110 protein-coding genes, 3 tRNA genes and 2 pseudogenes (1 of these 115 cut by a window edge) are annotated in these 113,225 nt (G+C 70.4%); 51 read left to right on the forward strand and 64 right to left on the reverse strand.

Features of this window, described 5'->3' with window-relative positions:
- The 4 genes from IF17_RS0105690 to IF17_RS0105705 form a co-directional block, all read left to right on the forward strand.
- On the forward strand, window positions 1–1,572 hold the 3' portion of the coding sequence (locus IF17_RS0105690) for an MFS transporter (protein WP_483316154.1). Its footprint begins 891 nt before the window's first position; only the last 1,572 of its 2,463 coding nucleotides appear in the window; its start codon lies off the left edge, out of view; the stop codon is at window positions 1,570–1,572.
- A 255-nt stretch (window positions 1,573–1,827) separates the two neighbouring features.
- Window positions 1,828–2,643, forward strand: coding sequence for a YceI family protein (locus IF17_RS0105695; protein WP_030562796.1), 816 nt, complete (start codon window positions 1,828–1,830; stop codon window positions 2,641–2,643).
- Between the two features lie 98 nt (window positions 2,644–2,741).
- The gene (locus IF17_RS0105700; protein ID WP_030562798.1) at window positions 2,742–3,212 is read left to right on the forward strand and encodes a PPOX class F420-dependent oxidoreductase; all 471 of its coding nucleotides are present in this window, start codon (window positions 2,742–2,744) and stop codon (window positions 3,210–3,212) included.
- A gap of 5 nt (window positions 3,213–3,217) precedes the next feature.
- Window positions 3,218–4,180: an NAD(P)-dependent oxidoreductase gene (locus IF17_RS0105705; RefSeq protein ID WP_030562800.1), complete on the forward strand. Its 963-nt coding sequence runs from the start codon at window positions 3,218–3,220 to the stop codon at window positions 4,178–4,180.
- Here the strand turns inward: IF17_RS0105705 and IF17_RS0105710 are convergent.
- Window positions 4,174–5,097, reverse strand: a complete 924-nt coding sequence (locus IF17_RS0105710; protein WP_244890424.1) for a TetR/AcrR family transcriptional regulator — start codon at window positions 5,095–5,097, stop codon at window positions 4,174–4,176. The two genes, IF17_RS0105705 and IF17_RS0105710, sit on opposite strands and share 7 nt — an antisense overlap.
- Before the next feature lie 89 nt (window positions 5,098–5,186).
- Window positions 5,187–6,716: an MFS transporter gene (locus IF17_RS0105715; RefSeq protein WP_030562804.1), complete on the reverse strand. Its 1,530-nt coding sequence runs from the start codon at window positions 6,714–6,716 to the stop codon at window positions 5,187–5,189.
- A gap of 160 nt (window positions 6,717–6,876) precedes the next feature.
- Between IF17_RS0105715 and IF17_RS0105720 the strand changes: the two genes are divergently transcribed.
- Together IF17_RS0105720 and IF17_RS0105725 are read left to right on the forward strand one after the other, a co-directional pair.
- Complete coding sequence (locus IF17_RS0105720) at window positions 6,877–7,731, forward strand: endonuclease/exonuclease/phosphatase family protein (protein WP_030562806.1); 855 nt, start codon at window positions 6,877–6,879, stop codon at window positions 7,729–7,731.
- Between the two features lie 189 nt (window positions 7,732–7,920).
- Entirely contained in the window at window positions 7,921–9,225 is a 1,305-nt protein-coding gene (locus tag IF17_RS0105725; protein ID WP_051883895.1) for a serine hydrolase domain-containing protein, read from the forward strand.
- Window positions 9,226–9,262: 37 nt separating this feature from the next.
- Here IF17_RS0105725 and IF17_RS0105730 read toward each other — a convergent pair whose 3' ends face one another.
- The 10 genes from IF17_RS0105730 to IF17_RS0105775 all read right to left on the reverse strand — a co-directional run bounded on the left by IF17_RS0105730 (window position 9,263) and on the right by IF17_RS0105775 (window position 19,848).
- Complete coding sequence (locus IF17_RS0105730) at window positions 9,263–11,452, reverse strand: ArnT family glycosyltransferase (RefSeq protein ID WP_030562810.1); 2,190 nt, start codon at window positions 11,450–11,452, stop codon at window positions 9,263–9,265.
- A complete protein-coding gene (locus tag IF17_RS0105735) occupies window positions 11,449–12,789 on the reverse strand; it encodes a bifunctional glycosyltransferase family 2/GtrA family protein (protein ID WP_030562812.1) in 1,341 nt (446 codons plus the stop codon). Before IF17_RS0105735 ends, IF17_RS0105730 begins: the two co-directional genes overlap by 4 nt.
- A gap of 26 nt (window positions 12,790–12,815) precedes the next feature.
- Window positions 12,816–14,447 carry a HAMP domain-containing sensor histidine kinase gene (locus IF17_RS0105740; protein ID WP_209437747.1) on the reverse strand — a complete coding sequence of 544 codons (1,632 nt, stop codon included), beginning with the start codon at window positions 14,445–14,447 and terminating at the stop codon, window positions 12,816–12,818.
- A 58-nt stretch (window positions 14,448–14,505) separates the two neighbouring features.
- Window positions 14,506–15,252, reverse strand: a complete 747-nt coding sequence (locus tag IF17_RS0105745) for a response regulator transcription factor (protein WP_030562816.1) — start codon at window positions 15,250–15,252, stop codon at window positions 14,506–14,508.
- A 76-nt stretch (window positions 15,253–15,328) separates the two neighbouring features.
- The gene (locus tag IF17_RS0105750) at window positions 15,329–16,216 is read right to left on the reverse strand and encodes an amidohydrolase family protein (RefSeq protein WP_032771771.1); all 888 of its coding nucleotides are present in this window, start codon (window positions 16,214–16,216) and stop codon (window positions 15,329–15,331) included.
- 27 nt (window positions 16,217–16,243) lie between these two features.
- On the reverse strand, window positions 16,244–17,146 hold the full coding sequence (locus tag IF17_RS0105755; RefSeq protein WP_030562820.1) for a DUF2797 domain-containing protein: 903 nt from the start codon (window positions 17,144–17,146) through the stop codon (window positions 16,244–16,246).
- A gap of 66 nt (window positions 17,147–17,212) precedes the next feature.
- Window positions 17,213–17,851, reverse strand: a complete 639-nt coding sequence (locus tag IF17_RS0105760) for a hypothetical protein (RefSeq protein WP_030562821.1) — start codon at window positions 17,849–17,851, stop codon at window positions 17,213–17,215.
- 88 nt (window positions 17,852–17,939) lie between these two features.
- Window positions 17,940–18,548, reverse strand: a complete 609-nt coding sequence (locus tag IF17_RS0105765; protein ID WP_032771772.1) for an excalibur calcium-binding domain-containing protein — start codon at window positions 18,546–18,548, stop codon at window positions 17,940–17,942.
- 237 nt (window positions 18,549–18,785) lie between these two features.
- Window positions 18,786–19,154, reverse strand: a complete 369-nt coding sequence (locus IF17_RS0105770) for a hypothetical protein (protein WP_157851125.1) — start codon at window positions 19,152–19,154, stop codon at window positions 18,786–18,788.
- A gap of 10 nt (window positions 19,155–19,164) precedes the next feature.
- Complete coding sequence (locus IF17_RS0105775) at window positions 19,165–19,848, reverse strand: hypothetical protein (protein WP_063830218.1); 684 nt, start codon at window positions 19,846–19,848, stop codon at window positions 19,165–19,167.
- A 172-nt stretch (window positions 19,849–20,020) separates the two neighbouring features.
- Here IF17_RS0105775 and IF17_RS0105780 point away from each other — a divergent pair, with 172 nt between their 5' ends.
- The 4 genes from IF17_RS0105780 to IF17_RS0105800 all read left to right on the forward strand — a co-directional run bounded on the left by IF17_RS0105780 (window position 20,021) and on the right by IF17_RS0105800 (window position 23,873).
- On the forward strand, window positions 20,021–20,965 hold the full coding sequence (locus IF17_RS0105780; protein WP_030562829.1) for an RNA polymerase sigma-70 factor: 945 nt from the start codon (window positions 20,021–20,023) through the stop codon (window positions 20,963–20,965).
- A 93-nt stretch (window positions 20,966–21,058) separates the two neighbouring features.
- Window positions 21,059–22,270 carry an NAD(P)/FAD-dependent oxidoreductase gene (locus IF17_RS0105785; protein ID WP_030562831.1) on the forward strand — a complete coding sequence of 404 codons (1,212 nt, stop codon included), beginning with the start codon at window positions 21,059–21,061 and terminating at the stop codon, window positions 22,268–22,270.
- A gap of 531 nt (window positions 22,271–22,801) precedes the next feature.
- Entirely contained in the window at window positions 22,802–23,056 is a 255-nt protein-coding gene (locus IF17_RS1000000140325; RefSeq protein ID WP_209437746.1) for a hypothetical protein, read from the forward strand.
- A gap of 217 nt (window positions 23,057–23,273) precedes the next feature.
- Window positions 23,274–23,873 carry an AlbA family DNA-binding domain-containing protein gene (locus IF17_RS0105800; RefSeq protein WP_157851126.1) on the forward strand — a complete coding sequence of 200 codons (600 nt, stop codon included), beginning with the start codon at window positions 23,274–23,276 and terminating at the stop codon, window positions 23,871–23,873.
- A gap of 286 nt (window positions 23,874–24,159) precedes the next feature.
- On the opposite strand, the gene IF17_RS1000000138890 is transcribed toward IF17_RS0105800, so the two are convergent.
- The 3 genes from IF17_RS1000000138890 to IF17_RS0105810 form a co-directional block, all read right to left on the reverse strand.
- Window positions 24,160–24,603, reverse strand: coding sequence for a hypothetical protein (locus tag IF17_RS1000000138890; protein WP_157851127.1), 444 nt, complete (start codon window positions 24,601–24,603; stop codon window positions 24,160–24,162).
- Window positions 24,604–25,110: 507 nt separating this feature from the next.
- Window positions 25,111–26,352: a helix-turn-helix domain-containing protein gene (locus IF17_RS1000000137510; protein WP_244890425.1), complete on the reverse strand. Its 1,242-nt coding sequence runs from the start codon at window positions 26,350–26,352 to the stop codon at window positions 25,111–25,113.
- Entirely contained in the window at window positions 26,343–26,660 is a 318-nt protein-coding gene (locus IF17_RS0105810; RefSeq protein ID WP_030562840.1) for a putative quinol monooxygenase, read from the reverse strand. The genes IF17_RS1000000137510 and IF17_RS0105810 overlap by 10 nt, the downstream gene beginning before the upstream one ends.
- A gap of 153 nt (window positions 26,661–26,813) precedes the next feature.
- Between IF17_RS0105810 and IF17_RS0105815 the strand changes: the two genes are divergently transcribed.
- From IF17_RS0105815 to IF17_RS0105870, 12 genes are all read left to right on the forward strand, one after another.
- Complete coding sequence (locus tag IF17_RS0105815; RefSeq protein ID WP_030562842.1) at window positions 26,814–27,143, forward strand: SCO3933 family regulatory protein; 330 nt, start codon at window positions 26,814–26,816, stop codon at window positions 27,141–27,143.
- A gap of 2 nt (window positions 27,144–27,145) precedes the next feature.
- Window positions 27,146–28,498: an FtsK/SpoIIIE domain-containing protein gene (locus IF17_RS0105820; protein ID WP_030562845.1), complete on the forward strand. Its 1,353-nt coding sequence runs from the start codon at window positions 27,146–27,148 to the stop codon at window positions 28,496–28,498.
- Between the two features lie 87 nt (window positions 28,499–28,585).
- The gene (locus IF17_RS0105825; protein WP_030562847.1) at window positions 28,586–28,786 is read left to right on the forward strand and encodes a hypothetical protein; all 201 of its coding nucleotides are present in this window, start codon (window positions 28,586–28,588) and stop codon (window positions 28,784–28,786) included.
- 82 nt (window positions 28,787–28,868) lie between these two features.
- Window positions 28,869–29,555 (forward strand): DUF2637 domain-containing protein, encoded by a 687-nt coding sequence (locus IF17_RS0105830; protein WP_030562849.1) that lies wholly within the window; start codon window positions 28,869–28,871, stop codon window positions 29,553–29,555.
- 20 nt (window positions 29,556–29,575) lie between these two features.
- On the forward strand, window positions 29,576–29,764 hold the full coding sequence (locus IF17_RS0105835) for a mobile element transfer protein (RefSeq protein ID WP_030562851.1): 189 nt from the start codon (window positions 29,576–29,578) through the stop codon (window positions 29,762–29,764).
- Between the two features lie 12 nt (window positions 29,765–29,776).
- Window positions 29,777–30,103, forward strand: a complete 327-nt coding sequence (locus tag IF17_RS0105840) for a hypothetical protein (RefSeq protein WP_030562853.1) — start codon at window positions 29,777–29,779, stop codon at window positions 30,101–30,103.
- Between the two features lies 1 nt (window position 30,104).
- Entirely contained in the window at window positions 30,105–30,341 is a 237-nt protein-coding gene (locus tag IF17_RS0105845; RefSeq protein WP_030562855.1) for a hypothetical protein, read from the forward strand.
- A 92-nt stretch (window positions 30,342–30,433) separates the two neighbouring features.
- Window positions 30,434–30,622, forward strand: a complete 189-nt coding sequence (locus IF17_RS0105850) for a hypothetical protein (RefSeq protein WP_030562858.1) — start codon at window positions 30,434–30,436, stop codon at window positions 30,620–30,622.
- A 5-nt stretch (window positions 30,623–30,627) separates the two neighbouring features.
- The gene (locus IF17_RS0105855; RefSeq protein WP_030562860.1) at window positions 30,628–30,822 is read left to right on the forward strand and encodes a hypothetical protein; all 195 of its coding nucleotides are present in this window, start codon (window positions 30,628–30,630) and stop codon (window positions 30,820–30,822) included.
- Window positions 30,823–30,824: 2 nt separating this feature from the next.
- Entirely contained in the window at window positions 30,825–32,228 is a 1,404-nt protein-coding gene (gene repSA / locus IF17_RS0105860; protein WP_030562862.1) for a replication initiator protein RepSA, read from the forward strand.
- On the forward strand, window positions 32,228–32,434 hold the full coding sequence (locus IF17_RS0105865) for a helix-turn-helix domain-containing protein (protein ID WP_030562864.1): 207 nt from the start codon (window positions 32,228–32,230) through the stop codon (window positions 32,432–32,434). Before repSA (IF17_RS0105860) ends, IF17_RS0105865 begins: the two co-directional genes overlap by 1 nt.
- Complete coding sequence (locus IF17_RS0105870; protein WP_030562866.1) at window positions 32,431–33,657, forward strand: tyrosine-type recombinase/integrase; 1,227 nt, start codon at window positions 32,431–32,433, stop codon at window positions 33,655–33,657. Before IF17_RS0105865 ends, IF17_RS0105870 begins: the two co-directional genes overlap by 4 nt.
- Window positions 33,658–33,735: 78 nt before the next feature.
- Here the strand turns inward: IF17_RS0105870 and IF17_RS0105875 are convergent.
- Both IF17_RS0105875 and IF17_RS0105880 read right to left on the reverse strand, forming a co-directional pair.
- Window positions 33,736–33,808: transfer RNA gene (locus IF17_RS0105875), tRNA-Arg, on the reverse strand.
- A 225-nt stretch (window positions 33,809–34,033) separates the two neighbouring features.
- Window positions 34,034–34,124, reverse strand: a tRNA-Ser gene (locus IF17_RS0105880).
- A 296-nt stretch (window positions 34,125–34,420) separates the two neighbouring features.
- On the opposite strand from IF17_RS0105880, the gene IF17_RS0105885 reads away from it, so the two are divergent.
- Complete coding sequence (locus tag IF17_RS0105885) at window positions 34,421–34,972, forward strand: SSI family serine proteinase inhibitor (RefSeq protein ID WP_018513694.1); 552 nt, start codon at window positions 34,421–34,423, stop codon at window positions 34,970–34,972.
- A 247-nt stretch (window positions 34,973–35,219) separates the two neighbouring features.
- A complete protein-coding gene (locus IF17_RS0105890) occupies window positions 35,220–39,497 on the forward strand; it encodes a PAS domain-containing protein (RefSeq protein ID WP_030562868.1) in 4,278 nt (1,425 codons plus the stop codon).
- Window positions 39,498–39,581: 84 nt separating this feature from the next.
- On the opposite strand, the gene IF17_RS0105895 is transcribed toward IF17_RS0105890, so the two are convergent.
- The 9 genes and pseudogenes from IF17_RS0105895 to IF17_RS0105935 all read right to left on the reverse strand — a co-directional run.
- Window positions 39,582–41,234, reverse strand: coding sequence for a long-chain fatty acid--CoA ligase (locus tag IF17_RS0105895; RefSeq protein WP_030562870.1), 1,653 nt, complete (start codon window positions 41,232–41,234; stop codon window positions 39,582–39,584).
- A 133-nt stretch (window positions 41,235–41,367) separates the two neighbouring features.
- Window positions 41,368–41,934, reverse strand: coding sequence for a SigE family RNA polymerase sigma factor (locus IF17_RS0105900; RefSeq protein WP_030562872.1), 567 nt, complete (start codon window positions 41,932–41,934; stop codon window positions 41,368–41,370).
- A gap of 180 nt (window positions 41,935–42,114) precedes the next feature.
- Window positions 42,115–43,281, reverse strand: a complete 1,167-nt coding sequence (locus IF17_RS0105905) for a lipid-transfer protein (RefSeq protein ID WP_030562874.1) — start codon at window positions 43,279–43,281, stop codon at window positions 42,115–42,117.
- A complete protein-coding gene (locus tag IF17_RS0105910; RefSeq protein ID WP_030562876.1) occupies window positions 43,278–43,694 on the reverse strand; it encodes a MaoC family dehydratase in 417 nt (138 codons plus the stop codon). Before IF17_RS0105910 ends, IF17_RS0105905 begins: the two co-directional genes overlap by 4 nt.
- A complete protein-coding gene (locus IF17_RS0105915) occupies window positions 43,691–44,734 on the reverse strand; it encodes an acyl-CoA dehydrogenase family protein (protein ID WP_030562878.1) in 1,044 nt (347 codons plus the stop codon). The genes IF17_RS0105910 and IF17_RS0105915 overlap by 4 nt, the downstream gene beginning before the upstream one ends.
- A gap of 1 nt (window position 44,735) precedes the next feature.
- Window positions 44,736–45,698 carry a bifunctional MaoC family dehydratase N-terminal/OB-fold nucleic acid binding domain-containing protein gene (locus tag IF17_RS0105920; protein ID WP_051883904.1) on the reverse strand — a complete coding sequence of 321 codons (963 nt, stop codon included), beginning with the start codon at window positions 45,696–45,698 and terminating at the stop codon, window positions 44,736–44,738.
- Window positions 45,699–45,796: 98 nt separating this feature from the next.
- Window positions 45,797–46,975, reverse strand: coding sequence for an acyl-CoA dehydrogenase family protein (locus IF17_RS0105925; protein ID WP_030562882.1), 1,179 nt, complete (start codon window positions 46,973–46,975; stop codon window positions 45,797–45,799).
- Between the two features lie 219 nt (window positions 46,976–47,194).
- Entirely contained in the window at window positions 47,195–47,509 is a 315-nt protein-coding gene (locus tag IF17_RS0105930; RefSeq protein ID WP_030562884.1) for a hypothetical protein, read from the reverse strand.
- A gap of 258 nt (window positions 47,510–47,767) precedes the next feature.
- Window positions 47,768–48,163: pseudogene (locus tag IF17_RS0105935) on the reverse strand (pyridoxamine 5'-phosphate oxidase family protein); the annotation flags it as partial.
- 112 nt (window positions 48,164–48,275) lie between these two features.
- Between IF17_RS0105935 and IF17_RS0105940 the strand changes: the two are divergent.
- Entirely contained in the window at window positions 48,276–49,163 is an 888-nt protein-coding gene (locus IF17_RS0105940) for a bifunctional DNA primase/polymerase (RefSeq protein WP_030562889.1), read from the forward strand.
- A gap of 67 nt (window positions 49,164–49,230) precedes the next feature.
- Here IF17_RS0105940 and IF17_RS0105945 read toward each other — a convergent pair whose 3' ends face one another.
- Window positions 49,231–49,626: a hypothetical protein gene (locus IF17_RS0105945; protein WP_030562891.1), complete on the reverse strand. Its 396-nt coding sequence runs from the start codon at window positions 49,624–49,626 to the stop codon at window positions 49,231–49,233.
- 110 nt (window positions 49,627–49,736) lie between these two features.
- On the opposite strand from IF17_RS0105945, the gene IF17_RS0105950 reads away from it, so the two are divergent.
- Both IF17_RS0105950 and IF17_RS0105955 read left to right on the forward strand, forming a co-directional pair.
- Window positions 49,737–49,937: a hypothetical protein gene (locus tag IF17_RS0105950; RefSeq protein ID WP_030562893.1), complete on the forward strand. Its 201-nt coding sequence runs from the start codon at window positions 49,737–49,739 to the stop codon at window positions 49,935–49,937.
- A gap of 470 nt (window positions 49,938–50,407) precedes the next feature.
- Window positions 50,408–50,887, forward strand: a complete 480-nt coding sequence (locus IF17_RS0105955; RefSeq protein ID WP_030562895.1) for a hypothetical protein — start codon at window positions 50,408–50,410, stop codon at window positions 50,885–50,887.
- 84 nt (window positions 50,888–50,971) lie between these two features.
- Here the strand turns inward: IF17_RS0105955 and IF17_RS0105960 are convergent, their stop codons facing one another.
- The 12 genes from IF17_RS0105960 to IF17_RS0106015 form a co-directional block, all read right to left on the reverse strand.
- Window positions 50,972–52,117, reverse strand: a complete 1,146-nt coding sequence (locus IF17_RS0105960) for a tyrosine-type recombinase/integrase (protein ID WP_030562897.1) — start codon at window positions 52,115–52,117, stop codon at window positions 50,972–50,974.
- Window positions 52,117–52,344: a helix-turn-helix domain-containing protein gene (locus IF17_RS0105965; protein WP_030562899.1), complete on the reverse strand. Its 228-nt coding sequence runs from the start codon at window positions 52,342–52,344 to the stop codon at window positions 52,117–52,119. Before IF17_RS0105965 ends, IF17_RS0105960 begins: the two co-directional genes overlap by 1 nt.
- Entirely contained in the window at window positions 52,341–53,756 is a 1,416-nt protein-coding gene (repSA, locus tag IF17_RS0105970) for a replication initiator protein RepSA (protein ID WP_030562901.1), read from the reverse strand. The genes IF17_RS0105965 and repSA (IF17_RS0105970) overlap by 4 nt, the downstream gene beginning before the upstream one ends.
- Before the next feature lie 91 nt (window positions 53,757–53,847).
- Window positions 53,848–54,159, reverse strand: coding sequence for a hypothetical protein (locus tag IF17_RS0105975; RefSeq protein WP_030562904.1), 312 nt, complete (start codon window positions 54,157–54,159; stop codon window positions 53,848–53,850).
- Between the two features lie 27 nt (window positions 54,160–54,186).
- Entirely contained in the window at window positions 54,187–54,342 is a 156-nt protein-coding gene (locus IF17_RS1000000138425) for a hypothetical protein (protein WP_010060553.1), read from the reverse strand.
- Between the two features lie 12 nt (window positions 54,343–54,354).
- Window positions 54,355–54,546, reverse strand: a complete 192-nt coding sequence (locus IF17_RS0105985; protein ID WP_030562906.1) for a mobile element transfer protein — start codon at window positions 54,544–54,546, stop codon at window positions 54,355–54,357.
- 5 nt (window positions 54,547–54,551) lie between these two features.
- Window positions 54,552–54,737, reverse strand: a complete 186-nt coding sequence (locus IF17_RS0105990) for a hypothetical protein (protein WP_030562908.1) — start codon at window positions 54,735–54,737, stop codon at window positions 54,552–54,554.
- Between the two features lie 18 nt (window positions 54,738–54,755).
- On the reverse strand, window positions 54,756–55,415 hold the full coding sequence (locus IF17_RS0105995) for a DUF2637 domain-containing protein (protein WP_030562910.1): 660 nt from the start codon (window positions 55,413–55,415) through the stop codon (window positions 54,756–54,758).
- Window positions 55,415–55,600, reverse strand: coding sequence for a hypothetical protein (locus IF17_RS0106000; protein ID WP_030123116.1), 186 nt, complete (start codon window positions 55,598–55,600; stop codon window positions 55,415–55,417). The genes IF17_RS0105995 and IF17_RS0106000 overlap by 1 nt, the downstream gene beginning before the upstream one ends.
- Window positions 55,601–55,683: 83 nt before the next feature.
- Window positions 55,684–57,036, reverse strand: coding sequence for an FtsK/SpoIIIE domain-containing protein (locus tag IF17_RS0106005; protein ID WP_030562915.1), 1,353 nt, complete (start codon window positions 57,034–57,036; stop codon window positions 55,684–55,686).
- 2 nt (window positions 57,037–57,038) lie between these two features.
- A complete protein-coding gene (locus tag IF17_RS0106010) occupies window positions 57,039–57,398 on the reverse strand; it encodes an SCO3933 family regulatory protein (protein ID WP_030562916.1) in 360 nt (119 codons plus the stop codon).
- A 139-nt stretch (window positions 57,399–57,537) separates the two neighbouring features.
- Window positions 57,538–58,317: a GntR family transcriptional regulator gene (locus tag IF17_RS0106015; RefSeq protein WP_030562919.1), complete on the reverse strand. Its 780-nt coding sequence runs from the start codon at window positions 58,315–58,317 to the stop codon at window positions 57,538–57,540.
- A gap of 18 nt (window positions 58,318–58,335) precedes the next feature.
- On the opposite strand from IF17_RS0106015, the gene IF17_RS0106020 reads away from it, so the two are divergent.
- From IF17_RS0106020 to IF17_RS1000000138900, 3 genes are all read left to right on the forward strand, one after another.
- Complete coding sequence (locus IF17_RS0106020; protein ID WP_030562921.1) at window positions 58,336–58,800, forward strand: NUDIX hydrolase; 465 nt, start codon at window positions 58,336–58,338, stop codon at window positions 58,798–58,800.
- A gap of 616 nt (window positions 58,801–59,416) precedes the next feature.
- Entirely contained in the window at window positions 59,417–61,798 is a 2,382-nt protein-coding gene (locus tag IF17_RS1000000138895) for a coiled-coil domain-containing protein (protein ID WP_157851128.1), read from the forward strand.
- Window positions 61,799–62,073: 275 nt separating this feature from the next.
- Window positions 62,074–62,814, forward strand: a complete 741-nt coding sequence (locus IF17_RS1000000138900) for a hypothetical protein (protein ID WP_157851129.1) — start codon at window positions 62,074–62,076, stop codon at window positions 62,812–62,814.
- Window positions 62,815–62,872: 58 nt separating this feature from the next.
- Here IF17_RS1000000138900 and IF17_RS1000000137515 read toward each other — a convergent pair whose 3' ends face one another.
- The 8 genes and pseudogenes from IF17_RS1000000137515 to IF17_RS1000000139620 all read right to left on the reverse strand — a co-directional run bounded on the left by IF17_RS1000000137515 (window position 62,873) and on the right by IF17_RS1000000139620 (window position 68,057).
- Window positions 62,873–64,207, reverse strand: a complete 1,335-nt coding sequence (locus IF17_RS1000000137515; RefSeq protein ID WP_078615801.1) for a DNA methyltransferase — start codon at window positions 64,205–64,207, stop codon at window positions 62,873–62,875.
- A 54-nt stretch (window positions 64,208–64,261) separates the two neighbouring features.
- Window positions 64,262–64,852 (reverse strand): hypothetical protein, encoded by a 591-nt coding sequence (locus IF17_RS1000000139615; protein ID WP_244890426.1) that lies wholly within the window; start codon window positions 64,850–64,852, stop codon window positions 64,262–64,264.
- Between the two features lie 105 nt (window positions 64,853–64,957).
- Window positions 64,958–65,590, reverse strand: a pseudogene (locus IF17_RS1000000140330) (serine/threonine-protein kinase); the annotation flags it as partial.
- 392 nt (window positions 65,591–65,982) lie between these two features.
- Window positions 65,983–66,291 (reverse strand): hypothetical protein, encoded by a 309-nt coding sequence (locus IF17_RS0106035; protein ID WP_030562927.1) that lies wholly within the window; start codon window positions 66,289–66,291, stop codon window positions 65,983–65,985.
- Entirely contained in the window at window positions 66,288–67,031 is a 744-nt protein-coding gene (locus IF17_RS0106040; RefSeq protein ID WP_030562929.1) for a GntR family transcriptional regulator, read from the reverse strand. The genes IF17_RS0106035 and IF17_RS0106040 overlap by 4 nt, the downstream gene beginning before the upstream one ends.
- Window positions 67,028–67,252, reverse strand: a complete 225-nt coding sequence (locus IF17_RS1000000138430) for a hypothetical protein (protein ID WP_030562931.1) — start codon at window positions 67,250–67,252, stop codon at window positions 67,028–67,030. The genes IF17_RS0106040 and IF17_RS1000000138430 overlap by 4 nt, the downstream gene beginning before the upstream one ends.
- 199 nt (window positions 67,253–67,451) lie before the next feature.
- Window positions 67,452–67,766, reverse strand: a complete 315-nt coding sequence (locus IF17_RS1000000140335; RefSeq protein ID WP_078615807.1) for a hypothetical protein — start codon at window positions 67,764–67,766, stop codon at window positions 67,452–67,454.
- A gap of 12 nt (window positions 67,767–67,778) precedes the next feature.
- A complete protein-coding gene (locus IF17_RS1000000139620; protein ID WP_030342769.1) occupies window positions 67,779–68,057 on the reverse strand; it encodes a hypothetical protein in 279 nt (92 codons plus the stop codon).
- Between the two features lie 78 nt (window positions 68,058–68,135).
- On the opposite strand from IF17_RS1000000139620, the gene IF17_RS0106055 reads away from it, so the two are divergent.
- On the forward strand, window positions 68,136–68,891 hold the full coding sequence (locus IF17_RS0106055; RefSeq protein ID WP_030562933.1) for a GntR family transcriptional regulator: 756 nt from the start codon (window positions 68,136–68,138) through the stop codon (window positions 68,889–68,891).
- A 162-nt stretch (window positions 68,892–69,053) separates the two neighbouring features.
- On the opposite strand, the gene IF17_RS0106060 is transcribed toward IF17_RS0106055, so the two are convergent.
- Window positions 69,054–69,140, reverse strand: a tRNA-Ser gene (locus IF17_RS0106060).
- An 86-nt stretch (window positions 69,141–69,226) separates the two neighbouring features.
- Entirely contained in the window at window positions 69,227–70,906 is a 1,680-nt protein-coding gene (locus IF17_RS0106065) for a S1C family serine protease (protein WP_030562935.1), read from the reverse strand.
- A 201-nt stretch (window positions 70,907–71,107) separates the two neighbouring features.
- On the opposite strand from IF17_RS0106065, the gene IF17_RS0106070 reads away from it, so the two are divergent.
- The 3 genes from IF17_RS0106070 to IF17_RS0106085 all read left to right on the forward strand — a co-directional run bounded on the left by IF17_RS0106070 (window position 71,108) and on the right by IF17_RS0106085 (window position 73,783).
- Entirely contained in the window at window positions 71,108–71,953 is an 846-nt protein-coding gene (locus tag IF17_RS0106070) for a glycerophosphodiester phosphodiesterase (protein ID WP_192806723.1), read from the forward strand.
- A gap of 95 nt (window positions 71,954–72,048) precedes the next feature.
- Window positions 72,049–72,657, forward strand: a complete 609-nt coding sequence (locus IF17_RS0106075; RefSeq protein ID WP_076967690.1) for an ATP-binding protein — start codon at window positions 72,049–72,051, stop codon at window positions 72,655–72,657.
- A 160-nt stretch (window positions 72,658–72,817) separates the two neighbouring features.
- Entirely contained in the window at window positions 72,818–73,783 is a 966-nt protein-coding gene (locus IF17_RS0106085; RefSeq protein ID WP_030562942.1) for a DUF5926 family protein, read from the forward strand.
- A 266-nt stretch (window positions 73,784–74,049) separates the two neighbouring features.
- On the opposite strand, the gene IF17_RS1000000139625 is transcribed toward IF17_RS0106085, so the two are convergent.
- Both IF17_RS1000000139625 and IF17_RS0106100 read right to left on the reverse strand, forming a co-directional pair.
- Window positions 74,050–74,451: a hypothetical protein gene (locus tag IF17_RS1000000139625; RefSeq protein WP_306173344.1), complete on the reverse strand. Its 402-nt coding sequence runs from the start codon at window positions 74,449–74,451 to the stop codon at window positions 74,050–74,052.
- A gap of 339 nt (window positions 74,452–74,790) precedes the next feature.
- The gene (locus tag IF17_RS0106100; RefSeq protein WP_030562946.1) at window positions 74,791–75,474 is read right to left on the reverse strand and encodes a bifunctional DNA primase/polymerase; all 684 of its coding nucleotides are present in this window, start codon (window positions 75,472–75,474) and stop codon (window positions 74,791–74,793) included.
- Window positions 75,475–76,037: 563 nt separating this feature from the next.
- Between IF17_RS0106100 and IF17_RS0106105 the strand changes: the two genes are divergently transcribed.
- Both IF17_RS0106105 and IF17_RS0106110 read left to right on the forward strand, forming a co-directional pair.
- Window positions 76,038–77,528, forward strand: a complete 1,491-nt coding sequence (locus IF17_RS0106105) for a PP2C family protein-serine/threonine phosphatase (protein ID WP_179115542.1) — start codon at window positions 76,038–76,040, stop codon at window positions 77,526–77,528.
- Between the two features lie 142 nt (window positions 77,529–77,670).
- The gene (locus IF17_RS0106110; protein WP_030562949.1) at window positions 77,671–79,152 is read left to right on the forward strand and encodes an aminopeptidase P family protein; all 1,482 of its coding nucleotides are present in this window, start codon (window positions 77,671–77,673) and stop codon (window positions 79,150–79,152) included.
- A 37-nt stretch (window positions 79,153–79,189) separates the two neighbouring features.
- Here the strand turns inward: IF17_RS0106110 and IF17_RS0106115 are convergent, their stop codons facing one another.
- A complete protein-coding gene (locus tag IF17_RS0106115) occupies window positions 79,190–79,777 on the reverse strand; it encodes an ATP-binding protein (RefSeq protein WP_030562951.1) in 588 nt (195 codons plus the stop codon).
- 302 nt (window positions 79,778–80,079) lie between these two features.
- Between IF17_RS0106115 and IF17_RS0106120 the strand changes: the two genes are divergently transcribed.
- The 9 genes from IF17_RS0106120 (at window position 80,080) to IF17_RS0106160 (ending at window position 90,248) form a co-directional block, all read left to right on the forward strand.
- Complete coding sequence (locus IF17_RS0106120) at window positions 80,080–80,943, forward strand: hypothetical protein (RefSeq protein WP_030562953.1); 864 nt, start codon at window positions 80,080–80,082, stop codon at window positions 80,941–80,943.
- Between the two features lie 199 nt (window positions 80,944–81,142).
- Complete coding sequence (locus tag IF17_RS0106125) at window positions 81,143–81,919, forward strand: YcnI family copper-binding membrane protein (RefSeq protein ID WP_030562955.1); 777 nt, start codon at window positions 81,143–81,145, stop codon at window positions 81,917–81,919.
- 116 nt (window positions 81,920–82,035) lie between these two features.
- Window positions 82,036–82,695: an SCO family protein gene (locus IF17_RS0106130; RefSeq protein ID WP_030562957.1), complete on the forward strand. Its 660-nt coding sequence runs from the start codon at window positions 82,036–82,038 to the stop codon at window positions 82,693–82,695.
- A complete protein-coding gene (locus IF17_RS0106135) occupies window positions 82,692–83,141 on the forward strand; it encodes a copper chaperone PCu(A)C (protein ID WP_030562959.1) in 450 nt (149 codons plus the stop codon). Before IF17_RS0106130 ends, IF17_RS0106135 begins: the two co-directional genes overlap by 4 nt.
- A 13-nt stretch (window positions 83,142–83,154) precedes the next feature.
- Window positions 83,155–85,065 (forward strand): copper resistance CopC/CopD family protein, encoded by a 1,911-nt coding sequence (locus IF17_RS0106140; RefSeq protein WP_030562961.1) that lies wholly within the window; start codon window positions 83,155–83,157, stop codon window positions 85,063–85,065.
- 89 nt (window positions 85,066–85,154) lie between these two features.
- Window positions 85,155–86,441 carry an iron uptake transporter deferrochelatase/peroxidase subunit gene (efeB, locus tag IF17_RS0106145; RefSeq protein WP_030562963.1) on the forward strand — a complete coding sequence of 429 codons (1,287 nt, stop codon included), beginning with the start codon at window positions 85,155–85,157 and terminating at the stop codon, window positions 86,439–86,441.
- A gap of 91 nt (window positions 86,442–86,532) precedes the next feature.
- Window positions 86,533–87,468 (forward strand): prephenate dehydratase, encoded by a 936-nt coding sequence (gene pheA, locus IF17_RS0106150; RefSeq protein ID WP_018513722.1) that lies wholly within the window; start codon window positions 86,533–86,535, stop codon window positions 87,466–87,468.
- Between the two features lie 681 nt (window positions 87,469–88,149).
- Window positions 88,150–89,427 (forward strand): serine--tRNA ligase, encoded by a 1,278-nt coding sequence (gene serS, locus IF17_RS0106155; protein WP_018513723.1) that lies wholly within the window; start codon window positions 88,150–88,152, stop codon window positions 89,425–89,427.
- Window positions 89,424–90,248 (forward strand): HAD family hydrolase, encoded by an 825-nt coding sequence (locus IF17_RS0106160; protein ID WP_030562965.1) that lies wholly within the window; start codon window positions 89,424–89,426, stop codon window positions 90,246–90,248. The genes serS and IF17_RS0106160 overlap by 4 nt, the downstream gene beginning before the upstream one ends.
- A 73-nt stretch (window positions 90,249–90,321) precedes the next feature.
- Here the strand turns inward: IF17_RS0106160 and IF17_RS0106165 are convergent, their stop codons facing one another.
- The 5 genes from IF17_RS0106165 to IF17_RS01000000136175 all read right to left on the reverse strand — a co-directional run bounded on the left by IF17_RS0106165 (window position 90,322) and on the right by IF17_RS01000000136175 (window position 95,011).
- A complete protein-coding gene (locus IF17_RS0106165; RefSeq protein ID WP_030562967.1) occupies window positions 90,322–91,029 on the reverse strand; it encodes a hypothetical protein in 708 nt (235 codons plus the stop codon).
- 312 nt (window positions 91,030–91,341) lie between these two features.
- Complete coding sequence (locus IF17_RS0106170) at window positions 91,342–92,061, reverse strand: ABC transporter permease (protein ID WP_018513726.1); 720 nt, start codon at window positions 92,059–92,061, stop codon at window positions 91,342–91,344.
- Window positions 92,062–92,091: 30 nt separating this feature from the next.
- Window positions 92,092–93,003: an ABC transporter ATP-binding protein gene (locus IF17_RS0106175; protein WP_030562969.1), complete on the reverse strand. Its 912-nt coding sequence runs from the start codon at window positions 93,001–93,003 to the stop codon at window positions 92,092–92,094.
- On the reverse strand, window positions 93,000–93,908 hold the full coding sequence (locus tag IF17_RS0106180; RefSeq protein ID WP_030562971.1) for an ABC transporter permease: 909 nt from the start codon (window positions 93,906–93,908) through the stop codon (window positions 93,000–93,002). Before IF17_RS0106180 ends, IF17_RS0106175 begins: the two co-directional genes overlap by 4 nt.
- The gene (locus IF17_RS01000000136175) at window positions 93,905–95,011 is read right to left on the reverse strand and encodes an ABC transporter ATP-binding protein (RefSeq protein WP_202547837.1); all 1,107 of its coding nucleotides are present in this window, start codon (window positions 95,009–95,011) and stop codon (window positions 93,905–93,907) included. Before IF17_RS01000000136175 ends, IF17_RS0106180 begins: the two co-directional genes overlap by 4 nt.
- 199 nt (window positions 95,012–95,210) lie before the next feature.
- Between IF17_RS01000000136175 and IF17_RS0106190 the strand changes: the two genes are divergently transcribed.
- The 4 genes from IF17_RS0106190 (at window position 95,211) to IF17_RS0106205 (ending at window position 99,517) form a co-directional block, all read left to right on the forward strand.
- Entirely contained in the window at window positions 95,211–96,071 is an 861-nt protein-coding gene (locus tag IF17_RS0106190; protein ID WP_030562973.1) for a M24 family metallopeptidase, read from the forward strand.
- Window positions 96,068–97,840 (forward strand): SDR family oxidoreductase, encoded by a 1,773-nt coding sequence (locus tag IF17_RS0106195; protein ID WP_030562975.1) that lies wholly within the window; start codon window positions 96,068–96,070, stop codon window positions 97,838–97,840. Before IF17_RS0106190 ends, IF17_RS0106195 begins: the two co-directional genes overlap by 4 nt.
- A complete protein-coding gene (locus IF17_RS0106200; protein WP_030562977.1) occupies window positions 97,837–98,826 on the forward strand; it encodes a MerR family transcriptional regulator in 990 nt (329 codons plus the stop codon). The genes IF17_RS0106195 and IF17_RS0106200 overlap by 4 nt, the downstream gene beginning before the upstream one ends.
- A 148-nt stretch (window positions 98,827–98,974) precedes the next feature.
- The gene (locus tag IF17_RS0106205; RefSeq protein ID WP_030562979.1) at window positions 98,975–99,517 is read left to right on the forward strand and encodes an RNA 2'-phosphotransferase; all 543 of its coding nucleotides are present in this window, start codon (window positions 98,975–98,977) and stop codon (window positions 99,515–99,517) included.
- Between the two features lie 13 nt (window positions 99,518–99,530).
- Here IF17_RS0106205 and IF17_RS0106210 read toward each other — a convergent pair whose 3' ends face one another.
- Together IF17_RS0106210 and IF17_RS0106215 are read right to left on the reverse strand one after the other, a co-directional pair.
- Window positions 99,531–100,427 carry an LLM class flavin-dependent oxidoreductase gene (locus IF17_RS0106210; RefSeq protein WP_030562981.1) on the reverse strand — a complete coding sequence of 299 codons (897 nt, stop codon included), beginning with the start codon at window positions 100,425–100,427 and terminating at the stop codon, window positions 99,531–99,533.
- A 10-nt stretch (window positions 100,428–100,437) separates the two neighbouring features.
- Window positions 100,438–101,310: a DUF72 domain-containing protein gene (locus tag IF17_RS0106215; RefSeq protein WP_030562983.1), complete on the reverse strand. Its 873-nt coding sequence runs from the start codon at window positions 101,308–101,310 to the stop codon at window positions 100,438–100,440.
- A gap of 155 nt (window positions 101,311–101,465) precedes the next feature.
- Between IF17_RS0106215 and IF17_RS0106220 the strand changes: the two genes are divergently transcribed.
- Window positions 101,466–102,311, forward strand: a complete 846-nt coding sequence (locus tag IF17_RS0106220) for a Cof-type HAD-IIB family hydrolase (protein WP_030562985.1) — start codon at window positions 101,466–101,468, stop codon at window positions 102,309–102,311.
- Between the two features lie 39 nt (window positions 102,312–102,350).
- On the opposite strand, the gene IF17_RS0106225 is transcribed toward IF17_RS0106220, so the two are convergent.
- The 5 genes from IF17_RS0106225 to hisC form a co-directional block, all read right to left on the reverse strand.
- Window positions 102,351–104,057, reverse strand: coding sequence for a sensor histidine kinase (locus IF17_RS0106225; protein ID WP_030562987.1), 1,707 nt, complete (start codon window positions 104,055–104,057; stop codon window positions 102,351–102,353).
- Window positions 104,058–104,124: 67 nt separating this feature from the next.
- A complete protein-coding gene (gene cydD / locus IF17_RS0106230; protein WP_030562989.1) occupies window positions 104,125–107,694 on the reverse strand; it encodes a thiol reductant ABC exporter subunit CydD in 3,570 nt (1,189 codons plus the stop codon).
- A gap of 102 nt (window positions 107,695–107,796) precedes the next feature.
- Window positions 107,797–108,798: a cytochrome d ubiquinol oxidase subunit II gene (gene cydB / locus IF17_RS0106235; protein WP_030562991.1), complete on the reverse strand. Its 1,002-nt coding sequence runs from the start codon at window positions 108,796–108,798 to the stop codon at window positions 107,797–107,799.
- 18 nt (window positions 108,799–108,816) lie between these two features.
- Complete coding sequence (locus IF17_RS0106240; protein ID WP_030562993.1) at window positions 108,817–110,328, reverse strand: cytochrome ubiquinol oxidase subunit I; 1,512 nt, start codon at window positions 110,326–110,328, stop codon at window positions 108,817–108,819.
- Between the two features lie 276 nt (window positions 110,329–110,604).
- Window positions 110,605–111,684, reverse strand: coding sequence for a histidinol-phosphate transaminase (gene hisC, locus IF17_RS0106245; RefSeq protein WP_030562995.1), 1,080 nt, complete (start codon window positions 111,682–111,684; stop codon window positions 110,605–110,607).
- A gap of 409 nt (window positions 111,685–112,093) precedes the next feature.
- Between hisC and IF17_RS0106250 the strand changes: the two genes are divergently transcribed.
- The gene (locus IF17_RS0106250) at window positions 112,094–113,206 is read left to right on the forward strand and encodes a LacI family DNA-binding transcriptional regulator (RefSeq protein WP_076967683.1); all 1,113 of its coding nucleotides are present in this window, start codon (window positions 112,094–112,096) and stop codon (window positions 113,204–113,206) included.
- The last annotated feature ends 19 nt before the right edge of the window (window positions 113,207–113,225 follow it).

Consider the following 113,225-nt stretch of genomic DNA (forward strand, 5'->3'; position numbering starts at 1 on the left):
TCGCCGACGATGTCCGGCGTCATGACCATCCCGATGATCGCGGGCCTCTTCCTCTCCTCGACCGTCTCCGGTCAGGTCATCACCAAGACCGGGCGCTGGAAGGCCTGGCTGGTCACCGGTGGCTTCCTGGTCACGGCCGGGCTCGGACTGCTCGGCACGATCCGCTACGACACCGAGTACTGGCACGTCGCGGTCTACATGTTCGTCATGGGTCTCGGCATCGGCATGATGATGCAGAACCTGGTTCTCGCGACGCAGAACCAGGTCGCTCCCGAGGACCTCGGTTCCGCGAGCTCCGTCGTCACCTTCTTCCGGTCCCTCGGCGGCGCGATCGGCGTCTCGGCGCTCGGCGCCGTCCTGGGCAACCGCGTCACGCAGTACGTCAAGGAGGGCCTCGCCGACCTCGGCCCCGAGGGCGCCAAGCTCGGCCACGGCGGTACGGGCGGCGGGGGCATCCCCGACCTGGACAAGCTGCCCGAGCCGTTCCGCGTGGTCATGGAGGCCGCGTACGGCCACGGCGTCGGCGACGTCTTCCTCTACGCCGCCCCGTGCGCCCTGGTCGCCTTCATCGTGACCCTCTTCATCAAGGAGGTCGCCCTGAAGACCAGCGCCGCCAACGACGCCCCGGAGACCCCCGCGGTGGAAGCGGACGTTCCGGCTGCCGTCGGCGCCACCGCTCTCGTCTCCGAGGGCGCGGCCGGGGTCACCTCCATCGACACGGCCACGGCCGACGCCGCCACCCCGTACGAGACCGTGCGGGACACCTCGTACGAGAACGTGCAGGACACCTCGTACGAGACCGTCCAGGGCACGCCCGTGCGCGGTGTGGTGCGCGGTGCCGAAGGGGCTCCGGTCGCCCGTGCGGCGCTCACCCTGATCTCGCTGGGCGGCCGTCAGCTGGGGCGTTCCGTCGCCCGGGGCGACGGCGGCTACACCCTGGACGCGCCGGGCTCCGGCAGCTACGTCCTGATCGCCTCCGCCGACGGTTTCCAGCCGCAGGCGTCCACGGTGGTCGTCGGCGAGGAGCCGCTGGCCTTCGACATCCTGCTCTCCGGTACGAGCGGACTGGCCGGAACCGTACGAGCCGCCGAATCCGGTACGCCGGTCGACGGCGCGATGGTCGTCGTCACCGACGTCCGGGGCGATGTCCTGGCCACCGGGACCACCGGCCAGGCCGGGGAGTTCACGTTCGGCGAGCTGGTCCCGGGCTCCGTGACCGTCGCGGTCAACGCGGCCGGGTTCCGCCCGCTGGCGCTGCCCGTGGAGGTCGGCGGCCAGGGCGTCACCCGCGTCGAGGCCGCACTGCGGGCCGGTGCGCTGGTGCGGGGCGTCGTCCGGGCCGGGTCCGCCCGGGGTCCGCTGGCCGACGCCCGGGTCACGCTGATCGACGCGGCGGGCAACGTGGTCGCCACCGCGACGACCGGCGAGGACGGCGCGTACGCCTTCACCGACCTGGACGCGGGCGAGTACTCGGTCATCGCGACCGGCTACCCGCCGGTGGCGGGCGCGCTGACGGTGACCGGTACGGGCGTCGACGGGCACGACATCGAGCTCGCCCACCCGGGTGAGTGACAGCCCGGTGAGTGACAGCCCGCAGCGAGATTGATCCCTCCCTTATGTGCGCGCGTGTGCCTATAGGGATGCGCGTCAACACGTGAAGGGATCGCAAAGACCCCTGGTCGGAGAGCACTTCTTGCGGAGAGGCTGTCGCGGCCGGGTGGAAATGGGCCCCGGAGGTGGGTACGGCAGGCAGGGGACGGCCTGCCGTGGCCGCCCCGGGGCCCGACTCATGTGACCCAGGGTCATGGAGCTAGGAGAGAGATACGGATGGGACTTCGCGCACAGGTACGGACGCGGGACGGCTGGGCGGTCCAGCACGCCGTCGTGACGGTCACCGACATGACCGGCACCCAGGTGCTGCGGGCCGCGGCCGACGAGGACGGGGCCGTCCGCACGGACGGGTCCCTGCCGGCCGGCGCGTACACGGTGATCGTCACGGCGGTCGGGTACGCCCCCGCCGCCTCCACCGCCCTCGTCACGGCGAGCGGGCGGATCGAGGGCGGGCAGATCGTGCTGGCCCGCCAGGGCGGGGTGGAGCTCCCGCCACCGGGCGCCTGGTCGCTGGACCCGGTGCACTCCTCGGTCGGCGCGGTCGCCCAGCACCTGGGGATCTCCAGCGTGCACGGCCGGTTCACCGACTTCGGCGGCCGGATCACGATCGCCGAGGACGTCTCCCGCTCCCGGGTCGACGCGGTGATCACCGCCGCCAGCATCGACACCGGCAACGGCATGCGGGACAAGCACCTGCGCTCGCCCGACTTCCTGGACGTGGACCGCTACCCGGAGATCACCTACCGCTCCACCGGGCTCGCCCCGGCCGGCCCCGACCGCTGGACCGTCCACGGCGAGCTGACCATGCACGGCGTCTCCCGCCCGGTCGACCTGGACCTGACCTACCTCGGCACCGGGCCCGACCCGTGGGGCGGGGTGCGCGCCGCCTTCCACGCCGCGGCCGAGCTGCGCCGCGACGACTTCGCGATGAACTACAACCAGGTCGTCCAGGCGGGCATCTCCGCCATCGGGACCACCTTGCGCGTGGAGCTGGACATCCAGGCGGTGCAGGGCGACGCGCTGCCCGGATAGGGCCTGCGGGGGCGCGCTGCCCAGGTGAGGCAGCCCGGCGGAGCGTGCGTGGTTTCGCTGCCGGGGCGGTGTGCGTGCGCGGTCGTAGGGTGGTGGCCATGGCTCCCAACATCGCGACCAACACTGCCGTGGACCTCGATGAGTTGCTGGCGTTCGTACGGCCCCGGCACCGGGCGATCCTGCTGACCGCCCGGGCCGACGGCCGCCCCCAGGGCTCCCCGCTGACCTGCGGCGTCGACGACGCCGGCCGGATCGTCATGTCGACGTACCCGGAGCGCGCCAAGACCCGCAACGCCAAGCGCGACGAGCGGGTCAGCGTGATCGTCCTCTCGGACGAGTGGGACGGGCCGTGGGTGCAGGTCGACGGCGTGGCGGAGGTGCTCGACGCCCCGGACTCCGTGGAGCCCCTCGTCGAGTACTTCCGGAACATCTCCGGCGAGCACCCGGACTGGGACGAGTACCGGGCCGCCATGGTGAAGCAGGGCAAGTCGATCATCCGGGTCACACCGGAGCGGTGGGGGCCGGTGGCGACCGGCGGTTTCCCGGCTCACCTCGCGCCCGGTAAGTGATAGCCGTGGTGCCCGGCCCGGAGCTCCTCGCGCGGGCCCGGCTGCTCGTCGCGCCCGAGCTGAACGCCTCGCTCGTACGGGAGTTGGAGCGGATCGCCGGGCGCGGCGCGGAGCCGTTGGCGGACGAGGTGCCGGGCGGCGGTCCGCTGCTCTGTGTGGGCGCCGCACTGCCGGGCTCGGTGCGGGCGACCGCGGCCGACCGGCTGGTCTGGTTCCACAGCGTCAACGCCGGTACGGATCCGCTGCTCGCCGCCGGACCGTGGCCGGCCGGGGCTCTGCTGACCCGGACCGTGGGGCGGATGGGCGAGCGGATCGCGCAGTACGTGGTGGGCTGGGTGCTCGCGGAGTGCCAGGCCGTCCCGGAGTACGTCGGTCAGCACGCCCGCGCCGAGTGGCGGCGGCTCCCCACGGAGCTGGTCGCCGGGCAGACCGCGCTCGTCTACGGGACCGGGCGCATCGGCGGGGCCGTGGCGGGGTTGCTGCGGCGGTGTGGGGTGCGGACGGTGGGGGTGGGCCGTACGGCGGGGAGCGGGCCGCCTCCGGTGGGCTTCGACCGGGTGGTCGGGGCCGGGGAGGACGCGGAGGCCGATGAGCTGGCGGGGGCGCGGTGGGTGGTGGCCGCGCTGCCGTCGACCGGGGCCACGGAGGGCTTCTTCGGGGCGCGGCGGTTCGCGGCGGTGCGGGGTGCGACGTTCGTCAATGTGGGGCGGGGCGCGACGGTGGATCTGGCGGCGCTGGAGGGTGCGCTGCGGGACGGTGGAGTGCGGCGCGCGGTGCTGGACGTGCTGGCGGAGGAGCCGGCCGCGCCCGACGACCCGGTCTGGCGGCTGCCCCGTACGGTGATCACCTCGCACTCCGCGGGGATCACCGCCGACGAGGACGTGGCCGTGGACTTCGCCGCCTGCTGGGAGGCGGTGCGGGAGGGCCGGCGCCCCGGGCTGGCGGTGGACGTGGGGCGCGGTTACTGAGGTTGCTGGGGTTGCTGACCTCGGTGAGCGGCGGTCGTCGCGGGGCCCGTACGGTCGCACTTCGCCTCGATGCCCGCGATCAGCAGGTCCAGCGCGAAGACGAAGTCCCGCTCGCGCATCTCCTCCACCGTGTCGCCGCCCCGGGCCGCCATCAGGTCGTCGGAGGACTCGACGATCGCCCGCAGGTGCGGCTGGGCCCGGATCGTGCCCATCGCGTGCCGGTGGTACGCGTCCTGGGTGAGCCCCGTCGCGTCGCACCGCGCCTTGAAGTGGCCCTCGACGGTGCCGAATCCGTACACGAACTGGAAGACCGTCGCGAGCGCGCCCGTCTGCCGTTCCAGGGGCAGGCCGGTGGCCCGGATGACGTCCATGACGGCGGACGAGAACAGGACCGAGTTCGGGCCGATGTTGAGGAAGGTCCCGGCGAGCGGCGAGATCCAGATGTGGCGGACGAGCAGTTCGCGGTAGCTGCGGGCCAGTTCACGCAGCCGGTCCCGCCAGTCGGCGTCCTCGCGCGGCGGTGCGATCTCCGCGTAGACCGAGTCGAGCGCCAGCTCCAGGAGGTCGTCCTTGGTGTCGACGTACCAGTAGAGGGACATCGCCGTGACGTCCAGTTCGGCGGCGAGCCGGCGCATGGAGAACTTGGCGAGACCCTCGGCGTCCAGCAGCCGCACCGACGCCTCGGTGATCCGGTTCCGGTCCAGGCCCGCCGGGGACTCGGTGCGGCGGCCGCGCGAAGGTGTCTGTCCGTCGAGCCACACGCTGGTCCGCGCGGGGGTCGGCCCAGAGCCTTTACCGGTCGGCCCAGAGCCTTTGCCGGTCGGCCCAGAGCCTTTGCCGGTCGGCCCAGAGCCTTTGCCGGCGGCCGCCTCGGGGTCGTTTCCGGAGTTCGTCGCGCGGTCGGACGCGGACACCATGGCGCACTCTCCTCGTCTCGCGGAGGCCGGAGGCCGGCCCGGCCTCCGCCCCGTACTGCCCCGTACTGTCCGTCCTGGCTCCTCCGATGCTATGCCGCCGGTCCCACTGCCTCGGCCCGGCCTTCGGCCGCCTCCGTACGTTCCGCCCGGCGCAGCAGCATCGCCGCGAGCAGGCCGCCCGCCAGCACCGCGACCGCGCCGGCCAGCTGGCTGGTCTCCAGGCCGGAGGCGAACGCGTCCTTGATGGTCGCGCGCTCGCCCGGGCCGTCGGCGGCGGCCAGTGCGGCCGGCAGGGATGCGGCCCCGACGGCGGCCGGTACGAGGGCGGCGAACCGGATGTTCAGGACCGCGCCGAGCACCGCGACGCCGAGCCCGTTGCCGAACTCCGCGAGCGTCCCGTTGACCCCGGCGCCCACCCCGGCCTTCTCCGGCGGGATGGCGCTCATGATGGCGTTGGCCATCGCGGGCATCGCCAGGGAGATCCCCGCGCCCATCACGACCAGGCCGAGCAGCATCCCGGTGTACCCGTCGCGCCCGAGCACCGCGATGGCCGCGAGACCGGCCGCCAGCGCGCTCATCCCCGCCGCGATCGTGGCGGGCGTGCCCGTCCTCCGGACCAGCCGGGCACCCAGCCCCGTCAGGTTGAGGGCCACCACCGTGAGCGCCATCGGCGCCGTACGCAGACCCGCCTCCAGCGGCCCGTATCCGAGAACGAACTGAAGGTGCTGCGTGAGCAGAAAGAGGGAGCCGCCCATGCCGAAGGCAACCAGGACCGCGCCCGCCACCGCACCGATGAACTTCTGGTTCCGGAAGAAGTGCATGTCGAGCATGGGGTGCGGGATGTGCAGCTCCCACCGGACGAACCCGGCGAGCACGGCGACCCCGACGAACGCCATGAGCAGCACCCGGACCGACGTCCAGCCGTGTTCGGGCCCGGAGATGATCGCGAACACGACCGAGGTCATCCCGATCGTGGAGAGCAGCGCGCCGAGCAGGTCGGGCCGCTCCCCGCGCGGGTTCTTGAACTCCGGTACGAGCCGGACGACGGCGACCAGGCCGATCACGGCGACCGGGATGTTGATGAGGAAGATCGCGCCCCACCAGAAGTGGTTCAGCACGACCCCGCCGACCAGCGGCCCCGCCGCGAAGCCGAGGGAGTTGACGGTCGCCCAGAGGCCGATCGCCCTGACCCGCTCGGAGTCGTCGAAGATCTGGACGACGACGGCGAGGGTGGTGGTGATCAGCAGCGCGCCCCCGACCCCCATGCCGGCGCGGGCCGCGATGAGCTGGCCGGAGGACTGGGCGAGGCCGGCGGCCAGCGAACCGATGCCGAACAGGGCGAGGCCCACGACCAGCATCTTCTTGCGCCCGTAGCGGTCGGCGGAGCTGCCCGCGGTGAGCAGCAGACCGGACTGGACGAGCGAGTAGGCGTTGATCATCCACTGCACATCGGCGGTGGAGGCGTCCAGCTCCGTGGTGAGGGAAGGGATGGCGACGTTGAGGACCGTGTTGTCGAGCAGCACGGTGAGCTGGGCGAGGCAGATGACGCCGAGGATCAGCCAGCGCTGCGGGTGCCCCTGGGGGGCGAGGTCGGGTCGCGGTGCGGCGGGCGCCGTCATGCGGGCTCCTGGGTCTCCGGCGCGGCTTGCGGCCTTGACGGATCGATGAGTTCTACGGTGTAGAGGACGTGAGCGTTGTACACCGTAGGACACCTCCTGTACGGCGTACAACTCGATTACGGCTCGTGCGCCGCCGCCATCCCCTGCTGACTGGAGAGCCATGTCACCGCGTCGCCGTAGCCGTCTGCTCCTCACCGCGGCCCTGCTGGGCGCGTTACTCGGAACGCCCCCTGCCGCCGCCGCTGCCGTCTCCCCTGCGGCCTCCCCCGGCGTGCCGCTGCGGGTCGCCACGTACAACATCCATGCCGGTGCGGGCACGGACAACGTGTTCGACCTCGATCGGCAGACGTCCGAACTGCGCTCGCTGCACGCCGATGTGATCGGCCTTCAGGAAGCCGACCGGCACTGGGGGCCCCGCAGCGAGTGGCGCGACCTCGCGGGGGAGCTGGCCGAGCGGCTGGGCATGTACGTGTACTTCGCGCCGATCTACAGTCTGGACCCCGCCGAACCGGGCGGGCCGCGCGCGGAGTTCGGGGTGGCGGTGCTGTCCCGGTACCGGATCGTGAGCGCCGAGAACCACGAGATCACCCGGCTCTCGACCCAGGACCCCGACCCGTCCCCCGCCCCGGCGCCGGGGTTCGGCGAGGCCGTCGTACAGGTGAAGGGGCGGCCCGTGCACGTGTATGTGACCCACCTCGACTACCGCCCGGACCCCGCCGTACGCGTCGCCCAGGTCGCCGACACCCGGCGGATCATGGCCGAGGACCGGGGCCCGAAGATCCTGCTCGGCGACTTCAACGCGGAACCCGGGGCCCCGGAGCTGGCCCCTCTGTGGGAGGAGCTGACGGACGCCGATCCGGGGGCGCCGACCTTCCCGGCGCTGGACCCGGTCAAGCGGATCGACTACGTGGCGGTGTCGAAGGGGGCCGCCCAGGTGCGGCGTGCGTGGGTGCCGGAGAGCGTGGCCTCGGACCACCGGGCAGTCGTGGCGGATCTGGTGCTGCGGGGGCGGTGAGGGGGGCGGCGAGGGGCCGGTGAGGCGGGGGAGGCTCCGGAGTCTCATTTTTTGCCGTCGCGCCGCTTTCTTTCGGCCGCCGCTGACGTCTTACAGTCCGAGCACCGCTCACGGACCGCTGCCCACGGGGGGACGCACCAAGGAGGGCGGACTCATGACCGAGCACGCGGTACCGGAGAAAGGCCGACCATGAGCACCCCGCACGGACTGCAGGAGCCACACGGACTGCAGGAACTACTGGACTCCCACATCGCCCGGGGGTCGGCACCGGGCGCGGTGGCGCTGGTCGCCCGGGGCGATCGGGTGGAGGTGGCGGCGGCCGGCTCGGCCACGCTCGCCGGGACCGGGGCCGGGACCGGGACCGGGACCGAGGGTGGAGGTGAGGGCGAGGGTGAGCGCGGAACCGGAGCCTCCGCCTCGCCCATGCGGCGGGACTCCGTCTTCCGGATCGCCTCGATCACCAAGCCGGTCATCGCCGCGGCCGCCATGACCCTGGTCGAGGACGGCCTGATCGCCCCCGCCGACCCGGTCGCCGCGTGGCTGCCCGAACTGTCCTCGCCGCTGGTCGTCCGGACCCCGCAGAGCCCGGTCGACGACGTGGTGTCGGCGGTCCGCCCGATCACCCTCCTGGACCTGCTGACCTTCCGGGCCGGGTACGGCTTCCCGTCCGACTTCTCGCTCCCGGCCCTCGCCCCGCTGCTCGCCGAGCTGAAACAGGGCCCGCCGCAGCCGCAGGCCGTGCCCGAGCCGGACGCCTGGATGGCCGCGCTCTCCCGGATCCCGCTGCTCCACCAGCCGGGCGAGGGCTGGCTCTACAACACGTGCTCCGACATCCTCGGCGTCCTGATCGCCCGGGTCGCCGACCGCCCGCTGCCCGCGTACCTGGCGGAGCGGATCTTCGAGCCCCTCGGGATGACGGACACCGGATTCGCCGTGGCGCCCGGCGCGCTGGACCGGTTCACCGGCTACTACCGGGCCGGGGCGGGCGGCGGGAGTGGGAGCGGGAGTGGGAGCGGGAGCGGGAGCGGGAGCGGGAGCGGGAGCGGCCTGGAGCTGGTCGACGCCCCGGACGGGCAGTGGAGCAGCCCGCCCGCCTTCCCGTCCGGCGCCGGCGGCCTGGTCTCGACCGTCGACGACTGGTACGCCTTCGGCCGGATGCTGCTCGCCGAAGGCCTGGCGGACGACGGCCGGCGGGTCCTGGCCGGCGAGTCGGTGCGGCAGATGGTCACCGACCAGCTGACCCCGGACCAGCGCGCGGCGAGCGGACTGTTCACGGAGGGCCAGGGCTGGGGGTTCGGCGGCTCGGTGGACGTCGAGATCACGGCCCCCTGGAACGTGCTGGGCCGCTACGGCTGGATCGGCGGCACCGGCACCACCGCCCACGTCATCCCGTCCACGGGGACGGTCGCCGTCCTGCTCACCCAGGTGGAGCTGGCCGGACCGGTCGCGCCCCAGGTGATGCGGGACTTCTGGACGTACGCGGCCGGGTTCTGACCCGGTCCCGGCCGGTCGGCCGCGTACGCCCCCGCCCTCAACCGACCGGCTGCGTCAGGTCGTAGAAGGTGGCGCTGCCGACGGTGACCTCGGTGAAGTTCTCCGTCACCCAGGAGGAGATCTGGGACGAGGTCCCGTTGCCGCCGCCTCCGATGCCTCCGCCGCCCATGCCTCCGCCACCCATGCCGGCGCCGCCCTCCATACCGCCGCCGCCCATACCGCCGCCGCCGATTCCGCCCGACACGAAGTAGTGGATCTTCCCTTCCGCCACGTACTTCTTGAACTGGGCGAGGGTCGGGGACGGGTCGCTGCCGTTGAACCCGCCGATGGCCATCACCGGGTCGCCGGTGGCGAGCTGGTAGCTGGCCGCGTTCTGCGCGCCGACGGCCGCGGCGGTCCAGGTGTAGGCGTCCGCGTCCATCTCCAGGAGCGCCTTCGCCTCGGTGGAGACGGACGCGCCGTTGAGCAGCCCGCCCATACCGCCGCCTCCGCCGCCACCCCTCATACCCTCGCCGAAGCCGGTGCCGGTGCCGGTGCCGGTGCCGGTGCCGGTGGGTGCGGTAGGCATTCCCCCGGGCGCGTTACCCGGCTGACCGCCCTGGGCCTGCCCCTGCCCCTGCCCCGGGAACTGCCCCTGCCCGCCAGGCGGCTGCATCCCCGCCCGCTGCCCGCGCCCGCCATCGCCACCGGGACCGCCCCGGCCACCGCCCCCCGGACCGCCCATACCGCCCCCGCCCGACGGCCCGGCGGTCACGATCGACCCCTGGTGGCCCGAGTTCAGGGTGCTGAGCGTGTACGCCGTCGGGCCCGCCAGCGACGCCGCGCAGCTCAGCCCCACCACCGCGAGGGCCAGCCCCCGCCCGCCGACCCGCCCCACGACCAGCAGTCCGGCCGCCCCCACCAGCCCGCCCACGAGCACCGCCCACCGCAGCCACGGCAGGTACTCCGGGGTCCGGCCGAGCAGCACGAACGCCCAGATCACCGTCGTGACAACAGCCCCCGCGAGCACCCCCCTCGGCCACCAGGCCGCCCGCTCCTCCCAGAGCACCACGGCCCCCATGGCGACCAGCGCGGCCACATACGGGGCGAGGGCCACCGTGTAGTACTGGTGGAAGATCCCCGCCATGAAGCTGAACACCGCAGCCGTCATGACCAGCGCCCCGCCCCACGCCAGGAACGCGGCCCGGGCGGAGTCGGTCCGGCCCGCCTTCCGGGTCAGCCAGAGACCGGCCAGCAACAGGATCAGCGCGGCGGGCAGCAGCCAGGCGATCTGGCCGCCGACCTCGGAGTTGAACATCCGCCCGATCCCGGTCTCACCCCAGCCACCGCCCCCACGGCCGCCACCGCCACCGCCACCACCGACGCTCCCGGTCTCCTCCCCGTTGAGCCGGCCGAGCCCGTTGTAGCCGAAGGTCAGCTCCAGGAACGAGTTGTTCTGCGAGCCGCCGACGTACGGCCGCGACGACGCGGGCATCAGCTCCACGATCGCCACCCACCAGCCCCCGGCGACGGCCATCGTCAGTGCGGAGAGGGCGAGTTGGCCGAGCCGCTTCCGTACGGAAACCGGTGCGCACACCGCGTACAGCACGGCCAGCGGCGGCAGGATCAGGAACGCCTGGAGGGTCTTCGTCAGGAACGCGAACCCGACCGCGACCCCCGCCCACAGCAGCCACGTCGTCCGCCCCTGCTCCAGCGCCCGCAGCACGCACCACACGGTGACGGTCATCAGCAGGGCGAGCAGCGCGTCCGGGTTGTTGAAGCGGAACATCAGCGCGGCGACCGGCGTCAGCGCGAACACGGCGACCGCGATCAGCCCGGCGACCGGCCCGAAGCGACGGCGTACGGCGGTGTTGAGCACGGCCGCCGTGGCCACGCCCATCAGGACCTGCGGGGCCAGGATCGCCCAGGAGTTGAGCCCGAAGAGCCGTACCGACAGGGCCATCGGCCAGAGCGCGGCCGGGGGCTTGTCGACGGTGATGGCGTTGGCGGAGTCCAGCGAGCCGAAGAAGAGCGCCTTCCAGCTCTGGCTGCCCGCCTGGACGGCGGCGGAGTAGAAGGAGTTGGCGTAACCGGAGGCGCTGAGGTTGTAGAGGTACGCGAGCCCGACGGCCAGGAGGAGCCCGTACAGCGCGGGGCGTGCCCAGCGGGGGCCGGGCACCGGGCCGGGCGTCGGGCCGGGCGTCGGGCCGGGCGGGGCCGGCATCGCCGGGGCGAGGGTCGTGGTCATCGGAGGTCCTCGGGTTCGGAGCAGGTGGGGGCGTGGGAATGGGCGTGGGTGCGGGCCGGGAAGACCCAGGCGCGCAGGAGCAGGAAGCGCAGCACGGTGGCGGCGAGGTTGGCGGTGATCAGCACGGCCAACTCGGCACTGTGGGACGGCGATCCGGAGGCCACCCCCAGGGCCGCGAGCGAACCGCTGGTCAGAGCGAGGCCGATCGCGAAGACGACGAGGCCCTGGGCCTGATGGCGTACGGCTCCGCTCCGGCCGCGTACGCCGAAGGTGAGCCTCCGGTTGGCGGCGGTGTTGGCGACGGCGGAGACGAGGAGCGCGCCGCCGTTGGCGAGCTGCGGGCCGACGCCGAGCCGGAAGAGGGAGTAGAGGGCCAGGTAGAAGAGAGTGGAGAGCACGCCCACGACACAGAACCCGACCAACTGCCGGGCCAGTCCGCGCGATACCCCGGTCAGCGCCCGGTCGCGCGGGTCGTCGCCGAAGGGCCGGGCCAGCCGGCCCAGCGGCAGGGCGCCCACGGCGAGCGCACGCCCCACCCGCCACACCCCTTTCAGGTCCTCGGTGGCCGTCCGCACGATGTGGACGGTCGAGTCGGGGTCGTCGATCCAGTCGACGGGCACCTCGTGGATGCGCAGCCCGGCCCGTTCGGCGAGGACCAGCAGCTCGGTGTCGAAGAACCAGCCGCTGTCCTCCACCAGCGGCAGCAGCCGATCGGCCACCTCGCTCCGGATCGCCTTGAACCCGCATTGGGCGTCGCTGAATCCGGCGGCGAGGGAGGAGCGCAGGATGAGGTTGTAGGCGCGCGAGATGAACTCCCGCTTCGGCCCGCGCACCACCCGCGCACTCCGGGCGAGCCGCGAGCCGATGGCCAGGTCGGAGTGGCCGGAGATCAGCGGGGCGACCAGGGGGAGGAGGGCGTTCAGGTCGGTGGAGAGGTCGACGTCCATGTAGGCGAGGACGGGCGCGTCGGAGTCGGTCCAGACCGTACGGAGCGCCCGCCCGCGCCCCTTCTCCTCCAGCCGTACGTACCGCACCCCGCGCAGCTCCGCCGCGAGCCGGGCCGCGACGGCGGGCGTGGCGTCGGTGCTGGCGTTGTCGGCGACGGTGATGCGGAAGGCGTACGGGAAGGTGCGCGAGAGGTGGTCGTGGAGGCGCAGGACGCAGGGCCGGAGGTCCTTCTCCTCGTTGTATACGGGGACGACGACGTCGAGGACGGGGACGGCGGAGGGGGCGGCGGGGAGGTGTTCCCGGACAGGCAGATGGCCTGTGTCCCCTCCTGTCCCGCTTCCGCGGCCGTTGGCGACGGGGCCGCTCCGGAGGCTGTCGGTGGTGGTCATGGCACCGAGATTCGCCAACCGCGCTGTCACACCGGTGTGGTGAGCCTGTCCCTGCCCTGTGAACCCTGGTGTGCGGACGTTTCGGCGGGCAGCTCGACCGCGAACACCGTGCGGCCGGGCGTCGAGTCGACCCGTACGCGGCCGCCGTGCGCGGAGACGACGGCCTGCACGATGGCGAGACCGAGGCCGGTGGAGCCGGTGGCCGTCCTCTCGTCGGCGGCCCCGCGCGAACGGGAGGCGTCACCGCGCGCGAACCGCTCGAAGACGTGCGGCAGCAGCTCGGCGGGGATGCCCGGTCCGTCGTCCCGCACCTCCAGCGTGACCGGCTGATCGGCACGTACGGACGGCTGGACGGACGGCTGGACGGACGGCTGGACGGACGGCCGTACGGAGACCGTCACCGTGGTCCCCGGCGGGGTGTGGGTACGGGCGTTGGCCAGCAGGTTGACGAGCACCTGCTGGAGCCGGGCAGGGTCGGCGCGTACGGTCACGGGTCCGCCGGGCAGCTCCAGCCGCCAGCGGTGGTGAGCGTCCTGGCCCTCCCCGCCCTGGTCGGCGGCCCGGGCATCGCTGACCGCGTCCACGACCAACGGCAGCAGATCGGTGCTCTCGTACGAGAGCGGGCGTCCGGCATCCAGCCGGGCCAGCAGCAGCAGATCCTCCACCAGCCCCGTCATCCGGTCCGCCTCCGACTCGATCCGCCCGAGCGCGTGCCGGATGACGGGGTCGGACCCGGACGCCGACGTATCACGCCCCGTCGCCCGCCGGGTCAGCTCGGCGTAGCCGCGGATCGAGGCCAGCGGGGTGCGCAGCTCATGGCTGGCGTCGGCGACGAACTGCCGCACCCGGGTCTCGCTCTCCTGCCGGACCACCAGCGCGGAACCAACGTGCCCCAGCATCCGGTTGAGCGCCGCACCGACCTGCCCGACCTCGGTACGGGGATCGGCCTCGGCGTCCGGGACGCGTTCGAGGAGCGCCACCTCACCGCTGTGCAGGGGGAGTTCGGCGACCCGGGTGGCGGTGGCGGCGACCCGGCGCAGCGGGCGCAGGGCGACGCCGACGAGGACGGTGCCCGCGAGGGAGGCGGCGATGAGCCCGGCGGCGGTGACGCAGACCTCGACGACGATCAGGGTGGTGAGCGCGCCGCTCACCTCGGCGGTGGGGATCCCGACGAGGACGGTGCGGCCCTCGGTGGTGGTGGCGGCCTCGACGCGGTAGCCGCCGAGGCCGGGCAGCTCGACGCTCCGGGCGTCGGCGCCTACCGCCGGGGCCGCCGCCTCCAGCGCCTGCTGCTGGGCCTCCGTCAACGGCTTCGCGCTCTCCTGGGAGCGCAGCCCGCTGTCCTCGACCACCTTCGACGTGGTGATGTCCCCGCTGTCGTCGACGAGGGCTCCGAACGTGCCGAGCGGCTGCCCGCCCCCGCCGACGAAGCCGAGCGGACCGGCGTCCCGCAGGGCCTCGGGCAGCGGCCCGGGGCCGGGCGGCCGCTCCGCGCGTACGGCGATGGAGCGGAGCTGGTCGTCGAGCTTGCCGTACATGTAGCTGTGGAAGGCGATGGCGGTGACGGAGCCGATGACGGCCGCGACGACGGCGATCAGGGACACGGCGGACACGACGAGCCGGGTCCGCAGGGTCCACGGCCGCCGCAGCCCTTCCACAGCCACGCGCCTACTCACCCGCCTACTCACCGGACTATTCACCGGGCTACTCACACGGCTATTCACCTGGCTTGATCAGATACCCCGCCCCACGCCGGGTGTGGATCATCGGCGTCCGTCCGGCGTCGATCTTCTTGCGGAGGTAGGAGATGTAGAGCTCGACGACGTTGGCCTGGCCGCCGAAGTCGTAGTTCCAGACCCGGTCGAGGATCTGCGCCTTGCTGAGCACCCGGCGCGGGTTGCGCATCAGGAACCGCAGCAGCTCGAACTCCGTGGCGGTCAGGTGGATCGCGTCCCCGCCCCGGCTCACCTCGTGGCTGTCCTCGTCCAGCACCAGGTCCCCGACGGTGAGCGTCGACTGGCTCCGCTCGGCCGCGAGCGCCGTACCGGAGCGGCGGATCAGCCCGCGCAGCCGGGCCACGACCTCCTCCAGGCTGAACGGCTTGGTCACATAGTCGTCGCCACCCGCCGTGAGCCCGGCGATCCGGTCCTCCACGGCGTCCCGGGCGGTGAGGAAGAGGACGGGCACGTCGCAGAGGTCGCGCCGGAGCCGGCCCAGCACGGCGAGCCCGTCCATGTCCGGGAGCATCACATCCAGGACCACCGCGTCCGGGCGGAAGTCCCGGGCCGCACGCACGGCCCCGGCCCCGTCGGCGGCGCTGCGCACCTCCCAGCCCTCGTACCGCAAGGCCATCGAGAGCAGCTCGGCGAGCGGAGCCTCGTCGTCCACGACCAGGACGCGCACGGGCGTACGGTCCGGCCTGAGCAGTTCGGTACGCCCCTGGGGCGCGGTCGTCGTCGTCATGGGCACCAGCCTGTGAGGCGCCCGTGAGAGAAGCCTGACCCGTTTCTGTGAATTGCCTGAGAAAGCGGGCGGCTTCCTATACGGGACTCCCGAACAACGCCTCCGCGTTCCGGTAGCAGACGGCCCGCAGCCACTCCTCCCCGAGCCCCAGCCGCTCCAGGGCCTCCAGCTGGTGGACGTACGGATACGGAATATTGGGGAAGTCCGTCCCGAGCAGGATCCGGTCCCCGAGATCGGCGAGCCGCCCCCTCTGGCCCGCCGGGAACGGGGTGAACCCCTCGCTGAAGTCGGTGAACGCCATCGTCGTATCGAGCCGCACCTCCGGGTACGCGGCCGCCAGCGCCAGGAACTCCGCGTACTCCGGCATCCCCATGTGCGCCACGATCAGCCGCAGCCGGGGATGGCGTGCGAGGAGCCGCCCGATCGGCTCGGGCCCGGTGAACCTCCCCGGCGCCGGCCCGGACCCGCAGTGCATGACCACCGGCACCCCGGCTTCCGCAAGGAGCCCCCAAGCCCCTTCCAGCAACGGGTCGTTGGCGTCATAGTCCCCGACCTGGAGGTGCGACTTGAGGACCCGAGCCCCGTTCTCGACGGCCTCCTTCACGTACAACTCCACGCCCTCCTCCGGGAAGAGGGTCGCGGTGTGCAGGCAGTCGGGCACCCGGTCGGCGAAGCCGACGGCCCAGTCGTTGAGCCAGCGTGCCATGCCGGGCTTGTGCGGGTAGAGCATGGAGGTGAAGCGAAGCACTCCGAACGACCTTATAAGAGCCATCCGTTGCTCCTCCTCGTACCGATAGGTGATCGGCCACTCCAGCCCGGTGAGCGGCCCGGCGGAGTCGAAGTAGGCCCACACCTTGCGCAGGACCTGCTCGGGCATGAAGTGGGTGTGGACATCGATGATCCCGGGCAGCCCGAGCCGCTCCCAGAACCGCACGACGTCAAGGCTGTCGTCTTCCACACCCAACTCCTTACAGGCCCTCGTCGGACAAGGTCAGAACAACCCACCCTGCACGCCGCCGCCCGCGATGTCGATGAGGGGGACACGTACATCGTTCGCCGCGGCCGGGTCAACGGCGGCGAGCTCCCACCCGGTGATGAGCCGCGTGTCCAGCACCACCACGCCACCACGCCCGCCCTCGCCCCCACTCACCGCCAGATGAAGATCAGGCCCGGCGGCAGCCACCAACTCCCCCGCCACCAAGCCCCCTTCGACCAGCTCACGCACCGACCGCGTGGCGCGGGGAGCACGGTCCAGCCCGAAGATCCCGCCGTGATCGACCACGTCGAGAGGAAGCCGCTCCAACGACTCGGGCCACCCGCGCCCCTCCAGCTCCGCGGCCCGCCCGTACAACTCCACCACCTCACCGAACCGCTCCCGCTCACCCGGCAGTCGGCCACGCACGGCCCGCTTGCGGGCGTACGGAATCCGGTCCGGCACCCCGAGGGCGGCCCGCAGCACCTCCTCGGTCCGCCGGGCGGCCATCAGGGGCCCGCGCCCCAGCCAGCTGAAGACCACGGCCCCCTGCTCCCGGAGCCGCGCGGCGCCCCGCTCCTCCCGGGTGATCCCCACCTTGACCAGGCCGGGCCCGAACCAGGCGAGATAGACGCGGTACGTCCGCGGGTCGTCCAGCAACGTATCGGCGGCCACCGAGTGGGCCCGGTCCAGCCGCGCACACTCCGGGCACCGGGCCCCGGTACTGCGCACGGACACCACGGCCCCCAGCGGGCACACGTTCCCCCGGGCCCCCACACAGTGCCGCTCCCCCACCGCGCGGAACCCGAGCCCGACCCCGTACGCAAGGGTGCTCACCCGCCGCTCGGCGCCCTTGCTCCACCCCAGCCGGGGCACATCCCCCGGCCACGCGACCCCGGTACACCGCCACCCGAAGGCCACCCGAACTCCGCTCTCTCCACCACGCCCCGGGCAACCCCGACGACGCCCCTCACGCCTCAGCGAAGGCTAACGGGCCCCGTGAGCGAACCCCTCCGCACCACCGACGGGGCGCCCCCCACCACCCTCGGCACCGACACCCTCGATACGGGCACCCTCAGTACCGACACCCTCCGTGCCGACACCCTCGATCCGCTGCCGCATCGCGGCCATCCGGCGGACGAAGCGCCGGTTGAACCAGACCATCCACCCCAGGAACGCGGCACCGAACGCGAGCCCCCACAGACCGGCCCCCACGTTCCCGGCGGCGAACCAGAACACAGGGATCCCGAAGAAGATCAACGCCAGCAACGGGAAGGCCCACCACCGGTTGCGCCGCAGCTTCTCCTCCCGGCGCCGGATGAGCCGGATCATGGCAGCCTGTTCGGCCGGGTCATCGGGCAGCTCGCCGTTCTTCGCGATACGCCGCTCCAGCTCCGGCACACGCGCGGCATCGGTCCCCACCGCCCGGGCGTCACGGCGTCGGCGCCGCATCACGAACCACGTCATCAACCCGGCGTAGACGAGCCCGCCGACCAGGATGCCGGGCCACCCCGACCACCCGTCGAAGGCCAGCCGGATGCCGACCCACACCACCAGCACCAGCAGCCCCACCACCCACCACCGGTCCTGCCACCGCTGCCCCTGGCCGTGCTCCTGCGACCCCATCGGTAACCTCCGAGCCGGGCGCGCCCATCACGCCCCGTGCCCTTCCGGCTACCCCGGCACCGGACCCTGATGCGGCGGGCGCGGCGGCTCAAGGGATGTACGGCTCGCAGGCGGCCCCGTCACCGTCCCGGTCGAGATGGTCCCCATATGCGGGGTCACCCGTGTACAGGGGCGCGTCCCCGGCCTCCTCCGCCGCATCACAGTTCTCGTACGACGGGGACGGCGAGGCCCCCGGCTCGTCGCTCGGCGTGGTCCCGTCCACCTCCGGCCCCTCGACCTCCCGCACCTCGGCCGACGTGATCACCCCTGAACGAACGGTGTACGTCCCCTCGAAGACCTTCAGGCTGCCGTCGCTCTGGAGCGCCTCCAGCTCCGCCCGGACCGTGTCCCCTGCCACGCCGAGGATCCGGACGGTGTCATGCTCCGTCCCGGCGAGGCCGTCGACGAAGTCCTCGTAGTCGCCGGCGAGGTTCTTACCGCCCAGCTCCCAAGCCGCCCGGTAGTCCCGGGCGTTGATGGCGTCGAAGTAGGCGACCACGGTCGCCTCCGCGCCCAGGGCACTCGACGTGGACGGCGCCGGAGGCGGTGCGCTCCTCTCCGGGGAGGGCGCCCTCTTCTCCGGGGAGGCGGTGACGGTACTGGTCACCGTGGCGGTCACCTCGGCCGGGGCCGAGGAGGTGGAGGAAGGCGCGGCCACGGAGGTCGAGGCGGCCCCTCCGTCGGCCCCACCACCACCGGCACACGCCCCGGCCCCGACGATCCCGACGGCTCCCACGACCACAGCGCATCCCGCGCTCCGCAAACCCGACCGAAGAAGCCCGTTCACGCCCATCACCTCACCGAGGAACCCCGAGAGGAGCCCCGTGAAAAGCCCTGACCCTTCGAGCTTCCTCCCGGCCGGACGCCTCCGCCCCTCGATCTTGGTCGGAGGACCTCACACGCGGCCGGGGGCGCCCCGCCCACCCCGCCGGGCCGCGTAACGCCTGCGCAACTGGACGACGCCCCCCACCGCCATCGAGATCAGCATGAGCACCAGACCGGCGTCACGCGCCGGACCCAGCGGCCAGTCCTCCTCACTCCCGGACAGGGAGTACCCGCCGAGGGACGCGACCGAGCACCCCATCAGCATCCAGCCGACGGACCCGCACCGCACCACCCACAACGGGCCGGCCGACACCGGCGCCGAACTCTTCCTGCGCCACGACTGCCCGCCGACGACGGCGACCAGCAACCCTCCCGTCACAAGAAGCACCCCGTGCACCGCATCCATCACCGGGTTGGTGCCCTCTCCACTCCATTCCACTCCATCCTCGTCAGAACAGCCGGGCCTCGTCCGCGACGGGTGCCGCGTCAGTGATCGGCCTGAGCATCGCCTGCGCAGGGCCGGCCGCCTCTTCCGACGGCTGCCCGGACGGCGCCCCGGACGACTCCTCGATGGTCAGCCGGTATTCCGCGCCGACCGAAAGACCGGTCGACCGACCACTGAACTTCAGGATGTGCTGCCCCGGCCCCGGCGCGGGCAATCGGACCCACAGGCCGCACCCCGTGGTGGTGAAGCGCCCCGCTTCTCCCGTGACCGCATTCCCCTCCAGCCCCTGCAGGGTGATCGACTCGCCTGCGTAGACCTCCGGTTCGACCGGCGTACCGTCCAGGAGCGCGGTGCCCTCCGCATCACGCAGGAAAGCCAGGCAGTCCTGCGCGCTCCCGAACAGGTTCACGAGCGGGAACACGATCGGCCGCCCTTCCGGAACCGTGCACGCGCGCTCGACCTCACCACCGAAGGTACCCGCCAGGAACCAGACGTCCTCCGGCTGATTCCGGTCGCAGACGCTTCCGTCCTCGTCGGCGACGGGGTTGGTCTCCTCCGGCTCGGACGCCGCCCACGTCCACCACTTGCCCTGCAACTCGGCCGAGGCGGAAACCGGTTCCCCCGCCGTCGTCATGGCCGGGCCGCAGCCCGCCGCCGAAACCACCGCCAGGGCGGCAAGCCCGGCCATTGCCCACGTGGATCTCATACGTCCCCCTGACTCAACGCGCGGCTGCCAGAACCCCCCGGCGCAGCGCGACACCACTGGCGCGCACCCTACCGAGAGGGCCGCGGGCCCGACTTCCTCGGCAAGGCCCCGCATGCCCAAGGCTTCGCACACCCGCGAGCGTAGGATCCGGACCATGGCTCTGACGAGGACCCACATGGACCGGTTCGAGGCCTTCATGCCCCGCCTGGAGGCCATCGCCTACCGTCTGCTCGGCTCGGCGAGCGATGCCGAGGACGCCGTGCAGGACACGTTCCTGCGGTGGCAGGCCGCCGACATCGACCGCATCGAGGTCCCCGAGGCCTGGCTGACGAAGGTCCTCACCAACGTCTGCCTCAACCAGCTCACCTCGGCCCGCGCCCGGCGTGAGTCGTACGTCGGCCAGTGGCTGCCCGAGCCGCTGCTCGCCGGGGACCCGATGCTCGGCCCCGCCGAAACCGCCGAGCAGCGCGAGTCGGTCTCGTACGCCGTCCTCACCCTCATGGAGCGCCTGACGCCCAACGAGCGGGTGGTGTACGTGCTGCGGGAGGCGTTCGACTACCCGCACCGGAAGATCGCGGAGATCCTCGACATCACCGAGGCCTCCTGCCAGCAGATCTTCCACCGCGCCAAGAAGCACGTGGCGGAGGGCAGGGCCCGCACCGAGATCGACGAGGCAGCAGCCAGGCGGATCGTCGAGGAGTTCCTCACGGCCGCCACCAGCGGCCGGACCGAGCCGCTCGTCCAGCTCCTCACCGCGGACGTCGTCGCGATCGGCGACGGCGGCGGGAAGGTGCCGGCGCGCACCAAGCCGTTCCAGGGGGCCGTCGCGGTCGCGAAGTTCATGCGGGGCCTGTTCAAGCCCGGCAAGGCCAAGCGCGATCTGGTCGGCGGCTCCCCGGAGGTCCACCTCACGACCGCCAACGGCGCCCCGGCCGTCGTGGTCGTTCTCGACGGCCGGGTCATCGGCGTCCTGTGCGTGGAGATCACGGCGGAGGGCATCGCCGCGTTCCGCAGCCAGGCCAACCCCGACAAGCTCGAACGCGCGACGAGGCAGTGGGCGGCCACGGACCACGGGGAGCCCCTGCTCCACGTCTTCTGACAACCCCGTGACGCAGGTCACACCTCTCACCTGTCAGGAAAGAGCGGGCTGCCCGGTTCAAGGGACGAAACCGCGCGAGACAGGAGTCGGGACATGCAGGTCAGGCAGCTCACGCAGCACCGCATCATCGTCATCGGAGCCGGATACGCCGGAGCGATCGCCGCCGGCCGCCTCGCCAGGCGGCTGCGCCGCGAGGACGTCGCCATCACCCTCGTCAACCCCGAGCCCGACTTCGTGGAGCGGGTCAGGATGCACCAGCTCGCGGTCGGCCAGGAGCTGAGGCCCCGCCCGTTCGCCGAGATGTTCGCGGGTACGGGGGTGCAGCTGAGGCTCGCGAGGGTGACGGCCGTGGACGTGGACCGCAAGACGGTCACGGTCACCGCCACCGACGCCACAGCCGGGGAGGAACTCACCTACGACACCCTCGTGTACGCCCTGGGCAGCGCCTGGAACACCCACGACGTCCCCGGCACCGCCGAACACGCCCACGACATCGCCGGCCGCCCCGGGGCCCTCCGGCTCCGCGAGCGCCTGGCCGGCCTGGCCGCCGGGCAGCCCGTGGTCGTCGTGGGCGGCGGACTCACCGGCCTGGAGGCCGCGACCGAGATCGCCGAGGCCCGCCCGGACCTCGACGTGGCCCTCGCCGCCCGCGGCGGGCTCGGCGACTGGCTCTCCCCCAAGGGCCGCCACCACCTCCGCGAGGTCTGCGACAGGCTCGGCATCACGGTCCACGAACACACGACCGTCACCGCCGTATCAGCGGACCACGTCACCACCACTGCGGGCGACATCCCGGCATCGGTCACGATCTGGACGACCGGCTTCGCGGTCCACCCGATCGCGCAGGCAACCGCGCTGAAGACCGACACCACGGGCCGGATCGAGGTCGACGGCACCATGCGCTCGCTCTCCCACCCGGACGTGTACGCCATCGGCGACGCGGCCCTGGTGATGGGCCCGAACGACAAGCCGCTGCGCATGTCGTGCGCCTCGGGCGTCCCCACCGCCTGGCAGGCCGCAGACTCCATCGCCTCCCGCCTGACCGGCACGAAGCCCACGACCGTCCCGCTGCGCTACTTCAACCAGTGCATCTCGCTGGGCCGCAAGGACGGCCTGATCCAGTACGTCACCGCCGACGACCAGTCCCGCCCGGCCGCCCTCACCGGCAAGACCGCCGCCCTCTACAAGGAACTGGTCTGCAAGGGCGCGGCCTGGGGCGTAGCCAACCCGACCCTGGGGCTGCCGACCCGGCGGCGCGGCGTCATCACACAGAAGCCGGCGGAAGCGGTCGCCCGAGCGGCTTGAGGTTCGGGCGGGCAACGCGAGAGACCCCCGGGATTTCTCCTGGGGGCCTCTCGCCTGATGTGCACTCGGCAGGATTCGAACCTGCAACCTTCTGATCCGTAGCTCTAGCCGGACCGGCGCCGTCGCACCTGTCGGTATACGTCGATGCTCGCGACCAAGAACATGGCCCCGGCGGCAAGCGCCCACACCGCGGAACTTCCCGAGCTGTACAACCGCACTCCCTGAACCAGGAGATAGACCGAGGTGATCAAACCTATGTAAGGCATTGCCTTGTCCAACAGACCGCCGTCCTCCAGCGGATTCTTCATGCTCGCCCCCTCAGAAGACCGGCAATGTACCGCGCGGGTGGTGTTCAGCCTCAGTGCCCCGAGGTCTCGCGCAGCCCCCACCCGTTGACGGCGGCACCCGCATGGTGCCGAGCCATGAGGTCTGGCCTCACCCTTGTCAGGGCGGCCATAGGGAGCTGCGGACGTCGGCCGACCCGCTCCCGGACCCGACTGACCGTCCGGTGAGTTTCGATGCCGACCGCTTGTGGCTGCCCGTGAGCCGGGCCAGCTCACCCGCAATGCTGTGCAGGCCGTCCCGCAGAGGATCCGGACGCTGCTCCTTGAGGAGGTCGACGAGGTAGCGGAGCTGACCGACGACCGCCGGTTGCAAGGTCTCACCGTCGTGCTCGTCGTCGCGGCGCCAGTAGTCCGCGATCGACGAATGCAGCGCGTCCAGCGTCGACGCGTTGAGATCCCGCTCGGCCGCCAGGGCGAGGACGCTGTCGACGTCCGCCCCTGAAACGCAAGAGGCCCCAGATCTCTCCGGGGCCTCTCACCTGATGTGCACTCGGCAGGATTCGAACCTGCAACCTTCTGATCCGTAGCTCTACGTGAAACGGTTGCTGGTGGTCATATCGGCCGCGGTACGGCCGTGCGGAGGCTCGGTTGGGCAGGGCCGGTCGTTGTGGTTGCTGTATTTCGCTGCTGTACGGCAGACCCTTCACTACCCTTCAAGTGTGCCTACAACGTCTGATGATGTGCAGCGACTGCTAGCCGAACCTGAGGGTCAGCATCTGGAGTTCAAGATCGGTAATGCCGAGCCGCGAGTGATCGCTCAGAACATCACTGCCTTCGCCAACTCGGGTGGCGGCACGATCGTCTTCGGTGTCAGGGAGGACAAGCCGGCGCCAGACCGCCTCATGGGCATTGATGAAGCCCGGTTTGCCCACGCGATGCGTCGAGCCATGCAGATGGTTACCCCAGCCCCCAGCGTCACGACCGAGGTCGTCAACGTCGACGGTAAGTCTTTCGGCGTGGTCAAGGTGGAGGCGCTGCCTGGCAGCCTCGTCCAGGCGGCGGGGCAGTCGTTCTTTCGCGAAGGTGAGCGCAACTCGCGAGCTACTACCGAGCGGATCATGCGAAGCCTGCCTGTGCAACCTAAAGACCCCGAGGTGCTGAAGGAGGTGCAAGGGCTAGCAGCGGCGCTTGCATCGCAAACAAGCGTTATCCAGGAACTTCGGGAGGCGCAGAGCTGGAAAGCACAGATCCCGCTGATTATCATTAATGGCGTAATTGGTGCCATTTTGGGCGTTCTTGTGACAATGCTCCTTACCTGACCCGATAAGGCCAGTGACGAGTTGGGCGACTGGCGCGGGGCACCACCCATCATTTGAGGGTGGAGCCCCGCGCGGTACACATTCGAGCCCCATCCTTATCAGGTCGGTTGGGCTTCCGGACGCCCCCCTGATCGGCAGCTGAGATTGCCAGGTGGGCGAGCCACTTGTGTTCGTTGACGCCCGCCCCAAGTCGCTGGCGTTGGTGTCAGGCGGTGATGTCAGCCCGTCGCGCCCGCCGACAAAGTGCTAGCGCACTCTGAACGCCTTGGATTGGCTGCGACCGAGGTCACATCTTGGGCACTTCCTTCGAAAGCGTCTCACCGTGTCCTAGCTTGATCACCACGGTCACCTCGGAAGCCTCCGCCTCGATAGGTGAGGCGTCAATGGTCCAGTAGAGCTGGGAATGGCCCCCGATCCTGCACGGTAGGGCCGGGCCTGCTTCGTCATCAGCGCCCAGGCGAGCGTGGTTGCCATTCAACATGGTGCGTTCTGAGTAGATCCAGATGGACGCAACTTCGGTGTCTTCTCTTCCAGTGTTGCTGAGCGACACACAGACAGCTCGTGCACGTCCTTCAGGACGAGCAAGGTGGTCCGTAAAGACGGCATGTAGGGCAACATTTGGTCTCGCTCGCTGCGACTCACGCTTAGCGAGGCGGGTCTGAGACAGGCTGATCATTACAGCAGCGACCGCGACCACCAGGCTGGCAATAGACAGGATCAGGGACGTCATGCCAGGCATCCTGGCAGGTGCGAGGGGCCTGTTGGGAGACAAGGAACAAGTTGGATTCCTCCCCTCCAGCCCACCACTCACCGCGGCTCCCATCCCGTCCGCCTTCGACCCACACACCGTGGAGCGGTCGTGGTTCAGGGCGTCAAGGTGGAGCGCGCCACTGTACGAACGACCTTGACGCCCTGGGCCGCGACTGCTCGGCTCTGCCTGGGTCGAAGGTGGTCGGGATGGGAGCCCCACGACGCTCGCCCCGCTCCGGCCGGCACTCGCGAACGGTGCCCCGTCCATCCCGGAGTCTGAGCGCCCCCGCCGGAGGCATCCTCTTGAAGCCGCGGGCTTGGTTCTCGTCTCATGCCCCACGGGCCTATCCACTGCGGGCGCGCGTCGGCGGCGGCAGCGCCGAGCGGGCCGAAGGCAGGAGCGCGGGCGCAGCCAGAGCCGGGAAGCGCGCCCGGCGGAGCGGAGCGCAGCCGGGTGCCTTGATGAGGTAGAGAAACCTGTAACAACTCAGGGTCGCGCGTCTGCCCGGTCGGCAAGCTCCCTCAGTTCCGGGGGTGCTGTGCGCCCGGCGAAAAGGAGGAGTTCCCGGATTGTGTCCCTGGCGGCGACGTGGGTGTGGATCAGGTCAGGGGACAGTTCCTCGGCAGCCAGCAACGATCCCATGGCTTCACCGACTTGGCGTCGCTGCGCATAGGCTCGACCAAGGTCCATGCTGAGTCGGGCTCGGCGCTCCAGGGAGAGGGCGGATGTATCCAGCTCGGTGCCGACTTCAATAGCTTCGCCGGCATCTCCCAGCTCGACTGCGATCGAGACGGCTTGGATCTCGACGTTGGTCGGACCGAACTCCAAGTTGAAGTCGTTTCGGTCCTCCCCCAGCCTCCCTGCGACCTCCCGCGCTCTCTTCATCTCCTGTCGCGCCCGAGGCCGGTCGCCCGCTCGCGCATGGATGAGCGCTAGCGCCAAGTGCAGCGCACCAATTACTGACAGTGCTTCGGGGTCGACTGCGGCTCGTTCGTAGTGCCGCTCCAGGGCGTTCAGGGCTGTGGTCGCGGAGTGCTCAGCCTGATCGAGGTGCTTAAGACGCACGAAGGCTTGAGACAGACGAAAGACGCTGGCGAAGACATCCAGAGTGTTACCTGACTGCTCTGCGGCCCGAATGGCACGATCAGCCGCCACCCACGCGGCATCTGCCTCGTCCTGCCGTACGAAGGCTGAGGCAAGAGCTTGGTAGGTCCGGCTGAGCAGACCCCAGAGCCTTCCCTGCTCATTGGGCGGAGCCGTTCGCGCCGCGCGCTCAATTCGGGGCACCAGTGGCCCTAGCAAGGAGCTCAGCTCCGCGAACTCGTTGGCGTGGGTCAACTCCCACACCCGATCTACCGCACGTTGGATTTCCTCCACGTTGGCGGGGCTAGGTTCGGTCGTATCGAGAATGACCTCTGGGACAGCGTGCCCCGAGATGACCAGTCTGGCTTGGTCCAGATCGTTGGGAAGCTCAACGGTTGGTTCTTCCGCTGGCTCCTGCGCCGGTGCGTCGGCCCGCAACTCCTGGACCGAGACACCAAGGCCGTCCGCCAGCAGGCGCAGTACGTCCAAGCGATTGACGGGCTGGATGCCCCGCTCAACCTGAGAGAGCCAACTCGCGGTACGCCCGATCTCGGCTGCCAACTGCTTCTGGGTTAGGCCGCGCTCCTCGCGAAGGCCGGCGACCCGAGCTCCGAAAGCACGACGTTCTTCTGGTGTCACTTCCACACCCCGGCAGCGCCTTGACTCTGCACAAAGGTGACCTCGAAGTCAGCCACGTACTTTCCCCGCTCCGCCAGGAAGTGACGGGTGTGCGCCTGCTGCTCGTGCCGATCGAACGCCGCACGGTCGGCGTACAGCTCGTAGAAGAGTCGGGAGTTGGGCTCATCCGCCACGGTGTGGACGACGTACGAGAGGGTGCCGGGCTCGTGGGCTCGGATGCCTTGCAGCGTCTCCTGCACCAGAGAGTCGAAGGCTTCCGCCGCCTCTGCGTCGCGCAGGTTGAACCGGACGATCAGGCCGAAACCGCTGGTCATGTGGTCCTCCTTAGGGTGTCGCTCCCAGAGTCGCAGAGATACAGCATCACTGCTACTCGCAGAACTTCTTGACTCGCAGTTTTTCTGTGCCTACTCTCATAGAGAAGTTGCGATCCGGCGAACGTCGCTGGACCTGACTCAAGGAGTTCCGCTATGCCGTCCTTCAAGATCGACACTTCGTCCGCTGTCGTGTTCGTGGCGACGCCTCCGACGCCGAAGCTCGTGAGCAAGCAGACGGGCGAGATCGCCATCGACCGTGAGACCGGCGCCCCGCTCGCGACGGTGGGTCTGCTGGTCGCGGACGAGGGGGAGGGGAACCTGTACCAGGTGACCGTGCCGAGCACGGGTGTCCCGGAGGGCTTGGCCCCGGGGACGCTGGTGCACGTGGTCGGGCTCAAGGCCCGGGACTGGGAGAACACGTTCAACGGCCAGACCCGGCACGGCATCAGCTTCCGCGCGGTGGCCATCACGGTGGGTGCCTGACCATGTCGGACCTGTCCACGGTGATCCAGGTTGCGGGGGCCTTATCGGCTGCCGGCGGCCTCGGCTACGCGAAGGCCCGGTCTCCTCGGGTGTTCTGGTCGCTGGTGGGTGCCCCGGTCGCCCGGGTCCGGTTTTCGGTGACGTATCGGGCGACGATGGATGTGTGCGGGCTGACGGTCCAGCCGTCCCGCCTGCGGGCGTTCATGGTCCGCAACGTGGCCCGCCGGCAGGACGTCCAGCCGGTTCCCCCGCAGGTCCGCCGGGTCCGCTACTCCTCGACCGGGATGCGGGCGACCCTTCGTCTCCCCGCCGGTCTGGAGCCCGCAGACGTCGCCGCCGCGTGCGAGCGCCTGCGACACGCCTGGGGTGTCCACTCGGTGCATGTGGTGGAGGTGAAGCCGGGGTTCGTGGAACTGCGCATGACCGGCTACGACGTCCTGCGCCGGGTGAAGATGCCCCGCCGCCTGCCCCGCAAGCTCACCGGCGGCCCGCTGGTCGTCCCGGTCGCCCTGCGGGAGGACGGCACCGCCTTCGTCCGGGACTACCAGAAGATCCCGCACGCCCTGACGGTCGGTGCGAACCAGTCGGGCAAGTCGATGTATCAGCGCAACCTCATCTCCGGTCTCGCGAAGCTCCCGGTCGGCCTGGTCGGGATCGACTGCAAGCGAGGTGTCGAACAGCGCGGCTACGCGCCCCGCCTCTCCGCCCTGGCCATCACCCCCGATGAGGCGGACGGTCTCCTGGAAGCCCTCGTTGGAGAGATGGAGGACCGTTTCGACCTCCTCAGCTCGCATGGTGTCCCGGACATGTGGGACCTTCCCGCGAAGCTGCGGCCGGTGCCGCTGGTGGTCCTGGTCGATGAGGTCGCGGAACTCTTCCTCGTGGCCGCGAAGAAGGACGAGGAGCGGCGGGACCGGATGGTGATGCGGATGATCCGGCTCGCTCAGATGGCCCGCGCGGTCGGGATCTTCCTGGAGGTCTGCGGGCAGCGCTTCGGCTCCGACCTCGGCAAGGGCGCAACCGCCCTGCGCGCTCAGCTCACCGGGCGTGTGGTGCACCGGGTCAACGACAAGCAGACCGCCGAAATGGCCCTCGGGGACATCGCCCCCGAAGCGGTCTTCGCCGCCACCACCATCGCCCCCGACCGCCCCGGCGTCGCCGTGGCCGGGGACTCCTCCGGCGGCTGGTCCCGCATCCGCACCCCCGCCATGACCCCCGCCCAAGCCGTCGCGGTCTGCCACGAGTACGCGCACCTCACCCCGCACCTCACCGCCCTGGCCCCCTACCGGCCCGCCGTTTCGGCCGCGCCGGCCCCGGGCTCGCCGCTCCTCAAGCCCTGCCCGGCAACCAGCTAACTCCCCACCCCGCAAAACCGGTTGGCGTGACCGTCTCGCGTCAGGTCCCTACCCCGCCCGTGCCCGGAACCGGAAGGAACCCCCGCCATGGCCACCCGACGGACCACCACCAAACCCCCGGCCCCCGCTCCCGCCCCGGTCGAACCGGCCCCGTGTCAGCCGTGCGGCGGGACCGGGAACGTCGCGATCACCGTCCGCGTCGGCCGCAAGCGCCGCTCGGTCGGCCAGCAGGACGGCCTCTGCCTCAACTGCCTCGGCGAAGGCACCGACCCCGGCCTCGACGCCTGACCACCCCTCCTCGCCCCGGTGCCCGGCGGCGGACCCGCTCCCCGCCCGGCACCGGCCACCCCTCGAAAGGAGGTAACCCCCTATGTCCCGCATCCGTATCGACGCCGTACTCATCCAGGCCGTCATCGCCGGTGCTCTGTCCTTCGCCCACCTGCATGATCTGGCCGCAGCCGCCGGACAGGACGGCTGGAAAGCCTGGGCCTACCCCGTCAGCGTTGATCTCCTGCTCGTCGCCGCCTGGCGCCGCATGCGTACCACCGCCGACAACCGCGCAGCCTGGGCCTGGTTCGTCATCGCCCTGGCCGCCTCGCTCGGCGCGAACGTCGCCACCGCCGGACTCCTCGACCTCGGCGACGTTCCCGCCTGGCTGCGCATCCTCGTCGCCGGATGGCCCGCCCTCGCCTTCCTCGGCGGCACCCTCCTCGTCCACAGCCCTTCCGCTGTGCCAGAGGCCCCCGAGACCGAGCCCGTACGCGCTGCCGCAGCGCCGGTCGCCCCGGCCCCTGATCCGGTCCCGGACGTGACGGTGGAACGGGCTCCCGAACCGGCACCCGAACTCCCCCCGGCCCAGGCCGCCGAAATCGCTCCGGTGCCCGCCCCGGCTCCCACTCAGCCCACGGCCGTTCCGCCGGCGCTGCTCGACCACGCCCGGAAGCTGGCCGACTCCCACCACGCCACCACCGGCAACCGCATCGACTCCGCCACCCTGCGCGCCCGCCTCGGCGTCCCCGCACCCCTCGCCGACGCCATCACTGCCCAACTTGCGTAATCCGTAAGGAGGTTCATGCCATGCCGCGTCCGAACCGCTTCACGAACGTGCTCCGCATCGGCCCCGTCCAGGTCGGCACCCACTACGACGGCCGGGGCCGCACCAAGCACGTCGCCGCCTGCACCGCCCCCGGCTGCGACTTCTCCGCCGACTACTTCAACCGCGCCGCCGCCGAACTCGCCGCCCGCACCCACCGCTGCAACCCCTGACAGGAGGCACCTGTGTTCACCCCGAAGATTCCGCCCCCGGACACCGCACCCACCCCGGGAACGTCCCTCGTCCCGCCGCTCACCGGCCTCGTGCACCCCCCGGCCTGCACCTGCCACCACACCCCGACCGCCCCGGCCCCGGTTCCTCCGCCTGCCCGGCCGGCCGTTCAGCTCACCCCGGGCTCGCTCCTCGTCGCCGCCGCCGGCGGGACCGCCATGGTCCTGATAATCGGCACGGTCCTGGTCTCGATGCTCCTGGCCACCGCGATCACCGCCGCCTCGGTCGCGATCTGCGCCGTGGTCCTGCGCTCGCTCCTCAACAACCAGAAGGGCAACTGACATGGGCTTCTTCAGCCGCAAGAGCAACGACACCGCGACCAACCCCGCCATGACCGAGCTGGGCCGGGAGTTCGCCATCGCCCGCCGCCACGGCGACCGCAAGACCATGCGCCGCATCGGCCGCGAGTACGACGCCACCGCCACCGGCGAGAAGGACGCCGCCTCGTTCCAGGCCGGTCAGGAGTCCTACGACGCCCTGCCCCCGATCAAGACCCCGCGCCGCAACCGCCGACGCTAACCGGCCCCCGGGGCGGCCTCGGTCGCCAAACTTCCGCCGCCCCGGGCGCCCACCACTTCCAGATCCAACGGACCCGAAAGGGAGATCCCATCATGCCCCAGCACACCCTGCCCCGGCCGATCTGCGCCCACTGCGACGGCTTCCCCACCGTCACCATCACCACCGGCCAGACCACCCCCGACGGACAGCGCCAGACCATCACCGCGAACTGCCCCGCCTGCCGCGGCACCGGCCACACCACCACCCCCGCCGCCCGCGCCCACACCCGGATCGGGACCTGAGCGCCATGGCCGACCTGACTCCCACCCCGGACCGCCCCGGCCTCCACGTCAGCAAGCCCTCCCCGAACGCCCCCGCCACCGGCTCGGCCGTGTGCCACTGCGGAGCCTCGGCCACCGCCACCGGTGACAACCAGGTGCGTGCCCTGGTCGAGGGCTACACCGCGAACCACGGGTTCGCGCACGGCCGGACGGGGCGCTGACCATGACCACCGCTGCTGCTGCGGCGGGCCTGGACCCGGCCACCCTGGGCGATCTGCTCCGGGTGGTCGGGTCTCCCGGCTTCGACCGCCTCACCGAACAACTCCGCCGCACCGGCGGCTGCTCCCAGCCCATCCACCTCACCGGCACCACCAAGACCATCGACAGGGCAACCGACACCCTGCTCCACCACTACTCCACGGACACCGAGCCCGGCGGCCGGTTACGGATCGCCTGCGGCAACCGCCGCGCCTCCCGCTGCCCCGCCTGCGCCTGGACCTACGCAGGCGACACCTACCACCTCATCCGCGCCGGACTCACCGGCGACCCCGACAAAGGCACCCCCACCACGATCCGGGACCACCCCCGAGTCTTCGCCACCCTGACGGCCCCCTCGTTCGGCCCGGTCCACAACCGACCTGGCAACCGGCCCTGCCGCTGCGGTATTCGGCACTCGGAGGATGCGCCGGAGCTGGGTACGCCGCTCGCCCCGGACGCCTATGACTACGCGGGGGCGGTGCTGTGGAACAACCACGCCTCCGACCTCTGGCGCTACTTCACGATCTACCTCCGCCGCGAAATCGCCCGCCGCGCCGGGCTCACCCAGAAGGAAGCCCGCGAACAGTCCAAAGTCTCCTTCGGGAAGGTCGCGGAGTACCAGAAGCGCGGTGCCGTGCACTTCCACGCGGTGATCCGCTTCGACGGACCCGAGGGCCCAGACACCCCGCCCCCGGCCTGGGCCACCGTCAATCTTCTCGACGATGCGATCCGCGCCGCCGCCGCCCGGGTCGAAGTGGTTGTGCCGGCCAACCCGGAAGCCGGGATCATGGACGGCTCGACTCTGCGGTGGGGGACACAGCTCGACGTGCAGCCCATCGGCGCGTTCGGCAACGGCGAAGACCTCACCGAACAGGCGGTGGCCTCGTACGTCGCGAAGTACGCCACCAAGGCGGCCGAGACGACCGGCACCGTGGACCACCGGGTCGGCAACAAGGAAGCCTTGGTGCTGCTCGACGTGCCGGAGCACCCGCGCCGGCTGATCGAGGCGTGCTTGGACCTGCATCACGCCTACCCGGAACGCAAGCTGCGCGACTGGGCCCACATGCTCGGCTTCCGGGGCCACTTCTCCACCAAGTCCCGGGCCTACTCCACCACCCTCGGGGCCCTCCGGCAGGTCCGCGCCGACTACCGCGCCGCCGAACAACGCGCCGCCCTCGGCCTCCCCGACCCGGACGACCACCCGGAGTCCACCACGCTCACTCTCGCGCACTGGGCCTACGCCGGGAACGGCCACACCCCCGGCGAATCCTGGCTCGCCGCCAACATCCACCGCGACATCCAACACAACCGCGAAACCGCCCGCGAACACCGCGCCGAACTCGAAGCCCTGGAAGGGGAGGAGCACTGATGCCCACCACCGTGATCCAGCCCAAGTGGCACACCACCGCTGAGGTGGCCGAGATGCTGAGCTTCGGTCTCTCCAAGACGAAGATGCTCGTGCTCACCGGGGAGATCCGCTCCGTGAAGATCGGCCGCAATCGGCGCATCCTCCCGGCGTGGGTGGACGAGTACGTCCAGCGCGTCACCTCCGATGCCGAAGGGCAGGCGGCATGACCGGCAAGCGCGGCAACGGGGAAGGTTCCATCTACCCGTACAAGAACGGCTTCGCGGCGTACGTCTGGGTCACCAAGCCGGACGGGAAGCGGGCCCGGAAGTACGCTTACGGCAAGACCCGCGACGAGGTGCACGACAAGTGGCTGAACCTCCACGCTGAGGCGAAGAAGGGGCCGGTAGCCACCCGGCACCGCACCCTCGCAGTCTTCCTCTCGTACTGGCTCGACTCGATCGTGAAGCCCAACCTGGCCCCGCTGACGTACGTCTCGTACGAGGGCTACGTGCGGCTCTACATCGCCCCGCAGCTCGGTGCGAAGCGGCTCGACAAGCTGACCGTGCGGGACGTCCGCGAATGGCTCACCAAGCTCGCGACGCTCTGCCAGTGCTGTGCCCAGGGCAAGGACGCGAAACGGGCCCCAGGTCGGCGGAAGTGCTGCGCGGTCGGGGACTGCTGCGAGTCCTACCCGTCCCGCCGGGTGGTGCAGGGGTCCCGGGATGCCCTGCGGGCCGCGCTGAGCCACGCGGTCGCGGAGGAGGAGATCAGCAAGAACGTGGCCTCCCTGGTGAAGGTGCCCAAGCCTCGCCGCCGCCGGATCAAGCCGTGGTCCGCCGCCGAAGCCAGTCTCTTCCTCGCTGACGCTGCGGCGCGGGATGACCACCTCTTCGCGGCCTGGGTGCTCGTGCTGACGCTCGGGCTGCGCCGTGGGGAGGTGCTGGGGCTGACGTGGAAGTCGATCGACTTCGAGACCGGCGAGCTGTACGTGGACCACCAGATCCAGCGGGCCGGGCGCGAGATCCTTCACCGCGAGACCAAGACGGAGGACTCCGACGACTTCCTCCCTCTGCCGGCCGTTTGCCTCAAGGCCCTGCGGATGCGCCGCGCCCAGCAGCTCGGGGACCGGAAAGCCGCCGGAGAGCTGTGGCAGGGCTCTCACGACCTCGTCTTCACGACGAAGTACGGCACCCCGATCGAACCGGGGAACCTCACCCGGATGTTCGCGCTGCGGTCCCGTCGCGCGGGCCTGCGGGTCATCCCGCTCCGGAACACCCGGCACACCACCGGCTCGCTCCTGGTTGTCCTCAAGGTGCACCCGAAGGTCGCCCAGCGAATCCTGCGGCACTCGCAGATCGCCATGACGATGGACGTCTATGCGGACGCGGCCGACGAACAGGTGCGCGAGGCCATCGGCAAGCTGTCCGACGCGATGGGCGGTACCGGCTGACACGGTTGCTGTACTTCGCTGCTGTACGGGCAACGCCAGAGGCCCCCAGGATCTCTCCTGGGGGCCTCTGGCCTGCTGTGCACTCGGCAGGATTCGAACCTGCAACCTTCTGATCCGTAGTCAGATGCTCTATCCGTTAAGCTACGAGTGCTTGGCGTTCCGGGCTTTTCTGCCTGGTCGGCGTTGCGGGAACAACATTACATGACCTGCGCCGTGACGCGAAATCCATTGCCCGCACCACCTCTGACCTGCGGAAACACTCTTCTGGGGCAGATCTGAGCCGCCCCCTTGACCTCGCCGTGCGGCTGGCACAGGACGACCACGCGCCGGGAACGGCCGAAGCCCCGTGCCAGGGGCACGGGGCTTCGGGGTGGAGCGGAGGCGGAGGGATTTGAACCCTCGATGGGCTTTAAGACCCAAACCGCATTAGCAGTGCGGCGCCATAGACCGGACTAGGCGACGCCTCCTCCACACACCTCGCGCGGACGCGAGTGGTGCGTGCAGATGATGACACAGTCGAACGTCGTGCCACCAATCGCCGCTCACGTTACTAGCCATGCGGGGGCCAGGGCAAAGCACTTCGGCGTGGTGGCGCAACGTCCGGGCGGGAGAGGCGTTAGAGAGGCGTGGAGGCTTCGGCCTCTGCCGGTCGGGAGCGGCCGGGTGCGGCCGTGAGCGGTCGGCCCGCCTTCCAGCACCCGGCCGCCCCCTCGACATCCGTCGCATCCGCGGTCGTCCGTGACGCGGAGATACAGGAGCCCGCATGTTGCGCCGTCTCGCTCTCGCCGCCGTCGTATCCCTCGCCGCCCTCGCCACCACCGCGCCCGCCGCGACCGCCACCGGCCCGGTGCCCTCGGCCGTACCCACCGCCGGGCCCCTCTCCTCGGCCTTCCCCGCCCTCGGGCCGCTGCCCGTGCCGCTCCCGCCGCTCCCCTCGTTCCTGGACGGCGGCAGCGGCGTGGGCCAGGAGAAGCCCGCCGCGCGGACCCGGCTCACCGTGACCGTGGAGCGCTCCGGGGTCGCCGGTGCCGACGGGACGTTCGAGCTGACCTGCGGGCCCACCGGGGGCACCCACCCCGAGCGGCAGGGCGCCTGTGACCGGCTCGCGGAGGTCGGGGCGACCCGGGCGGGGCAGGACCTGTTCCAGCCGGCGCCCCAGGGCACCATGTGCACCATGATCTACGGCGGCGACGCCTCCGCCCGCATCGTCGGAACCTGGGAGGGCCGGGCCGTGGACACCACCGTGACCCGGGGCGACGGCTGCGAGATCGCCCGCTGGAACAACCTGGTTCCGGTACTCCCCGACCTCCGATAGGGCACTGGCCGATCTTCGGCGACGCCCTCGCCGTACCGCGTCCGCGCACGTCACAGGGTGCGCGGACGCTCACGTCATAGGCCGACGGCGTACACGCCGTGCACAGAACCTTGGTGAGAGCTCCCCCTCATCCGCCGCCCCCGGGCCCTCCCCTGGCCTTAGACTCCTCCAGTGACAGTCTGCGGCCCGAGGGGCAAGATGGGGCCCGCTGTCGGCAAGGTGCGGTAATCAGGGAGGAAGCGTCGTCGTGAGCAGCAGGCCATCCCGAGGCACTGCTCGCCTCGCAGCCATACTCGATGCCCTTCCGGACGGGCTTCTGCTCGTCAATTGCAACGGCACGGTCGTCAACGCCAACGCCATCGCCCTCGAAATGTTCGAGACCCCGGGCACCGCGCTCGTCGGTCGCGGACTGCTGGATCTGCTGCCGGAGTTCGACTCCAAGCTGATCCCGGGATCGATGCGCCGGCCCGAGGCTGCGGACGAGCAGGGCAGGACCAAGCCGACGCGCATGATCGCGCGCCGCACCGACCGGCACGAGTACCCGGTCGAGGTCACCAGCGCCAGCCTGGACAGCGGCCAGGCCGCGTACAACGACATCCACTCCAGCTACACCGGGGACGAGCTACTCATGCTCGTCGTACGGGACCTCTCCGGCACCGTCGACACCGAGGCCGAGCTGGCCCGCTCGCAGCGCCAGACCGAGATGATCCTGCGCGCAGCCTCCGAGGGTGTCGTGGGCACCGACACGGACGGGCGCGTCGTCCTCGTCAACCCCGCCGCCGCCCAGATCCTCGGCTTCCGGGCCAGCGACCTCGGCGGCCAGGAGCTGCACCCGCTGATCCTGCACTCGCGGGCGGAGGGCGAGCCGTTCCCGTACGAGGAGTCGCCGCTCGCCGACACCCTCAAGTCGGGGCGCAAGCACCGCGTGCGCGGGCAGGTGCTCTGGTCCAAGAGCGGTGCTCAGGTGCCGGTGGATCTGACGACCGCGCCGGTACGGGACGGGGACCAGCTCGTCGGTGCGGTGATGACGTTCACCGACCGTCGCCCGTACGAGGAGCTCTCCGCCCAGCACAAGAACGTCGTCGCCGAGCTGACCACCAGCCATTCCGACGAGGTCACCGCGCTCAAGGAAGCGCACGCGGCCGAGCTGGAGGCGCTCAAGGAGGCCCACGCCGCCGAGCTGGCCGACCGGACCGAGCGGTACGCCGCCGAGCTGGAGGGGCAGGCCGAGCTCCTCGCCTCCGTGGGCGCCCAGCACTCCCAGCTCACCGCCGTCCTCGGCGGTTCGCTGCGCGGGCCCCTGGAGGAGCTGCGCGGTGAGCTGTCCATGCTCGCCGCCGACCCGGCCGGGCAGCTGTGGCCCGAGGCCAACCAGATCCTGCACCACCTCGCCGCCGGGTACGCCCGGATGACCACCCTCGTCGACAGCGTGCTGAGCTACCAGCGCCTCGACGCGGGCGTGGAGGGGCTGCACAAGGCCCCCGCGATGATCGACGGGATCGTGACGGGCGGGATCGACGGGGCGGTCGAGCTGATCGGACCCGGGCGCGCCCAGTTCGCCGTGCACGCCCCGCCCATCGAGGCCGAGGTCGACGCGGTCCGGCTCGCCACCGCCCTCGCCCATCTCGTCGCGGACGTCTGCGGTGTCGACTCGACCGGCAAGACCCGGGCCGTCCCCGGCGGCGGATACGTGGACTCCACGGTGGTCGTGGCCGCCGCCCAGCGCGGTGACGTCGTACGGATCGAGGTGCGCGGGCCGTTCGCCGGGGGAGACCCGGTGCACGAGCCGATCGTGCGCGGCATCGTCCAGGCGCACGGCGGTGTGCTCCAGACCCACGAGATGCCCGGGATGAGCGGCAGTGCGTACGTCCTCGACATCCCGATCGGCGCCGGCTCGGGTGCCATCGTGCCCCCTGAGGTGCCGGTGGAGACCTCCCTGGTTCCGCCCCCGCCGCCCGCGCCGTCCGAGGGTGTCGGGGCTCCGGGGGTCACCAGCGGCGGGCGGCGCCGGGCGCGCCGGGCGTCGACCGACGCGTTCCTGGACAGCCCCGGCGGTGCGCCCGACGCCGAGGCCGTCGTCGCGGAGGGCCAGGGAGCGGCAGGCCCCGGGGACGGGCCCGTCGCCGAGCCGACCGGGCGGCGCCGGGCGCGCCGTGGTCCGGCCGCGGACGAGGAGCAGGCGGTTCCCGAGCTGATCCCTGCCCAGCAGGGCGAGGGGTCGGGGCGCAGGCGCGGACGGCCCAGCCCGGCGGAGAGCGGGGCGGAGGGCGCGGGCGCAGCCGGAGTCGGAGCTGGCGTCGAAGCCGGGGGGAACGGTGGTGCGGAGAGCGGGCCGCCGCAGTTCGGATCTCCTCAGACCGGATCGCCGCAGATCGGGCCTCCCCAGACCGGGTCGCCTCAGATCGGCCAGCAGCAAGCTCAGCAGCAGCCGCAGCGGCAGGCCCTCGCGCTGACCTCCGCCGCGTCCTCCGCTCCGTCCGAGGGCTCCGTCGTCACCGCGGCCGAGGGCGCCCAGGGTGCCGGACGTCCCCAGCGCGGGCAGACAGTACCGCCGCAGGGCGTACCGGTGGACCCGCAGCAGCCGGTACCGCCCGCCGGACGGCGGGCACGGCGTGAGGGCGAGCACCGCCCGGCGCTCCCCGCTCTCGCGGCCGGCAGCGGCGGTACGAGCCCGGAGCACGGCCCGAACGGCCACAACACCCCGAACGGGCAGCACGGGCAGCACGGCCAGAACCAGCAGGCCCAAGCCCAAGCCCAGGCCCAGCAGCCCGGTGGCCGTCGGGCCCGCCGCGCGCTGGCCGCCGCCCAGGAGCGCACCGCCGCCGAGGCCGGTCCGCGTACCGCCTTCGCCCTGCCGCCCGCCGACGCGGACCGGACCCCGGCCACCGCGTCGGCGGCCACCGCACCGGCCCCCACCCCCGCGTCGGTCCAGGCACCGGGCACCGCCCCCGTACCCCCGCCCGGCGACGAGAGCCACCACGGGCGCACCGCCCCCGAGGCCGGCCACACGCCCCCGCAGGCCCACCCCGTGGCGCCGCACGGCGACTGGGCGGGCACCCCGGGCCAGGACGCGCGCGACGCGGCACCGGACGAGCAGCCCTGGGGCGCGGCCCCGGAGGCGCCGAACGCTCCCCGCCCCGCACCGGACGACCGGTCCTGGGGCGGCAACGGGCAGACCGCCCACACGACCGGCACCGGGCAGACCGCCCACACCACCGGCACCGCGGCCGTCCCGGCGGCGCACCCGGCCGACTCCGGCGCGGGCGTTCCGCTGCCGGACGCGCGGCGGCAGCCGCTGCCCGCCGAGGAGCCCATGGCGGGCGTCAACCCGGACTCCACCCAGGGGCGCGCGTTCAGCGTGCGGACGCTGGGCCAGGGGGTGCCGTTCGCGCAGCACCTCACCCAGCAGCAGAACCAGCCCGCCCCCGCTCCGCCAAGCCAGCAGCACAGCCTCGGCGGTGCCGGCCGGCGCCGCAAGCTCTCCGCCCCGCCGGAGGGCGAGCGCCCCACGGCCCCGCCGCCCGCCGCAGGCACGGACCCGGCCACGGCTCAGGGCACCCAGGGACCGCAGCCCCAAGCCCCCCAGCAGCCCCAGCAGCCCCAGCCCTCAGAGGGGCAGGGGCCCACCGACCCCACCAACCCCGGCTCCGGCCAGTTGCTGGCGCCTCCGGTGGCCGAGGGGCGCGCGTACGCCATAGGGGCGCCCGACGAGGGCGCCGAGGGTCCCGAGCCGCTGGACGGGCCCGGCGGTGCGGTCGAGGTCGCCAACCGGCCGCAGCCCCGCCCGCTCGACGACGAGCTGCCGCCCGAGCCGCTGGACAACCCGCGCCGGCTGCTCGTCTGGCCCGCCCCCGACGTACCGACCCAGCAGGCGCTCAGCGACCGGGGCTACCGTCCGGTGATCGTCAACTCCCGTGAGGAGGTCGACGCCCAGATCGCCGCGTTCCCCGCAGCGCTCTTCGTCGACCCGCTGACCGGGCCCATCACGCGTACGGCGTTGCAGTCGCTGCGCCAGGCGGCCGTCGCCGCCGAGGTCCCGGTGCTGGTCACGGCCGGGCTGGGGCAGGCGACCCGCGAGGCCGCGTACGGTGCGGACCCGGCCGTCCTCCTCAAGGCTCTGGCCCCCCGCGACAGCGAGCAGCACCCGCCCCGCGTCCTCCTGATCGAGGAGCACGAGGAGATCGCGGCGGCGCTGGCGCAGACCCTGGAGCGGCGCGGGATGCAGGTCGCCCGGGCGGCGACCGACAGCGAGGCCGTCGACCTGGCGGGCCGGATGCGGCCGAACCTGGTGGTCATGGACCTGATGCAGGTACGCCGTCGGCGCGCCGGGATCATCGACTGGCTGCGGGCCAACGGGCAGCTCAACCGCACCCCGCTGGTCGTCTACACCTCGGCCGGGATGGACCCCTCGGAGCTGCCGCGGCTCGCTTCCGGGGAAACCGTTCTCTTCCTGGCGGAGCGGTCGACCAGCGACGAGGTGCAGTCCCGGATCGTCGATCTGCTGGCGAAGATAGGCACCAACTGACCACGCACAGAGGCGGGGGCGGTACGGGAACTCCCGTACCGCCCCCGCCCTGTTTCACGTGAAACCAAGGCCGGAACCGACGCCTCAGAGCTGGGTGACGTCCAGCTCCCCGGCCGCGTACTGCTTCCGGATCACCTTCTTGTCGAACTTGCCGACGCTCGTCTTCGGGACTGCGGGGATCACCGACCAGCGCTCCGGCAGCTGCCACTTGGCGATGCCCGACTCGGCGAGGAAGGCCTTCAGCGCCTCGTAATCGACATCGGCGGCACCCTCCTTGAGGACCACCGTCGCCAGCGGCCGCTCGCCCCACTTCTCGTCCGGTACGGCGACGACGGCCGCCTCCGCGACGTCCGGGTGGGCCATCAGCGCGTTCTCCAGCTCGACGCTGGAGATCCACTCTCCGCCGGACTTGATGACGTCCTTGGCCCGGTCGGTGAGGGTGAGGTACCCGTCGGTGCTGATCACGCCGACGTCACCGGTCTTCAGCCAGCCGTCCTCGCTGAACTTGTCCTCGGGCCGCAGGTGCTCGCCGTCGGCCCCGCCGTAGTACGCGGCGGCGATCCAGGCGCCGCGGACCTCCAGCTCACCGGCCGACTCGCCGTCCCACGGCAGGTGCTCGCCCGCCGGGCCGACCAGCCGCGCCTCCACACCGGCCGGGAAGCGGCCCTGGGTGATGCGGTACGGCCACTCCTCCTCGGCGCTCAGCCCGGCGGGCGGGTGGGCCATGGTGCCCAGCGGCGAGGTCTCCGTCATGCCCCAGGCGTGGCAGAGCCGGACGCCGAGCTTGTCGTACGCCTCCATCAGCGACGGCGGGCAGGCCGCACCGCCGATGGTCACGTTGGCCATGGAGGTGAGGTCGCGCGGGTTGGCGGTGACCTCGGCGAGGAGGCCCTGCCAGATGGTGGGCACCGCGGCGGCGTGCGTGGGGCGCTCGCGCTCGATCATCTCGGCGAGCGGGGCGGGCTGGAGGAAGCGGTCCGGCATGAGCATGTTGACGCCGCTCATGAAGGTGGCGTGCGGCAGCCCCCACGCGTTTACGTGAAATTGGGGGACTACGACGAGCGTGGTGTCCTTGTCGGTCAGCCCCATCGACTCCGACATGTTGACCTGCATGGAGTGCAGGTAGATCGAGCGGTGGGAGTAGACGACGCCCTTGGGGTCCCCGGTGGTGCCGGAGGTGTAACACATGGCGGCGGCCTGGCGTTCGTCCAGCTCCGGCCAGTCGTACGTGGTCGGGCGGCCCGCGATCAGCTCCTCGTAGTCGTGCACGCGCGGCGCGACCCCGGCCAGCGCCGAGCGGTCGCCCGGCCCGGAGACGACCACGTGCTCGATGCTCGGCAGGTGCGGCAGCAGCGGCACGAGGAGCGGCAGCAGCGTGCCGTCCGCGATGACGACCTTGTCGTCCGCGTGGTTGACGATCCAGGCGAGCTGCTCCGGAGGCAGCCGGAGGTTGAGGGTGTGGAGCACGGCCCCCATGGAGGGAATCGCGAGGTAGGCCTCCACATGGACGGCGTTGTTCCACATGAGGGTGGCGACCCTCTGGTCGCCGTCGATTCCCAGCTCGTCGCGGAGCGCGTTGGCCAGCTGGGTCGCGCGGGTGCCGATCTCGGCGAAGGTGCGTCGGTGCGGCTCGGGTTCGCCGGTCCAGGTCGTGACCTGCGACTTCCCATGGATCGTCATCCCGTGGTGCAGGATGCGGGTGACAGTCAGCGGTACGTCCTGCATGGTGCTCAGCACGGCGTCCTCCCGGTGGGCGCTACGCGGCAGTAAGGTTGCGCTGATTCTGCGCACATACCACGCGGTATGTCACTACTCGCGGGAGAAAATTCCTCTCCCGGGGGGGGTGCCAGGGGATGCCCGGTCGCGGTCCTCAGCGCACCGGTGTCAGCTCCGGGTCCTCGCGGAGCTTGCCGAGGGCGCGGGAGACGGCGCTCTTCACCGTACCGATCGACACCCCGAGCACCTCTGCCGTCTGCGCCTCGCTGAGGTCCTCGTAGTACCTCAGGACGACCATCGCCCGCTGGCGGTCCGGAAGCTTGAGCACCGCGCGCCACATCGCGTCGTGCAGCGACTGCTGCTCGGCCGGGTCGGGCGCCGCGGCACCGCCCTGCTCGGGCAGCTCCTCGCAGGCGAACTCGTCGACCTTGCGCTTGCGCCACTGCGAGGTCCGGGTGTTCAGCAGCGCCCGGCGGACGTACCCGTCCAGCGCCCGGTGGTCCTCGATCCGCTCCCACGCGACGTACGTCTTGGCCAGCGCGGTCTGCAGCAGGTCCTCCGCGTCGCACGGGTTCGCGGTGAGCGAGCGCGCGGTGCGCAGCAGGACCGGGCCCCGGGCCCGGACGTACGAGGAGAACGACGCGTACGGCGCGTGGGTGGAGTGGCCGGCGGCGGTGGCGGAGGCCGCCCTGGAGGCGCCCGTGCAGACTGGCGTGGTCATGTACTCAACGCTAGGAGCGGGGCCCGCCGAGGGGATCGCCCCCAGGTCCCGAAGGGCCGTCCGCCTCAGGTTGTAGGGCCGGCTCGCCATCCACCTCCTGAAGGTGGACGGGCCGTCGTCCGGCCTTAGGGGTCCGCCCGCACCGCCGTCAGGGTCCGGCCCGGCGGCGGCCCGTCCGGTTCAGCCGTCCGCGCCGAGGATCAGCCCGGACGTCGGGACCCCCGTACCGGCCGTGACCAGGGACCTCGCCGCCCCCGCCACCTGGTTCACCGATGTGCCGCGGATCTGTCGGACGGCCTCCGCGATGCCGTTCATCCCATGGAGGTACGCCTCCCCCAGCTGACCCCCATGGGTGTTCAGGGGCAGCGCGTCCGCCGCGACGAACGCCCCGCCCTCCCCCGGACCGCAGAAACCGAACTCCTCCAGCTGCATCAGGACGAACGGCGTGAAGTGGTCGTAGAGGATGCCCACGTCGATATCGGCCGGGGCGAGGCCTGAGCTCCGCCAGAGCTGCCGGGCGACCACACCGGTCTCGGGCAGCCCGGTCAGCCCGTCGCGGTAGAAGCTCGTCATCTGCTCCTGCGACCGGCCCGCGCCTTGCGCAGCCGCCACGACGACGGCGGGCGGCCGGGGCAGGTCGCGGGCGCGCTCCACGCTGGTGACGACGAGCGCCTGGCCGCCGTCGGTCTCCTGGCAGCAGTCGAGCAGCCGCAGCGGTTCGACGATCCAGCGGGAGGCGGCGTGGTCGGCGAGTGTGATCGGCTGCCCGTGGAAGTACGCCGCCGGGTTCCGCGCCGCGTGGCGCCGGTCGACCACCGCCACCTGCCCGAAGACCTCCGGCTCGAGGCCGTACGTATGCAGGTAGCGCTGGGCCGCCATCGCCACCCAGGAGGCGGGGGTGAGCAGCCCGGCCGGCAGGTTCCAGCCGAGCGCCGCGCCCTCGGCGGTGGGCTCGCGCCGCTGGACGCCGGAGCCGAAGCGGCGCCCGGAGCGCTCGTTGAACGCCCGGTAGCAGACGACGACGTCGGCCACCCCGCTCGCCACCGCGAGGGCGGCCTGCTGGACGGTGGCGCAGGCCGCGCCGCCCCCGTAGTGGATGCGGGAGAAGAACGACAGCTCCCCGATCCCGGCGGCCTGGGCGACGGTGATCTCGGGGCTGGTGTCCATGGTGAAGGTGACGAGGCCGTCGACGTCGGCGGGGGTGAGGCCCGCGTCGTCGAGGGCGGCGCCCACGGCCTCGACGGCGAGCTTGAGTTCGCTGCGGCCGGAGTTCTTGGAGAACTCGGTGGCCCCGATACCGACGACGGCCGCCTTTCCGCCGAGGGTGTCGGGCCTGCGGATGCTCATGCGTCGCCTCCCTCGGTGACGGCCACGATGACCTTTCCGGTGACGTGACGCCCTATACGGTTGTCGCCGGTGACCGCGACCTCTATAAGAGCCCGGCTTTCGCCTTCCAGGGCCACGATCTGGCCGGTCAATCGGAGCACATCCCCGGGGTAGTTGGGAGCGCCGAGCCGGATGGCGACCTTGCGGAGGGCGGCGGCGGGCCCGAAGTGGTCGATGATGTAGCGGCCGACGAGCCCGTTGGTGGTGAGGATGTTCATGAAGATGTCGGGGGAGCCCTTCTCCCGGGCCAGTTCGGCGTCGTGGTGCACGTCCTGGTAGTCGCGGGATGCGATGGCGCCCGCGACGATCAGGGTGCGGGTGACGGGGATCTCCAGAGGGGGCAGTTCGTCGCCGACGCGGTAGGCCTCCGTCATGACGTGCCCGCCATCCGGTCGCTCCCGATCAACAGGCCCAGCTCCTCCAGGAGTTCCGCACCGCACCCCAGGTACGCGTCGAGCTGACGGCCCCAGAGGAAGTGCCGGTGGACCGGGTGGTCGAGGTCGGCCCCGGTGCCGCCGTGCAGGTGCTGCCCGGCGTGCACGACCCGCCGGCCCGCCTCCGAGGCCCACCAGGCCGCCGTCAACGCCTGCGCCTCGTGGTCCAGTTGCCGGTCACGCCGCCACGCCGCCTCGTACGCCGTGACCCTGATGGCCTCCGTGTCCATGTGGGCGTCGGCGGCGCGGAGCAGGACGCCCTGGTTGGTGGAGAGCGGCCGCCCGAACTGTTCGCGGGTCGTGGTGTGCTGGACCGCCCGGGCGAGGGAGCCCGCGCAGACGCCCGCCTGGAGCCCGGCGAAGGCGGTCCGGCTCGCGGCGAGGACCGCGGCGCAGGCCCCCGGGCCCGTACCGAGGGGCTCTCCCCGTACGCCGTCGAGGCCGAGCCGCCCCGCCGACCAGGGCGCGGTCGTCTCCACGGGCACCACGGTCACCCCCGGCGCCCCGGCCTCCACGATCCACAACTCCCGCTCGGCATCCGCCACCAGCACATGGGTGGCGTCCCGCAGCCACGGCACCCAGGGCACGACCCCGTACAGCGCCCCGTCCACCGCCCGCACTCCGCCCCGCGCCGGGAAGGCGCCCGTCGCCACCGCCGTACCGTCGCGCAGGGCGGGCAGCAGGCGCCCCCGCTGCTCCGCCGTACCGTGCTCGGCGACCGCGAGGAGCCCGTACACACAGGTCGCCGCGAGCGGGACCTGGGCAGTGTTCCGGCCCTGTTCCTCCAGGAGCAGGACCAGCCCGAGGAGCCCGATGTCCTCCACCGCCCCGGGCAGCCCGGCCGTGCACAGCTCTTTCCACAGCCCCGCGTCCGTCCCCGTTCCGGCCGCCACCAGCCGCTCGTGCGTCGAGAGATCACCGAAGATCCGCGCGGCAAGGCCCTGCGCCGCCGTCTGCTCCTCGCTCGGGGTGAAGTCCATCTCAACCGCCTTCGCTCGCCCGGAAGACCGGAAGTTCCAGATCGGGGTCCGTACGCAGGAACTCCAGGCGTACGGGCAGGCCGATGCGCACCTTGTCGTACGGCACCCCGACCACGTTGCCGACGATCCGGACGCCCTCGGCGAGCTCGATGAGCGCGACGGCGTACGGGCCGCCCTCGCCCGACGGGTCGAAGGCGGGGAAGGACGGGTGGTGCATCACGACATGGCTGAACACCGTGCCCTCACCGCTCGCCTCCACCGTGTCCCACTCCTGGCCGGCGCAGGCGTTGCAGCCGGGGAGCCAGGGGAAGCGGAGGGTGGCGCAGTCGGTGCAGCGCTGGATGAGGAGGCGGTGCTCGGCGACCCCGGCCCAGAATCCGGCGTTGTCGCGATTGATGACGGGGCGGGGCCGGAGAGGCGCTTCCCGCTCCGACTTCGCGGGATTCCGTTGCGCGGGATTCCGTTGCGCGGGGCGGTACTTGAGGATGCGGAAGCGGTGCGTCCCGGCGGGTTCGCCGTCGGCGCTGACGTCCATGCGGGTGGTGACGAAGTAGCCGGTGCCGAGCTTGGTGGTCTTACGGCGGGAGACGGCCTCGATGACGGCGTCGAAGGTGATCAGGTCGCCAGGGCGGAGCGGCCGCAGATACTCCTGCTCGCAGTCGGTGGCGACGACGGAGGTGTACCCGGCGCCGTCGAGCAGCCCGAGGAGTTCGTCGTACGCCGCCGAGCGGCCGGTGCCGCGGGGGTGCCCGGCCAGCCCGCCCATGGTCCAGGCCTGGAGCATCGTGGGCGGGGCGACGGCGTCGGGGCCCTGGTAGGCGGTTGAGGTGTCGCCCATGGCCTCGCACCAGTGCCGGATCATGGGCAGGTTGACGGGGTCCTTGCCGGTGCCGGCGGTGGCGGCGGGGCGGCCGGCGTAGGAGGTGAGCCGTTCGTACAGGGGGTCCGGGGCATCGGCCCGCATGTCCTGGCCGTCCTGGCCGTCCTGGCCGTCCCGCACGCCCTGGCCGTCCTGGCCGTCCCGCACGCCCTGGCCGTCCCGCACGCCCTGGCCGCCCGGCTTCACCGCTTGCCCCGCGTCATCCCGAGCCGCATGGTCGCGACGATCTCGCGCTGCACTTCGCTGACGCCGCCGCCGAAGGTGTTGATCTGCGCGGCCCGGTTCATCCGCTCCAGCTCACCACGAGCTCTGCCTTCCGCGCCGAAGCAGCCGGCCGACCCGCCCCGCAGAAGCCCGACGTCCCCCACCACCTCCTGGCACATCCGATAGACCTCCACCGCGCTCTCGGTCCCCGCGAACTTCACGCCGCTCGCCTCCCCGGGAGCCAGCGCGCCCGCCCCCACGGCCCCGACCAGCCGCCAGTTCAGCAGCCGGGTCGCCGCGAGCCGGGCGTACGCCTCCGCGAGCCGGGCACGTACCCACGGCTCGTCGATCCGGCGGCGCCCCGTGGCGGGGTCGGGGGTACGGGCGTGGGCGAGGGCCTCCTCGTAGAAGTCCTCGGCCTGCATGCCGATGGCGGCGAGGGCGACGCGTTCGTGGTTGAGCTGGTTGGTGATGAGCCCCCACCCCTGGTTCTCCTCCCCGACGAGGTTCGAGGCGGGGACGCGTACGCCGTCGTAGTAGGTGGCGGTCGTGGTCAGCCCGCCCACCGTCTCGATGGGCGTCCAGGAGAAGCCGGGATCGCCGGTCGGCACGAGGATGATGGAGATGCCGCGGTGCTTGGGGGCATCGGGGTCCGTACGGCAGGCGAGCCAGATCCAGTCGGCCTGCTGGGCATTGCTGGTGAAGATCTTCTGCCCGTCGATGACCCAGTCATCGCCGTCGCGCACGGCGCGGGTGCGCAGGGCCGCCAGGTCCGTACCGGCTTCGGGCTCGCTGTAGCCGATCGCGAAGACGAGGTCGCCGCTGAGGATGCGGGGCAGGAAGTACGCCTTCTGCTCCTCGGTGCCGTACTTCATCAGGGTCGGCCCGACGGTGTTGAGGGTGACCATGGAGACGGGCGCGCCGGCCCGGTACGCCTCGTCGAAGAAGACGAACTGCTCGTCGGGTCCCCGCCCCTGCCCGCCGTACGCGACGGGCCAGCCGAGGCCGAGCATCCCGTCGGCGCCGATCCGCCGGAGCAGCCGCCGCTGCTCACCCGGATCGTCGCGCCAGCTTCCGCCCTCGGGCAGCACGGCCGCGAAGTAGGCGCGCAGTTCGGTACGCAGCTGCTGCTGGCGCTCCGTCGGGGCGAGGTGCACGGCGGACCTCCAGGGCAGGATTCACGTCAGCAGAACCGTTTCTGACTGTCCGTCAGTTTTGCTTCCCCTGTCAAGGGGCGAGGGTCAGGAGCAACGGCAGCAGCCCGCGCGAGGCACCGAAGTGGCGCCGCACGGGCTGCTGTTCAACCGACCGGAACCCACCCCCCGGGAGGTCCCGGACGTCTGGTCACCGAGGAGGCGTGGTGGCTGCCGGGGTCATCACCAGAAGAACGGGGTGAAGTTCACGGCGACGCTGTGGTCCGACTGGTCGATGGCGGTGAAGGCCGAGCCGCTCACCTGGGCCGACGTGTTCTGGTTCGACGCACCGGCCCCGACGGCCTGCTGCTGCGTCGTGGACGCGTTGCCGGTGTTGTTGCCGCCGACGCCACTGCCGCCGACCGTCGCCACGGCCGCGTTCGATCCGTCGTTCGCGAAGGAGCCGTTGTCCGCCAGGGCCACACCGCCGCAGAGGGCGACGGTCAGGGGCAGCGCGGCGACTGCGGCGAGAACACGAGCGGTACGGATGCTTGCCATGTCAGTTCCTCCAGGAGCCGGAAGTCCGGCTTCATAGGTTCATGTGCGGCTGTTTCCGGGGAGGTTGGCCGACCGCCCCGGTGCTGGTCACGACGTCGCGAGACCAGAGTTGCCCAGCACATCCCCGGCGAACCACGCTGTGCCGCCTGATTCCCTCGCAAGCATGAAGAAGAGGCGGTAAACCCCTCCGGAACAACGAAGGCGAGGCCTCGGCGTCTTCGAACAGGAGGCCCGCTGGCAGCAGGCCCGCTAGAAGTCGCCGTACTGCGCCTCGAACGCGGCGATGGCCTCGTCCTGCCGCGCCAGATCCGTCACCTGCTCCGCCGTGCCCTCGACCACGATGTCGAGGCCGCCCGCGAGTGAGCCGTGCCCGGTGGTGAGCGCGCAGTGGGCGTTGCCGGCCAGATTCCTCGCCTTCTGCCCGCCCGGCCCGGTGCTGAAGAACAGCGTCCCGCCGTACCAGGCGGCCATCAGCGGCGTGACGTGCAGCCGCCCGTCCGCCCGGACGGTGGTGATCCAGAAGACCTCGGCGTCCCGCAGCCGGCGCTGGGCCTCGGCCCAGTCGGTGGCGGCGACGTCCTCCGCACCGGGACGCGGGTTGAGCGCGGAGCTGTAGCGGGCGTCGAGCTCGGTCGTGGGCTGCCGGGGAGTCATGCGGAACCACTTCCCTCTCCTTGCGACCTCCTTACGGCAAAGGCTACGCAGCCCGGCCCGGTGGCGCCCGCCCCCACTTCCCTTATTCGAACGCGTGTACGAAACTAGAGCCATGGCCACCATCGACCGGCAGACCGCCACCCTGGCCCTCGCCCATGCCCTCGCCGCCGCCGGGCGCGGTCTCCCCGTCTTCCCCCTGTCCGCCACCAAGCTCCCCGCGCTGCGCTCCCCTCACCACGGCGAGCAGCCGCCGGTCCACTGCCGGGGCGAGTGCGGTCTGCCCGGCCACGGGGTGCACGACGCGACCACCGACCCCGCGGCCGTGCGCGCCCTCTTCGCCGCCGCACCCCGGGCCACCGGTTACGGCATCGCCTGCGGACGCGCCCCGCACCGGCTCGTCGGCATCGACCTGGACATCGACACCGCGCACGGTAACGACTCGGTGGGCGCACTCCAGCAACTGGCGCTCCAGCACCTGTTCACGATCCCGCCGACGATCACCGTCCTCACCCCGAGCGGCGGCCGCCACCTCTGGCTCACCGGCCCCGCCGACACCACGGTCCCCAACTCGGCCGGCCGCCTGGCCCCCGGCATCGACGTTCGCGGCAGCGGCGGCTACCTGGTCGGCCCCGGCTCGGTCACCGCCCACGGCCGCTACCGCCTGGCCCCCGGCACCGCCCACCTCCCCCCGGCGCCCTGCCCCCGCGCCCTCCTCCGCCTCCTCACCCCTCCACGCCGCGAATCCACCCCTTCCGGCCATCCCGGCAAGGAAACGCCCCCCGGCCGCCGGGGTGAGGGCCTGATCCAGTTCGTCCTGGCGGCCCACGAGGGCCAGCGCAACACCCGCCTGTTCTGGGCGGCCTGCCGCGCCTACGAACACGGCTTCGGCGACGCCCTGGCCGACGCCCTCACCGCCGCGGCGGTCCGCACGGGCCTCACGGAGCAGGAGGCACGCGCGGCGATCGCGTCGGCGGAGCGGCTGACGCGGGGGCGGGGGTGACATCACCCGGCGGACGACCACTGAAAAGACTCTGCCGGCGGCCGCTCCGCCTCACCGGGCGCGCGGCCTAGCCAGGGACGCTCCACCACCGGTCCGCCCCCACCCGGGCCAGCTCGGCGTCGTACGCCCCGGCCTCGAAGTGGAACTCCGGCGGAGCGCCCTCCCCCCTCGGCACCTGCCAGTCCGACCACTGCACGACGTCCCCGAATCGCTGGACGACCACGGAAAGGTACCCGCAGCACCCGCCCGTGCAGTCGGGTTCGCCCACGTCCACCCGCCGAGGCTCACCGCTGCCCTCCAGCGGCCCACGCTCCCCGACCGGCAGCACGACATCCGCGTACGGCCCCCGTCCTCCTTCCCCGACGGCTCCCGCCACCACGTCCTCACCGTTGACCAAGAACCGCAGTTGGGCCACGTACCGGGGCCCCGGCGGCAGCACCTTGATCTCCAGACGATCGAACATCCGGTCAGCGTAAGGCGGCCGACCGGGGATGCTCGGCGCGAGCCGTGCAGGGGTGGCTGGTGGGGGAACACGAGCCAGCGCTCCACGGGGCGGGTACTAACCTGCCTTCCATGAACGCCCCGGCCAAGCCTGACGGTCCGCTGTCGAAGGCGGAGTTCAACCAGTTTCGCAACCTTCTCCGCCGCTACTGTGCGCACGAACTGGACCAGTGGGAAAACCTGCAGACCGAGACGCCGTACGGCCCTGTCTACGTACTGCTCACACGCTCCTTGCCTCCCGGCACCTCCGCCGAGGCTTACCGACCGTTCTGACCGACAGCCGGAAGTCCCACGACGAGCGCGGCCTGATGCACCGAGCGCGGAAGGTCGTGCGGGCTGTTCCCGTCCCGCCGAGAAGTAGGGCCGATCCTGGCCCATGTACGGCTCACACGCGCTGGTCGGCACCGGGAAACAGGGACACAGGGTGAGACAAGGTGAACGCAGAGGGCGGGTCTCCACTTCGGAGACCCGCCCTCTGACCTGCTACTTCTCTCACCTGGCGGTGGGTGTGGGATTTGAACCCACGGTGACATCGCTGCCACGACGGTTTTCAAGACCTTTCGGCCGGTGGAAGGCTTCCGGTCTCCGCCGCAGGTCAGAGGGACATAAGGGTCCCAGCAGAGCCATAGTCATCGTTGTCGTGCCCGCTACGTGCCCCACAGGCGTGATCGTGCCTGTTGAGCCAGGGATCCACCTCTTCAATGCCCCAAACCGCAGCGTCCCGCGAAGGTACGTTGTCAATCATGGCCACCCAGATCTTCACCTTGGTCGGCGTCCTGGTCGGCGCCTTGACGTCCTACTTCGCAACAACCGTGGCTGAGCGGGCCAAGTTTCGGCGGGAGACGGCCACGCGTTGGGACGAGCGGAAGCTTGACACGTACATCGAGTACCTGACGTGCATCAAGGAAATCCAGAGGGCCGCCATGGAAGCCGGACGGGTTCGTGACCAGGGAGCGGACGCGTCCGACGCTTTGAACGAGATGGAGGCCAGCGAGAACAGAAGGTCGGTCCTCTTCGAGACCTTCATTCTGTTGAGCAACGAGCAGGCTGCCACCGCCGCTCACACGGTCAACCAGCGGACATGGGAGCTGCTGAGGCTTGCCCGGATCCCCTCAAGCGGCATAGCCGAACTCCGCACGATTCCGCTGGTGGAGGCACTCAACGTGCTCCACGAGGCAGCGCGATCCGATCTGACGATATCGAGCAGCGTTCCCGTCCGGTGAGGTCTGCGCGCGCCGGGACACGCAGCGGCCCCCGACCACGTTCATGGTCAGGGGCCACTGGACCAAGTGAGGGTGGCGGATCCTTCAGTCCGAAGTGGCTTCCGCAGAGCCTCCGTTTTCGGCGTCCGACGCGCTGAGCCAGAAGTCCGATGCCTCCGCCACCTGGTCGTCACGGCCAGCAACCGGCCGTGCGTAGTGCCGAGTGGTCACGCTCGCGTTCGAGTGCCCGAGCCGGTGCGCGGCGGTCATCACGCCGTACCGGTCGGCGACCCACGTGCCGTGCGAGGCGCGGAGATCGTGCGGCGTGACGTCGGTGAGCCCGGCAGCCGCCACAGCGGGATCGAAGTACGCCTTCCGCCACTGGTTGTAACGCAGAGGCTTGCCGCCGGGCGTGACGAAGAGGAGAGCGTCCTCCCCGCCGGGCATGGCCTCCAGGTGCCGGCCGATCCGCGCCGCGAGTGACGGCCCGATCCGCAGGACCCGTTTCTGATGGGACTTGGGGGTGTCGAAGACGAGGGTGCCGTTCGCTTCGGCCAGGTTCTCGTCGACGAGGACCAGGCCGCCGGACACATCGATGTCCGCTCGCCGGAGCGCGAACGCCTCCCCGACCCGCAGACCCGCGTAGGCGAGCAAGGAGATCAGCAGGTCATGCGGTTTCGTCGCGCTCCGCACGATCCGTGAGGCTTCCAGCGGGGTGAGGATGTGCGGCTCGGTCTGCGGCATGCGAGGCAGCTTCACGCCTCTGCACGGTGTCTGCCCGATCATCTCGTTGTCGACGGCGGCCCGCATGATCTGCGAGAGCACCCGGTAGGCCTGCCTGATCCGCGAGGCGCTGAGACCACGGGTCTTCATCGCACCGACCCATTCGACGATGGTGATCGGCCGGAGGCTGGAAAGCTCACGGTCACCGAGCGCCGGAACGATCAGCGAGTTGATCAGGGATCGGTACGACGCCTGTGTCTTGTGCTTGAGCTGCGGGGAGACCGCGGTGAGCCATCGTGCCGACCAGTCGCGGACGGTGGTCCGTCCCTCGGCGGGGTCGAGCCAGCGGCCCTCCTCCATCTCGATGCGCTTCCGTGCCAGCCAGCGATCGGCGTCCGTCGTTGTCGGGAACGTCTGATCGGCTGCACGCAGTACGCCGTCAGGCCCCGGATACCGAGCCTGGAACCGGCCGGACGGCAGCTTCCGAATCCGGCCGAAGGCACGTCGGGACTTGCGCTTGGCGGCCATCAGGCGGCCCTCCGGTACGAGTACGCCGAGACGGACCGCAGGGCGATCGGCGCCACCGTGTGGGCACTGACGTACTCCTCCACGGCGCTCTCGGGGATGCGGACGTGTCGGCCGACCTTGACGAACGTGATGCGGCGTTCCTCGATGAGCCGGCGGGGGAAGCGGAGACCGGTGCCGAGTCGTTCGGCGACCTGATTCACGGTGAGCAGTCGGTCCGCCACGGTCACCACTCCCCCTCGTCGGCAGTGCGGCCCTTCAGTGCGTCGCGGGCGGTCTCGCGGTTGGTCTGGAGGTCACGGGCGATGGTGGCAGCGAGAGCGCCTTCGCCGGGGGTGTGCCCGTGGCCGACGTACTGCCAGTCCGTCAGGACGAGGACCGTGTCCGGTTCACGGTCGGCCAGGCCGAGGACGGTCGCCTCCTGTGAAGCGCGGTAGTCGGCGCGTTCCTGGCGGAGGGCACCGAGGGTCGTCGAGTAGGTGCGGGACTTGGACGAGAAGTGGCCGCGGAAGCCGAGCATGTGGGCCCAGGCCCAGAGACGTCGGTCCGGATAGAGGCTGTCGAGCTCACGGCATGCGGTGATGAGCCGACGGGTGTGATCGGGAACGCGGTGGCGGTTGAGTTCGGCGAGTTCACCGATACGGCGGTCCAGGGTGCCGGTGTTCTCGGCGGCTTTGGTGGCGTACTTGGCCACGTACGAGGCGACCGCCTGTTCAGTGACATCTGAACCTTCGCCGAAGGCCTTGACCGGGCGGACGTCCAGCTGTCGTCCCCATCGGAAGGTCCGGGACGACTGATCACCGGCAGCCGGGACGGAGACCGACGTGTACGAGTGCGCGGCTGCGGCCCGTATCGCGTCGGTGAGGAGATCGACCGTGGCCCAAGAAGGCGGCGGAGTGCAAGGTCCCTCCGGGCCGTCGAGACGTACGACGGCGTGGAAGTGGAGGGCTCCACGCTTCTGGAATTCGGCGACCTTGCCGAAGGAGACGCGGAGGTGGTCGCCCAGCTCACGGCGTGGGATGCCCGCGTGGATGGCGAGTTCGCGGCGGAGTCGGGTGGTGAAGCGCTGCCAGAGCTCCCCGGCATGGTTGTTGAAGAGCACGGCGCCCGCGTAGTCGTAGGTCTCCGGATCAAGGGCGGAGCCCAGGTCCCCGGAATCCGAGGCGTGCGCTGTGCCGCACCGGCAGGTGCCCCGGTCGGGGCGGTTGTGGACGGGGCCGAACGAGGGTGCGGTGAGGGTGGCGAAGACGCGCGGGTGGTCGCGGACGGCGGCGGTGATGTCGCGGCGGTCGTCTCCGGCGAGGCCGGCGCGGATCAGGTGGTAGGTGTCGCCCGCGTAGGTCCAGGCGCAGGAGGGGCAGCGGGAGGCGCGGCGGTTGCCGCAGGCGATGCGGAGGCGCCCGCCCGGCTCGTACGCGGTCGAGTAGCGGTGCAGGGTCTCGCCGGTCGTCTTGTCCTTGTGGGTTACCCAGCCGCTCAGATGGACGGGGTCGGCACAGCCGCCGGTGCGGCGGATCTGGTCCTCCCAGCGGGTGTAGTCGGAGGCCGAGGCCACCCGGAGGACGTCCCCGAGGACGGTCGGGTCGAGCTGTGGGGCGGACATGGACCGCTTCTGTTTCGAGGGTGAGGGCCGGTGGGCCATGCTGGGGGTTCCTTCCGGTTGCGAGATCGATCGGTGGGCACGGCTCCCGGGCGGCGGATGCTTGGCGGTATCGAGGCCGCCCGGGGGCCGGTCAGCGGCGTTTGGCGTCGGACGCGATCAGGGAGCGCAGGACGACCGCGCAGACGGCGACCGATGCGCTGGTGACGGCGACCGCCAGGAGCAGCGAGACCAGGACGGTGCCGACGATCAGGACGACGGCGGTACCGGCACCGACGAGCGCGACCGCGGTGCCGGGGGTGAGCTGTACGACCGGACGGATCGGCGGAGGGGCGGCGGGTGCCGGGGCAGGCGTGCCCGGCGTGATGGTGGTCGGCTGGACGACGGCGGGCGGGGTGACCAGGCCCGAGGGCTGCGGCATGGTCGGGATCTTGGGCTGGAACATGGGTGGTTCTCCTCTCCCGGGCGCGGGCTACTTGACGGCGGTGTCGATGACGGAGGCGAAGAGGCTGTCGGCGAGGAGGTAGCCGCCGAGGAGGAGCACGCAGATCAGCCACACCGGCGGGCGGAAGAGCTTGATGCCGAGGTAGCCGACGACCAGCAGGGCGATCCAGAGGGGGACGTCCATGGACGCTGTCTCCTAACGGACGGTGCAGCGGTGGGTACGGGCGGCGAGTTGGGCGGCGGTCGGGCTGGAGTAGTCGGCGGACCAGCCGCAGCGGTCGGCCGTGCAGACGGCGGCGTGGACGGTGCGGCCGGTGCGGTCGCGGTGGGTGCCGATCTGCACGGGGCCGATACGCATCACGGAGTGGAAGCTGTCGCGGGCGGGCATGCCGGTCAGCCCCTGTCGGTCGTCGGGTCGGTGTACTGGGCACGGATGCTGCGGGCGGCGGCCGGGTCGTCGACGCGCCGTGCGGCTTCCTCGGCGAGCAGGTGGGCGAGGAAGGGGCGTCCGGCTGCGGCCATCTCACGCGCTCCGTCGAGGTAGTCGGCCACGGTGAGGTCGTCGGGATCGTGGGTCATCTCAGTTCTCCTTCGCGGTCAGCTGAGGCGGGCGGCGATGGCGTCGGCGAGGTGGGGCGGAACGCCGAGGCGGGAGCGGAGGGTGTCGGTGTCGATCGGTGCTCCGGTGCGGGTGCGGTACTCGTCGGCGACCTTGCGGGCGTGGTCGATCAGCACGGCGGGAACGGGCGGCTCCGGGGGCGGGGGCGAGGACAGAGCCGTTGTCGCAGGGGGTTCATCGGCCGGGGATGGGATCGGGGCGGCGTCAGGCACACGCGCCGGCCCGACGTCCTTCGTCTCCGTGACGACGGCTGACGGAACCGGCTCCGGCTTCCCCGACGAGTGGGCGAGGAGAGTGCCGCCGAGGAAGGCGAGTGCGGGCCATCCGGCGATGCCGAGCCGGAGCGGGGCCGGCGGGTCGGCCAGGTCGAGGAACCCGGCGGTGGCGACGTTGGCGCCGAGCGAGGCGAACAGGGCGATCAGGAACCAGCACCAGGCCAACCGGGACGGACCCTCGCTGCGCAGCCGACGCCAGGCGGCGACAAGGAGCAGGTCGACGCTGACCGGGTAGGCCCATGCCTTCCAGCCGTCCTGTCCGGCCGCGGCGGCGAGGTCGTGCAGGTGCGCGAAGGACAGAGCTCCGGCGATGACCGCCTGGATCAACACCGCGTCGATCCGGAGACCGTGCCGGGCGCCCATCAGGAGTCCTCAGCGGGGTCGGAGTCGTCCGGGAACGTGCCCGGCGGCGGCTCCGGCAGCGACACGGCGAGGGACGGGCTGACGACGTCCACGAAGTCGAGGTCGGCGTCGGCCATGTCGGCGTACAGGGCGAGTTGGCCGAGCAGAAGCACCGTCCGGGCGAAGTCCTCGCAATCGGGGCACATGGCGGTTCTCCCTTCTCTGGGCATGGCAGTGGTAGGAACTCGGCGCGAAGACGGTCACGCCTACCGAATGGGGGGGGGAGAGATCAGGCAGTGGCCGGAGAGGCCTTCGCCGATGGCACAAGGTTGGTGGCGGTGCCGGTGGTGGGCCGGAAAGGGGCCAGCTCGGGCAGGTCCGGGGTCCTGTCGGCGTACCGGTTGCAGAGGTTCACGGCCTGGCGGAGCGAGGTGTGCGGAGCGCGGATGCGGTGCCAACCGCCGGACGCGTCTCCCGCGATGGCGAGGCCTCGCAGTTCGGCGGGAATCTGGATGGCGGCGAGGACCGCGTCCGGGGCGATGTCGCCGAAGGCCATGTTGGCGGAGGTCTCGTCGTTGAGACGGTGGGCGGTGCGGCCGGTGAGTTGGGCGCGGAGCATGGTGATGCCCTTGCCGAGTTCGGAGCCGAAGCGCTGTCCGCAGATTTCGAGGTAGATACCGGCGGCGCGGCCGAGCTGCGCGAGACGGACCAGGGCGGTGATGATGCGGTCCCGCCGCCTCTCCTCCTCCTTCGTTGCGTACAGGGCGAGTTCGGCCACCTCGTCGACCAGGACGACGACCGGGGTCGGGCGGAGCTCATCGGACAGGTCCCAGATGTCGGCGGCGATCTCCGCGTCCGGCACATCGACGGTGATGCGCTGCTGGGTACGGATGAGGCGGTAGACGTCCGCCATCCGCGCCACGAGTGCATCGAGGAGTTCGGCAGCGGTGTCCGGGCTGTCGGCCAGCGCTGAGAACCGGCGCGCCAGCGGGAAGAGTTCGACCCCCTGCTTGCAGTCGATGCCGACGAGGGCGACGTCCAGAGGAGCAAGGCCGGCGACCAGGTTGCGTTGGTAGACCGACTTGCCGGACTCCGTGGCGCCGAGGGTGAGGGCGTGAGGTATCGCGCGGTAGTCGCGGTAGTGCACCGACCCGTCCTCCCGAAGGGCGACCGGTACCCGCATCGCCCGGGTCTCCGTCTCAGCAGGCATCTGCACCCGCTTGAGCACGTCGTATCCGGTCATCCGCACCTCGACGACACCGGACCGCACCTCACGCGAGGTCACGCCGAACATCGAGAACGAGTGCCGAAGCCGGTCCGAGGCCGCAGCGATGTCGAAGACGTCCTGGCCGGGGCGGAGCTTGAGTCGGAGGACCAGGCCGGTGCGAGTCGCCCGCAGTCGCCGGATACGCGGTGGGCGGGGCTCAGGTATCGGCCGGTTGGTGGCCCGAGCCAGGGCTAACCGCCACCGCGCCGGCGGAACGGTCAACCCGCACGCGTCCATGACCGAGCGGTACCGGACCAGGACCCGCAGCGCGGCCAGGGTGACCCCGAAGGCCAGCCAGTACCAGGCGGGCCGCCGCCACCGCAGGAGACCCGCAGCGGCGACGACCAGCACCAGAGCGACCGTGAAGGCGGTCATGATCAGGCCGCCTTCGACCCTGTGGTGACGACGTCGGCGAGCGAGGTGACCGCGACCGCGCGGAACGCGATGCCGTGCCGCCGCTGACCGTTGAAGTCGTTCTCCCACGGACGGGCGACCAGGCCGGTGAGCGCGACCGGCGTACCCATGGCCAGCTCACCGGTGATCCCGGGCTCCGGAACGGTGACGGACAGGATCTCCACCTCCTCGTTCGCCGCGAACATCACATCCACGGTCATGAGCTGAGCACCGGTCTCCATGTCGGTGGCGATCTCACCGGTGCGGCGGTCACGGACCTTGACCTGCGGAGTCTTGGCGACCATCACGACAGCGCTGGAGGTGTCGACGGGAATCTGACGCACAGCAGATCACTCCTCTATAGATGCTGAACTCCGCCACTCATGTATATGAGTGACATGAAGAAGAGTGCATGACTCCTGTACATGAGTCAACCCGCCGCGAAGAAGAACTCACGACGGGTTGCGGGAAGTTGAGCGGACGTCAGTCGTCGGCAGGGATCCGATACTCGAAAACGAACTGGTCAGCGGCCATGAGCGTGTCGCACACCTCGACCACCCGACCCGCGGTCGTACGGGCCTCCCGGATCAGGTGAACCACGGGCGCGCCGGGGCTGAGCGCCAGTTCCGACGCCTCCGACTTCGAGGCCGGGCGCGCTTGCAGCGTCTCGACGAACTCCGCGAACTCATGCCCGTGGTCTTCGAGTCGGGCGTAGATGCCGCCGCCCCCCGGGTTCTCGGCGAACAGCTCGGGGATCTCCTTCACCACGTCCCAGGGCAGGTACGACGAGGCGGTCTCCACCGGGGTGCCGTTGCGGAAGTAGAGGCGCCGGCGGGCCAACACCTGCGTACCGGCGGGGACACCCAGCCGCTGGGCGGCGTCCTCGGGCGCGTCCATGGGACCGATGTAGAGGACGCTGACTTTCGCGGTGGCGCCGGACTGTGCGGACTCCGCGAGGTAAGCGGCCTGGCCACCTTGCCGGAGCGAGCGCCGGAAGCGATCGGAGGAGCGGTGCCGTACAGGAGGCCGGTTCTTCACGATCGAGCCCTTGCCATGCCTGGTCTCGACGAGGCCACTCGCCCGCACCTCGACCATGGCCTTACGGATCGTCCCGCCGGAGACTCCGTAGCGGTCCACCAGCTCGGATTCGCTCGGCACCATGTCGCCGGCCTTGAGAAATCCCGCCCGGATCTGCTGCACGAGGTCATCAGCGATCTGCACATACCGAGGACCGGAACCGGCCCCTCCCGCCGCAGTTCCCATAGTCCTTCCCTGCCTCCTATGCTCCTCTACATGAGTCAACCACAGGAAGCGGCACCCACTCCCCTGCACTCCGTGTCCGTCGCCGGAGTAGTGGTGCGCGAGGACGGCCGACTCCTGGCGATCCGCCGGGCCGACAACGGCACCTGGGAGCTCCCTGGCGGCATCCTCGAACTCGACGAGACGCCGGAGGCCGGCGTCGCCCGCGAGGTCTGGGAAGAGACAGGCATCCACGTCGAGGTGGACCAACTCACCGGCGTCTACAAGAACACGACCCGAGGCATCGTCGCCCTGGTCTTCCGCTGCAAGCCCTCCGGCGGCACCGAGCGCACATCAAGCGAGTCGACAGCCGTCTCCTGGCTCACACCCGACGAGGTCAGCGAGCGCATGTCCGAGGTCTACGCGGTCCGTCTCCTGGACGCCCTGGACGGCAACGGCCCCCACGTGCGGAGCCACGACGGCAAGCAGCTCATCACAGCGGGATAAGACTTTCTCTACTTCATCAAGGCGGCTCGCTCCGCTCACCGCGCGCTCCCCGGCTCACCGCCGGGGCCTGACGCTCCTGCCTTCGGCCCGCTCTGGCCCCGGCTACGCCGGTCGCGCGGCTGGAGCGAGCACCGTCGTGGTGGGGAAGAAACCCGCTGTGGCTGGGGCGGTCGGCTCCACGGCTTTAGCCACCTCCCCGGTTCGGGTCCCGCGTCGAGCAAGACCAGGGGGCCACTCGTTCACATTGCGGGCAGGATCACAGCCTGCCCGAGTTGCCGGCCAGCGTATGGCCCCCTGATCATGCTCGACCCCAAACCGGGCAGGACACCGGCCAAACCCGCTCCGCCTTAAGTAGGCTCAGGGGCAGCAGAACTGTGGCAGCATCAGGTTCTGGATGTGCATGGCTTGTCTCGACAGACAGGGGGGACTGCAGTGTCAGATGCCGGACAACAAATGATGGCAGTAGTTCGGGAGATGGACGCAGCGCTCCGGGATCCCGAAGCCCCTGACGGAGGCGCTGGTGAGGACACCGCGCACGGGGTAGACATCTCACTTCTGAGCCTGCTCGCATCGGAACCGTTCGGCCCTCGCCTGGTCCTCGAAAGGTTGATCGCAGATGCACATCAGGATTGAAGCCGAATCCCGTCGAGGCCTCCGAATCATCGGTGAAATTCCCAACATTCCCCTCTGTCGAATCGAGGGCTACAACGGCATCGGCAAAACGAACGCCATTAAGCTGCTTAGGCTATGCACAGGCGACCAGCCCTTTGTCGGAAATGATCACTCATGGAGGACTTTCCGCAATCAATTGAAAAGTGCGCGCGTCACGGTGACAGACCTGCATGGCGCCCAAGAAATCGCATGGACAATCGATCCAAATCAATGGCCGGAAATGGCGGAACCTCTCGGCGACCTAGTAGGAAAAATTCGAATTGATGGGCGATCCGCGCACCCGCGTGACATCCTGCCACTTCTCAGCGTGCATCACGTAATGGCCGCCGATACGCCCGTTTCCGTTCTCACGGAAAGAATCAACACTACCCAGAAGTATATTCAAGTATGGGACTCGGAAACTGGAAGGCAACGACAGGAAGAAATTGAACTAGTACTAGGTGAGCTGCAAAATAGGATTACCGACTGCACGCCGTCACAGCTGTCACGAGACCTCTCCATTACCGCGGAGGCAGAAAAAGTTGCAAAAAACCTATCCGCTCAACTGAAGACGGCGCGGGAGCGTCTCAAACTGCTGGATAGGGCGGTGGACGTTTCCGCTCAACTTACGCAGGTCCGAGGGCGCGGCCCCGAGATGGACCAAAAAATTCAAGAACTAGCCACGCGCCTTGAGAGCCTCGACGAACAGCGGCGGGAGCTAGACAAACAAATAAAGAACGCGAGCACCCAAAAGCACAATAACGAAAAAGCAGAAAAAGAATTCGAAAATGCCCAAAGGCACCTCGTGCGCCAGGACAAGGTATTTCGAACTCTGCGGAGCCACCTTCAGCAGCTTGCAGCAGTTGCCGGCGTGGAGCCATCCGAGGACGCCCTCGCTGCTGCCAGGCGGGAGGCGAGCAAGCACCTCAACAGCTTGCTGGAGCAGCAGCCTCGAATCAACGCGACTCCACTATTGGTAGATCTTCTCAGTAGTCTCTCCTCTACCTTGGAATCAGCCGAGGAGGAGGGGCTGGGGGGCACAAACCTAATTGACTCCGGTGAAGAGGAGTCAGGTTGGACTGTCACCGCGCTGAAGGAAGCATTCCAACGCCAAGGGGAAATCCTTAGCGCGATGGCACCCTCAGCCGATGCTGAACAATTGGCAGAAGAAATTGAGGCCACGCGAGCTCGTTTGGGAGTAATCGCGCAGACCGAAACCGCCTTGGGGGATCTTGAAACGGGTCAGACAACACTTGCCAAGGCAGAAGGTCGACTCCTCAAGGCAACCAAGGGGCTCCCGGAGCAGACAGCGCGCAACCTCGAAGACTTGATGCGGAATCGCACCACCTTGGACCAAGAGACTCGGACTGTACAGAGCGACCACGCCAGGCTATCTCACACTCGGGAACTGCTCGGTGGTGGGAAAACCGAGGATGCCCTTGCGGCCGAGTTGGTTCAGCTATGCCGCGAAGCCCATGTAGAGCTCGCCCGCCTTAGAGGAACCCGGGAAAAAGAGCAAGCAGAACTAGAGGATTTGACTCGCAGAGAAGCACAAGCCTCGCAGCAGGCAGCTCTCGCTCACCGTACGTCCCAAAGTCGCCATTCCAAAGTGAAGTCGACTGCAGACTTCTTGAGTCAGGATTCTGAACTTTCGTGGCTTAGGCACGCAATCCCGAAAATCGCGATGCTGCCCGAGCTAAGCGCGTCCCATCAGGCAGATGTATTGACTGACGTCGCCGCCGTGATTGACAGAGCACGCGATTCGTTGGCATTGACCTATTCGTCGCTGCGCGGAATGGAGACCGCGCTGGGCCGGCTGGGTTCACGCATTCGCCAGCCTAGCGGGCCGACAGGAACGGAGACCCCGTCTGATAGGGCTGCCAAACTGTGGCTCGCAGATGAAGTTCGCCAGTGGTTCGAAAGTGATGTTGTCAGAGCCGCGCTCTTCAATGGTGGTACTGATGTCAGACTGGACCCTGACAATTTGCAGCTTTCGTGGACTGCAGACGACGGACAGACCAATGAACGCCCACTCGCAGCGTTCTCAAGTGGACAGCAGGCATTCGCCTACACTCAGGCCCAGGTCGCACGCCTCGACCGGGATGAGAATGCTTCCTCTAATCGGCTCATAGCGCTCGATGAGTTCGGCTCATTCATCGATGCCAAGAACATGTCGGCACTTGCGTCCTATCTTCAGGGGCGTCAGGCTCAAGCTCCCAACGACCAAGTGCTTGTAATTCTCCCGCTTGAAGTTTCTACCGCAGTAGCATCGTCAAACGGAAGCACAAACGAGCGAGTTGGCGCGCTGAGGAAGCGCGGATACTTTGCAGAGGCATTTCAACTATGAGCACCACGGTTCAACGTCTATTCGGAGTGCCTGCAATCTTGACAGGCAGCGAGCGCGTCACGCTAATTAGCGACCTAACTCAGCTCTGGCAACTTACGTATAGCGCGCCCCCCAGCAGTCTGGAATCTGATCTAGCCCTGTGTAAAAGATTCTTTGATCCTCTGACACGCGGGCATTCCTTGCGGGACCGTCTGACCGAACTGCCTCCTACGCCGGCTGATCTGCAACACCGGATCAGTCAGTACGGCGAACCTATCGCCGTACAAGCTGGATATATGACACTACTGGTGGGCGTCGAGGCACGGCTCATGCTTGCATTGTTGGAAAACCAGCATGCTGGTGAGGACCTCCTCATTCTTTCACCGCCGGATATCGCCGCGGCAGAACGTCGAGCTATGCAGATTTACAGGACATGGGCGATGGCACGGTTGAGTCAGGTAGTCGCCCTGAGACAGGGGCAGGGAACCGAGGTGATGCAAGCGATCGCCGTGGGCGTCGTTATTGCACTTCTCGTCAACAGGTCAGACACAAAGGCTAGGGCCGTCATTAGGGGCGATCATTCGACCGCCGACGGCAAGCAGGTCGATAGCGCGATTTTTGCGGGCGCGGAAGCATTCGCCGCTGGAGTATCCCAAAATCGCAACGGCCGGGCATCAGGCGAGCAGCGCTTGAAGGGCGGATATGCCCTTAGTGAGGCACGGCGACGACTCGCGAACCACCTCGTCGTCACCTCTACGGGCAGTAACGAAGGCGGCGATCTGCTTTACATCCCCGCCTCTAGCAAAAGTGCCGTCATCAAGTTCCTTGGGCGAGACCTTGCTAGACGGCCAAGACTGAATGAATCAGCCCTTGCTGCCGCCTTCGATTCGCTGGTGTCAGCCTATAAGGAAGCAGCTGGTCAGCTAGCTCATCGAGGAATGGTTTTTGAGCGCTCCACTGATACACGTTCCCTTAAGGACGACCTACTACAGGAGTTCTCAAAGGGACAACGCTCACCTGTGCAGGATAGCCAATAGCCGCCAAATACCTAAGTCTGGTATTTTGCATAAACCCCTTGGAGAATGCACGCTCTCATCATTCTCGGCGAAGCAATACGAAACGTTCTGCAAGCTGCACATTGTGCCTAGTGGCATTACCCTTCCATCGCTGCCCTCGATGCCGAAGGATTACGTCTTTTTCTAGCACGAAGCCTAGTTGAGTCCCCAGTTTGGCCATGATCCCAGGCGTGTCAACGTAAACCCCGTACGGCGCACTGTCACCCACCAGAAAAACCGCTGGTGCGCCCGGAGCAAGTGCGTGGGCAAGGTTTTCCAAAATACGGTAGATAGCCACAAAGTAGTCCGGAAGCACGCGATCGTACTCCTTACCTCGGGCCCTATTCCCTCGCTCTTTCTGCAGTTGGTCGGCAAGCTCACCAATTTGATCCCCGACCTCACCGTATTTCTGGAGTGACTTTCTAGCATCGAGCGCGGCACCGACGCTACTTTGTTGAGTGGTTGCCGTCAGCATGTCAGAACGCACCTCAGAGCACATTTGAGACCAGCTGGTCACATCGCCCCAGAAGTAAAGTTCGAGTCGCGTCGCGTCAGCGTAATCGAAATTGTTGAGGTACGGCGGTGACGTGACACACCCGTGCGCGGAGCCGATACCTACGTCGCTCCAGTTTTCGGCCACCCCTGAGTCGCCTTGCTTAACCCTGCATTCCAATGAAGCAGACTCGTTCTTCTCAACGTCTCCGATATCATCAACCATCCACGCTACGCGTTGAAGGAAGCGGGAACCTGGGTCGCTGAATGTTGGTTGCCGCTGAGCCCCAGGCCTCTGATATGGCCAACCGACACGAACCGAGGCAACATCGCGCAGTGTAGCCAGCAATGCCCACTTCAAGTACTTGTGCCACTCATGCTCATGTTCCGCACGGATCAAATCCCGCAAGCTTACGAGAAGAGCAAGTGTCTCTGGATCAAAGCTCCGAAGTGTCAAATCCGCTTCGCCGCCGAGATCAACATGCACTGTAGCTCTAGCTTGTTGTGTAAGTTCGCGGGCAGTCACAAGGAGCTCAATCGGATCACCGGAAAAACAGCGAAGCTTCAGAGCCGCAAGCTCAGCTATCAGCGGATGAGCTTCGACTCCGAAGAAGGAGTGACCAGCTCGCCTGGCAGCCGTTCCTGTGACGCCAGAACCGGTGAAGGGGTCAACTACAAGCCCACCGGCGGGCAGCTGCAACTGATGTAGGAGCAAGGAGGCATAGTCAGAGGCGAAGCCCGCGGGATAGCGAAACCATCGATCGAACGGCTCAATCCGACTAGTGCCGTGTCGGCGTCCTCGTCCTGAGCTGGGTTCCTGCACCTGTTGATCTTCCTTAAGTACCGATTCCGGCACTGACTTGTGGCTATCATTCGTCAACACTCGCCTATTGCACCACGTCGACGGGCCTCACCACCACGGTGATGAGACATGAGCTCACCCGCCGGCCAAGATAGTGCCAAGCACGACACTTCGTGCCTGCCAACCAGGCTCCTTGTAGTACTCCACGACATCCGTCCGCGCACCCAGGACGGGCGCGAGCGCACGATCAGCTGGCGCCTGAAGGTCAGCCAACCACTCTAGGCTGCGCCGACGTTGTTCCTGGTTTCGCCAGTGGACGTCCGCCGCGAAGAAGTCTGCCGCGAGGTCTTGGGCGTGGCCAAGATTGTTGTCACGGACCAACGCCTGCAAGACAGTATGCAAGAAGGCCAACGGCGTACTTACGTACTCCTTATCTCTATCCCCCCAAGAATCACTGACGAGATGTCGTGCCAAGATACTGGCCAACAAAGCGGCCCGCTCCGGATCAGAACGGCACCAGGAACGCGTCGGCCCGGTGGGTACCTGTGAAAAGTAGTCGAAATAGAGGCTACTGTCCTCTTGATGCGCATCAACCAGCCGTACCAGCGCTTCTAGGCTTCCCTCATGCCCGAGAACGACGCCTTCTACCAGCCTGCGAGCCTTAATTGGGACGGGCTCGTCGCGGTCGAGGAGAACTGCCTGAACCATGTGCCGCAACTCAGACATGGTCTGTATTCTCAGTTGAAGGTCTTGCTGTGTACATGAATTAACAAATGGTCGCCAGTGCAAAAACTCTGCATCAGGAAGTAGTCGCACCCCGCTCCTAGGCCGTGTTCCCGTGAGATACCAAGCAGCAACACGCCCCAGACTATAAACGTCAGCCGCCGGCGTGGCCTTCCGGGCGTCCGCGCTCAATTCAGGAGCGTCGAAGCCCGGAGTGCCCATCCCCTGCCCAGTACGAGTGAGAATCCGTGAGGCTTCGTCCGGCGGGCGACGGACCATTCCCCAGTCAGCCACCACCCATCGGTACGTGGCACCACTCTCACCAGGGAGAGCAAGAATGTTGGGTGGGGAAATGTCACGATGAACCAGGCCGAGTTGATGAGCGACGTCTAGGGCCTCGCCGATAGCAATTAGTATTGAGGCCAGCTCTTCCTCGTCTGGTCTCTGGCGGAGGCCTTCAAGATTGTCAATCGCGAGAGGCATCGTGTACCAGGAAAATCCCGGATCATGGTCCAGGATTGGCATAATGTTAGGATGAGCTAGCCGCTTCTGGTCCTGAATCTCACGTCTAATTCTATCCCGGGCATCCTGGCGGTTATATGAACGTTTGAGCGCTACCTCTTCGTGTGTTTCCTTGTGCACAGCACGAAATACCTGCGCGTAGCTGCCATGTCCCAGAGTGCGAGCGTTTAGACGGTACCTGTCTTGCGCCTTGATGCTGTTGTTGGACGCGTCTTCCATGACGACCCACCCCCCTGATCGGGTCAACTAGGCTTATGCTACTGGACTTTGGCACACCATCGATCTGCCTCGCTTGGTTGGGTACGCCGACTGCCACGTAGGCAGCCAGGGGGAGGAGCCAGTCGGTGGGCCTGAGGGGGATTCGTCTGTGTCTAACTGTGTGACGACCCTTGATGGACAGCGCCGGACACGTGAGGCCGTCTACGGGCCGTCAGGGCAGGTGAATTGCACACCACCTCAAGGCAGCGGCACCTCTCAGGTTGCTCCGGGATGACGCAGTATGCAGACACGTCCAAGGTCGACGGAAGTCAGCCGACAAGCCAGAAGCCCATGGCATCTGATCTGGTCAGAGCCATGGGCTTCCTTTGCTGTGCTGGTCGGGGGACCGTAGATCAACAGGTGGGCTCGCGCGGATCGCGCGTTGCTCGGAGCTGGCCGCGGCTCGTTGCGACGCGGTAGACGTCCTGTAGAGCCCCGGTCAGCTCTTTGACCAGGCACCGCATGTCGTCGAGTGACGTCCCCTGGTTGTCGAGAGCCTCTGAGGCTTCTTCCAACAGCTCGCTCGCCGTGCCGAGTTGGATCGCTTCGATGCCGTCCGCGAGGCGAGACATGTAGCCGTCCGGGTCGTCGGTGCTCAGGTAGCAGGGCTTGCCCCCTGAGCCCGACCACGGGAGGAGCCGAAGTTCGTTCGTTGTCGTCATCCTTGGGCTGGCCTCTCGGTGAGCACGTGGTGGGCGGTGAAGACGGCGTCGACTCGGTCTCCCGGAAAGGTCAGGAGCGCGGCTTCAACGACGCGACCGGTGGCGTCGGTGGCGATGCGGGTGATGGCGAGAACGGCCATGTTGTTCTCGAGCCGGAGGGCCGACGCTTCGTCTGGGGTGGGACAGCGGGCGGAGACCGTCTCTCGGATGGTGGCCGGCGACGGGCCGAGGACGGCGAATCGGGTGGCTGCCTCCCGGCACACGGAGTCGCCGTCGAGGACTCCAGCCGGGGCCAGGTCGCGCGGGATGTAGATACGGGCCAGGCCCTGCGGTGACCCGTGTTCGAGGCTGAGGCAGGTGTACTCCGCGAGGGGGCTGCCCGTCGGCACCTTCAGCAACGTCGTCAGGTGCACGGAGGCCGGAACCGTGGTGCTGCGAACCGTGAGGCGTAACGTTGGCTCAGTGGCGGTCCAGGGGTCCAGCGTGCCCCAGCCGCCGACGTACATGATCTTGCGGCGCGGATGACGGACGTAGTTCCCCTTGCCGTGGATCTTCTCGACGAGCCCTTCGCCCTGGAGCACGGCGAGAGCGCGTCGCAGGGTCACCGTGCTGACCCGGTACCGAGCGGCCAGGTCGGCTTCGGACGGGAGGCGTTCGCCAGGCTTGATGCTGCCCGTCGTGATCTGGTGGCGTAGGTCGTCGGCGATGTCGTGATGACGTCGGGACACGGAGCCGGTCACCGCCTTCTCAGCAGTCGCAGGACCATGAGCCGGGTACGGGCGTGTATGGCCAGCAGTTCGCCCGACTCGAAGACCAGTTGCTTGGCCCCGTGGGGGAGCTGGAAAAGGTCGCTCACTCGGCACCTCTGACCGCCGAGTTCGATGATGTCGCCGCGCTGCACGGTGGCCGCAGTGACTTCGACGGAAGAGACCAGTGCACTGCCGGGGGTCGGGACCCTCATGCCACCACCTGCACGGACACAGACAGGTCGGGGGTCGAGTGGCACGGGCAGATGCACTCCTCGTAGATCACCGGCACGTCGTCCGTCGTCGCAGGCGGGGGCGGCTCGATGCAGGAGTGGTGCGTCCCGATCCAGCAGGCGATAGAGCGGTAGGGGACGGAAGTCGTGCCCGTTGGGTGCGGTTGTCGACGAGGAGGCATCAGTGGGCCCCCGCGAGGGCCGACCAGGCATCGGCCGGCAGGTGCGGGGCGATGAGCACTGTGCGCGTCCGTGCACGCTGCTCTTCCCACGCCAGCAGGTACGGACGGACAAGTGCGACGTCTTCTCCCCTCAGCGGGTAACGGTGGACCGTGCCGACCGGAGCCCGCCCCACGGCGACGGTCGAAGGGTCAGCGGGCGCGGAGCAGGTGAGAGGGGCCAGCGGCCGGGAGGGCGTTAAGGGGCGGCGGTGCCGGCCGTTGGGGAAGCACCGCGCTCTGGTGCGCGAGATGGCTTGGCGGATACGGTTGAGCATGCTGTTCAGCTCCTATCGCTGATAGCCCGGTCCCCCGACGTCGCCTGTCGTGGGGACCGTTTTGCGTACGACCGCCCATAAGGTGCGGCCGTTCAAGCTGGTGGCCACGAGCCCGAATCGATCGGCATCGGCCACCGCGTCCAGGACCTCCCGCCATGAATCGGCGGAGAGCGTGTCCGGTACTTCCGCCTCGACCGTCGTGAACCGGGTGTCCTCCTCCACGCGCGGGCGGAGGCCAGCGGCAGACAAGCGGGCGGCGATAGCCGCCGCGGTCACTTCCGAAGCGGACACAGCACACCCTCCGTTGCCAGCAATCACTTTCAGTAAAGCTAGTTAACTAGATTAGAGCTAGTGGACTAGATTTTCCATATGTCTGAGCAACCGCCGTACCTCCGCATCGCCGACGAACTCCGGCAGCGCATCGCGGAGCACGTCTGGGAACCGGGCGACCGTCTCCCATCCCGCGCCCAGATCGGCCAGGAGTTCGGCGTGGGCGAGAACGTGGTCCGCAGGGCACAGGAGTTGCTGATCTCCCAAGGCGTGCTGGAAGGCCGGGCCGGATCGGGGACCTACGTCGCCGAGCCCCGGGAGCGCGTGAGAGTCGTCCGGTCGTCGGCACGTGAGCAGCCCAGTGGATCCCCCTTCCGCCAGGACATGAAGGCCCTTCGCCGACAGAGCGACTGGGAGAGCCGGACCGACGCGAAAGCGCCGGCCCCGGCGGAGATCGCGACGCGGCTCGGGATCGCCGAAGGCGAGCCGTGCGTGCGGACGACGTACGAGTTCCTTGCGGACGGGAAGCCAGTCCAGTTGTCGACGAGTTGGGAGCCGTACGCCGTCACTGGCGGAACCCTCGTCGTTCTCCCCGAGGGAGGGCCCCACGCGGGAGCTGGAGTCGTGAACCGTATGGCCGCGATCGGAGTCACCATCAGCCACGCGGTCGAGCAGCCCGAACCCCGGCACGCGACCACCGAGGAAGCATCACTGCTAGGCATCCAGAAAGCTGCACTCGTGACGCACATCCGGCGGACGTACTACAGCGACGACGGCCGACCCGTGGAGACAGCGGACATCGTGGTGCCCGCAGCACACTGCGAGATCGTCTACGAGATCCCGATCAACCGCTGACGAGCTGCCCCGGCAGCTCCAAAGCCGTGGCCCAGCCGTGCCCCCTGCGTGCCCCTTCCGTGCCCGAAAGAGCGGGAAACCAGGGGGAACAGCGGTGCCCGGCAGGGAACGGGCATGGCAAAGGCCCCCGACCATATGTACTGGTCAGGGGCCTCTCGCCTGCGGTGGGTGTGGGATTTGAACCCACGGTGACATCGCTGCCACGACGGTTTTCAAGACCGTTCCCTTAGGCCGCTCGGGCAACCCACCCCGCGTCGGCGGCCCCCGGGCCGTGGCGGCCGACGGGCCGTCAGGGCCCTGTGGGGCCGGTTCGACGCTCGGTACAGCCTAGCCGGTCAGCTGTCGCCTTCGCGCTGGCCCAGCGTGACTTCAGCCGTGGCCGTCTTGCCGTCGCGCTCGTAGGTGAGGGTGACCTTCTCGCCGGGCTTGCGGGTCCAGATCTCGCCGATCAGGGTGGGGCCGCTGTCGATCACGGTGTCGTTGAACTTGGTGATCACGTCGCCCGCCTTGAGGCCCGCCTTGGCCGCCGGGCCGTTCGGGGTGACGGAGGGGGTGTTGCCGGCGCCCTCGGGGGAGATCTCGGCGCCGCCGGTCTTCTCCTCCATGGAGACCGTCGCGCCGATCACCGGGTAGACCGGCTTGCCCGTCTTGATCAGCTGCTCCGCGACGTTCTTCGCCTGGTTGATCGGGATCGCGAAGCCGAGGCCGATGGAGCCGGCCTGGGACTGGCCGAGGCCGCCGCCCGTCGACTGGATCGCGGAGTTGATGCCGATGACCGCGCCCGTGGCGTCCAGCAGCGGGCCGCCGGAGTTGCCCGGGTTGATCGAGGCGTCCGTCTGGAGGGCGCTCATGTAGGAGTTCTTGTTGCTCTGGCCGTCCCCGGAGGCGACCGGGCGGTTCTTCGCGCTGATGATGCCCGTCGTCACCGTGTTGGACAGGCCGAAGGGGGCGCCGATCGCGATCGTCGAGTCGCCGACCGCCACACCCTCCGAGTTGCCGAGGGGGAGCGGGGCCAGGCCCGCCGGGGGGTTCTTCAGTTTCAGCACGGCCACGTCGTAGCCCTGCGCCCGGCCGACCACCTCAGCCGCGTACTTCTTGCCGTCGGAGAACGTCGCCGACAGTTCGCCGGACTCCGCCGCGGAGGCCACCACGTGGTTGTTGGTGAGGATGTGGCCCTCCTTGTCGTACACGAAGCCCGTGCCCGTGCCGCCCTCGCCGTCGCCGCCCTGCGCGTCGATCGTGACCACGCTGGGGAGCGCCTTCGCCGCGACCCCGGCCACGGTGCCCGCCGGGCGCTTGAGGTCCTTCGGGGTGTCCGACGCGGAGACGGTGGTCGAACTGCCGGAGGAGCCGCCGTCGTTGCGGTCGGCGGCCCAGAAGCCGAGCGCGCCGCCGATCCCGCCCGCGACCAGGGCCGCTACCGCGACCGCCGCGACCAGGCCGCCCGCGCCCCGGCGCTTGCCGTTGCCGTGGGAGGGGTCGTGGCCGGGCTGCGGGACCGGGGCGCCCCAGACCGGGCCGTGACCGCTCCCGTTGCCGATGCCGCCGCCGGACGTGTGTGCCGCGCCGCCGCCCGCGTACGAGGGGACCGCGGGCGGGGGCGGGGGCCAGGAGGCGGCGCCCGCGGGGGGCTCGGGCGCCGCCCCGTACGGGGAGTGCGGGGGCTGATGGGGCTGCTGGGGGGTGTGGGGCTGGTGAGCCTGGTGGGTGTGCGTGCCGGGGTACGCCGGGGCGTCCTGGGAGGTGCCCGTCTGCGCCGGGGAGCCCTGGTGCGTGGGGGTGTGGCGCGGGGCGTCCGCGTGCGTCGGAGTGGGGGGCGGGGTCGGGGCATCAGCCGGGGGCGTCGCCCCCGTACCGGCGCTGTCCGTGGCTCCATCGCGTACGCCGTCGTCCGCCGGGTGCGCAGCCCCGTCCGCGGCCGGGTCGGGAGTGGTGGCCGGCACGGGAGGTGCGGGCGGAACGGACGGCACGGCCGGTACCGCGTTGCCCTCGGTGCCCTCGTTCTCGGTGCTCACAGCTCTTTACTCCTCGGTTCCACTCGGCATCCAGTCGGCATTCGGCAAGAAATCCGCTGTGCACGTGTCTGCGGTCAGCTTTTCCCACAGCACGTCGGGTCACTGTAAGCAGGACCTGTGCATCCGCACACCAATCTTTACATCAGACAAAACGGTCCTCCAGGGTGACATGTGCTCGCCTACCCCCACGGCGGTGACACCATGACCCGGGTGACCCACGCACGGCAGCGCAGCCCGCAGACCTCGATCCAGGTCGTCGCCCATCGCGGAGCGTCCGACGACGCCCCCGAACACACCCTGGCCGCCTATCGCAAGGCGATCGAGGACGGTGCCGACGCCCTGGAGTGCGATGTACGGCTGACCGCCGACGGCCACCTGGTCTGCGTGCACGACCGCCGGGTGAACCGTACGTCGAACGGGCGCGGCGCCGTCTCCGCCCTGGAGCTCGCCGATCTCGCCGCCCTCGACTTCGGCTCCTGGAAGGACCGCGAGGAGTCGCCGGACTGGGATCCGGTGCCGGGCGAGCTCACCTCCGTACTCACCCTGGAACGGCTCCTGGAGCTCTTCACCGAGGTACGGGCCACCGGGCGGCCGCTGCAGCTGGCCATCGAGACGAAGCACCCCACCCGTTGGGCCGGACAGGTCGAGGAGCGGCTCCTCCAGCTGCTGAACCGCTTCGAGCTGGCCTCGCCGCCGGCCGACGAGCCCTCTCCCATCCGCATCATGAGCTTCTCCGGCCGCTCCCTGCACCGCGTCCAGGCCGCGGCGCCCGCCCTGCCGACCGTCTACCTGATGCAGTTCGTGTCACCCCGGCTGCGCGACGGACGGCTGCCCGCCGGTTCCCGGATCGCCGGACCCGGCATGCGGATCGTGCGCAGCCACCCCGGGTACATCGAGCGGCTGCACCGGGCGGGCCACCGGGTGCACGTGTGGACCGTGAACGAGCCGGCCGACGTGGAGCTCTGCGCCGAACTCGGCGTCGAGGCGATCATCACCAACCGCCCGAAGCAGGTTCTGTCCCAACTGGCACAACTGGGGCGCATTTAGCACAGAACGGCACCCCACTGGCACGCGACAGCACCCCCCGCACCACCATGACGGGGAGTACACCGGCGCATTCGCCGAGCGTTCAGTTGTGTCGAGTGCGTCACCGGCAGCCCCTTGGCCGGTTTCCGGTGCAGCTCAGTGGGGCATCCAACCCGTGGCGTGGGGCAAAGGAGGTCTCGGGGGTGGCGTTGGTGGTGGCACAAGAGGTGCCTGCGTCGTCGAGCATGGCCGTTCCCCATGGCCCTGCGGGCGTGGGGCAGGCACGGCACCGGATGCGTGAGCAGTTGCGCAGCAACGGGGTGTCGGACGCGGTCGTGGACGACGCTGTTCTCATTCTTTCCGAACTGCTCAGCAACGCCTGCCGGCACGGCAGGCCGCTGGGACGGCACGCCGATGTCGGTGACGGCGACATCCTGGCCGCCTGGCGTGTGGACACGGGCGGCGGCCTGACCGTGGAGGTCACGGACGGCGGCGGGCCCACCCGGCCCGTTCCGGCCACCCCTTCGGTGACGGCACGCGGCGGCCGGGGGCTCAACATCATCAGCGCCCTGGCCCAGGAGTGGGGTGTACGGGACGACTCGTCGGGCGAGGTCACCGTCTGGGCCCACGTCCCCTGCCCGAAGCCGCCCGAGCTGGGCGCGGTCGGCGGACTCACCGGGTTCGAGGGGCTCGACTTCTCCGACGTCCTCGACGACGCGAGCTGAGGCGGCCGCCCGTCGGCGACACCGCTCGGCAGGACGGCCGGTGGGGGCGGTCGGTGAGGGCGGCCGGTGAGGGTGGCGGCAGGCGTGTGTGCCGCGGTGGTGCCGCGGGCGGCTAGGCTCGCGCCGAGACCGCACCGTCGCAATCAGGAGAATGCCCACCATGGCCAAGAAGCGCCCTCAGACCAAGGCCGGGAAGCAGCAGCTCAAGGACGGTGAGATCCCGGTCGTCGGGGCCCGTGAGCCCTGCCCGTGCGGTTCGGGCCGTCGCTACAAGGCGTGTCACGGACGCGCCGCCGCCCAGGCCGTGACCGAGCTCGTGCACCGCCCGTTCGAGGGACTCGCGGGCGAGTGCGACTGGGTCGCCCTGCGCGAGCTGGTGCCCGCCGCCACGGTCGAGCTGACGCTGAAGGGCGGGCTGCCCGAGGGCGTTCCGTCGGTGACGCTGGCGACCGTCCTGCCGATGGCCTGGCCCGCCCTGCGCCGCGACGACGGTTCCGTCCTCCTCGCCCTGCAGAACGACACCTCCTCCGGCGACCTCAGCCGCGACCTCGCGGACACGCTCCAGCGCGCGCTGGAGGTCGAGCCAGGCACCCCGGTCACCGCCCGCCGCGTACCGGCCGACGGGCCGCGCCTGCAGGATCTCCTCGACCCGGACGCCGCGTTCGAGCCGGTCGTCCACACCGGGTTCGAGTTCTGGGTGCCCGACGCGGAGAACGCCACCCCCGAGGTGGCCGCCTCCCTGGAACGCGCGAACGCCGCCGCGATCCCGACGGTGCTGCTCTCCGGCGCGGACGCCGCGTACTGGTGCGAGACCCCGGAGAAGAACCACCTGCGCTGGGTCATGCCGCACCCCGAGGAGCAGCTCCTCGACGCGCTCGCCCGGCTGCACGCCGCCGGCACCTCCTCGCTGGGCGAGGACACCCGGCTGGTCGGCTCGTTCCGCGCGCACGGCCTGGTCGTTCCCGTCTGGGACCTGCCGAGCTCGATGGGGGCCGAGGCGTGCGAGAAGCCGGCCGTCGCGTTCGCCGAGCGGCTGGCGGCGGCGCTCGCCTCCGACGCTCCGCTCACCGCCGAGGAGCGCCGGGCCCGTGGTGGGCTCACCAACCGCCAGGTGACGCTCAGCTGACCTTGGCGGGGGTGCTGCCGGAGCCGTGCAGGGCCCCTGCCGACAGCGCCGCCGAGTCGGTGACCCGCGTCACAACTCACCGTACTCACAAGTAAATCGCCGCCCTCATAGGCGAGATCGAATTTGCGAACGGCAGATCTCTTGTTACCGTTCTAGAAGCCCGGTCGCTGGTGCATCCCCCGTCGCCAGCGACCGGGCGTCTTCGTTTCCGGCCGTGACCCGCACCGGCCGGCCTACCGCGACCCGCCCGAGACCCGCCCGCGCACTCAGTCGGATGCGCCCGGCGCACGGTGCGATCCGGCCCTGAGCAGCAGCGGCGCCTCCTCCACCGGCCCCGCGCCCGCGTACTCCGCCACCGCCGCATAAGCGCCGGGCTCACCCGCCGACGCGCCTCGCGGGGTCTCGCAGCTGCCCGGCTCGTCGTCGGCCGCCAGGACACAGTGCAGCTCCACGGTCCGCCCGCCCGGCCCCATCAGGGTGAGTACGGCACGGAGTTCCGTACCGGAGGTGTTGCGGTGGTAGGCACGCGCCCAGGTCTCGCCGCCCCCGGTCATGACACAGGTCTGCGCCTCGATGCCCTCCGGCGAGACGAGCTCGGGACCGCACCGGGCGGTGCCCTCACGGAGCTTGTCATCGGATGGGTCACCAGAAAGCTTTTCTTTATGCATTTCTGATGAACTATCCGGAGATTTCTCATCTGTCGCTACGGGAGACGGGGAACCGCCGGGATCCGCGGAAGCAACGATCGGAATCAGGCACGCGAACGCGGCGACAGCCGTGAGACCGATCATGCGGAGATTCATGGTGGCCCCCTTGCCGACCGCGCGGGCAATCGCGGAAACGTAACTACGCGGAAACGCGACTACGCGACTACGCGGGTATTCGGGGCGACGATATCGAGGCGAGGCACGCGGCCGGGCCGTCCGGCGCCCGTTCACCGCGCATACGGCCCGGCTCACACCCGTACGAGTGAGACGTACGGGAGTGGGAGCCGGGCCGCCCGCCCGTCAGTACGCGAGCCGGCTGCCACCGTCCGGGGCGCTGGTGCTCGCCTCGACCAGGGCGTCCAGGACCGCCTCGACATCCGGGAGCCAGGGAGCCGCCGCCCTCGGCGAAGGGGCCCGCTCCCAGCGCACCTGGCCCGCGCCGGTCTCGGACGGGGGCAGGACGAGATAGCCGCCCTCCCCGTGGAAGCGGAGCGAGCTGGGCACCCAGTCCTTGCTGTACAGCAGCTCACCGAGCCGTTCCAGCGTGTACGGGGCCACCAGCAGCGACCACCGAGTGGGCGTCGCCACGACGGGGCCCAGCCGCATGCCCATGCGGTCGAGGGCGACCAGGGCCTTCGCCCCGGCCAGGGCGGGCAGGCTCACCGCGCAGGGGGCCCGGCCGCCGGTCGCCAGCATCACCGGGGCCGTGGGGCGGTTGGTCCACCACCAGCGCACCATACGCTCGTCCGTGGTGGCCGCCAGCAGTCCGGGATCGAAGGGGTGCGCGCCGGGAACGGCGCAGTCGGGGTCGTGGCAGGCGCAGCCGAGGCCACGCCCGTCGGGCAGGGCGGCCGGCGCGGTCCCGGCTCCGGGGAGCACGGGCCACTGCCATGCGGTGGCGAAGGTCAGGGCCGCGTCGAGCCGGGCGGCACCCTCCTTGCGCCGGAGCCGGAGCCTGCGTCGCCTTCCGAGGATCTCGCGCATGAGCGCTCGTTCCTTTCCGTTGAACGCCGAGTCCACATGACGCCACGCGGGGTGGGACATCGCGCGAGCGTCTCTTCGCTGTGCGTACGTGCTCATCAGTTCTGCGGTACGGGGGTACGGACGTGCCTTCGGTACCGAGCGTGAGCCGAGCCGAGCCGAGTGGAACCGATCCGAGTGGAACCGATCTGAGGTGGTGCCGAGCTGCGTGGAGCCGGGGGCGCCCGCCACGGGCGCCTCGTGCCTGCCGGCCGGGCCCGAACCCCGCCGCGTGGGGCGGAGGCGTGACCGTCACTGATCGCGACCGTCACGGGTAAGGACGTCCGGACCCGCTGTCAGGTTCCTGAGCGATCACATCCGCCCGTGAGCGTCTGCCCCGGGCATCGCCGATTACGTACCCAGCCTGCCCAGAATGACGCCGCCCCTGGGATTTCCTCCCGGGGACACCCCTTGTTGAGCCTTGTTGAGCTGCCCCAGTCGACCGCAAATAGCTGCCGGAGGGTGCATTTTTCGGCCAAGTTGACTCACACTGGAGGGGAGCGAATCCGGCGAGCCTCCAGGGGACAATGCTGGACATCGGGTTACTTGTGCGTGTACATGTGGATGCACTGATAGTGGCGCAGAATCACATGGGGGTTTGCGATGCTATTCGACGAATCGCACCGGCCGGAAAGCTGGCTGCCATGAGCGCCCCACACCTGCCGAAAGTGGCTGGAATCGATCCAGAAGTTCCGGTTTCAACGCACACTGCCGCTCCTCTGAGAGAGGTTCCGGCAGCGCCCGGAGCCTTCATCCAGGACCGGCTCGCGGGCTGGGTCTCGGATCTCACGACCCTGCACGAACTCACCGAGCGGCTGGCCTCCACCGCCACCCTCGACGCCGCCCTGAACGAGCTGCTGCACGCCGGAGCCGCCCTCGTGGGCGCCCGCCGCGGACTCCTCGTACTGGAACCGGCGGACACCACGGCCACGCCCTCCACCACCCTCGGACTCGGGCTCAGCCACGCCGATCTCGGCCACATCGAGACCGTGGAGCGCGGCGCCACCGCCCTGGGCCGCGTCCTCGACGGGCACCCCGGCACCGCGGACGGGCTCACCACTCCCGACCTGTTCGGCGACCCTGACCTGGACCCCCGCCACCGCGAGGTCGCCACCCGCCTCGGCTACGCCGCCAGTTACGCCCTGCCCCTCGCCTCCGAGGCGGCCGGACGGCTCGGCGCGGCGGTCTGGCTCTACGACGAGCCCGGCGAGCCCTCGGAGAAGCAGCGCCACCTCGTCGGCCTCTACGCCCGGTACGCCACCGAGCACCTGGCCCGCCTGACCGAGCTGGAACGCGCCCGCGCCGATGTCGCGACCGTCGCCGAGGAGCTGCTGCCCAGCCGGCTGCCCCGCATCCCCGGCGTCCAGCTGGCCGCCCGGCACCGGACCGGCCCCCGAGGCGGCGGCGATTGGTACGACGCGCTGCCGCTGCCCGACCACGCGCTCGGCCTCGCGGTCGGCTCGGTGGGCGGATCGGGGCCGAGCGCGATGGCCGCCATGGGCCGGATGCGCGCCAGCCTGCGGGCGTACGCCGTGATGGAGGGCGAGGACCCCGTCGCCGTACTCTCCGATCTCGAACTCCTGCTCCGGCTGACCGAGCCCGCGCGGACCGCCACCGCCCTCTTCGCCTACTGCGAGCCCGCCGCCCGCAAGGTCGTCCTCGCCGGGGCCGGGCACACCCCGCCGCTGGTGCTCGGCGACCGGCGCTGCGAGTTCGTCGAGACCACGCTCTCCGCCCCGCTGGGGATGCTCGCCTGCTGGGAGGCTCCGAGCGTGGAGTTCTCCCCCGCGCCGGGAGAAACGGTGCTGCTCTACACGGACGGCCTGCTGCGCCGCACCGGCGACGCGATGGACCGCGCCTTCGCCCGGCTGCACTCCGCCGCCGCCTCCGTACCGAAGGCGGGCCGGCACGATCCGGACGCCGTCGCCGACCATGTCCTGCGCACGATGCTGCCCGACGGGCCGGCCCGGACCGACTCCACCGAGGACGTGGTCATCCTCGCCGCGCACTTCGACTGAGACCGCACACGTCGACTGAGACCGCATACGTCGACCGATCTCCCGGCGGCCTCTCCGGTAACAGGCCTTTCGGCCCTGGGCCCCCTTCCGTACGCCCGTACGATGGGTGATGGTCCAGTGTCGTATCAAGGAGAGTCACATCGTGTCTGAGGAGCTCATCCCGGAGACCCCGGAGCAGGAGACCGAAGAGAACGAGGCAGCGGAGCCGATCAAACAGCGGAAGAACGGCCTGTACCCGGGCGTCTCCGACGAGCTCGCCGAGAACATGAAGTCGGGCTGGGCCGACACCGAGCTGCACGGGCTCGAACCGATCGCCCAGGCCGAGCACACCGCCGCCCGCCGCGCCGCGCTCTCCGCGCGCTTCCCCGGCGAGCGCCTGGTCATCCCCGCGGGCAACCTGAAGACCCGCTCCAACGACACCGAGTACGCCTTCCGCGCCTCCACCGAGTACGCGTACCTCACCGGCGACCGGACCCAGGACGGCGTCCTCGTCCTGGAGCCGACCGGTGACAGCGGCCACCAGGCCACCATCTACCTGCTGCCCCGCTCCAACCGCGAGAACGGCGAGTTCTGGCTGGACGGCCAGGGCGAGCTGTGGGTCGGCCGCCGCCACTCCCTCGCCGAGGCCGAGCAACTGCTGGGCATCCCCGCGAAGGACGTCCGCGAGATCGCCGCCGCGCTCACCGAGGCCACCGGCCCGGTCCGCAACGTGCGCGGCCACGACGCGTCCATCGAGGCCGCCCTCACCGACAAGGTCACCGCCGAGCGCGACGAGGAGCTGCGCGTCTACCTCTCCGAGGCCCGCCTCGTGAAGGACGCCTTCGAGATCGCCGAGCTCCAGAAGGCCTGCGACGCCACCGCGCGCGGCTTCGAGGACGTCGTCAGGAGCCTGGACAAGGCCGAGGCGACCAGCGAGCGCTTCATCGAGGGCACGTTCTTCCTGCGCGCCCGCATCGAGGGCAACGACATCGGCTACGGCTCGATCTGCGCCGCCGGACCGCACGCCACCACCCTGCACTGGGTCCGCAACGACGGCGCCGTCCGCTCCGGCGACCTGCTGCTCCTGGACGCAGGCGTGGAGACCAACGAGCTCTACACCGCCGACGTGACGCGCACGCTGCCGATCAACGGCACGTTCTCGCCGCTCCAGCGCAAGATCTACGACGCGGTGTACGAGGCCCAGGAGGCGGGCATCGCCGCCGTGAAGCCCGGCGCCACCTTCCGCGACTTCCACGACGCCTCGCAGCGCGTGCTCGCCGAGAAGCTCGTCGCGTGGGGTCTGCTCGGCGACCTGTCCGTGGACAAGGTCCTGGAGCTCGGCCTCCAGCGCCGCTGGACCCTGCACGGCACCGGTCACATGCTCGGCATGGACGTCCACGACTGCGCCGTCGCGCGCACCGAGGCGTACGTCGACGGCATCCTGGAGCCGGGCGTCTGCCTGACCGTGGAGCCGGGCCTCTACTTCCAGGCCGACGACCTGACCGTGCCCGAGGAGTACCGGGGCATCGGCGTCCGGATCGAGGACGACATCCTCGTCACCGAGGACGGCAACCGGAACCTCTCCGACCAGCTGCCCCGCCGGGCCGACGAGGTCGAGGCCTGGATGGCTCAGCTGAAGGGCTGACCCACCGTCGTACGTACGACGTCGGAGGGCGCGCCGCTCACACCATGAGCAGCGCGCCCTCCCGCCATTTCAGGACCTTGTCGAAGCTGACCACCGCGCCCCGGCCCGGCCGGTTGCCGAAGTGGACGTGGTCGGCGAGCTGCTCGATGAGGTCCAGCCCGCGGCCGCTCTCGGCGACGCAGGGGATGTACGGGGCGAACGTGGGCTGGGCGCCGACGGACTCCGGGTGCTGTGTCTTCTCGACGTGCTCCGATTGCTGAGCCCGTTCGATGTGCTCCGCGTGTTCGGTGTGCGCGGCTGGGCGAAGCGCGCGCCGGGCGGGGAAGCCCGGCCCCGAGTCGGCCACCTCGATACGGCATTTCTCGCCGTCCAGATAGGCCGTGACCCGGTACTGCCCGGAGTCCGCCGGGGGCCTTCCGGTTCCGCGATCCCCGTGCTCCGCCAGGCCCGACCTGTCGCCGCCGTGTTCGACGGCGTTGGCACAGGCCTCGCTGAGCGCGACCGAGAGGTCGAAGGAGATGTCCGGATCCACCCCTGCGGTTTCCATGGTGCCGAGCAGAAAACGACGGGCGAGCGGAACGCTCGCAGCTTCGCGCCGCAAATGGAGTGACCACCAGATGCTCATGCTCCAGCCTCCTGGCTGCGGCTCGACGTACCGATACGTATTGCCGCACAAGGCACTTCGTAAGCACGGATCGGCCGTGAGAGCCCTCATTCGGCGGATGCGGATATTCCGCGCACCGGTGTATGGCCTCCACCACGGAAGCCGGGCGGGTTCCGGAGGAGGAGCGTCCACAGTCCGTACATCCCCCGCCAACAGCCACAACAAGCACAGTTTGCGGACGGAGGCTCGCGCTTGGGGACGGAGACTGATCTTCCGGACCTGCCGTACCGCGGCGGGGTACGCAGTGCGATGATGTTCCGGCCATGTCCACGCCTGTCGCACACGCCGGAGCCGGTCTGCGGCTCATGAGGGCCGCGGTGTTCACCGCGGTCTGCGTCGTGCTGTCCGCGGCGGGACACGCGTTCGCCGCCGGGGCGCCCGTCCCCGCGTGGACCCTGCTCGCCGGATTCCTCGGCGTCCTCGCCGTGGCCTCGGCCCTCGCCGGACGGGAACGCTCCCTGCCGTCGATCGCGGGTGCGCTGGCGGGCGGCCAGGTCGCCCTGCACATCCTCTTCGCGTACGGCAGCCACGGCAGCGCGCAGGCCGTCGCCGCCGCCGCGCCCCGGGGCAGCGGCGAGAACCCGCTGATCCGGTTCGCCGCCGGGCTGGTGTGCGGTGGAGGGCCGGGGCAGATCGACGCCGCCGACGCGCACCGCATCGTCACCACGGCGGGCATAGACCCCTCCACGGTCGCGGGCCACAGCCACCTCGCGTCGGCGAGCGCTGCGGGAGCCGCCACCACTGCGGCTCCGGACGGTGGATCCGGTCTGGCCGCGGCGTACGCCTCGGTGGCCGCGCTGCTGCCCGGTCTGCCGATGTTCCTGGCCCACCTGCTGGCCGCGCTCGCCGCCGGCTGGCTGCTGCGGCGCGGCGAGGCCGCCCTCTTCCGGCTGGCCCGGCTCTCGGCGTACGGCGCCCAGGCGCTGGCGGCCGGCGCCCGGCTGCGCTCCCTGCGCGCGGCGCTCGCGCTCGTACGCGCCCTGCGCGCCGGAGCGCGTGAGCAGCTCGCGAGCGGCCCGCGCGCCCCGCGTACGGCCGACGACGAGCCGGCCCCCGCCACCGGGGACCCTCTGCAGCACCTGGTGATCAGGCGCGGGCCTCCGGCCCCGTACGCCCTCGCAGCCTGACGCGACACCTGCGCCCACCGCCGCCGTGACCGAGCACCGACCGTCCCCACCGGGCGGTCCCTCAGGGACGGCTGACGCGGGCATGGCCGGATCCTCGACGGACCGGACGAGGTGTCGTGCCGCCGTCGCGCACCCGCGCGCCGGACCACCGTGTTCCTCTTCCGACGTACTCGTCTTCCTCCGTGGAGTGATTCCTGCCATGAGCGCCACCAACGTCTCCCGCATCGCCATCGCCGCCGGCGTCGCCGCGTCCACCGTCCTGCTGCTCGCCGGTCCCGCCGCCGCGCACGTCAGCGTCCAGCCGCAGGGCGAGGCGGCCAAGGGCGGTTACGCCACCCTCAACTTCAAGGTCCCCAACGAGCGGGACAAGGCCTCCACGGTCAAGGTCGAAGTGAACTTCCCGGCCGACCACCCGCTCTCCTCCGTCACCCCCGAGGCCGTGCCGGGCTGGAAGATCGCGATCACCAAGGGCAAGCTCGACAAGCCGCTGGAGGTGCACGGCAAGAAGATCACCGAGGCCGTCACCAAGGTGACCTGGACCGCCGACGGCTCCAAGATCGCGCCCGGCTACTTCCAGCAGTTCCCGGTCTCCGTCGGCCAGCTCCCCGAGGACGCCGACCAGCTGGTCTTCAAGGCCATCCAGACGTACGACAACAAGGAAGTCGTCCGCTGGATCGAGGAGCCCAAGGGCGGTGAGGAGCCCGACAGCCCCGCCCCGGTCCTGAAGCTGACCGCCGCGACCGAGGACCACCACGGCGGCGCGGCCGACAAGGCCGGCGACGACGACAGCAAGGCCGACCACAACGCCGACGACCAGGCCGCTTCGGCGGAGGGCGACAAGAAGGACACGCACGCCGCGTCCTCCTCCAGCTCCTCCAGCGACACCACGGCCCGCACCCTGGGCATCATCGGCATCCTCATCGGCATCGCGGGCGTCGCGTTCGGCGTGCTCGCCGGCCGCCGCCGTACGGCCTGATCCACCGGGCCGGGCCGTACGGCGTACGCGTACGGCCCGGCCCGCCCGGTCAGGCCGTCGACGTACGGCCCGGCCCGCCGGTCCCACCACCCGCACCACATTCAGGACACCCCTTCATGCGCAACAGAAAAGCAGTGACGGCCCTGGCGTTCGCCGCCGCGGCCGCACTGTCCCTCTCGGCCTGCGGCACCAGCGGCGGCAAGGCGGAATCCTCGTCGATCGCCGATGTCGAGGCCTCGCCGAAGACCCAGGCCGCGACCGTTCTCGACCAGCCGTTCACCAAGCCGGACCTCGTCCTCACCGACACGAACGGCAAGGAGTACGACTTCCGCGAGGTGACCAAGGGCAAGCCGACGCTCATCTACTTCGGCTACACCCACTGCCCCGACGTCTGCCCGCTGACCATGAGCAACATCTCCATCGCCAAGCGGGACCTGCCCAAGGCCGACCAGGACAAGCTCCAGGTCGTCTTCGTCACCACCGACCCCGAGCGCGACACCCCCGCCTCGCTCGGCAAGTGGCTCAAGGCCCAGGACCCCACCTTCACCGGTCTCACCGGCGACTTCCCCACCATCCAGGCGGGGGCGCGCAAGATCGGCATCGGCATCGAGCCGGCGACGAAGGACAAGAACGGCAAGCCCGTCTCGATGCACGGGGCGCAGGTCGTCGCCTTCTCCCCGAAGACGGACGGCGGATACGTGCTGTACGGCGAGGACACCACCGCCGAGGAGTACGCGAAGGACCTCCCCAAGCTGATCAAGGGGGAGAACCCGTGAACCGCCGCACGGTCCTCGCCGGCGTCCTCGCCCTCACCACGGGGCTGGCGCTGGCGGGGTGCTCCACCGGGAGCGACGAGCCCGAGCTGAAGGTCGTCGGCGCCTATCTGCCGCAGCCCGTCAGCGACATGGCCGCCGGCTTCCTCGTCGTACAGAACAGCGGGGGCGCCGCCGACCGGCTCACCTCGGTGACCAGCCCGCTCTCCGACGACGTCACGATCCACGAGACGAAGAACCAGCAGATGCGCGAGGTCACGTCGTTCGAGGTGCCGGCGGGCGGTGAGCTCGACCTCGAACGCGGCGGCAACCACATCATGTTCATGGACCTCAAGAAGCAGCCCAAGCAGGGCGAGAAGGTCTCCGTCGAGCTGCACTTCGAGAAGGCCGGCCGCATCACGGTCGACCTGCCGGTGAAGGAAACCACCCACAACCCGAAGAAGCAGTGAGGGTCCGACCGTGATGACTGCCACCGCCCCGCGCCCCGGAGCGTCCCCGATACGGCGGCCGTTCACCGCCGCCGCGCTCGCCGCCGCCCTCGTCAGCCTGGTGTTCGGGCTGATCCTGGCCGGCGCCGGGCCGGCGTCCGCGCACGCCGCCCTCACCGGGAGCGACCCGCAGGACGGGGCGGTGGTGGCCACCGCGCCGAAGGAGGTCACCCTCACCTTCTCCGAGGCGATCGCCGTCGGCGACGGTTCGATCCGGGTCCTGGACCCCAGCAGCAAGCGCGCCGACACCGGGGCCGAGCCGAAGGACCTGTCCGACGGCTCCACCGTCCGGTACGGCGTCGAGCTCCACTCCGGCCTGCCCGACGGCACCTACACGGTGGCCTGGCAGGCGATCTCCGCCGACAGCCACCCCATCTCCGGCGCCTTCACGTTCTCCATCGGCGCCCCCTCCGAGACCACCGTGGCCCTGCCCTCCGAGGAGGTGGGCGGCGGCCCGGTCGGCACCGCCTACGGCATCGCGCGGTACGTCGCGTACGCCGGGTTCACCCTGCTCGTGGGCGGCGCGGCCTTCGTCCTGGGCTGCTGGCCCCGGGGCGCGTCCGTCCGGCCGATGCAGCGGCTCGTGGTGCGCGGCTGGGTCACGCTGACCGCGGCGACGCTGGTCATGCTGCTGCTGCGCAACCCGTACACGGGCAGCGGGAAGTTCGCGGACGCCTTCGACCTGGACGGGCTCCAGGCCGTCCTGGACACCAAGCCGGGTGCCGCCCTCGTCTCGCGGCTGCTGCTGCTCGGCGCGGCCGCCCTGTTCATCGCCGTCCTGTTCGGTACGTACGCCCGGCGCGAGGACGCCGTCGAGAAGAAGGACCTCACCTTCGGCCTGGCGGTCGGTGGCGGGGTCGTCGCGGCGGGCATCGCCGCCACCTGGGCCATGTCCGAGCACGCGTCGACGGGCATCCAGGCGGGGATCGCCATGCCGGTGGATGTCCTGCACCTGCTGGCCGTCGCCGCCTGGCTCGGCGGGCTCGTCTCGCTCCTGGTGGCGCTGTACCGGACGCCGGACATCGGGAGCGATGCCGTACGGCGGTTCTCCCGGGTCGCGTTCGGCAGCGTCCTCGTCCTCGCGGCGACCGGGATCTACCAGTCGTGGCGGCAGGTCGGCTCCTGGTCGGCGCTGACCGGGACGCGGTACGGGCAGCTCCTGATCCTCAAGGTCGTGCTGATCGCCGCCCTGCTCGCCGTGGCGTGGTTCTCGCGGCGGTGGACGGGGCGGCTGACGGATACGGCGGTGCCCGCCTCGGCGGAGCCGGAAGCCGCCACGGAAGCGGATGCTGAGGTCGCGGACGGTGTCGACCCCGAGCGCGCCGCCCAGCTGGCCCGTCAGCAGGCCGTCCTGACCGCCACGAAGAAGAAGCGGATACGGGACGCCGACCCGGAGCGTTCCGGGCTGCGCCGCTCGGTTCTGGCCGAGGCGGCGATCGCCGTGGTCCTGCTGGCCGTCACCACCGTGCTGACGTCGACCGAGCCGGGCCGTACGGAGGTGGAGGCCAAGGGCGCCTCCACCGCTCCATCCGCCCCCGCGGCGGGGCCCGTCAACCTGAGCATGCCCTTCGACACCGGCGGTCAGAACGGCAAGGGGACCGTCCGGATCGACATCGACCCCGGGCGCACCGGCTCCAACGAGCTGCACGTGTGGGTCGACGGCAGCGACGGCAAGCCGATGGACGTCCCGGAGCTGAAGGTGGCGCTCACTCTGGAGGCGCAGGAGATCGGTCCGCTGCCGGTCGTGCCGGACCGGCTCGCCGAGGGGCACTGGTCGGCGAGCGGCGTCCAGATCCCGATGGCGGGGGAGTGGAAGGTCGACGTGACGGTACGGACCTCCGACATCGACCAGGTCACCATCGACGAGAACGTGAAGATCGGCTGAGGTACGTGAGCACGACCAGGAAGCAGGACCAGGACACGGACTCCACGCCCGTGACCAGGAAGCAGGACCAGGACACGGACTCCACGCCCGTGACCAGGAAGCAGGACCAGGACACGGACTCCACGCCCGTCGGTGTCTCGCGGCGGCGGCTGCTGGGCGGCGTGGGCGCGGCGGGCGCCACCGGGCTGGTGCTGGGCGCCGCGGGCGGGGCGGCCGGATACGCCGCGACCCGCTCCGATCCGCCGACCGCACTGACCACCGTCGGCTCCACCGAGGCGATGTTTCACGGGAAACATCAACCGGGGATCACCACTCCGCTTCAGGCCCGGGGCCACCTCGTCGCCTTCGACCTGGTGGCGGGCGCGGGCCGCAAGGAGGCCGTGGCCCTGATGCGGCGCTGGTCGGCGGTGGCGAGGGAGCTGATGGCGGGCCGCCCGGCGGCGGGCTCGGCGGACGGGCCCGGCCACGACACCGGCATCGCGCTGGACGCGGGGCCCTCGTCCCTCACGGTCACCTTCGGCTTCGGCCGTACGTTCTTCACGCGTACGGGTCTCACCTCCCGGCTGCCCGCAGGGCTCGACCCGCTGCCCGCGTTCTCCTCGGACCAGCTGGACGCCAGGCGCTCGGACGGCGACCTCTGGGTGCAGATCGGCGCCGACGACGCCCTGGTCGCCTTCCACGCCCTGCGGGCCGTACAGAAGGAGGGCGCGGGAACAGTAAAGGTGCGGTGGCAGATGAACGGCTTCAACCGCACCCCTGGGGCCACGGCCCGGCCGATGACCGCCCGCAACCTGATGGGCCAGATCGACGGGACCGGCAACCCGAAGCCCGCCGACGAGGACTTCGGGCGGCGGGTGTTCGTGCCGGCCTCCCCCGGCACCCGGCACGCGTGGCTGGAGGGCGGTTCGTACGCCGTCGTCCGCCGGATCAGGATGCTGCTGGACGACTGGGAGAAGCTTCCGGTGGACCACCAGGAGCGGGTCATCGGGCGGCGCAAGGCGGACGGGGCCCCGCTGAGCGGCGGGAGCGAGACCACGGAGATGGACCTCGACAAGGCGGGCCCGGACGGCCGGCTCCTGATCCCCGACAACGCTCACGCCCGGATCTCCTCCCCCGAGAAGAACGGCGGGGCCGCCATGCTGCGGCGGCCGTTCTCGTACCACGACGGGATCGCGGAGGACGGCACCCCGGACGCCGGGCTGCTCTTCGTCTGCTGGCAGGCGGACCCGTTCAAGGGGTTCGTGCCGGTGCAGCGCAAGCTCGACCGGGGTGACGCGCTGTCGCCGTTCATCCGGCACGAGGCGAGCGGGCTGTTCGCGGTGCCGGGCGGGGCGGCGGAGGGCGAGTACGTGGGACAGCGGCTGCTGGAGTCCTGAGGCGGGGGTGCTTCACGGGGCTTGCACGCTCGGCCCCGACCGGATTCTGAGACGGCGAGGCCCCTGCCGTACGGCGCAATAGGGTGAGCGTATGTCAGCCACGCGCTACGCCTATCTCGGTCCCGAAGGCACCTTCACCGAGGTCGCCCTCCGCACGCTCCCGGAAGCCGCCACCCGCGAGCTCGTCCCGATGGTCTCCGTACCGGCGGCCCTGGACGCCGTACGCAACGGGGAGGCGGCGGCGGCTCTCGTGCCGATCGAGAACTCCGTCGAGGGCGGCATCACGGCCACGCTCGACGAGCTGACCAGCGGCGAGCCGCTGATGATCTACCGCGAGGTGCTGCTCTCCATCACCTTCGCGCTGCTCGTGCGGCCGGGCACCAAACTGTCGGACATCAAGACGGTCACCGCTCACCCGGCCGCCCAGCCGCAGGTGCGCAACTGGATGGCGGCCCACCTCCCGCAGGCCGCGTGGGAGTCGGCGGCGTCCAACGCGGACGGCGCCCGGCTGGTCCAGGAAGGGCGCTACGACGCCGCGTTCGCCGGTGAGTTCGCCGCCGCCACCTACGGGCTCGAACCGCTGGTCACGGAGATCCACGACGCGGAGAACGCCCAGACCCGCTTCGTCCTGGTGGGCCGCCCGGCCCGGCCGTCGGCCCCGACCGGGGCCGACAAGACGTCCGTGGTGATCTGGCTGGGCGACGACCACCCCGGTGCGCTCCTGGAGCTGCTCCAGGAGTTCGCGGTGCGCGGCGTCAACCTGATGCTGATCCAGTCGCGCCCGACCGGCGAGGGGATCGGCAACTACTGCTTCGCCGTGGACGCCGAGGGGCACATCGCGGACCGGCGGGTGGGGGAGGCGCTGATGGGGCTGAAGCGGATCTGCCCGAAGGTGCGGTTCCTCGGTTCGTACCCGAGGGCCGGCGTATCCGCCGAGGAGGTCCGGCCGCTGCGGGCGGGCACCTCGGACAGCGCCTTCACCGAGGCCTCCGACTGGCTGGCGCGCAGCCAGGACGGCCGGATCTGAGAGCGGATCCGACGGCGGATCTGACGGCGGTCGACGGCGGTCGACGGCGACTCGTCCCGGAGCAGAGTGCTCCGTTTCGGGTCGCCCTGCGCGCTCCGCTGTGGTCCTACCTACAGATAGTCATCCACCCACAGAGTTATCCACAGGCTGGCTTCTCGACCTGGGGACAAGTCGACACCCCAATGCGACATCGTCGACAAATCAACGCAGTGGGTCCGGATGCATCCACAGAGGGCCGTCCCGGTGCGAGCCCTCCCGGATCGCGCGAATTCCCTTGATCAACTCACCAGAGCGACACATTGCCACCCGAATGAGCGTGCGGGGCAGGTTTCGGCTGCGAACACCGGGGGATCGACGGCCCTTCGTCCAGCCTCCGGAACATTCCGTTCCTGGATCCACAGAACTTCTTCACAGCCTGTGGATAACTATTCCGGAACGCCCCCTCCTGTGGACAACGCAAGGGAGAGCGGCCCCAACTCCCCCTCGACCGAAGGCTCGTACGTCAAAAGAGCCTGCACCTTCTGCCCTGTTCAGGGGAGTTAACCGCCGTTATTGACGCAGCCCGCCGGATCGCGCCCCGCGATTCCCCCTCAGAAATATCAATTCCGGCAATTCGGTCAAAGTGACACGCTCGGCAATATCGGTTCGAGTGCGAGATCCGCGCACCGGTAGCCTGGAGGGGTGATTGACCTTCGCCTGCTCCGTGAGGACCCCGACCGTGTTCGCGCCTCCCAGCGCGCCCGTGGAGAGGACGTCGCGCTCGTCGACGCCCTGCTCTCCGCCGACGAGCTGCGCAGGTCGTCCGGCGTCCGCTTCGACGAACTCCGCTCCGAGCAGAAGCAGCTCGGCAAGCTGATCCCCAAGGCCACCCCCGAGGAGCGCGCCGAGCTCCTCAAGAAGGCCGATCAGCTCAAGGCCGACGTCAAGGCGGCCGACGCCGCACAGGACGAGGCCGACGCCGAGGCCAAGCGGCTGCTCCTCCAGCTCGGCAACATCGTCCACGAGGACGTGCCGGTCGGCGGCGAGGAGGACTTTGTCGTCCTGGAGACGCACGGCACCATCCGCGACTTCGGCGCCGAGGGCTTCGAGCCCAAGGACCACCTGGAGCTCGGCGAGGCGCTCGGCGCCATCGACATGGAGCGCGGGGCCAAGGTCTCCGGCTCGCGGTTCTACTACCTCACGGGCGTCGGCGCCCTCCTGGAGCTCGCCCTCGTCAACGCGGCGATCGCCCAGGCGACCGAGGCCGGCTTCATCCCGATGCTGACCCCCGCGCTGGTCCGCCCGCGCGCCATGGAGGGTACCGGCTTCCTCGGCCAGGCCGCGGAGAACGTGTACCACCTGGAGAAGGACGACTACTACCTGGTCGGCACCTCGGAGGTGCCGCTCGCCGCGTACCACATGGACGAGATCGTGGAGGCGGACAAGCTGCCCCTGCGCTACGCGGGCTTCTCCCCCTGCTTCCGCCGCGAGGCCGGGACGTACGGCAAGGACACCCGCGGCATCTTCCGCGTCCACCAGTTCGACAAGGTCGAGATGTTCTCGTACGTCGACCCGGCGGACGCCGAGGCCGAGCACCGCAGGCTCCTGGAGTGGGAGAAGCAGTGGCTCACCGGCCTCGAACTGCCCTTCCAGGTCATCGACGTCGCCACCGGTGACCTCGGCGCCTCCGCCTCACGCAAGTTCGACTGCGAGGCGTGGATCCCGACCCAGGGCAAGTACCGCGAGCTGACCTCCGCGTCGAACTGCGACAGCTTCCAGGCCCGCCGCCTCTCCGTCCGGATGCGCGAGGGCAAGAAGGTCCAGCCGCTGGCCACGCTGAACGGCACCCTCTGCGCCGTACCGCGCACCATCGTGGCGCTGCTGGAGAACCACCAGCTGCCCGACGGTTCGGTCCGGGTCCCCGAGGTGCTCCGTCCGTACCTGGGCGGGCGCGAGGTCCTGGAACCGGTCGCCAAGTGACCTTTCCCTTCAAGCTCGTCGCGACCGACCTCGACGGCACCCTGCTGCGCGGGGACGACACGGTCTCCGAGCGCACGCGCGAGGCACTGGGCGCGGCCACGGCGGCCGGTGCCGCGCACATCATCGTCACCGGGCGTTCGGTCCCCTGGACCCGGTACATCCTGGACGACCTGGGCTACGACGGCCTCGCCGTCTGCGGCCAGGGCGCGCAGGTCTACCACGCGGGCGAGCACCGGCTGCTGACCTCGCTGACCCTGGACCGGCAGCTCGCCGGGCTCGCGCTCTCCAAGATCGAGGCGGAGGTCGGTCCACTGGCGCTGGCCGCCAGCCGCGACGGCCTGGAGGGCGAGGTGCTCGTCGGCCCCGGCTACCGGGTGCAGGAGGGACCGCTCCCGTACGTCTTCGTGGACGACGCCTCCGAGATGTGGACCGCCCCGCTGAACAAGGTCTACCTCCAGCACCCGGAGCTCGACGACGACGCTCTTGCCACGGCCGCGCGGTCCGCCGTCGGCAATCTGGTCGACGTGGTCATGGCGGGCCCCGGCGTGGTGGAGATCCTCCCCCTCGGGCTGAGCAAGGCGACCGGCCTCTCGCTGGCCGCCCGCCGGCTCGGGGTGAAGGCCGCCGACACCATCGCCTTCGGTGATATGCCGAACGACATCCCGATGTTCGGCTGGGCGCGGCACGGCGTGGCCATGGCCAACGCCCACGACACCCTGAAGGCCGTGGCGCACGAGATCACCGCGTCCAACGAGCACGACGGCATCGCGGTGGTCCTGGAGGAGCTGCTCCGCACGGGCTCCCTCGCCGCGCCCCACTGACGTAACCCTGCATGTCCGGGCCCTGCCCGCCGCCGCTGAACTCCAGCGACGGCGGGCAGGGCCTTTTCACGGCTCAGCGGCGCCCGGTCCGGCGCCGCAGGTCCTTCAGCTGATGCGCGAAGGCCTCCAGGCGCGCGTCGAAGCGGGCGTCCATCCGTACGACGTCCTGCGACAGGTCCGAAAGCCGCACGCTCATCGCGCCGACCAGCTGCTGCGTCACCTCCACCTTCCGGTCCAGGCTGTCCAGCCGCTCCGACATCCGGCAGAGCACCGGCCCGAGCTCCTGGAGCGCACTGCCGACACCGGCGAGGCAGCTCTCGATCCGGGTGACCCGCACATCGAGCGTGTCGTACTGGGCCCGCAGGGACTCCTCGGCGTCGAGAAGGTAGGTACGGACGCAGCAGGCGATGTCGCTGTCGCGAAGAAGCATGGCGACGTTGAGGACGGTCCGGCGGGTGTACAGGCGCAGTTGCGTGGCCGCCTGTGGATAACTTTCCCCCTCCTCCCCCTTCCATAGCGACATCATGTCGCTATGGAAGGACCGCAGGTCAGCGCCGCGCAGAAGACGCAGACCGTTCTCGGTGAACTCCTCCTGATGGCGATCGGTGAGCCTTCTGACCGAGGCTGTGGATACTTCGAAGTAACGTGCCACGTCCTCTGTGCGAACGTGAATTCCGTCCGGGAGCATGACAAGGCTCTTCACCTTGTCGAGGATGTCGACGCGCCCCATCTGCTCGACGCGCAGCGCGCGCGATTCGAGCAGGGCGACTTCCGTGGGCATGGGCATGCCTTCCGTACGAGGGAATGACAAGGGACGGCCCCTACCCCGGGCTGCAGGGGTGGAGGACGCTCACGGTTGCCACTCACTCGATGACCGGACCGGTGGGCCGAGCCTCACCCGGGTCCGGCACTCCCCGATTTCACGAACGCTACGACGCCACGGATTCCAGTTGCCTCCACGCACCCTGCCCAACGACCCGATAAACGTACGGTTACGCGCACATCTGTCCCGGTCATACGACAACCCCCGCCCTCCGGGGAACAGGGGGCGGGGGTCGCAGGGGATGCCACCGGGATCAGGCCCGGCCAGGGCTCACTCCTCCCCGGCCAGCTTCAGCGCGCGCAGCTTCTGGCCCGCGTACCAGGTGGCGGCCACGGTGACGGCGGCCAGCAGGACCGTCGCGAGCGGCAGCCCCACGTCCGAGGTGACCATGCCCTGGCCGGCCACCTTCTCGGCGACGGCGAGGGACCACTGCTGGACGCTGAGCGTCCGCGCACCCGGCACCAGGCTGCCGAAGAGCGCCTCCCAGACCAGCGCGTACACCAGGCCGATGACCACCGCGTGGCGGCTGACGGTGCCGAGGAGGAGGAACAGCGCGCTGTACGCGATCGAGGCGACGAGCGCCGCGATCGTGTAGGCGATCGCGATCTGCTGCCCGTTGCCGTTCAGGATCAGCCCCGCGAGCAGGGTCGGCAGGGCGGAGAAGACCATGGTCACCGCGATGGCGACGATCAGCTTGGTGAAGATGATCGTGGGGCGCTTCACCGGCTTGGCCAGCAGGTAGACGATCGAGCCGTCGTCGATCTCGGGACCGATCGCACCGGTTCCGGCGATCACCCCGATCAGCGGCACCATCGTGGCGATGGCGAACCCGCCGAGGACGTTGGCGGCGACCTGGTCATCGGCCCCGGCGAACATGCGGACCGCCGCCGCGAGGAGCAGCAGCAGCGCGGGAAGGACGAACAGGATGGCGGCCCGGCGCCGGCCGAGCAGGGCCCGGTAGGTGAGCCGGGCGACTGTGGGGTCGTACATGACGGTGCACAGCTCCTTTCAGGCCACTACTCAGGCCGCTACGAGGTAGGAAAAGACCGATTCGAGGGACTCGTCGGACGGGGAGACGGTCAGCAGCCGGATGCCCTGTTCACGGGCGACCTTCGGCAGCAGTTCGGTGAACCGTCCGAAGTCGACGGCCTGGATCCGCAGGGCCTTCTCCGTCAGGTCGACCTCGATACCGGCCGTCGACGGGTCCGCGATGAGCGCGGCGGCCAGCGCCCGGTCGTCGCTGGAGCGGACCAGGTAGCGGTGCGGCCGGTCCGTCATCAGGCGGCGGATCTTGCGGAAGTCGCCGGAAGCGGCGTGCCGGCCCGCCACGATCACCTCGATGTGCGAGGCCAACTGCTCGACCTCTTCGAGGATGTGCGAGGAGAACAGGACCGTACGGCCCTCGGCCCCCATCCGCCGCAGCAGCTCCATCAGCTGCATCCGCTGCCGCGGGTCCATCCCGTTGAACGGCTCGTCGAGGAGCAGCACCGAGGGCTCGTGGACCAGCGCGGACGCCATCTTCACGCGCTGGCGCATGCCCTTGCTGTACGTGGAGATCTTGCGGTCCTGCGCGTACTCCATCTGGACCGTGGCCAGCGCCCGCTGCGCCTCCGCCCCGCCCAGGCCCTGGAGTTCGGCGTTGGCGACGACGAACTCCTTGCCGGTCAGGAAGTCGTACATCCCTTCCCGCTCCGGGACGATGCCGATCTTCGTGTAGACGCTCTCGTTGCGCCAGATCGGCTGCCCGTCGAGCGTGACCTTCCCCGTCGAGGGGGCGAGGAATCCGCCCATCATGTTGATGAGCGTGGACTTTCCGGCGCCGTTCGGGCCGAGCAGTCCGGTGACCCCGGGGCCCACCGTCATGGAGACGTCGTTGACGGCGACCACATTGCCGAACCAGCGGGAGGTGTGGTCGATCTCGATGGTGGTCACAGCCCGACCCTCCGGTAGCGGCGCATCAGGACGGCGTACGAGCCGGCGACGAGCGCGAGAACAACGAACAGGTAGACCACGCCCGTACCGGCCCCCGGGCCTTCCCCTCCGGGGAAGGCGGAGGTGGCGCCGAGGAACGCGGTCTGTACGCCGTCGATCAGCGTGATCGGCGAGAAGAGGCCCAGCCACTCAACGGCCCCGGGCGAACCGGTCTCCCAGGCGATGGCCTGGACCGTCGAGACGGCACCGTAGGAGATGGTCAGCACCGCGATGACCGCGGCGACGCCGAAGCCCCGGCGCGGGGTCAGGGCGGCCATCACCAGGCCGAGCCCGGCGAACAGCACGGACAGCAGCGCCACCGACACCAGCCCCTGGCCGAACCACTTGGTCTGGTCGACGAAGTCGAACTTCGCGAGCAGAGAACCCACATAGAGGATGAGCAGCGGCGCCCCGGTGAGGATGAAGAGCGCGGACGCGGTGGCGGCGAGCTTCGCCAGCACGTAGTCGGCGCGTTCGATCGGCCGCGAGAAGTACAGGGGGACGCTCTTGAAGCGGAGGTCCCTGGAGACCGCCTGCGGGGCCTGTGCGGCGATGAAGAGGCCGATGACCGCCTGCAGATAGATCGCGTACGACGTGTACTTGATGACGAGTTTGGTGGAGTCCGGCGTGACCATGGAGACGGCCACCAGGATCGCCGCGACCAGGGTCATCACGCCGAACAGCAGCATGGGCAGCACCTTGGACTTGGCGGAACGGCCGAGTCCGAAGGAGCCGCGCAGGGTCTGCGAGTAGAGCGAGCGGCGGGCGTAGGCCCGGCCGAGCCGCCTGCCGTCGTAGGAGCGGTAGCCGATGTTGTGGATCCGGGACGTGTCGCGCCCGGCCGCGGCCTTGGTCTCGGTGCTCATCGCGACCGCTCCCCTTCCTTCTGGTACGGCCCCGGCGTGGCGGCCTGCTGTACGGCACCGGCGGCGGGGGCCGGGACGGTGTGCGCGGCGCCCTGTTCCGTACGGAAGACCTCGGCGATGTGGTGGCGGCGCTGCTCCATGCGGACGAGGCCGAGCCCGAGCCCGGCGACGCTGTCGCGGACCAGGTCGTACGTCTCCTCGCCGGTGGCCTCGACCAGCAGGATGTGGCCCGCGCCCGGCAGCCCTTCCGCGTCGAGACCGTCCTGGCCGACCAGCGCGACGCCGGCCTTCGTGAGGACCTGGCGCAGGGCGTCGGTGCCGTCGGGGTGGGTGTCGCTGTCGGTCACCTCGACCGCGAGGGTGGTGGTGATCTGGGTGAAGTCGCTGGTGGAGCTGGAGCGCAGGAGGGCTCCGCCGTCGATCACGACGACGTGGTCGCAGGTGCGTTCCAGCTCGCCCAGGAGGTGCGAGGTGACCAGGACGGAGATGCCGAAGTCGGTGTGGATGCGGCGGATCAGGCCGAGCATCTCATCGCGGCCGACCGGGTCGAGGCCGTTGGTCGGCTCGTCGAGGAGGACCAGCTGGGGGTCGTGGACCAGGGCCTGGGCCAGCTTCACCCGCTGCTTCATGCCGGTCGAGTAGCCGCCGATGGGGCGGTAGCGCTCCTCGTAGAGGCCGACGTGGCGCAGGGTGTCCGCCGTGCGCTCACGGGCCGCGGTCGGCGGCAGCCCCGACATGCGGGCCATGTGGACGACGAATTCGGTGGCCGACACATCGGGCGGGAGGCAGTCGTGCTCCGGCATGTACCCCACCCGCTCCCGGATGGCGGCACCGCTGGTCGCCACATCGAGCCCGAGCACCGCGGCCCGGCCTTCGGTGGCGGGGGAGAGACCAAGAAGGATCTTGATCAGCGTGGACTTGCCGGCTCCGTTGGAACCCACCAGACCGGTCACACCTGGTCCGATGTCCAACGTGAGCCGGTCGAGCGCGGTCACCCGGGGGAACCGCTTGCTCAGGGCTTCGGTAGCGATAACGGCAGTCACGGATATGACGGTAGTGGCGCGGGCCACAGGGATCGTCAGCCCTGACGGCTGGATCGGCATCAGACTCCAGACGTACGGCCCCGTAGGGGGACCCCGCGGAGGAGGATTTCCGGGCTGCGTCGTCGACCCTGTCCGTCGACCCTGCCCGGAGTTGTCCACAGGCCCGTGCACACCCCTTGACGTAGCCGCTGGACATTGTCACATTCATCAGTGTCACGTTACGGGCACGTACCGCACACGGCAGGGAACGGACGGTGGCATGACCGGCATGACCTCGGCAGTGCAGAACGAAATCTCCCCGGAACTGCGAGGGTTCAGGGAAGTGCAGCGCCTCGCCTACGCCTGCGCCGAGGCTGTCGCCGGTCAGTTCAGATCAGGGGTGACCGAGCGCGAGGCGGCCCGGATGCAGCGGGTGTGGCTGCGGGAGCGGGGCGTGCGGGACTGGTTCCACCTGCCCTTCGCCTGGTTCGGCGACCGGACGGCGTTCGCCGGGTTCAAGGTGCCGCTCCAGTTCTTCCCGACCGACCGGAAGCTGGAGCCGGGCATGCCGTTCATCCTGGACATGGCTCCGGTCTACAAGGGCTACACCGCCGACGTCGGTTACTCGGGCTGTCTCGGCCTCAACCCGCTCCACGACAAGCTCCTTGCCGACCTGGAGGCGCACCGCGAGCTGATCCTGCGGGAGGTGCGGGAGCGCCGTTCGCTGCGCGAGATCTATGAGGACGTCGAACGCCTCATGACCGCCCAGGGATACGCCAACAGGCACCGGGCGTACCCCTTCGGCGTGATCGCGCACAAGGTGGACCGCGTCGCCGAACGGCGTTGGTCCCCCAGTGTGTTCGGGTTCGGCACGCAGTCCCTCAAGGGGCTGGTGAGCGACGCGGTGCACGGCCACCGGGACGGCTGGTCGCCGCTGTGGAGTCCGTACCGCTTCTCCGACCATCCCCCGCAGCCCGGTCTGTGGGCGGTCGAACCCCACCTCGGATTCCGGGGTACGGGCGCGAAGTTCGAGGAGATCCTGGTCGTCACCGACTCCGAGGACCCCGAGCAGAGCGCTTTCTGGCTGGACGACGATCTGCCGCATGTGCGGCGCTGGGCCGAGGAGAAGGTGGCGGCGTGAATCTGCCGGGAGCGCGTGAGCGCCGGGTGCGTACGGGTGGCGTGGAGCTGTGCGTCGCCGAGCTGGGGGACGGGGACCGGCCGACGGTGGTGCTGGTCCACGGGTATCCGGACAGCAAGGAGGTCTGGTCCGAGGTCGCCGTGCGGCTGGCCGAGGAGTGGCATGTCGTGCTCTACGACGTCCGGGGCCACGGCAGGTCGACGGCGCCCAAGCCGCTGCGGGGCGGCTTCACACTGGAGAAGCTGACCGACGACTTCCTCGCGGTGATCGACGCGGTCAGCCCGGACCGGCCGGTCCATGTGGTGGGGCACGACTGGGGGTCCGTGCAGTCCTGGGAGTTCGTCACGGTCGGCCGGACCGAGGGCCGGATCGCTTCCTTCACCTCGATGTCGGGGCCGTCCCTGGACCACTTCGGGCACTGGATCAAGCAGCGGATGACCCGGCCCACCCCGCGCCGGGTCGGTCAACTGCTCGGCCAGGGCGCCAAGTCCTGGTACGTGTACATGCTCCATACGCCGGTGCTGCCGGAGCTGGCCTGGCGCGGCCCCCTCGGCAAGCGGTGGCCCGGGATCCTCCAGCGGCTGGAGAAGGTGCCCGCGGGCGACTACCCGACCGCCTCGCTGCCCGACGACGCCGCCCACGGGGCCTGGCTCTACCGGGACAACGTCCGCGCCCGGCTGGGCAGGCCGCGCGCCGACGCCTACGCCCACGCACCGGTCCAGCTGATCACGCCGACCGGCGACTCCTTCCTCTCCGAGCGGCTCTACGACGACCTGGAGCAGTGGGTCCCCCTTCTGGTACGCCGGTCGCTGCCGGCCAAGCACTGGGTGCCGCGCACCCGGCCCGACCAGCTGGCCGCGTGGATCGGGGAGTTCGCCGCCGCCCATGAGGCGGGCGGCCAGGAGGGGACGCCGGTCCAGCAGCCGGCGGCGCAGGGGCGGTACGCGGAGCGGTTCGGCGGTCAGCTGGTCCTGGTGACGGGCGCCGCCTCCGGGATCGGGCGGGCCACGGCCTTCGCGTTCGCCGAGGCGGGCGCCCGCGTGGTGGCCGTCGACCTCGACGCGGAGGGGGCCGCCAGGACGGCGGAGCTGGCCCGGCTGGTCGGGGCTCCGGCGGCCTGGGGCGAGGCGGTCGACGTCAGCGACGAGGCGGCGGTGGAGAAGCTCGCCGCCAAGGTCGCCGCCGAGTACGGCACCGTCGACGTCCTGGTCAACAACGCCGGGATCGGCCTCTCCGGCTCCTTCCTGGAGACCACGAGCGAGGAGTGGAAGAGGGTCCTCGACGTCAATCTCTGGGGCGTCATCCACGGCTGCCGGATCTTCGGCAAGCAGATGGCCGAACGGGGCCAGGGCGGCCACATCGTCAACACCGCATCGGCCGCCGCCTTTCAACCCTCCCGGGCCCTGCCCGCGTACAGCACGTCGAAGGCGGCCGTGCTGATGCTCAGCGAGTGCCTGCGGGCCGAGCTGGCGGAGAAGTCGATCGGGGTCAGCGCCATCTGCCCCGGCATCGTCAACACCAACATCACCGCCACCTCCCGTTTCGCCGGGACCGACGCGGAGGAGGAGCAGCGGCTGCGGAAGCGGGCCACCCGGCTCTACGGGCGGCGCAACTATCCGCCCGAGAAGGTCGCCGACGCGATCCTGGACGCGGTCGTACGCAACCGGGCCGTGGTGCCGGTGACTCCCGAGGCGCGCGGTGCCCGGTTGCTCTCCCGGGTCAGCCCCGGTGCGCTGCGACGGCTCGCCCGGCTGAAGCCGCCGCTGTGAGCGGGCGCGAGACGGGCGCGGGCTCCGGACCGGAGCTCGCGGCGGCGGGGGGCCGGAGCGCCACCGAGTACCGGATCGAGGACCTCGCCCACGCCAGCGGGGCGACGGTGCGCACGATCAGGGCGTACCAGGACCGGGGGCTGCTGCCGACGCCCGAGCGGCGCGGGCGGGCCAATGTGTACGGGGAGGCGCATCTGGCCCGGCTCCTCCAGATCGCGGACCTGCTGGAGCGCGGCTACACCCTGGCCAGCATCAAGGAGTTGCTGGAGGCGTGGGACGCGGGGCGGGGGCTGGGCGGGGTGCTCGGCCTGGTCGCCGAGGTGCACGGGCCCTGGACCGACGAGGAGGCCGACCGGATCACCCGCGAGGAGCTGGACGCGAGGTTCGGCGGCTCGCAGGACGACGAGGCGATCGCCGAGGCGGTGGAACTCGGGGTGCTGGAGCGCGTCCCGGGCAAGCCCGACGAGTTCCTCGTACCGAGCCCGCAAGAGCTGGCGGTGGCCGTCGAGTTGCACGCGGCCGGTGTCCCCCTGCTCGCGATCTCCGGGCATCTCAAGGAACTTCGCGGCCAGGTCGAGCACATAGCCTCCCGTTTCCTCGAGTTCACCACCGAGCACGTCTTCGCCCGCTATCTCGGACACCGGCCGCCCACCGACTCCGACGCGGCCGAGGCGGCGTCGATGGTGCGCCGGCTGCGGCCGCTCGCGCAGCAGACGGTGGACGCCGAACTGGCGCGCGCGATGCGGATGTTCGCCACCCGGCACCTTCATCACCACCTCGGCTCGCCGGAGAGCGCCATCGAGGGGAGCGAGACCCGCCCGGTGCTGCTGCCGGCGAGGACAACGCAGGCCGTGCAGGATCTTGTTGGCGCCGACCAGGTGGCGGCCTTCGTCGCCGCGGCTGCCGAACGGGAGGTGCAGGCGCGCACATTGGACATTCTTGCCTCATCTCACTCAATAGCCAATAAAGTTGACGAAAAGGGTTAAACGGTAAGCCCGTTGTCCACAGAACCGTCAAATAGCCTGTGGATAACTAGAGTTGGCTGTGGATCAAACATGGGTGCGGAGAAAGACGAAAAGAATCCTGTAAGAAATCCGGATGCAGCGATGAACGGCCCACGGGCACTCTGGCAGGATGGACGAACGCCGCACCGTCAAGGTGTCCAAGTACCTCTCGAAGCATCTGCGCCATGAGCCGGAGCGCATCGGCATCACCCTCGACGACAACGGCTGGGTGGACGTGGAGACGCTGCTGGGCGCGGCGGCCCGGCACGGTTTCGCCATCACCCGCGCCGAGCTCGACCATGTGGTCGCCGCCAACGACAAGCGCCGCTTCACGGTGGACGGCGGCCGCATCCGGGCCAACCAGGGCCACACCGTCACCGTGGACCTGGACCTGCCGCCCGCGGAGCCGCCGGCGTACCTCTACCACGGCACGGTGGCCCGGGTGCTGGACGCGATCCGGGCCGAGGGCCTGCGCCCCATGGCCCGCCACCACGTCCACCTCTCCCCCGACCGCGAGACGGCCACCCGGGTCGGCGCCCGGCGCGGCCGCCCCCTGCTCCTCACCGTGGACGCGGGCGCCATGCACCGCGCCGGCCATGTGTTCCGGGTCAGCGCCAACGGGGTCTGGCTCGCCGACGCCGTGCCGCCGGAGTTCCTGCTGCTCAGGGAGTGAGGCCTCCCGGCCGTCAGGCCAGCTGGGCGGGCGCCTCCGTCGCGATGCGCTCGTAGACCGCCGGATCGATGTCGAAGTCGGAGTCCGGGATCGGGGCGTGGACGGCGATCTCGGTGAAGCCGAGCTCGCCGTGGCGGCCCGCGAAGTCGACGAAGGCGTCCACCGACTGCATCGGGGCGTTGCGGTCGGGCGTGAACCCGGTGAGCAGGATCCGGTCCAGCTCCGAGGCGTCCCGGCCGACCTCCTCACAGGCGGCGGCGAGCTTCTTGCTCTGCTCCCGGAGGGCCTCCACCGACTGCTCGGGAGTGCCGGTCTCGTACAGCTTCGGGTCGCCGGTGGTGACCCACGCCTGCCCGTACCTGGCGGCCAGCTTCAGACCGCGCGGCCCGGTAGCGGCGACCGCGAAGGGCAGCCGGGGGCGCTGGACGCAGCCCGGGATGTTGCGGGCCTCCAGGGCGGAGTAGTACGTCCCCTGCTGGGTCACCGCGTCCTCGGTGAGCAGGCGGTCCAGGAGCGGAACGAACTCGCCGAACCGGTCGGCCCGCTCCCTCGGGGTCCACGCCTCCTGCCCCAGCGCGGTGGCGTCGAACCCGCTGCCCCCGGCACCGACTCCGAGGGTGATCCGGCCACCGGAGATGTCGTCCAGGGAGATCAGCTCCTTGGCCAGCGTCACGGGGTGGCGGAAGTTCGGCGAGGTGACCAGCGTGCCGAGGCGCATCCGCCGGGTGGCGGTCGCGGCGGCGGTGAGCGTGGGGAGCGCACCGAACCACGTCCGGTCCCGGAAGGACCGCCATGAGAGGTGGTCGTAGGTGTAGGCGGTGTGGAAACCCAGCTCCTCGGCGTGCACCCACGCGTCGCGGCCCCCTTCGTGCCAGCGGTCGATCGGCAGGATCACAGTGCTCAGTCGCATGAGGACGACCCTACGAGAAGCCGAGGAGGTGGCGCATCGCCTCCGCCGCCCGGACTGCGGCGTCACCGCAGCAGTTGTTGAACAGCACGTGGACCTCCCGCGCCTGCTCGGCCGCCGCGCGGATGCGCGGTACCCACTCGGTGAGTTCCTCCGGCGTGTAGGTGTGCCGGAACCGCTCCTCCTTGGTGCCGGTTCCCCAGGCGGTGCTGCGGCCGTGGAACCGCACCAGCGCGAGCGCCGGGGTGGTGACCCGCACGAGCGGTGGTACGGAGGTGGGCAGCGTCTGCACCATGTCCACGGCCACGGCGGTCGCGTCCAGCTCCGTCAGCAGCGCGGTCGTCGCGTCGAGGTGCTCCTCGCGCCACCAGTCCGGATGCCGGAACTCCATGGCCACCGGCCAGCCCGCCGCGCGCTCGCGGCACCGGCGCAGGAACTCCACCGCCGGCCGGCCCGGCCGGAGCCCGGGCGGGAACTGGAACACCAGCGTCCCCAGCCGGCCGGAGGCCCGCAGCGGTTCGAGGGCCGCGCTGTACCGGTCCCAGACCTCGTCGAGGAGCCCGGGATCCACAGCATCCCGACCCGCCCCCCGTACGAGGGCCGGCCGCAGGTCGGCGGGGAGCGCCTGGGGCCGGGTCGGATGTCCGGTGAGCAGGGAGAACGCCTTCACGTCGAACCGGAAGACCGCAGGCGTGCGGTCCGCCCACAGCAGACTGTTGCGGGTGGAAGGCAGTCCGTAATAGGTGGAGTCCACCTCTGCCACGGGGAACTGCTCCGCGTAGTGGCGCAGTCTGCCTTCGGCATCGCGTCGGCCCGGCGGATACCAGCCGCCGGCCACCAGCGCCTTGTCCGTCCACGAACAGGTTCCGACCCGGATCTCTCCCATCCCGCCCGCCTTCCCCGAGGGCGCCGGTGGACTCGTCGAGTCCTCCGAAAATCCTTTGGCATATGCCTGGGGAATGTTCCGCAGCTCAGGGGCGCGCCCACTCAAATGTGCGCCCCTCCGCACGCACGTGCACCCCGGTGGGCGAGAATGGCGGGGTGACCTCAGCTACCGATGCGCCTCTGCCTGCCGTGACCCGGCTGATCGCGACCGACCTCGACGGCACCCTGCTGCGTGACGACAAGACGCTCTCCGCGCGCACCGTCGCGGCGCTCGGCGCGGCCGAGGAGGCCGGGATCGAGGTCTTCTTCGTCACCGGCAGGCCGGCCCGCTGGATGGGCGTCGTCAGCGACCATGTGCAGGGCCACGGGCTGGCGATCTGCGCGAACGGCGCCGTGGTCACCGATCTGCGGGCGGACCGCGAGCTGATCACCGTACGGGCGCTGGAGCGCGAGGCCGCCCTGCACGTCGTGCACACCCTGCGCGACGCCGCCCCCGGCACCTCCTTCGCCGTCGAGCTGACCACCGGCATCAACTACGAGCCGTCCTACCCGCCCTTCCACCTGGACCCGGGCGCCACGGTCGCCATCGCGGAGAAGCTGCTGCACGAGGACGTACCGGGCGACGGCGCCCCCGTCCTCAAACTCCTCGCCCACCACACCGAGATGCCCCCGGACGCCTTCCTCGCCCTGGCCCGTACGGCGGCCGGGGAGCGGGCCTCCATCACCCGGTCCAGCCCCTCCGCGCTCCTGGAGGTCAGCGGGCTCGGGGTCTCCAAGGCCAGTACGCTCGCCGCCTGTTGCGACGAGCGCGGCATCTCCGCCGCCGAGGTGGTCGCCTTCGGCGACATGCCGAACGACGTCGAGATGCTCGGCTGGGCCGGTACCTCGTACGCGATGGGCAACGCCCACCCCGCCGCGCTTGCCGCCGCTTCAGGGCAGACCCTCACCAACGAGGAGGACGGCGTGGCCGTGGTCATCGAGCGGATCCTCGCCACCCGCTGACCACGCGCGTCGCCCGGCTCACAGCGGCTCCCCTGAAGCTCACAGCGGCGCCTCCCACACCACCGTCGTACCGCCCCCGTCCTCCCCGATGCCCGGGCCGAACCAGCTCGCCCCGCCCAGCGACTCGGCCCGGCGCGCCAGATTGCGCAGACCGCTGCGGCGGCCACCCTCCGGGATGCCCACCCCGTCGTCGGACACCGTCAGCCGCACCGCGGCCCGGCCGTCCGGCAGCACCGCCGTGGCGTCGACGACCACGTCGATCACCGAGGCTCCGGCGTGCCGGAACGCGTTGGACAGGGCCTCGCGGAGCGCGGCGACGAGGTTCTTGCCGGTCAGCTCGCCGACGAGCGCGTCCACAGCGCCCAGGAAGCGGTGCGAGGGCTTGAAGCCGAGCGGGACCGCCGCCATGTTGATCTCCCGCAGGACGCGGGTGCGGAGCCCCGAAGGGGCCTCGGCCGGTTCCTGCTGGAGCGCGAAGATGGCCGTACGGATCTCCTGGATGGTCACGTCCAGCTCGTCGACCGCCCGGCCCACCCCGGTCCGCACCTCGGGGACCACCGACCTGCGCTGGGCGCTCTCCAGCATCATCCCGGTGGCGAACAGCCGCTGGATGACGAGGTCGTGGAGGTCGCGGGCGATCCGGTCCCGGTCCTCGTAGACCGCGAGCCGCTCCCGGTCGCGCTGCGCCTCGGCCATCATCAGTGCGAGGGCTGCCTGCGAGGCGAACTGGGTGGCCAGCGTCCGCTCGGCCCGGCTGAACGGGCGCGCCCCCCGCGCCCGGGGAGTGGCCAGGGCGCCGAGCACCCGGCCGCCGCTCTGCAGCGGCAGCAGCATGCTGGGCCCGAACCGGCCGGCCAGCCTGGTGACCATCCGGCTGTCGGTGGCCGAGTCGTCGATGAAGACCGCCTCGCCCGCCAGCAGCTTCGCCACCACCGTGGAGCGGGCCGGGATGATCACCCCGAGCGAGTCCGAGGGGTCGTCGGCGGAGACGGCGACGATCTCCAGACCGCCGTCCTCCGTGGGCAGCAGCACGATCCCGGCCGCCGAATCGGCGAGGTGGCGGGCCTGCTCGGCGACGACGGAGAGCGCGTCGTCGGCATCGCCGCCCGAGAGGAGGGCGGTGGTCACCGCCACTGAGCCGTCGATCCAGCGCTCCCGCTGGCGGGCCGCCTCGTACAGCCGGGCGTTGCCGATGGCGATCCCGGCCTCGGTGGCGAGCACCCGCACCATGTGCAGGTCGTAGTCACTGAACTCGCCGCCGTCCCGCTTCTCGGTCAGGTAGAGGTTGCCGAAGACCTCCCCCTGGACCCGGATGGGCACGCCGAGGAAGCTCCGCATCCGGGGGTGGCCCGCCGGGAATCCTGCGGACCGGGGATCGCTGCTCAGATCCGCCAGCCGTACGGGGTCGGGGTCGTGGATCAGCGCCCCCAGCAGGCCCCGGTGGCCGTCGGGTCTGCGCCCGATCGCCCGGGCCACATCGTCCGGGACCCCGTGGGTGACGAAGTCGGAGAGCCCCTCGCCCGCCTCGTCGACGACGCCGATGGCGGCGTACCGGGCATGGGCGAGCTCGGCCGCGGTCGCACAGATGCGGTCCAGGGTGGAGTGCAGCTCCAGCCCCGTGCCGACCGAACGCATCGCCTCCAGGAGCTGCGGGACCCGGGCGGTGAGCTCGGCGGAGAGGCCCTGCAGGCTGCGGGCGGCCTCGGTGGCGGCATCGAGTGAGTCCTGCGGGTCCGGCTCTGCCATGACCTGAGCCTAGTTAGTGGCGATAGGGGAGGAAAGTCGGGTTTCTCTCCCCAGGCCCCCACGGGGCTCACACCGCCACCGTCTCCGCCTCCCGCTCCAGCATCCGGCGCAACGGACCCTCCTCGGCGGCGAGCTCCGCGTACGGGCCGCGCTGCGCCACCCGGCCCGCGTCCAGCACCAGCACCTCGTCCACCGCCTCGACCCCGGCCAGGCGGTGGGTGATCAGGACGGTCGTCCGCCCTTCGGTCGCCGCCAGCAGGTCGGCGGTGAGCGCGTCGGCGGTCGCCAGGTCGAGGTGCTCGGCCGGCTCGTCCAGGACCAGGACCGGGAAGTCGGCCAGCAGCGCCCGGGCCAGGGCGAGGCGCTGGCGCTGGCCCCCGGAGAGCCGGGCGCCGTGCTCGCCCACCGGGGTGTCGAGCCCCTCCGGCAGGGAGCGGACCCACTCCAGCAGCCGGGCCCGGGCGAGCGCGTCGTCCAGCTCGGCGTCGGTCGCCCCGGTGCGGGCGAGGCGCAGGTTCTCCCGGATGGAGCTGTCGAAAACGTGGGCGTCCTGGGCGCACAGGCCGACGGAGCGCCGTACGGTGTCGCCGTCCAGGGCGTCCGCCCGTACACCGCCGAGGCTGTACGTCCCCGAGGACGCGTCCAGGAAGCGGAGGAGGACCTGCGCGAGCGTCGTCTTGCCGGAGCCGGAGGGGCCGACGACCGCGATCCGGCGGCCGGGCACCAAGGTGAGGTCGAGCGATGCGAGGGCGTCGCGGCCGGCCCCCGGGTAGCGGGCCGACAGACCCCGCACCTCCAGCGGGAACGGCGAGGCGGGCGCATCGGCCGGGGCCACGGGCTCCTGTACGGGGACGGGGGCGTCGAGCACCTCGTACACCCGCTCGGCGCTCCGCAGGACCCGCTGGCGGTACTGCACCGCGAGCGGCATCCCGGTGACGGCCTCGAAGGCGGCGAGCGGGGTGAGCACCACCACCGCGAGCGCGACGCCGCTCAGGCGCCCGTCGTTCACGGCGGGGACGGCGACGGACGCGGCGGCCACCACCGTCAGCCCGCAGACCAGGGCGGAGAGCCCGCCGCCCAGGGCCGTCGCGGTGGCCGCGCGGGAGGCGATCCGGGTCAGCAGGGTGTCGGCGGCCCGCATGTGGGCCTGCCGGGCCGGGAGCGCCCCGGCGACGGTCAGCTCGGCCGTGCCGCCGAGGAGATCGGTGACCCGGGTGGCCAGGGCGGCCCGGGCGGGCGCCAGCTGACGCTCCGTACGGTGGGCGACTCCACCGCTGACCAGCGGTACCCCGACCCCGGCGACCAGCAGCCCGACCGCCAGGATCACGCCCGCCTCGGGCAGCAGCCAGCCGGTGAACCCGGCGGCGGCCACGGAGACCGTGAGCGCGGTCCCGGCGGGCAGCAGCCAGCGCAGCCAGTAGTCCTGGAGCGCGTCCACATCGGCGACGAGCCGGGAGAGCAGGTCGCCCCGGCGCACCGTGCGCAGCCCGGCGGGCGCGACACGTTCGAGGCCCCGGTAGACCGCCACCCGGAGTTCGGCGAGCAGCTTGAGCACGGCGTCGTGGGAGACGAGGCGCTCCGCGTACCGGAAGACCGCCCGGCCGATGCCGAAGGCGCGCGTCGCGGTGACGGCCATCATCAGGTAGAGCACCGGCGGCTGTTCGGAGGCGCGGGAGATCAGCCAGCCGGAGACGGCCATGAGCCCCACGGCCGACCCCACGGCGAGGCTGCCCAGCAGCAGCGCCAGGGCGAGCTGTCCGCGCTGCGCACCCGCCGCCTCCCGGACCCGCGCGAGGACCCGTCCGGGGCGGGCGTCGGTCTCCCGCAGGACGTCGGCCGCGGCCTCCCGTACGCCCCCTTCCCGTATGTCCCCGGCCTCCAGCAGGTCCGCCGCCGCCAGCACATCCCCGGGGCGCCGCCCGTCCAGCGGCTCACCACCGGCAAGGGGCTGCGGAACGGGCAGTCCGGGCGCGGCGATCGTGGCCGGCCCCTGGGCCTCCGCCGGCCGCGGCTCCAGCGTCACCACCCGGTCCGCCACCGCCAGCAGCGCCGGGCGGTGGACGACCAGCAGCACGGTCCGGCCCGCCGCCAGCCTCCGTACGGCCTCGACGATCCCCGCCTCCGTCTCGCCGTCCAGGCTCGCGGTCGGCTCGTCCAGGAGCAGCAGCGGCCGGTCGGCCAGGAACGCGCGGGCCAGGGCGAGGCGCTGGCGCTGACCGGCGGAGAGCCCGGCCCCGTCCTCGCCCAGCAGGGTCCGCTCCCCGTCGGGCAGCTCCGCGACGAAGTCGTACGCCCCCGCGTCCCGCAGCGCCGCCACCACCGCCTCGTCGTCGGCGTCGGGCCGGGCGAGGCGGACGTTCTCCGCGATCGTGCCCGCGAAGAGGTGCGGGCGCTGCGGGACCCAGGCGATCCGGCTCCGCCAGCGCTCCGGGTCCAGCTCCGCGAGGTCCCGGCCGCCGACCCGGACGCGCCCTTCGTCGGGTACGGCGAACCTCAGGACCACGTTGAGCAAGGTGGACTTGCCGACGCCGCTCGGGCCGACCAGGGCGACGGTCTCCCCCGGTTCGACGGTGAGGGACGCGGCGGCCAGCGACGGGTCGGTGCGCCCCTCGTGGCGTACGGTCACACCCTCCAGCTCCAGGCGCGTCGAGTCCGGGACATCCTCGGTGCCCGCTGCCCGGGGCTCGGTCTCCAGGACCGCGAAGATCTCCTCGGCGGCCGACAGTCCCTCCGCCGCCGCGTGGTACTGCGCTCCGACCTGCCGGATCGGCAGATATGCCTCCGGGGCCAGGATCAGGACCACCAGGCCGGTGTAGAGGTCGAGTTCCCCGTGGACGAGCCGCATGCCGATGGTCACGGCGACCAGGGCGACCGACAGGGTCGCGAGCAGCTCCAGGGCGAACGAGGAGAGGAAGGCGATCCGCAGGGTGCGCAGGGTGGCCCGGCGGTACTGCGTGGTGATGGTGCGGATCGATTCGGCCTGGGCCTTGGCGCGGCCGAAGACCTTGAGCGTCGGCAGCCCGGCGACGACGTCCAGGAAGTGACCGGAGAGCCGGGAGAGCAGCTGCCACTGCCGGTCCATCCGGGACTGGGTGGCCCAGCCGATCAGGATCATGAAGAGGGGGATGAGGGGCAGCGTGACCACGATGATCGCCGCCGAGACCCAGTCCTCGGTGACGATCCGGGCCAGCACCGCCACCGGCACGACGACCGCGAGCCCGAGCTGCGGCAGATAGCGCGCGAAGTAGTCGTCGAGCGCGTCGACCCCGCGGGTCGCCAGCGCCACCAGGGAGCCGGTGCGCTGCCCGCTCAGCCAGCCGGGGCCCAGGAGCGCGGCCCGCTCCAGGAGCCGGCCGCGCAGCTCGGACTTGACCGCCGCGCTCGCCCGGTGGGCCGCCAGCTCGGTGAGCCAGGCGACCAGGGCGCGGCCGACGGCGACCGCCGCGAGCAGGAGCAGCGGAGTGCGGAGCTCGGTGACCGTGAGCCCGTCCTCGAACCCGCCCACCACGATCTCCGCGATGAGCATCGCCTGGGCGATCACCAGCGCGGCGCCGACCAGGCCGAGGGCCACCACGGCCGCCAGGAAGAAACGGGTGGCCCGGGCGTACCGCAGCAGACGCGGATCGATCGGTTTCACGTGAAACATCCCCCAGCAGCGGGATCGTCGGGATCAGCAGGGTCAACCAGGCGAGCCGGGCCGTGTTTCACGTGAAACACGGCCCGTCGGGGCCGGTGCGGATCAGTGCGCGTCGGCGATGTGCTGGGTGCCGATCCGCTTGCGGAACACCCAGTACGTCCAGCTCTGGTACAGCAGCACCATCGGTGTGGCGATGCCGGCGCACCAGGTCATGATCTTCAGTGTGTACGGCGTGGACGAGGCGTTGGTGACCGTCAGGCTCCACGCGTCGTTCAGCGAGGACGGCATGACGTTCGGGAAGAGCGTCAGGAACAGCATCCCCACCGCCGCCACGATCGTCAGCCCCGAGAACGCGAACGACCAGCCCTCGCGCCCCCTGGCGATGGCGCCGATCGCCGCCACCAGCGCCACCACCGCCACGATCAGCGCCACCAGGCTCCAGCGGTCACCGCTCGCGGCCTGGGTCCAGAGCAGGAAGCCCAGCGCGAGCACCGCCGTGGCCAGCCCCAGCTTCAGGGCCAGCGAACGGGCCCGGACCCGGATGTCCCCGGCCGTCTTGAGCGCGGCGAACACCGCACCGTGGAAGGTGAAGAGGAAGAGCGTGACGAGCCCGCCGAGGATCGCGTACGGGTTCAGCAGGTCGAAGAAGGTGCCGACGTACTCCATGTCGGCGTCGATCTTCACGCCGCGCACGATGTTCCCGAACGCCACGCCCCAGAGGATGGCGGGGATCAGCGAGGTCCAGAAGATCGCGTTCTCCCAGTTGGTCTGCCACCGCTCCCCGGTCCGCTTGGCGCGGTACTCGAAGGCGACCCCGCGCACGATCAGGCAGAGCAGGATGATCAGCAGCGGCAGGTAGAAGCCGGAGAACAGGGTGGCGTACCACTCGGGGAAGGCCGCGAAGGTCGCGCCGCCCGCGCTGAGCAGCCAGACCTCGTTGCCGTCCCAGACGGGCCCGATCGTGTTGATGAGGACCCGCCGCTCCTTGCGGTCGCGGGCGAGCAGCTTGGTGAGGACCCCGATGCCGAAGTCGAATCCCTCCAGGAAGAAGTAGCCGATCCAGAGGACGGCGATGAGCACGAACCAGATGTCGTGGAGTTCCATCTCTCAGCTCCTGTGCTCTCAGTACGAGAAGGCCATGGGCCGGTCGGCGTCTTCGTCGTCGTGGCCGTTGATCCGGGTGGGCGGGTTGAGGTCGGATTCGGTGAGCTCCGGCGGCCCGGCCTTGATGTACTTCACGAGCAGCTTGACCTCGATGACCGCGAGCACGGCGTAGAGGAGGGTGAAGAAGATCATCGAGGTGAGGATCTCGCCCTGCGATACGCCGGGGGAGACCCCGTCGCGGGTCTGGAGGACCCCGTAGACCACCCACGGCTGGCGGCCCATCTCGGTGAAGATCCAGCCCCAGGAGTTGGCGATGAGCGGGAAGAGCAGGGTCCAGAGCGCGGTGAGCCAGTAGAGCTTGGTGAACTTCGGACTGAGCGCCTTGTTCCGGAAGAGGACCAGGTTCGGCACTTCGTCCTCGCCGGTCCGCAGCGCCGGTGGCAGCAGGAACTTCCGCCGGGTCAGCCAGAGCCCCAGGATGCCGAGGCCGAAGGAGGCCATCCCGAACCCGATCATCCAGCGGAAGCTCCAGAACGCGACCGGGATGTTGGGCCGGTAGTCGCCGGGGCCGTACTTCTCCTCCTGCGCCTTGTTGATGTCGTTGATGCCCGGGACGTAGGAGTTCGGGTCGTTGTCGGCGAGGAAGGAGAGCACCCCGGGGAGCGAGATCTCGACGGAGTTGTGGCCTTCGCTGACGTCCCCGTACGCGAAGATCGAGAAGGGCGCGCGCTCCTGGCCGTCCCAGAGCGCCTCGGCGGCGGCCATCTTCATCGGCTGCTGGCGGAACATCACCTTGGCCAGCTGGTCGCCGCTGACGGCGGTGAGCAGTCCGGCGATGACGACCGTGACCAGCCCCAGCCGCAGGGAGGTCCGCATCACCGGGATGTGCTTCTTGCGCGCCAGGTGGAAGGCGGCGATCCCGACCATGAAGGCCCCGCCGACCAGGAAGGCCGCCGTGATGGTGTGGAAGAACTGCGTCACCGCGGTGTCCTGGGTGAGCACCTTCCAGAAGTCGGTGAGCTCGGCGCGGCCGCGCTCCTCGTTGATGCGGTAGCCGACCGGGTGCTGCATCCAGGAGTTGGCCGCCAGGATGAAGTAGGCGGAGAGGATCGTGCCGAGCGAGACCATCCACATGCAGGCGAGGTGGATCTTCTTCGGCAGCCGGTCCCAGCCGAAGATCCACAGTCCGATGAAGGTGGACTCGAAGAAGAAGGCGATCAGCGCCTCGAAGGCGAGCGGAGCGCCGAAGACGTCACCGACGAAGCGCGAGTAGTCCGACCAGTTCATGCCGAACTGGAACTCCTGGACGATGCCCGTCACGACGCCCATGGCGATGTTGATCAGGAACAGCTTGCCCCAGAACTTGGTCGCCCTGAGGTACTTCTCGTTGTCCGTCCGCACCCAGGCGGTCTGCAGGCCGGCGGTGAGCGCGGCGAGCGAGATCGTCAGCGGAACGAAGAGGAAGTGGTAGACGGTGGTGATGCCGAACTGCCAACGCGCCAGGGTCTCCGGCGCCAGAGCGAGGTCCACGTCGTCTTTCTCCTTACGTCGCCGTGGTGACACCACGTCGCCGTGGCCACACCGGGCACTCTGCCCCTTTAATCCCACTGATCGCGGGAGGAATGGGGGCACGCTTGTGAACGCGTTCACATTCACAAGCAATTATGGCGCACACACTTTCGGGCCGTTCGCCGGGGGTACCCCTTTCGGCCACACGCGCCCCTGGACGTACGCAAAAGGCCCCTGACCTCGTCGAACGAGGTCAGGGGCCACCGGCCGCGCGGCGCCGCAGCGGGCGCCGGGCCGCTACAGCTCCGAGCGGAACGCCTCCGCCGCCTTCAGGAAGAGGTCGTTGCCCTCGGTCTCCCCGATCGAGACCCGTACGCCCTCACCCTTGAACGGACGCACCACCACACCGGCCCGCTCGCAGGCGGCGGCGAAGTCGAGGGTCCGCTCGCCCAGGCGCAGCCAGACGAAGTTGGCGTGCGACTCCGGAACGGTCCAGCCCTGCCGCACCAGCTCCTCGCTCACCCGGCTCCGCTCGGAGACCAGCGAACCGACCCGGCCCAGCAGCTCGTCCTCGGCGCGCAGCGAGGCGACCGCCGCGTCCTGGGCGAGCTGGCTGACGCCGAAGGGGACGGCGGTCTTGCGCAGCGCGGCGGCCACCGGCTCATGGGCGACGGCGAACCCGACCCGCAGCCCCGCCAGGCCGTACGCCTTCGAGAAGGTCCGCAGCACCGCCACATTGGGCCGGTCCCGGTAGATCTCGATGCCGTCGGGCACATCGGCGTCGCGGATGAACTCCTTGTACGCCTCGTCGAGCACCACCAGCACATCGCTCGGCACCCGGTCCAGGAACCGCTCCAGCTCGGCCCGGCGCACCACGGTCCCGGTGGGGTTGTTGGGGTTGCAGACGAAGATCAGCCGGGTCCGGTCGGTGATCGCCGCGGCCATCGCGTCGAGGTCGTGCACCTCACCGTCGGTCAGCGGGACCTTCACCGAAGTCGCGCCGCTCACCTGGGTGATGATCGGGTACGCCTCGAAGGACCGCCAGGCGTAGATGACCTCGTCGCCCGGGCCCGAGGTCGCCTGGAGCAGCTGCTGGGCCACGCCGACCGATCCGGTGCCGGTGGCGAGGTGCGAGAGCGGCACACCGAACCGGTCGGACAGCTCGTTCATCAGCCCGGTGCACGCCATGTCCGGGTAGCGGTTGAAGCTGCCCGCCGCGGCGAGCGCCGATTCCAGGACGCCCGGCAGCGGCGGGTAGGGGTTCTCGTTGGAGGACAGCTTGTACGCGACCGGTCCGCCGGCCGCCGCAGGCTTGCCCGGCACATAGGCAGGAACGCCGTCCAGCTCGGCGCGCAGCTTGGGGCTCGTCTCGCTCACCGCAGGTCCTCCTCGACCGTCGTACACATTCATACCGTCGTACACATCAATACTGCTCACCTTATGAGGATTGGGCGCCGCTGCGAATGGCCTGGGAGCGGAATCTCCCGCAGTGCCGGGAATGGTCCGCACGAGGGGCCACTCCAGGGGGGAGCGTTTCCGGTTCCGGCGCGCGCCCGTGTCTCACGCCGTGGCGCGCGTCCCCCGAAGTGGTGAGTTGAGACCTCTTCGAGACATCGACCTTTCAGCAGGCCGCCAGCCGCCAACACCTGACACACTGAAGCCAGAGCCTCCAACAGCCTTTCTTTGCAAGGCGCTTGACGTTTAATGATCATGCAGAAACGTGCCTGTCAATGGGTGCATATGCGACCGGACCGACCGCCCCCCGGAGCCCTACTATCGGCTCGCCATGACAGCAGCAGGGAAGCACCAGGTGAGCCGGACGGAGACCCCCCGGCGCAGCGGCCGGCCAGGACGGGCGGGGATCCGTGATGTGGCCGCCGCGGCCGGAGTCTCGATCACGACCGTCTCCGACGCGCTCAACGGCAAGGGCAGGCTCCCGGACGCCACCCGCAGCCATGTCCGCGAGGTCGCAGAGCGCTTGGGCTACCGCCCCTCCGCAGCGGCCCGAACCCTCCGTACGGGCAAGTCGGGGCTGATCGGCCTGACCGTGACCACGTACGGGGATGAACCTTTCACCTTCACCGAATTCGCGTACTTCGCGGAGATGGCGAGAGCCGCGACCTCGGCGGCGCTCGCCCGGGGCTATGCCCTCGTCATCCTCCCCGCCACCTCCCGGCACGACGTCTGGTCGAACGTCGCGCTCGACGGGACCGTCGTCATCGACCCCTCCGACCAGGACCCGGTCGTCACCGAACTCGTCCGCCAGGGGCTGCCCGTCGTCTCGGACGGCCGCCCGGCCGGGACGCTCCCCGTCACCGCCTGGGTCGACAACGACCACCGGGCCGCCGTGCTCGACCTCCTCGACCACCTCGCCGCCGCCGGAGCCCGCCGCATCGGCCTGCTGACCGGCACCACCACCGACACGTACACCCGGCTCTCCACCACCGCCTACCTCCACTGGTGCGAGCGGGTCGGCCAGGATCCCGTCTACGAGTCCTACCCGGCGCACGACCCTTGCGCGGGCGCGGTCGCCGCCGACCGGCTGCTCGCCCGCCCGGACCGCCCCGACGCGGTCTACGGGCTCTTCGACCCCAACGGGACCGATCTCCTCGCCGCCGCCCGCCGCTACGGCCTGCGGGTCCCCGAGGACCTGCTGCTGGTCTGCTGCAGCGAGTCCACCGTGTACGCGGCCACCGAACCGCCCATCACGACGCTCTCGCTGAAGCCCCGCCGCATCGGCACGGCCGTCGTCCAGCTCCTCATCGACGCCATCGAAGGCGTGGAGCACGACGGGCCGGTGGAGCAGGTGATACCGACGGAGCTCATCGTCCGGACCTCCTCGCAACGCCGTCCGCCGCGCACCACGGTCAGCGCGCCACGCTCCCCGAGCAGGGACTGATCGACTCTTGAGCAGGGAC

It is taken from the genome of Streptomyces cyaneofuscatus (assembly GCF_000718135.1).
In the GTDB taxonomy this organism is placed as follows: domain Bacteria; phylum Actinomycetota; class Actinomycetes; order Streptomycetales; family Streptomycetaceae; genus Streptomyces; species Streptomyces cyaneofuscatus.

Coding starts and splice junctions, on each gene's coding strand:
- IF17_RS0106015 (WP_030562919.1), bottom strand. CDS start 58,317: ATGGGAACTGCGGCGGGAGGGGCCGGTTCCGGTCCTCGGTATGTGCAG.
- IF17_RS0105720 (WP_030562806.1), top strand. CDS start 6,877: ATGTCACCGCGTCGCCGTAGCCGTCTGCTCCTCACCGCGGCCCTGCTG.
- IF17_RS0105995 (WP_030562910.1), bottom strand. CDS start 55,415: ATGGGCGCCCGGCACGGTCTCCGGATCGACGCGGTGTTGATCCAGGCG.
- IF17_RS0105845 (WP_030562855.1), top strand. CDS start 30,105: ATGGGCTTCTTCAGCCGCAAGAGCAACGACACCGCGACCAACCCCGCC.
- IF17_RS0106085 (WP_030562942.1), top strand. CDS start 72,818: ATGGCCAAGAAGCGCCCTCAGACCAAGGCCGGGAAGCAGCAGCTCAAG.
- IF17_RS0106140 (WP_030562961.1), top strand. CDS start 83,155: ATGACTGCCACCGCCCCGCGCCCCGGAGCGTCCCCGATACGGCGGCCG.
- IF17_RS0106170 (WP_018513726.1), bottom strand. CDS start 92,061: ATGTACGACCCCACAGTCGCCCGGCTCACCTACCGGGCCCTGCTCGGC.
- IF17_RS0105835 (WP_030562851.1), top strand. CDS start 29,576: ATGCCGCGTCCGAACCGCTTCACGAACGTGCTCCGCATCGGCCCCGTC.
- IF17_RS0106055 (WP_030562933.1), top strand. CDS start 68,136: ATGTCTGAGCAACCGCCGTACCTCCGCATCGCCGACGAACTCCGGCAG.
- IF17_RS0106180 (WP_030562971.1), bottom strand. CDS start 93,908: ATGAGCACCGAGACCAAGGCCGCGGCCGGGCGCGACACGTCCCGGATC.
- IF17_RS0105915 (WP_030562878.1), bottom strand. CDS start 44,734: ATGGACTTCACCCCGAGCGAGGAGCAGACGGCGGCGCAGGGCCTTGCC.
- IF17_RS0106165 (WP_030562967.1), bottom strand. CDS start 91,029: ATGCCCACGGAAGTCGCCCTGCTCGAATCGCGCGCGCTGCGCGTCGAG.
- IF17_RS0106000 (WP_030123116.1), bottom strand. CDS start 55,600: ATGTGCCCCGATTGCGAGGACTTCGCCCGGACGGTGCTTCTGCTCGGC.
- IF17_RS0105780 (WP_030562829.1), top strand. CDS start 20,021: ATGGCTCTGACGAGGACCCACATGGACCGGTTCGAGGCCTTCATGCCC.
- IF17_RS0105920 (WP_051883904.1), bottom strand. CDS start 45,698: ATGCGGGCCGATGCCCCGGACCCCCTGTACGAACGGCTCACCTCCTAC.
- IF17_RS0105850 (WP_030562858.1), top strand. CDS start 30,434: ATGCCCCAGCACACCCTGCCCCGGCCGATCTGCGCCCACTGCGACGGC.
- IF17_RS0105695 (WP_030562796.1), top strand. CDS start 1,828: ATGGGACTTCGCGCACAGGTACGGACGCGGGACGGCTGGGCGGTCCAG.
- IF17_RS0105975 (WP_030562904.1), bottom strand. CDS start 54,159: ATGTTCCAGCCCAAGATCCCGACCATGCCGCAGCCCTCGGGCCTGGTC.
- IF17_RS0105865 (WP_030562864.1), top strand. CDS start 32,228: ATGCCCACCACCGTGATCCAGCCCAAGTGGCACACCACCGCTGAGGTG.
- IF17_RS1000000139625 (WP_306173344.1), bottom strand. CDS start 74,451: ATGCATAAAGAAAAGCTTTCTGGTGACCCATCCGATGACAAGCTCCGT.
- IF17_RS0105885 (WP_018513694.1), top strand. CDS start 34,421: ATGTTGCGCCGTCTCGCTCTCGCCGCCGTCGTATCCCTCGCCGCCCTC.
- IF17_RS0105985 (WP_030562906.1), bottom strand. CDS start 54,546: ATGCCCGCCCGCGACAGCTTCCACTCCGTGATGCGTATCGGCCCCGTG.
- IF17_RS1000000138890 (WP_157851127.1), bottom strand. CDS start 24,603: ATGACGTCCCTGATCCTGTCTATTGCCAGCCTGGTGGTCGCGGTCGCT.
- IF17_RS0105710 (WP_244890424.1), bottom strand. CDS start 5,097: ATGGTGTCCGCGTCCGACCGCGCGACGAACTCCGGAAACGACCCCGAG.
- IF17_RS0105910 (WP_030562876.1), bottom strand. CDS start 43,694: ATGACGGAGGCCTACCGCGTCGGCGACGAACTGCCCCCTCTGGAGATC.
- IF17_RS0105940 (WP_030562889.1), top strand. CDS start 48,276: ATGGCCACCATCGACCGGCAGACCGCCACCCTGGCCCTCGCCCATGCC.
- IF17_RS1000000138895 (WP_157851128.1), top strand. CDS start 59,417: ATGCACATCAGGATTGAAGCCGAATCCCGTCGAGGCCTCCGAATCATC.
- IF17_RS0105700 (WP_030562798.1), top strand. CDS start 2,742: ATGGCTCCCAACATCGCGACCAACACTGCCGTGGACCTCGATGAGTTG.
- IF17_RS0106115 (WP_030562951.1), bottom strand. CDS start 79,777: ATGAGCATCTGGTGGTCACTCCATTTGCGGCGCGAAGCTGCGAGCGTT.
- IF17_RS0105870 (WP_030562866.1), top strand. CDS start 32,431: ATGACCGGCAAGCGCGGCAACGGGGAAGGTTCCATCTACCCGTACAAG.
- IF17_RS0105905 (WP_030562874.1), bottom strand. CDS start 43,281: ATGAGCATCCGCAGGCCCGACACCCTCGGCGGAAAGGCGGCCGTCGTC.
- IF17_RS0105990 (WP_030562908.1), bottom strand. CDS start 54,737: ATGACCCACGATCCCGACGACCTCACCGTGGCCGACTACCTCGACGGA.
- cydB (WP_030562991.1), bottom strand. CDS start 108,798: ATGGAACTCCACGACATCTGGTTCGTGCTCATCGCCGTCCTCTGGATC.
- IF17_RS0105815 (WP_030562842.1), top strand. CDS start 26,814: ATGCCGTCCTTCAAGATCGACACTTCGTCCGCTGTCGTGTTCGTGGCG.
- IF17_RS0106005 (WP_030562915.1), bottom strand. CDS start 57,036: ATGACCGCCTTCACGGTCGCTCTGGTGCTGGTCGTCGCCGCTGCGGGT.
- repSA (WP_030562862.1), top strand. CDS start 30,825: ATGACCACCGCTGCTGCTGCGGCGGGCCTGGACCCGGCCACCCTGGGC.
- IF17_RS0105930 (WP_030562884.1), bottom strand. CDS start 47,509: ATGGCAAGCATCCGTACCGCTCGTGTTCTCGCCGCAGTCGCCGCGCTG.
- IF17_RS0105950 (WP_030562893.1), top strand. CDS start 49,737: ATGAACGCCCCGGCCAAGCCTGACGGTCCGCTGTCGAAGGCGGAGTTC.
- IF17_RS1000000139615 (WP_244890426.1), bottom strand. CDS start 64,852: ATGTCTGAGTTGCGGCACATGGTTCAGGCAGTTCTCCTCGACCGCGAC.
- pheA (WP_018513722.1), top strand. CDS start 86,533: ATGTCAGCCACGCGCTACGCCTATCTCGGTCCCGAAGGCACCTTCACC.
- IF17_RS0106020 (WP_030562921.1), top strand. CDS start 58,336: ATGCTCCTCTACATGAGTCAACCACAGGAAGCGGCACCCACTCCCCTG.
- IF17_RS1000000138900 (WP_157851129.1), top strand. CDS start 62,074: ATGACACTACTGGTGGGCGTCGAGGCACGGCTCATGCTTGCATTGTTG.
- IF17_RS0106130 (WP_030562957.1), top strand. CDS start 82,036: ATGCGCAACAGAAAAGCAGTGACGGCCCTGGCGTTCGCCGCCGCGGCC.
- IF17_RS0105730 (WP_030562810.1), bottom strand. CDS start 11,452: ATGACCACGACCCTCGCCCCGGCGATGCCGGCCCCGCCCGGCCCGACG.
- IF17_RS0105825 (WP_030562847.1), top strand. CDS start 28,586: ATGGCCACCCGACGGACCACCACCAAACCCCCGGCCCCCGCTCCCGCC.
- IF17_RS0106190 (WP_030562973.1), top strand. CDS start 95,211: ATGACCGGCATGACCTCGGCAGTGCAGAACGAAATCTCCCCGGAACTG.
- IF17_RS0106035 (WP_030562927.1), bottom strand. CDS start 66,291: ATGACGACAACGAACGAACTTCGGCTCCTCCCGTGGTCGGGCTCAGGG.
- IF17_RS0105855 (WP_030562860.1), top strand. CDS start 30,628: ATGGCCGACCTGACTCCCACCCCGGACCGCCCCGGCCTCCACGTCAGC.
- IF17_RS0105725 (WP_051883895.1), top strand. CDS start 7,921: ATGAGCACCCCGCACGGACTGCAGGAGCCACACGGACTGCAGGAACTA.
- IF17_RS0105715 (WP_030562804.1), bottom strand. CDS start 6,716: ATGACGGCGCCCGCCGCACCGCGACCCGACCTCGCCCCCCAGGGGCAC.
- IF17_RS01000000136175 (WP_202547837.1), bottom strand. CDS start 95,011: ATGCCGATCCAGCCGTCAGGGCTGACGATCCCTGTGGCCCGCGCCACT.
- IF17_RS0106215 (WP_030562983.1), bottom strand. CDS start 101,310: ATGGGAGAGATCCGGGTCGGAACCTGTTCGTGGACGGACAAGGCGCTG.
- IF17_RS0105775 (WP_063830218.1), bottom strand. CDS start 19,848: ATGGCCGGGCTTGCCGCCCTGGCGGTGGTTTCGGCGGCGGGCTGCGGC.
- IF17_RS1000000138425 (WP_010060553.1), bottom strand. CDS start 54,342: ATGGACGTCCCCCTCTGGATCGCCCTGCTGGTCGTCGGCTACCTCGGC.
- IF17_RS0106250 (WP_076967683.1), top strand. CDS start 112,094: ATGACAGCAGCAGGGAAGCACCAGGTGAGCCGGACGGAGACCCCCCGG.
- IF17_RS0105760 (WP_030562821.1), bottom strand. CDS start 17,851: ATGGGGTCGCAGGAGCACGGCCAGGGGCAGCGGTGGCAGGACCGGTGG.
- repSA (WP_030562901.1), bottom strand. CDS start 53,756: ATGGCCCACCGGCCCTCACCCTCGAAACAGAAGCGGTCCATGTCCGCC.
- IF17_RS0106225 (WP_030562987.1), bottom strand. CDS start 104,057: ATGGCAGAGCCGGACCCGCAGGACTCACTCGATGCCGCCACCGAGGCC.
- IF17_RS0105820 (WP_030562845.1), top strand. CDS start 27,146: ATGTCGGACCTGTCCACGGTGATCCAGGTTGCGGGGGCCTTATCGGCT.
- IF17_RS0105955 (WP_030562895.1), top strand. CDS start 50,408: ATGGCCACCCAGATCTTCACCTTGGTCGGCGTCCTGGTCGGCGCCTTG.
- IF17_RS0105735 (WP_030562812.1), bottom strand. CDS start 12,789: ATGACCACCACCGACAGCCTCCGGAGCGGCCCCGTCGCCAACGGCCGC.
- IF17_RS0106105 (WP_179115542.1), top strand. CDS start 76,038: ATGCTGGACATCGGGTTACTTGTGCGTGTACATGTGGATGCACTGATA.
- IF17_RS0106100 (WP_030562946.1), bottom strand. CDS start 75,474: ATGCGCGAGATCCTCGGAAGGCGACGCAGGCTCCGGCTCCGGCGCAAG.
- IF17_RS0105810 (WP_030562840.1), bottom strand. CDS start 26,660: ATGACCAGCGGTTTCGGCCTGATCGTCCGGTTCAACCTGCGCGACGCA.
- IF17_RS0105900 (WP_030562872.1), bottom strand. CDS start 41,934: ATGACCACGCCAGTCTGCACGGGCGCCTCCAGGGCGGCCTCCGCCACC.
- IF17_RS0106120 (WP_030562953.1), top strand. CDS start 80,080: ATGTCCACGCCTGTCGCACACGCCGGAGCCGGTCTGCGGCTCATGAGG.
- IF17_RS1000000140335 (WP_078615807.1), bottom strand. CDS start 67,766: ATGCTCAACCGTATCCGCCAAGCCATCTCGCGCACCAGAGCGCGGTGC.
- IF17_RS0105745 (WP_030562816.1), bottom strand. CDS start 15,252: ATGACGACGACGACCGCGCCCCAGGGGCGTACCGAACTGCTCAGGCCG.
- IF17_RS0105785 (WP_030562831.1), top strand. CDS start 21,059: ATGCAGGTCAGGCAGCTCACGCAGCACCGCATCATCGTCATCGGAGCC.
- IF17_RS0106205 (WP_030562979.1), top strand. CDS start 98,975: ATGGACGAACGCCGCACCGTCAAGGTGTCCAAGTACCTCTCGAAGCAT.
- IF17_RS0106070 (WP_192806723.1), top strand. CDS start 71,108: ATGACCCGGGTGACCCACGCACGGCAGCGCAGCCCGCAGACCTCGATC.
- IF17_RS0105945 (WP_030562891.1), bottom strand. CDS start 49,626: ATGTTCGATCGTCTGGAGATCAAGGTGCTGCCGCCGGGGCCCCGGTAC.
- IF17_RS1000000138430 (WP_030562931.1), bottom strand. CDS start 67,252: ATGAGGGTCCCGACCCCCGGCAGTGCACTGGTCTCTTCCGTCGAAGTC.
- IF17_RS0106125 (WP_030562955.1), top strand. CDS start 81,143: ATGAGCGCCACCAACGTCTCCCGCATCGCCATCGCCGCCGGCGTCGCC.
- IF17_RS0105830 (WP_030562849.1), top strand. CDS start 28,869: ATGTCCCGCATCCGTATCGACGCCGTACTCATCCAGGCCGTCATCGCC.
- IF17_RS0106210 (WP_030562981.1), bottom strand. CDS start 100,427: ATGCGACTGAGCACTGTGATCCTGCCGATCGACCGCTGGCACGAAGGG.
- IF17_RS0105960 (WP_030562897.1), bottom strand. CDS start 52,117: ATGGCCGCCAAGCGCAAGTCCCGACGTGCCTTCGGCCGGATTCGGAAG.